This is a genomic window from Dehalobacter restrictus DSM 9455 (assembly GCF_000512895.1).
Classification (GTDB): Bacteria; Bacillota; Desulfitobacteriia; order Desulfitobacteriales; family Syntrophobotulaceae; genus Dehalobacter; species Dehalobacter restrictus.
Map to the genome: position 1 here is coordinate 857,071 of NZ_CP007033.1, position 115,343 is coordinate 972,413.

At 44.7% G+C, this 115,343-nt stretch carries 101 protein-coding genes, 2 tRNA genes, 1 pseudogene, 5 riboswitches and 1 other annotated feature (2 of these 110 only partly in view); of the genes and pseudogenes, 81 read left to right on the forward strand and 23 right to left on the reverse strand.

Features of this window, described 5'->3' with window-relative positions:
- Positions 1–2,181, forward strand: the 3' portion of a protein-coding gene (locus DEHRE_RS04125; protein WP_025205333.1) for a PAS domain-containing hybrid sensor histidine kinase/response regulator. Its footprint begins 1,647 nt before the window's first position; the window shows 2,181 of its 3,828 coding nt (coding positions 1,648–3,828); its start codon lies off the left edge, out of view; the stop codon is at positions 2,179–2,181.
- 47 nt (positions 2,182–2,228) lie between these two features.
- Positions 2,229–2,636 carry a response regulator gene (locus DEHRE_RS04130; RefSeq protein WP_038603138.1) on the forward strand — a complete coding sequence of 136 codons (408 nt, stop codon included), beginning with the start codon at positions 2,229–2,231 and terminating at the stop codon, positions 2,634–2,636.
- 12 nt (positions 2,637–2,648) lie between these two features.
- Here the strand turns inward: DEHRE_RS04130 and DEHRE_RS04135 are convergent, their stop codons facing one another.
- Complete coding sequence (locus DEHRE_RS04135; RefSeq protein WP_025205335.1) at positions 2,649–2,966, reverse strand: DUF6951 family protein; 318 nt, start codon at positions 2,964–2,966, stop codon at positions 2,649–2,651.
- A 184-nt stretch (positions 2,967–3,150) separates the two neighbouring features.
- Positions 3,151–6,375: a carbamoyl-phosphate synthase large subunit gene (gene carB / locus DEHRE_RS04140; RefSeq protein WP_025205336.1), complete on the reverse strand. Its 3,225-nt coding sequence runs from the start codon at positions 6,373–6,375 to the stop codon at positions 3,151–3,153.
- A gap of 343 nt (positions 6,376–6,718) precedes the next feature.
- Here carB and DEHRE_RS04145 point away from each other — a divergent pair, with 343 nt between their 5' ends.
- Entirely contained in the window at positions 6,719–7,594 is an 876-nt protein-coding gene (locus tag DEHRE_RS04145; protein WP_025205337.1) for a methylenetetrahydrofolate reductase, read from the forward strand.
- A 320-nt stretch (positions 7,595–7,914) separates the two neighbouring features.
- Entirely contained in the window at positions 7,915–8,109 is a 195-nt protein-coding gene (locus DEHRE_RS04150; RefSeq protein WP_025205338.1) for a hypothetical protein, read from the forward strand.
- 89 nt (positions 8,110–8,198) lie between these two features.
- Here the strand turns inward: DEHRE_RS04150 and lexA are convergent, their stop codons facing one another.
- On the reverse strand, positions 8,199–8,825 hold the full coding sequence (gene lexA / locus DEHRE_RS04155; RefSeq protein WP_025205339.1) for a transcriptional repressor LexA: 627 nt from the start codon (positions 8,823–8,825) through the stop codon (positions 8,199–8,201).
- A 186-nt stretch (positions 8,826–9,011) separates the two neighbouring features.
- On the opposite strand from lexA, the gene DEHRE_RS04160 reads away from it, so the two are divergent.
- The 7 genes from DEHRE_RS04160 to DEHRE_RS04185 all read left to right on the forward strand — a co-directional run bounded on the left by DEHRE_RS04160 (position 9,012) and on the right by DEHRE_RS04185 (position 13,321).
- A complete protein-coding gene (locus tag DEHRE_RS04160) occupies positions 9,012–9,551 on the forward strand; it encodes a hypothetical protein (RefSeq protein WP_025205340.1) in 540 nt (179 codons plus the stop codon).
- A gap of 232 nt (positions 9,552–9,783) precedes the next feature.
- Positions 9,784–10,329 (forward strand): hypothetical protein, encoded by a 546-nt coding sequence (locus tag DEHRE_RS04165; RefSeq protein WP_025205341.1) that lies wholly within the window; start codon positions 9,784–9,786, stop codon positions 10,327–10,329.
- 116 nt (positions 10,330–10,445) lie between these two features.
- Positions 10,446–11,153 carry a M23 family metallopeptidase gene (locus tag DEHRE_RS04170; protein WP_025205342.1) on the forward strand — a complete coding sequence of 236 codons (708 nt, stop codon included), beginning with the start codon at positions 10,446–10,448 and terminating at the stop codon, positions 11,151–11,153.
- A 10-nt stretch (positions 11,154–11,163) separates the two neighbouring features.
- Positions 11,164–11,595, forward strand: coding sequence for a hypothetical protein (locus tag DEHRE_RS04175; protein ID WP_025205343.1), 432 nt, complete (start codon positions 11,164–11,166; stop codon positions 11,593–11,595).
- Positions 11,596–11,779: 184 nt separating this feature from the next.
- Positions 11,780–11,944, forward strand: a complete 165-nt coding sequence (locus DEHRE_RS14765) for a hypothetical protein (RefSeq protein ID WP_019225098.1) — start codon at positions 11,780–11,782, stop codon at positions 11,942–11,944.
- A 22-nt stretch (positions 11,945–11,966) separates the two neighbouring features.
- Positions 11,967–12,332, forward strand: coding sequence for a hypothetical protein (locus DEHRE_RS04180; RefSeq protein WP_019225099.1), 366 nt, complete (start codon positions 11,967–11,969; stop codon positions 12,330–12,332).
- A gap of 167 nt (positions 12,333–12,499) precedes the next feature.
- Positions 12,500–13,321 (forward strand): methyl-accepting chemotaxis protein, encoded by an 822-nt coding sequence (locus tag DEHRE_RS04185; protein WP_025205344.1) that lies wholly within the window; start codon positions 12,500–12,502, stop codon positions 13,319–13,321.
- Positions 13,322–13,507: 186 nt separating this feature from the next.
- Here DEHRE_RS04185 and DEHRE_RS04190 read toward each other — a convergent pair whose 3' ends face one another.
- Together DEHRE_RS04190 and DEHRE_RS04195 are read right to left on the reverse strand one after the other, a co-directional pair.
- The gene (locus DEHRE_RS04190) at positions 13,508–16,942 is read right to left on the reverse strand and encodes a pyruvate carboxylase (RefSeq protein ID WP_019225102.1); all 3,435 of its coding nucleotides are present in this window, start codon (positions 16,940–16,942) and stop codon (positions 13,508–13,510) included.
- 219 nt (positions 16,943–17,161) lie between these two features.
- Complete coding sequence (locus DEHRE_RS04195; RefSeq protein ID WP_025205345.1) at positions 17,162–18,004, reverse strand: hypothetical protein; 843 nt, start codon at positions 18,002–18,004, stop codon at positions 17,162–17,164.
- 271 nt (positions 18,005–18,275) lie between these two features.
- Between DEHRE_RS04195 and DEHRE_RS04200 the strand changes: the two genes are divergently transcribed.
- The 7 genes and pseudogenes from DEHRE_RS04200 to rbr all read left to right on the forward strand — a co-directional run bounded on the left by DEHRE_RS04200 (position 18,276) and on the right by rbr (position 23,648).
- Positions 18,276–20,105, forward strand: a complete 1,830-nt coding sequence (locus DEHRE_RS04200) for a two-component system sensor histidine kinase NtrB (protein WP_019225104.1) — start codon at positions 18,276–18,278, stop codon at positions 20,103–20,105.
- A gap of 118 nt (positions 20,106–20,223) precedes the next feature.
- A complete protein-coding gene (locus tag DEHRE_RS15195; RefSeq protein WP_242837037.1) occupies positions 20,224–20,499 on the forward strand; it encodes a hypothetical protein in 276 nt (91 codons plus the stop codon).
- Positions 20,500–20,695: 196 nt separating this feature from the next.
- Positions 20,696–21,283 carry an accessory gene regulator ArgB-like protein gene (locus DEHRE_RS04210; protein ID WP_019225106.1) on the forward strand — a complete coding sequence of 196 codons (588 nt, stop codon included), beginning with the start codon at positions 20,696–20,698 and terminating at the stop codon, positions 21,281–21,283.
- Entirely contained in the window at positions 21,280–21,402 is a 123-nt protein-coding gene (locus DEHRE_RS14335) for a cyclic lactone autoinducer peptide (RefSeq protein WP_019225107.1), read from the forward strand. Before DEHRE_RS04210 ends, DEHRE_RS14335 begins: the two co-directional genes overlap by 4 nt.
- An 88-nt stretch (positions 21,403–21,490) precedes the next feature.
- Positions 21,491–22,138, forward strand: a complete 648-nt coding sequence (trhA, locus tag DEHRE_RS04215; RefSeq protein WP_019225108.1) for a PAQR family membrane homeostasis protein TrhA — start codon at positions 21,491–21,493, stop codon at positions 22,136–22,138.
- A gap of 26 nt (positions 22,139–22,164) precedes the next feature.
- Positions 22,165–22,924, forward strand: a pseudogene (locus tag DEHRE_RS04220) (fumarylacetoacetate hydrolase family protein).
- Between the two features lie 187 nt (positions 22,925–23,111).
- Positions 23,112–23,648 (forward strand): rubrerythrin, encoded by a 537-nt coding sequence (gene rbr / locus DEHRE_RS04225; RefSeq protein WP_019225110.1) that lies wholly within the window; start codon positions 23,112–23,114, stop codon positions 23,646–23,648.
- A gap of 323 nt (positions 23,649–23,971) precedes the next feature.
- On the opposite strand, the gene DEHRE_RS04230 is transcribed toward rbr, so the two are convergent.
- Positions 23,972–24,805, reverse strand: a complete 834-nt coding sequence (locus DEHRE_RS04230) for a GAF domain-containing protein (RefSeq protein WP_025205346.1) — start codon at positions 24,803–24,805, stop codon at positions 23,972–23,974.
- A 208-nt stretch (positions 24,806–25,013) separates the two neighbouring features.
- On the reverse strand, positions 25,014–25,271 hold the full coding sequence (locus DEHRE_RS04235) for a CPF_0552 family protein (RefSeq protein WP_019225112.1): 258 nt from the start codon (positions 25,269–25,271) through the stop codon (positions 25,014–25,016).
- Positions 25,272–25,526: 255 nt separating this feature from the next.
- Here DEHRE_RS04235 and DEHRE_RS04240 point away from each other — a divergent pair, with 255 nt between their 5' ends.
- The 15 genes from DEHRE_RS04240 (at position 25,527) to DEHRE_RS04310 (ending at position 40,202) form a co-directional block, all read left to right on the forward strand.
- Positions 25,527–26,699, forward strand: a complete 1,173-nt coding sequence (locus tag DEHRE_RS04240) for an FprA family A-type flavoprotein (protein WP_019225113.1) — start codon at positions 25,527–25,529, stop codon at positions 26,697–26,699.
- Positions 26,696–27,076, forward strand: coding sequence for a desulfoferrodoxin (locus DEHRE_RS04245; RefSeq protein ID WP_019225114.1), 381 nt, complete (start codon positions 26,696–26,698; stop codon positions 27,074–27,076). The genes DEHRE_RS04240 and DEHRE_RS04245 overlap by 4 nt, the downstream gene beginning before the upstream one ends.
- Before the next feature lie 300 nt (positions 27,077–27,376).
- Positions 27,377–27,733, forward strand: coding sequence for an NADH-quinone oxidoreductase subunit A (locus DEHRE_RS04250; protein WP_019225115.1), 357 nt, complete (start codon positions 27,377–27,379; stop codon positions 27,731–27,733).
- The gene (locus DEHRE_RS04255; RefSeq protein ID WP_019225116.1) at positions 27,724–28,263 is read left to right on the forward strand and encodes an NADH-quinone oxidoreductase subunit B; all 540 of its coding nucleotides are present in this window, start codon (positions 27,724–27,726) and stop codon (positions 28,261–28,263) included. Before DEHRE_RS04250 ends, DEHRE_RS04255 begins: the two co-directional genes overlap by 10 nt.
- Complete coding sequence (locus DEHRE_RS04260) at positions 28,256–28,717, forward strand: NADH-quinone oxidoreductase subunit C (RefSeq protein ID WP_019225117.1); 462 nt, start codon at positions 28,256–28,258, stop codon at positions 28,715–28,717. Before DEHRE_RS04255 ends, DEHRE_RS04260 begins: the two co-directional genes overlap by 8 nt.
- Positions 28,718–28,752: 35 nt before the next feature.
- Positions 28,753–29,862 carry an NADH-quinone oxidoreductase subunit D gene (locus DEHRE_RS04265; protein WP_025205348.1) on the forward strand — a complete coding sequence of 370 codons (1,110 nt, stop codon included), beginning with the start codon at positions 28,753–28,755 and terminating at the stop codon, positions 29,860–29,862.
- Between the two features lie 36 nt (positions 29,863–29,898).
- Positions 29,899–30,945 (forward strand): NADH-quinone oxidoreductase subunit NuoH, encoded by a 1,047-nt coding sequence (gene nuoH, locus DEHRE_RS04270; RefSeq protein ID WP_019225119.1) that lies wholly within the window; start codon positions 29,899–29,901, stop codon positions 30,943–30,945.
- A gap of 12 nt (positions 30,946–30,957) precedes the next feature.
- Positions 30,958–31,371 carry a NuoI/complex I 23 kDa subunit family protein gene (locus tag DEHRE_RS04275; RefSeq protein ID WP_019225120.1) on the forward strand — a complete coding sequence of 138 codons (414 nt, stop codon included), beginning with the start codon at positions 30,958–30,960 and terminating at the stop codon, positions 31,369–31,371.
- Positions 31,371–31,871, forward strand: coding sequence for an NADH-quinone oxidoreductase subunit J family protein (locus DEHRE_RS04280; RefSeq protein ID WP_019225121.1), 501 nt, complete (start codon positions 31,371–31,373; stop codon positions 31,869–31,871). Before DEHRE_RS04275 ends, DEHRE_RS04280 begins: the two co-directional genes overlap by 1 nt.
- On the forward strand, positions 31,868–32,203 hold the full coding sequence (gene nuoK, locus DEHRE_RS04285) for an NADH-quinone oxidoreductase subunit NuoK (RefSeq protein WP_019225122.1): 336 nt from the start codon (positions 31,868–31,870) through the stop codon (positions 32,201–32,203). Before DEHRE_RS04280 ends, nuoK begins: the two co-directional genes overlap by 4 nt.
- 37 nt (positions 32,204–32,240) lie before the next feature.
- Positions 32,241–34,214: an NADH-quinone oxidoreductase subunit L gene (nuoL, locus tag DEHRE_RS04290; RefSeq protein ID WP_019225123.1), complete on the forward strand. Its 1,974-nt coding sequence runs from the start codon at positions 32,241–32,243 to the stop codon at positions 34,212–34,214.
- Positions 34,214–35,752, forward strand: a complete 1,539-nt coding sequence (locus DEHRE_RS04295) for a complex I subunit 4 family protein (RefSeq protein ID WP_019225124.1) — start codon at positions 34,214–34,216, stop codon at positions 35,750–35,752. Before nuoL ends, DEHRE_RS04295 begins: the two co-directional genes overlap by 1 nt.
- Positions 35,752–37,182 (forward strand): NADH-quinone oxidoreductase subunit N, encoded by a 1,431-nt coding sequence (locus DEHRE_RS04300; protein ID WP_019225125.1) that lies wholly within the window; start codon positions 35,752–35,754, stop codon positions 37,180–37,182. The genes DEHRE_RS04295 and DEHRE_RS04300 overlap by 1 nt, the downstream gene beginning before the upstream one ends.
- A gap of 31 nt (positions 37,183–37,213) precedes the next feature.
- On the forward strand, positions 37,214–39,427 hold the full coding sequence (pabB, locus tag DEHRE_RS04305; RefSeq protein WP_019225126.1) for an aminodeoxychorismate synthase component I: 2,214 nt from the start codon (positions 37,214–37,216) through the stop codon (positions 39,425–39,427).
- Positions 39,408–40,202 (forward strand): aminotransferase class IV, encoded by a 795-nt coding sequence (locus DEHRE_RS04310; protein ID WP_019225127.1) that lies wholly within the window; start codon positions 39,408–39,410, stop codon positions 40,200–40,202. Before pabB ends, DEHRE_RS04310 begins: the two co-directional genes overlap by 20 nt.
- On the opposite strand, the gene DEHRE_RS04315 is transcribed toward DEHRE_RS04310, so the two are convergent.
- Entirely contained in the window at positions 40,195–41,514 is a 1,320-nt protein-coding gene (locus DEHRE_RS04315; protein WP_019225128.1) for a ferredoxin reductase family protein, read from the reverse strand. The two genes, DEHRE_RS04310 and DEHRE_RS04315, sit on opposite strands and share 8 nt — an antisense overlap.
- Positions 41,515–41,799: 285 nt before the next feature.
- Between DEHRE_RS04315 and DEHRE_RS04320 the strand changes: the two genes are divergently transcribed.
- The 25 genes from DEHRE_RS04320 (at position 41,800) to DEHRE_RS04435 (ending at position 68,669) form a co-directional block, all read left to right on the forward strand.
- Positions 41,800–41,875: transfer RNA gene (locus DEHRE_RS04320), tRNA-Ala, on the forward strand.
- A gap of 144 nt (positions 41,876–42,019) precedes the next feature.
- Positions 42,020–42,910: a recombinase family protein gene (locus DEHRE_RS04325; protein ID WP_019225436.1), complete on the forward strand. Its 891-nt coding sequence runs from the start codon at positions 42,020–42,022 to the stop codon at positions 42,908–42,910.
- 400 nt (positions 42,911–43,310) lie between these two features.
- Positions 43,311–43,973 carry a hypothetical protein gene (locus DEHRE_RS04335; protein ID WP_025205349.1) on the forward strand — a complete coding sequence of 221 codons (663 nt, stop codon included), beginning with the start codon at positions 43,311–43,313 and terminating at the stop codon, positions 43,971–43,973.
- Between the two features lie 20 nt (positions 43,974–43,993).
- Positions 43,994–44,743: a hypothetical protein gene (locus tag DEHRE_RS04340; protein WP_025205350.1), complete on the forward strand. Its 750-nt coding sequence runs from the start codon at positions 43,994–43,996 to the stop codon at positions 44,741–44,743.
- 3 nt (positions 44,744–44,746) lie between these two features.
- Positions 44,747–45,607: a DNA adenine methylase gene (locus DEHRE_RS04345; RefSeq protein WP_019225438.1), complete on the forward strand. Its 861-nt coding sequence runs from the start codon at positions 44,747–44,749 to the stop codon at positions 45,605–45,607.
- Positions 45,608–45,634: 27 nt separating this feature from the next.
- Complete coding sequence (locus DEHRE_RS04350; RefSeq protein ID WP_019225439.1) at positions 45,635–47,161, forward strand: AAA family ATPase; 1,527 nt, start codon at positions 45,635–45,637, stop codon at positions 47,159–47,161.
- 250 nt (positions 47,162–47,411) lie between these two features.
- Positions 47,412–47,744 carry an IS66 family insertion sequence element accessory protein TnpA gene (gene tnpA, locus DEHRE_RS14085; protein ID WP_019225440.1) on the forward strand — a complete coding sequence of 111 codons (333 nt, stop codon included), beginning with the start codon at positions 47,412–47,414 and terminating at the stop codon, positions 47,742–47,744.
- A complete protein-coding gene (tnpB, locus tag DEHRE_RS04360; RefSeq protein WP_019225441.1) occupies positions 47,738–48,094 on the forward strand; it encodes an IS66 family insertion sequence element accessory protein TnpB in 357 nt (118 codons plus the stop codon). The genes tnpA and tnpB overlap by 7 nt, the downstream gene beginning before the upstream one ends.
- Before the next feature lie 60 nt (positions 48,095–48,154).
- Positions 48,155–48,295 carry a hypothetical protein gene (locus tag DEHRE_RS15205; protein WP_019225442.1) on the forward strand — a complete coding sequence of 47 codons (141 nt, stop codon included), beginning with the start codon at positions 48,155–48,157 and terminating at the stop codon, positions 48,293–48,295.
- Positions 48,296–48,340: 45 nt separating this feature from the next.
- Entirely contained in the window at positions 48,341–49,756 is a 1,416-nt protein-coding gene (gene tnpC / locus DEHRE_RS04365; RefSeq protein ID WP_019225443.1) for an IS66 family transposase, read from the forward strand.
- Between the two features lie 183 nt (positions 49,757–49,939).
- Entirely contained in the window at positions 49,940–50,872 is a 933-nt protein-coding gene (locus tag DEHRE_RS04370; RefSeq protein WP_019225444.1) for a helix-turn-helix domain-containing protein, read from the forward strand.
- Positions 50,873–51,151: 279 nt separating this feature from the next.
- Complete coding sequence (locus DEHRE_RS04375; protein WP_158407235.1) at positions 51,152–51,541, forward strand: hypothetical protein; 390 nt, start codon at positions 51,152–51,154, stop codon at positions 51,539–51,541.
- A 58-nt stretch (positions 51,542–51,599) separates the two neighbouring features.
- The gene (locus DEHRE_RS04380) at positions 51,600–52,397 is read left to right on the forward strand and encodes a hypothetical protein (protein ID WP_019225446.1); all 798 of its coding nucleotides are present in this window, start codon (positions 51,600–51,602) and stop codon (positions 52,395–52,397) included.
- A gap of 37 nt (positions 52,398–52,434) precedes the next feature.
- Complete coding sequence (locus DEHRE_RS04385) at positions 52,435–52,995, forward strand: hypothetical protein (RefSeq protein ID WP_019225447.1); 561 nt, start codon at positions 52,435–52,437, stop codon at positions 52,993–52,995.
- Positions 52,996–53,057: 62 nt separating this feature from the next.
- The gene (locus tag DEHRE_RS04390) at positions 53,058–53,396 is read left to right on the forward strand and encodes a magnetosome magnetite crystal formation protein family (RefSeq protein WP_019225448.1); all 339 of its coding nucleotides are present in this window, start codon (positions 53,058–53,060) and stop codon (positions 53,394–53,396) included.
- Positions 53,389–55,191, forward strand: coding sequence for a hypothetical protein (locus DEHRE_RS04395; protein WP_019225449.1), 1,803 nt, complete (start codon positions 53,389–53,391; stop codon positions 55,189–55,191). Before DEHRE_RS04390 ends, DEHRE_RS04395 begins: the two co-directional genes overlap by 8 nt.
- 168 nt (positions 55,192–55,359) lie before the next feature.
- Positions 55,360–56,778 carry a cell wall-binding repeat-containing protein gene (locus tag DEHRE_RS04400; RefSeq protein ID WP_019225450.1) on the forward strand — a complete coding sequence of 473 codons (1,419 nt, stop codon included), beginning with the start codon at positions 55,360–55,362 and terminating at the stop codon, positions 56,776–56,778.
- Positions 56,779–57,119: 341 nt separating this feature from the next.
- The gene (locus DEHRE_RS15560; RefSeq protein ID WP_019225451.1) at positions 57,120–57,290 is read left to right on the forward strand and encodes a hypothetical protein; all 171 of its coding nucleotides are present in this window, start codon (positions 57,120–57,122) and stop codon (positions 57,288–57,290) included.
- 275 nt (positions 57,291–57,565) lie between these two features.
- Positions 57,566–58,717, forward strand: a complete 1,152-nt coding sequence (locus DEHRE_RS04405; protein WP_019225453.1) for an exonuclease SbcCD subunit D — start codon at positions 57,566–57,568, stop codon at positions 58,715–58,717.
- Positions 58,714–61,857, forward strand: a complete 3,144-nt coding sequence (locus tag DEHRE_RS04410) for an AAA family ATPase (RefSeq protein ID WP_019225454.1) — start codon at positions 58,714–58,716, stop codon at positions 61,855–61,857. Before DEHRE_RS04405 ends, DEHRE_RS04410 begins: the two co-directional genes overlap by 4 nt.
- Before the next feature lie 1,001 nt (positions 61,858–62,858).
- Entirely contained in the window at positions 62,859–63,581 is a 723-nt protein-coding gene (locus DEHRE_RS04415; protein WP_019225456.1) for a DUF421 domain-containing protein, read from the forward strand.
- A gap of 97 nt (positions 63,582–63,678) precedes the next feature.
- Positions 63,679–63,761, forward strand: a riboswitch (ZMP/ZTP riboswitch).
- Positions 63,762–63,834: 73 nt separating this feature from the next.
- Positions 63,835–66,069, forward strand: coding sequence for a formate C-acetyltransferase (gene pflB / locus DEHRE_RS04420; protein WP_019225457.1), 2,235 nt, complete (start codon positions 63,835–63,837; stop codon positions 66,067–66,069).
- A gap of 12 nt (positions 66,070–66,081) precedes the next feature.
- On the forward strand, positions 66,082–66,843 hold the full coding sequence (gene pflA, locus DEHRE_RS04425; protein ID WP_019225458.1) for a pyruvate formate-lyase-activating protein: 762 nt from the start codon (positions 66,082–66,084) through the stop codon (positions 66,841–66,843).
- A 98-nt stretch (positions 66,844–66,941) separates the two neighbouring features.
- Positions 66,942–67,424 carry a hypothetical protein gene (locus DEHRE_RS04430; protein ID WP_019225459.1) on the forward strand — a complete coding sequence of 161 codons (483 nt, stop codon included), beginning with the start codon at positions 66,942–66,944 and terminating at the stop codon, positions 67,422–67,424.
- Positions 67,425–67,490: 66 nt separating this feature from the next.
- A complete protein-coding gene (locus tag DEHRE_RS04435; RefSeq protein WP_019225460.1) occupies positions 67,491–68,669 on the forward strand; it encodes an iron-containing alcohol dehydrogenase in 1,179 nt (392 codons plus the stop codon).
- 119 nt (positions 68,670–68,788) lie between these two features.
- Here the strand turns inward: DEHRE_RS04435 and DEHRE_RS14975 are convergent, their stop codons facing one another.
- From DEHRE_RS14975 to DEHRE_RS04465, 7 genes are all read right to left on the reverse strand, one after another.
- Positions 68,789–68,953, reverse strand: coding sequence for a hypothetical protein (locus tag DEHRE_RS14975; RefSeq protein WP_019225461.1), 165 nt, complete (start codon positions 68,951–68,953; stop codon positions 68,789–68,791).
- A gap of 1 nt (position 68,954) precedes the next feature.
- The gene (locus DEHRE_RS04440) at positions 68,955–69,473 is read right to left on the reverse strand and encodes a CarD family transcriptional regulator (protein ID WP_019225462.1); all 519 of its coding nucleotides are present in this window, start codon (positions 69,471–69,473) and stop codon (positions 68,955–68,957) included.
- A 278-nt stretch (positions 69,474–69,751) separates the two neighbouring features.
- On the reverse strand, positions 69,752–70,054 hold the full coding sequence (locus tag DEHRE_RS04445; protein ID WP_026071844.1) for a zinc-ribbon domain containing protein: 303 nt from the start codon (positions 70,052–70,054) through the stop codon (positions 69,752–69,754).
- Between the two features lie 186 nt (positions 70,055–70,240).
- A complete protein-coding gene (locus tag DEHRE_RS04450) occupies positions 70,241–70,465 on the reverse strand; it encodes a hypothetical protein (RefSeq protein WP_019225464.1) in 225 nt (74 codons plus the stop codon).
- Positions 70,466–70,476: 11 nt separating this feature from the next.
- Positions 70,477–71,559, reverse strand: a complete 1,083-nt coding sequence (locus tag DEHRE_RS04455; RefSeq protein ID WP_019225465.1) for a GerAB/ArcD/ProY family transporter — start codon at positions 71,557–71,559, stop codon at positions 70,477–70,479.
- Between the two features lie 3 nt (positions 71,560–71,562).
- Entirely contained in the window at positions 71,563–72,753 is a 1,191-nt protein-coding gene (locus DEHRE_RS04460; protein WP_019225466.1) for a Ger(x)C family spore germination protein, read from the reverse strand.
- Positions 72,754–72,789: 36 nt separating this feature from the next.
- Positions 72,790–74,388 (reverse strand): spore germination protein, encoded by a 1,599-nt coding sequence (locus DEHRE_RS04465; RefSeq protein ID WP_019225467.1) that lies wholly within the window; start codon positions 74,386–74,388, stop codon positions 72,790–72,792.
- Positions 74,389–74,644: 256 nt separating this feature from the next.
- Between DEHRE_RS04465 and DEHRE_RS04470 the strand changes: the two genes are divergently transcribed.
- On the forward strand, positions 74,645–75,844 hold the full coding sequence (locus DEHRE_RS04470; protein ID WP_019225468.1) for an MFS transporter: 1,200 nt from the start codon (positions 74,645–74,647) through the stop codon (positions 75,842–75,844).
- A gap of 14 nt (positions 75,845–75,858) precedes the next feature.
- Here DEHRE_RS04470 and DEHRE_RS04475 read toward each other — a convergent pair whose 3' ends face one another.
- Complete coding sequence (locus tag DEHRE_RS04475) at positions 75,859–77,127, reverse strand: Nramp family divalent metal transporter (RefSeq protein WP_019225469.1); 1,269 nt, start codon at positions 77,125–77,127, stop codon at positions 75,859–75,861.
- 196 nt (positions 77,128–77,323) lie between these two features.
- Here DEHRE_RS04475 and DEHRE_RS04480 point away from each other — a divergent pair, with 196 nt between their 5' ends.
- From DEHRE_RS04480 to DEHRE_RS04495, 4 genes are all read left to right on the forward strand, one after another.
- Positions 77,324–77,746 carry a metal-dependent transcriptional regulator gene (locus tag DEHRE_RS04480; protein ID WP_015044310.1) on the forward strand — a complete coding sequence of 141 codons (423 nt, stop codon included), beginning with the start codon at positions 77,324–77,326 and terminating at the stop codon, positions 77,744–77,746.
- 257 nt (positions 77,747–78,003) lie between these two features.
- On the forward strand, positions 78,004–80,685 hold the full coding sequence (locus DEHRE_RS04485) for a sensor histidine kinase (RefSeq protein ID WP_019225470.1): 2,682 nt from the start codon (positions 78,004–78,006) through the stop codon (positions 80,683–80,685).
- The gene (locus DEHRE_RS04490) at positions 80,678–81,379 is read left to right on the forward strand and encodes a response regulator (RefSeq protein WP_019225471.1); all 702 of its coding nucleotides are present in this window, start codon (positions 80,678–80,680) and stop codon (positions 81,377–81,379) included. The genes DEHRE_RS04485 and DEHRE_RS04490 overlap by 8 nt, the downstream gene beginning before the upstream one ends.
- A 240-nt stretch (positions 81,380–81,619) precedes the next feature.
- Positions 81,620–83,446 carry an APC family permease gene (locus tag DEHRE_RS04495; RefSeq protein ID WP_019225472.1) on the forward strand — a complete coding sequence of 609 codons (1,827 nt, stop codon included), beginning with the start codon at positions 81,620–81,622 and terminating at the stop codon, positions 83,444–83,446.
- 24 nt (positions 83,447–83,470) lie between these two features.
- Here DEHRE_RS04495 and DEHRE_RS04500 read toward each other — a convergent pair whose 3' ends face one another.
- Positions 83,471–83,962, reverse strand: coding sequence for a DUF2127 domain-containing protein (locus DEHRE_RS04500; RefSeq protein ID WP_019225473.1), 492 nt, complete (start codon positions 83,960–83,962; stop codon positions 83,471–83,473).
- Positions 83,963–84,178: 216 nt separating this feature from the next.
- Positions 84,179–84,276, forward strand: a riboswitch (NiCo riboswitch).
- A gap of 54 nt (positions 84,277–84,330) precedes the next feature.
- Between DEHRE_RS04500 and DEHRE_RS04505 the strand changes: the two genes are divergently transcribed.
- From DEHRE_RS04505 to DEHRE_RS04525, 5 genes are all read left to right on the forward strand, one after another.
- Positions 84,331–86,877: a cation-translocating P-type ATPase gene (locus DEHRE_RS04505; RefSeq protein WP_025205354.1), complete on the forward strand. Its 2,547-nt coding sequence runs from the start codon at positions 84,331–84,333 to the stop codon at positions 86,875–86,877.
- 100 nt (positions 86,878–86,977) lie between these two features.
- Complete coding sequence (locus DEHRE_RS04510) at positions 86,978–87,922, forward strand: phosphodiester glycosidase family protein (protein ID WP_019225475.1); 945 nt, start codon at positions 86,978–86,980, stop codon at positions 87,920–87,922.
- A complete protein-coding gene (locus tag DEHRE_RS04515) occupies positions 87,915–88,328 on the forward strand; it encodes a hypothetical protein (RefSeq protein WP_019225476.1) in 414 nt (137 codons plus the stop codon). Before DEHRE_RS04510 ends, DEHRE_RS04515 begins: the two co-directional genes overlap by 8 nt.
- 90 nt (positions 88,329–88,418) lie before the next feature.
- Positions 88,419–88,518, forward strand: a riboswitch (NiCo riboswitch).
- 171 nt (positions 88,519–88,689) lie between these two features.
- The gene (locus tag DEHRE_RS04520) at positions 88,690–89,577 is read left to right on the forward strand and encodes a cation diffusion facilitator family transporter (RefSeq protein ID WP_019225477.1); all 888 of its coding nucleotides are present in this window, start codon (positions 88,690–88,692) and stop codon (positions 89,575–89,577) included.
- Between the two features lie 245 nt (positions 89,578–89,822).
- A complete protein-coding gene (locus DEHRE_RS04525) occupies positions 89,823–91,403 on the forward strand; it encodes a carbohydrate-binding domain-containing protein (protein WP_019225478.1) in 1,581 nt (526 codons plus the stop codon).
- A 105-nt stretch (positions 91,404–91,508) separates the two neighbouring features.
- Here the strand turns inward: DEHRE_RS04525 and DEHRE_RS04530 are convergent, their stop codons facing one another.
- Positions 91,509–91,856: a cupin domain-containing protein gene (locus DEHRE_RS04530; protein WP_019225479.1), complete on the reverse strand. Its 348-nt coding sequence runs from the start codon at positions 91,854–91,856 to the stop codon at positions 91,509–91,511.
- A 184-nt stretch (positions 91,857–92,040) separates the two neighbouring features.
- On the opposite strand from DEHRE_RS04530, the gene DEHRE_RS04535 reads away from it, so the two are divergent.
- From DEHRE_RS04535 to DEHRE_RS04545, 3 genes are all read left to right on the forward strand, one after another.
- Positions 92,041–92,670: a site-2 protease family protein gene (locus DEHRE_RS04535; RefSeq protein WP_019225480.1), complete on the forward strand. Its 630-nt coding sequence runs from the start codon at positions 92,041–92,043 to the stop codon at positions 92,668–92,670.
- An 80-nt stretch (positions 92,671–92,750) separates the two neighbouring features.
- Positions 92,751–92,827, forward strand: a tRNA-Val gene (locus tag DEHRE_RS04540).
- Between the two features lie 128 nt (positions 92,828–92,955).
- Positions 92,956–93,147, forward strand: coding sequence for a hypothetical protein (locus DEHRE_RS04545; protein ID WP_019225481.1), 192 nt, complete (start codon positions 92,956–92,958; stop codon positions 93,145–93,147).
- 115 nt (positions 93,148–93,262) lie between these two features.
- Here the strand turns inward: DEHRE_RS04545 and DEHRE_RS04550 are convergent, their stop codons facing one another.
- Complete coding sequence (locus DEHRE_RS04550; protein ID WP_019225482.1) at positions 93,263–93,997, reverse strand: DUF3102 domain-containing protein; 735 nt, start codon at positions 93,995–93,997, stop codon at positions 93,263–93,265.
- A gap of 215 nt (positions 93,998–94,212) precedes the next feature.
- Here DEHRE_RS04550 and DEHRE_RS04555 point away from each other — a divergent pair, with 215 nt between their 5' ends.
- The 6 genes from DEHRE_RS04555 (at position 94,213) to DEHRE_RS04580 (ending at position 100,791) form a co-directional block, all read left to right on the forward strand.
- On the forward strand, positions 94,213–94,743 hold the full coding sequence (locus DEHRE_RS04555; protein ID WP_019225483.1) for a DUF2284 domain-containing protein: 531 nt from the start codon (positions 94,213–94,215) through the stop codon (positions 94,741–94,743).
- Between the two features lie 195 nt (positions 94,744–94,938).
- Positions 94,939–95,688 (forward strand): ABC transporter ATP-binding protein, encoded by a 750-nt coding sequence (locus tag DEHRE_RS04560; protein WP_019225484.1) that lies wholly within the window; start codon positions 94,939–94,941, stop codon positions 95,686–95,688.
- Positions 95,682–96,599, forward strand: a complete 918-nt coding sequence (locus DEHRE_RS04565; RefSeq protein ID WP_019225485.1) for a SufB/SufD family protein — start codon at positions 95,682–95,684, stop codon at positions 96,597–96,599. Before DEHRE_RS04560 ends, DEHRE_RS04565 begins: the two co-directional genes overlap by 7 nt.
- Positions 96,600–97,005: 406 nt before the next feature.
- Entirely contained in the window at positions 97,006–98,484 is a 1,479-nt protein-coding gene (gene abc-f, locus DEHRE_RS04570; protein ID WP_025205355.1) for a ribosomal protection-like ABC-F family protein, read from the forward strand.
- A gap of 121 nt (positions 98,485–98,605) precedes the next feature.
- Complete coding sequence (locus DEHRE_RS04575) at positions 98,606–98,965, forward strand: BlaI/MecI/CopY family transcriptional regulator (RefSeq protein WP_019225486.1); 360 nt, start codon at positions 98,606–98,608, stop codon at positions 98,963–98,965.
- The gene (locus tag DEHRE_RS04580) at positions 98,962–100,791 is read left to right on the forward strand and encodes a M56 family metallopeptidase (RefSeq protein WP_019225487.1); all 1,830 of its coding nucleotides are present in this window, start codon (positions 98,962–98,964) and stop codon (positions 100,789–100,791) included. The genes DEHRE_RS04575 and DEHRE_RS04580 overlap by 4 nt, the downstream gene beginning before the upstream one ends.
- A 6-nt stretch (positions 100,792–100,797) precedes the next feature.
- On the opposite strand, the gene DEHRE_RS04585 is transcribed toward DEHRE_RS04580, so the two are convergent.
- The 4 genes from DEHRE_RS04585 to kamA form a co-directional block, all read right to left on the reverse strand.
- Complete coding sequence (locus DEHRE_RS04585) at positions 100,798–101,097, reverse strand: DUF3102 domain-containing protein (protein WP_019225488.1); 300 nt, start codon at positions 101,095–101,097, stop codon at positions 100,798–100,800.
- Positions 101,098–101,362: 265 nt separating this feature from the next.
- Positions 101,363–102,868 (reverse strand): sodium/proton antiporter NhaB, encoded by a 1,506-nt coding sequence (nhaB, locus tag DEHRE_RS04590; protein WP_019225489.1) that lies wholly within the window; start codon positions 102,866–102,868, stop codon positions 101,363–101,365.
- Positions 102,869–102,954: 86 nt separating this feature from the next.
- Positions 102,955–103,046: riboswitch (cyclic di-GMP riboswitch) on the reverse strand.
- 198 nt (positions 103,047–103,244) lie between these two features.
- A complete protein-coding gene (gene ablB, locus DEHRE_RS04595) occupies positions 103,245–104,093 on the reverse strand; it encodes a putative beta-lysine N-acetyltransferase (protein ID WP_019225490.1) in 849 nt (282 codons plus the stop codon).
- Positions 104,068–105,351, reverse strand: coding sequence for a lysine 2,3-aminomutase (gene kamA / locus DEHRE_RS04600; protein ID WP_019225491.1), 1,284 nt, complete (start codon positions 105,349–105,351; stop codon positions 104,068–104,070). Before kamA ends, ablB begins: the two co-directional genes overlap by 26 nt.
- A gap of 305 nt (positions 105,352–105,656) precedes the next feature.
- Positions 105,657–105,794, reverse strand: a riboswitch (cyclic di-AMP (ydaO/yuaA leader).
- Between the two features lie 53 nt (positions 105,795–105,847).
- Positions 105,848–105,902 (reverse strand) — a sequence feature (sodium ion sensor (DUF1646 type); this cis-regulatory element may regulate processes involved in with the transportation of sodium ions).
- Positions 105,903–106,242: 340 nt separating this feature from the next.
- Between kamA and recQ the strand changes: the two genes are divergently transcribed.
- The 4 genes in view from recQ to DEHRE_RS04620 are tightly spaced (at most 48 nt apart) and all read left to right on the forward strand, a layout consistent with a single transcriptional unit that may run on beyond the window.
- Positions 106,243–108,033: a DNA helicase RecQ gene (gene recQ / locus DEHRE_RS04605; protein WP_019225493.1), complete on the forward strand. Its 1,791-nt coding sequence runs from the start codon at positions 106,243–106,245 to the stop codon at positions 108,031–108,033.
- Entirely contained in the window at positions 108,017–108,469 is a 453-nt protein-coding gene (locus tag DEHRE_RS04610; RefSeq protein ID WP_019225494.1) for a YaiI/YqxD family protein, read from the forward strand. Before recQ ends, DEHRE_RS04610 begins: the two co-directional genes overlap by 17 nt.
- Before the next feature lie 48 nt (positions 108,470–108,517).
- On the forward strand, positions 108,518–112,081 hold the full coding sequence (locus DEHRE_RS04615) for a PD-(D/E)XK nuclease family protein (RefSeq protein WP_019225495.1): 3,564 nt from the start codon (positions 108,518–108,520) through the stop codon (positions 112,079–112,081).
- A protein-coding gene (locus DEHRE_RS04620; RefSeq protein ID WP_019225496.1) for a UvrD-helicase domain-containing protein crosses the window boundary here: on the forward strand, positions 112,074–115,343 show its 5' portion. The gene runs 762 nt beyond the window's last position; 3,270 of the gene's 4,032 nt are visible here — the first part of the coding sequence; it begins with the start codon at positions 112,074–112,076; its stop codon lies beyond the right edge, outside the window. The genes DEHRE_RS04615 and DEHRE_RS04620 overlap by 8 nt, the downstream gene beginning before the upstream one ends.

Genomic DNA, 115,343 nt, shown 5'->3' on the forward strand with positions numbered 1-115,343 from the left:
GATGACCGGATTGGGAAAATAATTGAAGTCAATGATATTACCTGTCAAAGACTCGGCTATACGAGAGAGGAACTCTTTCAGCTATATCTGCCGGATATCGTTAAATACGATACGAAAGATCAAATTGAACAATTGGAAAAGCTGATACAGCAGGGATTCGATACAGCCGAACATGTGCATGTCACTAAAGACGGAAGGGAGATCCCGGTTGAAGTCAGTATGCATCTGATAAATATTAACGGCAAAACGTGCATATATTGCCTGGCACGGGATATATCCGAGCGGAGAGCTTCGGAGCGGGCACTAATCGAGAGTGAAGAAAAATTCCGAAGCGTTTTTGAAAATGCCAAAGATGCCATTTTCCTGGAGCAGGTTAATGAAAAAGGTGAAGTCACGATTGTCGAAGTAAATGAAGTCGCTTGCAAAGGACTCGAATATACGCGGGATGAGCTGATCGGACATTCGCCAAAGATGATCTCCAGAATAGGCAAAGCGGAAGTGGATATATTGATGACTCAAGTTCGAAACTATCAAACCTATGTGTTTGAAGATATCCACATTTCCAAAAATGGCAGAGAGATTCCCGTTGAGATCAATATACGGCAATTTAAACTTAATCATATAGACTATCTCATTCTCATTGCACGGGATATTACGGAGAGAAAAAAGAATGAGGAGAGATTCATCAAGGCCAAAGAAGAAGCTGAAGCCGCGAATCGGGCCAAAAGTGAATTCCTCGCCAATATGAGTCATGAGATCCGGACACCGGTGAACGGCATCAACGGTATGATTGATTTAACGCTGGCCACTGACTTGAATCCTGAACAGCGGGATAACCTCGAAACCGCCAAAATCTGTGCCAATTCCCTGCTGGCGTTGATCAGTGATATCCTTGATTTTTCCAAGATTGAGGCCAGGAAACTCGTTGTTGAGAACATCAATTTTGACATGCATGATCTGGTTGAGAAGAATTCGAAGGTGCATACGCTGCGGGCCAGTAAAAAGAGGCTTCAATTAACGTATGATCTCGATCCCAGCATCCCGAAGTATCTGATCGGTGATCCGAACAGACTTAGGCAGGTCCTGAATAACCTGGTTGATAACGCAATAAAATTCACGGACACCGGTAAAATATCTGTCACTTTAAACAACGTTCTGAAGACAGATCAGGACATTGAACTGAAATTTGCTGTCCAGGATACCGGAATTGGTATTTCCGAAGAAGATCAGACCTTCCTGTTCAAAACATTTACCCAAGTCGACAGCTCTATTACCCGAAAATATGGCGGAACAGGCCTGGGGTTGGCAATTTCCAAGCAGCTAGTCGAGCTGATGGGTGGAACCATGGGGGTCAGCAGTCAAAAAGGAAGAGGAAGCACATTCTATTTTCCGATCAAATTTAAAATAGGAAAACTAAGCGAAACAGTGCCGTTCCTTAGACCTGACATCAGCCCAATGATCCGGCCCTTGCATATTCTTCTTGCTGAGGATGATAAGGTAAGTCAAGTCTTTCTTCGCCGCATGCTGAAGGAAAGAGGCCATCAGGTCGATACTGCAGACAATGGTTTGGAGGTCCTGGATCTTTTTAAGAAAAAAAAATATGACTTGATCCTGATGGATATCCAGATGCCCGTGATGGACGGGATAGAAGCAACGAAAAATATCAGGGAATCTGAAGGCGGCCGGACCCATACACCGATCATTGCAGTATCTGCCTATGCGTTGCAGGGTGACGAACAAAGGTTTCTGGCGATGGGAATGGATAGTTATCTGGCAAAACCGATTGACATCAACGATCTAATGAAAAAAATTGGTTCGGTGGGTCAAAACCGGCAAGAATTTCCGGATAAGGTTGAGCTCGGGGATCACGGCGAAATTATTTTTACAAGTAAATCTGAGAATAAAGACACTGAACATTATACTTCCGTAATGCAGGAAATCGAGCATTGCATCAAAGAACTCGACGATCATTTCGAAAGCATGCAATATGAAGCGATAGAATCGATTGCCAACCGGCTGAAAAACCTGTGCAATCAGATTGAAGCAGATGAATTGAAATTCTGTGCTTTTAAAATCGAACTGGCGAGAAGAAAAAATAATATTGGGGATGAGATTGAGTATTTCAGCTTATTTAAAGAAGCGTATTATGTTTTTAAAAAGTCATTTCAAAAAGTCACTTAGCAATGAAGGAAAAGTACGAAGTAACAAAGTAATTAGGAGGGAACGGGATGTTGAAGATACTCATAGCTGAAGACGATTTAGCCAGCAGAAAATATTTGTACAAATTATTATCAGAATATGGTGAGTGCGATCTGGTGGTTGATGGACTGGAAGCGATCGATGCCTATTTGATGTCGCTCAAGGAAGAGAGCCCTTATGAGCTGATCTGTCTCGATGTCATGATGCCGAAGGTCGATGGAGTCAGGGCGTTAAAGGCTATTCGGGATCTGGAAATACAAAAAGGGATTCCGTGTGAAAAACAAGCCAAGATCATTATGACGACCGTTCTGGCTGAATCGGATTATGTGCAAAAGGCCTTTGAATATGGGTGTGACGCGTATGCATCCAAACCCATCGATTCCGTCAAATTTCTGGAGGTCATGGAAAAGCTCGGAGTGGTGAAGAATACGAAATAGGTGCTTGATGAGCTAGTCTTCCTTGGTGATCTTAATCTCAATATCTCTGGGCAAAGCAAGGCCGCAGGCTGCTTCCGCACCTTTGATAATTGCGGTAGGAACTGGGCAGGCGGCATGCTTGCAGTATTGGCGCGCGATTTGAAAGACAGAGGTATCACCGATTTTGCCGAAGCATTCTTCATAACCATTGACTGTTTTCAGTTCTTCGCTTAAAGGTTTCAGGCTGGGGCATTCCGTAATAATCTTGATATTCGCATTCCTGCGCTCAGCGTTGACTTCAATATTGGTCATAAAGCCGCAGGCGCCGCCGTTAACAGATACCTTGATCATGGCTTCACATCCTTATATATTAGAATTATTATTAATGGCACCGCGACAGTAGGACGGTTATGAGCGGAAATCGTTGGCATATCTAACGCTGAGGATTTCTTGTTATACACTTGCTTCACTTCTGAAATTATACGGAGAGTAATTTGGTGTTATTGGAACTTCAATATTTGACAGGGAACCTGTATTACCTTTTAATCTCAGCGTGATATTCCTGCAGGGACTTTAAGGTAATTCCAGATGCACCATTCGCGTCATAGGCGGCAATGCCTTTGGCGCTTGCCGCTGCAGCGGTCATCGTAGTGATATACGGAACCTTATACTTAATTGCCGCTTTGCGGATATAGGCATCTGCATGTTTGCTGCGTTTGCCGGACGGCGAATTGATCACCAGATGGATTTCCTTGTTGGTGATACTATCCACGATGTTCGGACGGCCTTCATACAGCTTCTTGATTTTTTCGGCTTCGATTCCGTTCTCCAGCAGGAATTTGTGGGTCCCTTCCGTAGCCATGATCTTAAAGCCGGTCTGAGCAAAGCTCCTGGCCACCTCGAGTGCGGCAGGCTTATCGTCGTCATTAACGCTGATCAGCACAGTACCTGATTCCGGCAGCGGGGACTTGGTTGCTTCCTGTGCTTTGTAGTAGGCCAGACCAAACGAATCGGCCAGGCCGAGCACTTCGCCGGTCGAACGCATTTCCGGTCCGAGCACAGGGTCAACTTCGGTAAACATATTAAACGGGAAGACTGCTTCCTTGACTCCAAAATAAGGTACTGTTTTGGAAGTAAAGTTTTTGACGGATGTTTCCTTACCATCATTGACAGCCATCATAATTTCGGTCGCAATACGGGCCATGGAAATATTACAGACTTTGGATACGAGTGGTACGGTCCTTGAAGCTCTTGGATTTGCTTCCAAGACATAAACCTTGTCGTCGGCAATTGCATATTGCATGTTCATCAGCCCGATAACGTTCATCTCTTGGGCAATTTTTTTCGTGTATTCCACAATCGTCGCTAGGTGTTTTTCAGGGATGTTGATCGGCGGGATGACGCAGGCAGAGTCTCCGGAGTGGATACCGGCCAGTTCGATATGTTCCATGACGGTCGGCACAAAAGCATCCTTGCCGTCCGCGATCGCGTCGGCTTCCGCTTCGATCGCATTGCTCAGGAAACGGTCGATTAGAATCGGCCGGTCGGGCGTCACGCCTACCGCAGCTGCCATGTAACGGCTTAGCATCTCTGCGTCGTGAACAACTTCCATGCCGCGTCCACCCAAAACAAACGAAGGACGGACCATCAGAGGATAACCAATCCGGTCAGCGATAACAAGCGCTTCTTCCAGGTTGACGGCCATTCCGGATTCCGGCATTGGAATATCGAGCTTTTCCATCATCTTACGGAACAAATCACGGTCTTCAGCCAGCGCAATGGTTTCGGGAGTTGTGCCAAGAATTTTGACACCGGCTTTTTTGAGCTCATCTGCAATGTTCAGTGGTGTCTGGCCGCCAAACTGCACGATTACGCCGAGCGGTTTTTCTTTTTCGTAGATGCTCAGAACATCTTCGACGGTAAGCGGTTCAAAATAAAGCTTATCGGAGGTATCGTAGTCCGTGGAGACCGTTTCGGGATTGCAGTTCACGATGACGGTCTCGTAGCCAAGATCACGCAGCGCAAAGGCGGTATGCACGCAGCAGTAGTCGAACTCTATGCCCTGACCGATCCGGTTCGGTCCGCCGCCGAGGATCATTACTTTTGGCTGGTTGCTGCTTGTGGTCTTGTCGGGAGCATTATAGGTAGAGAAATAATAGTAGGCATCTTCAACGCCGCTTACCGGAACAGCTTCCCATCCTTCCACTACCCCTAGGGCAGCTCGCTGTTTGCGAATCTCCGCTTCACTTAAGTTTAAGAGCATTGCAAGGTAACGGTCTGCAAAGCCGTCTTTTTTGGCCTGGGTCAGCAGTTCATCCGGCAGATTTTTGCCGCTGTATTTTAAGATTTCTTCTTCCAGTAGCACAAGTTCTTTCATCTGCTGCAGGAAGTAAGGTTTGATATAGGTCAAAGCGTACAGATCATTGATATCCGCGCCTTTGCGCAGCGCTTCGTAAAGGATAAACTGACGCTCGCTGGTCGGTTCAGCTAGCATGGCCATTAGTTCTTCCAGAGACCGCTGGTGGAAATCTTTCGCAAAGCCCAGGCCGTAACGGTTGGTCTCGAGAGAGCGAATGGACTTTTGCACCGCTTCTTTGTAGCTTTTCCCGATACTCATGACTTCGCCGACGGCGCGCATCTGGGTACCAAGCTTGTCCACCGAACCGGGAAATTTTTCGAAGGCCCAGCGTGCAAACTTGATAACAACGTAGTCGCCTGAAGGTGTGTATTTGTCCAGAGAGCCGTCTCTCCAGTAAGGGATTTCGTCCAGGGTCAGCCCTGCCGCCAGCATGGAAGAGATCAGCGCAATCGGCAGACCTGTTGCCTTGGAGGCCAGCGCTGAGGATCGGGAAGTTCGCGGGTTGATCTCAATGATGACAACCCGACCGGTCTTCGGATCATGCGCAAACTGCACATTGGTGCCGCCAATGACTTCAATGGCTTCGACGACAGAATAAGAATATTTTTGCAGGCGCTCCTGAAGCTCAGGACTGATCGTCAGCATTGGGGCCGAACAAAAAGAATCGCCGGTGTGGACACCGATCGCATCGATATTTTCAATAAAACATACGGTGATCATCTGGTTTTTGGCATCACGGATGACTTCGAGCTCGAGTTCTTCCCAGCCAAGTACGGATTCTTCCACCAAAATCTGACCGACCAGGCTTGCGGCAATACCGCGGCTCGCAATTACGTTCAGTTCTTCAGCATTGTAAACCAGACCGCCGCCGGTTCCACCCATGGTGTAGGCCGGGCGGATAACCACCGGATACCCGAGTTCCTGGGCAATCGCTTCTGCCTCTTCTACACTGTAGGCCGCTTTGCTGAGGGGCATTTCAATGCCGAGCCTGTTCATGGTTTCTTTGAAAGCAATTCGGTCTTCACCACGTTCAATCGCGTCCAGCTGAACACCGATGACCTTAATGTTATACTTCGTAAGGACGCCTGCCTGGTGCAGCTCGGAGGAAAGGTTCAAGGCCGACTGACCGCCCAAATTTGGCAGCAGGGCATCGGGACGTTCTTTGGCAATGATTTTCGTCAGACTTTCAAGGTTTAATGGTTCGATATAGGTGACATCAGCAATTCCGGGATCTGTCATGATGGTGGCAGGATTGGAATTGACCAGTACAATCTTGTAGCCCAGTTTGCGAAGCGCTTTACAGGCCTGGGTTCCCGAATAGTCAAACTCGCAGGCTTGTCCGATTACGATGGGACCTGACCCAATAATCAGGATCTTATTAATATCGGTTCTTTTTGGCATGTTGTATTTCCTTTCTTTATAAAAAATAAAGTTGAAATAGTGTATTTTGATGTAAAAGCCTCACAGCCATTTTATCAGAAAAAACAAGACAAGATGATGCCTTTCATAAAGAATTATGTATTCTATATACATAATAATCAAATACCGTTAATGTCCAAAAGTATTGCTATAAAAGTATTTGCATAAAAGTATTTGTTATAAGAGTATATGCTTGCAGAAATCATCGTTCTGAATTAATATATCACTAGCAGCTGTCAATCACCATGATCTGGCAACCGGCTAAACCTTAACGCAATATGCTTGACGCAGTAATAACAATAAAAAAATGGATAAGGAGAGAAGTATGAAAATATCTGAATTATTCAAAACCGACAAGCCAACCTTGTCTTTTGAATATTTTCCCGCACGGACGGAAAAAAATGCGGAAACACTCGAAAAGACACTCGATGTCTTAACAAGCCTTAATCCGAGTTTTGTTTCGGTCACCTTCGGGGCAGGTGGGTCAACAAGGGAAGGATCTTATGAACTGGTCAAGAAACTGAAGCAGGAGAAAAAGCTCGAAGTTGTTGCCTATCTCGCGGCTTATGGTTTCAGGCTGGACGAAGTGGCTGCAGTGCTGGATGCTTACCAGAACCTTGGGATTGAGAACATCCTGGCACTGCGCGGAGATCTGGGCAAAGACGGAGCGAAGGAAATTCCTGTGGATACCATTCACTACGCTTATGAGCTCGTAACGTTTGCCAAAAAGAATTATAACTTTTGCATAGGGGTAGCAGGATATCCCGAGGGTCATCTTGAGGCACCAAGTTTGGAAAAGGATATCGAATATTTAAGGTATAAGGTGGATCAAGGCGCAGATTTTGTCATTGCCAACTTCTTTCATGACAATATTTACTTCTATCATTTGATGGAGCGCTGCCAAAAGAGCGGCATTACTGTTCCTGTTATTCCCGGCCTGATGCCTGTCTACAGTGTCAAAATGATGGAAATGCTTGCAGCAAACTGCGGGGCCATCATACCGGAACAATTGAAAAAAGGAATTGCTTCATTGCCGGAAGGCGATGCGGATGCCCTAGTGGAATTTGGTATTCAATACGCTGCGGCACAGTGCCAAGAACTCCTCCGAGAAGGAGCCTGCGGCTTGCATTTCTACACGATGGACAGAAGCGAATCAACAGCCGGTATTGTTAAGATCCTGCGAGAGAAGGGCTTGCTGTAGTTGTGATTTTTGAATAGATTTTTTTTATTCTATGCCGAAGATTGATCTTAGGACGAAAGTACTATCCTAAGGTCATTTTTTTATGAAGATCAAGTATTTCTACAATTTTCGCAGGAAGTAAATGGTATAATTACTTTTACTCATTAAGATTTTGAGCCAAATACGAAGGGAGAAGATAACAGATAAATTTTTAGTCAATTTCAACATGAAGATCTGTCTTAACAAAATTGATATTAATAAAAAAATTATGGCTTCACGGCAGTAAAACCATTAATATTTCCTTTCGTGATCTTCTTTTACATCAGGAGGAGGAAATCATTATGAAGATAAGAGTTTGGATCATTGACTGCATGGGGGAAAAAGCCAGACTCTGCCTGTCTGAGGATGACAATACGCCGGAAATATTAGTAGGACCAAAAGTCTTTGAAAATAAAAAAATGCTTGTTGAAGCAATCATCTATTCAAAAAAGGAAGCAAGAAAATACTTATCTAGAAATAAGCTGATGGATCAATAGTTAACAGCTTATTTCCCAAGCAAAAGACTTCGTTTCAAATTAAGCGAAACGAAGTCTTTTGCTTTTTTTATTCCTCTTTACTTCCTCTTTTAGAAAATATCTTTGATGACTTTGAACACAACGCCAACAATTTCGACATGATCAGGTTCCAACGCCCGGTAGCTAGGGTTGGCCGGTTCAAGCGTAATTCTATTATCAACATTGTAAAACCTTTTGCAGGTCACTTCTTCCCCGTTGATCCTGGCTATTACTGTCTGCCCGTTTTGGGCCGTTTGCTGTTTTCTTACCAGCACAAGGTCGCCGTTACTGATATCTAGATCAATCATTGAATCACCTTTAATCTTCAAGGCAAAGACCAATTCATCTTCGCGGACAAACGAACGGGGAACCGGCAAATAATCTTCAATATCTTCGAAAGGAATGGCCGGGGTTCCGGCGGGGACTCGGCCGACGATTGGAACCATAGCAAGATCAGGAATGGTATGCCCGTTATTAAAATTCGGCAGTTCGTTCATCGCAGGGTTTTTGCCCAGCAGACTATCCAGAGAGATCCCGAAGAAATCAGAGACTTTCTGCAGAAATTTATAATCCGGTTCTCTTAAACCAAGTTCATACAAAGACAAAGCTGAACGCGATACCTCCAGGTGTAAGGCCAACTGGTTCTGCGTAATTTTCTTCGTCCGGCGCAAATATTTTAAAGTTTCACCAAAACTCACATCATCACCTCTAAGAAAATATTCTACTCTACAATGAGTAGCAATTCAATAGGACAAAATATAAATAACAACATAAAATTCCAAAAATAGAAGTTGACTGCTACGCAATGTAGCAATATAATTAATATACGCTTTGAATTAAAGCGTAAGGACATTTGGTTGCGGGCAAAAAAGGGGTGTGAGGCTTTGCAAAAATCACAGATGACAGACACGGAGAACATGCTGAAAAATTACTATCGAAGATTGAATGAACTGTGGGTAAAAAAGGCGATTATTGAAAACCTTAGAAAAAATGCTAATGAGATCAGGAATATTTTGCTGGATGTCAACGAACTGGTACCTTCCAGAGGGATTGTTACACAATATATGGCTGTTTCAGGCGGTTGTGTGTACGTTTGCGACAGGTCTGCGCAAAACTATTATGAATTTACTTCATCCGTAGAAAAATTTGAGAAGAGATTAGCCGCGTTACTACACCGCGGTGTCAAACTGAAGAGTCAGATCATCTATCTTGAATCAGCCATTGAAGGGATCACTTATGCCTTAAGTCTACTTGATCCTGTTGACCGAACAATATGTGAGAAGTGTTACGGCCTTAAGGAGCACAGCAATATTCAAATTGCCAAAGAACTTCGGATGGACGAAAAAACGATTCGGTACAGAAGGAAAAAAATTAATCAGAAACTCAATCTTTACCTGCAGGATTGTATGTGTGTGAATCAATAACTAGTACCTGTCAGCCCTGAACCTTATATACCCTGGCGGCAGATTTCTCGTAATACCGCGTTGTCGTCATTATATAATCATTTTAGGGTTGACAAGGTGCTAGACATGCAAAGAGATTTCCGAATTTTTTCCTGGCTTTTGCCGAATTAATCCTTGAAAATAACGTATGCTTGTTACAGTGGAAGTATTCTCCATAAAGAACATACAGGAACAACCGGAGAGGAGAGTGAACATGAACGACACCGCTATGAAAGGTATGGAAGCCGCCTTGCGAAGCTATTACCGGAAATTAGATGAACTGCAGGTCAAGAAAAGAGCTTTGGAAGCGGTGGAAAAGAATGCCGAAGATATCAGAAGAATATTATTGGATGTAAATCAGCTTATTCCTTCGAAAGGAACAGTTTCGAGTTATCGCCCCGTCACGGGAGGAGGAAACGGCTTAGTCTGTGATCCAACTGCGCAAGCTTATGCGGAATTTACACGCTCCATGGAAAAATCGCAAAGGGAGCTTGTGATTTTGCTTGAAAAAAAGATTAGGCTAAAAATGGAGATCATGCATCTGGAATCTTCCATTGAGGGAATTGGTTTTGCGCTGAACTTGCTGGATCCTGTGGAACGGATGATTTGTGAACAGTATTATGGTTTAAAAAGGAAAAGTAATTTACAAATCGGACTGGCGTTGAATATGGACGAAAAGACCATAAGATATCGCCGAAAAAATATTAACCAGAAACTCAACGATTATTTGAAGGTAAAACACCTCGTTAAATCCGGCTAATAGCACAAGAATGAGACAAGCCACATATTATGCATAAGACCTGAGACTTTATGAATATTTATCTAATAAAGGACAGGTCTTATTTTCTTTGGGCTATCGGAAAGGTGGGAAAGCGGATGATGTCTTTAAAGTCAGCAAGAGTATCTTACCCCTATGGTGTCAGAAACAGTGTATATGGTAAAGGTTATCACGAGGGAATTGATTTGGTTTCAGAAAATAGAGCCATATATGCTGCTGTTGCGGGCGCTGTCATTAAGGCAGCCTATGCCGGCGGTCAGGGTGCAGATCCGGAAGGGTGGGGAAATTACGTTATCCTGAGAACCAGGAATGGCAATTACGATCTGATCCATGCCCATCTTGCCTCCGTGAAGGTGACCCGCGGACAGACAGTCAATGAAGGTGCCATTCTCGGTATGATGGGCAGAACAGGGAACACCACCGGCCCTCATCTTCATTTTGAGGTCAGAAGGGCGCCCTGGACAAACAATAACGAAATTAATCCAGCTGTGTTTCTGGGGATAGAGAACAAAGAAGGACCCGTAAAAAGTGTTTCTGCGAATTCAAGTGAGGAGGGGAAAAAGGTGGTTCAAAACATTATTTTATGCAATCCAGGCCCGGATGAAAGAGCAGCAGCTTATCTAGCAGATCATTTAAAGGCACCGGTATGTTACCTCGCAAATGTGACGAAAGAATTCATTGACTGTGCAGAAAAAGTCTATGTGATCGGCAACGATTATCAGGCAGCAGAAAAATCAATCAATATCATCGGTGCGGACCGTTATGATACCTGCCAAAAAGTGCTTGATCTCTGTAAAGCCAAGTAAGGAGGAAGTTATGGATACTATTACGCTGCCCCAGTCTTTTTTTACTCTGCAGGATCTTTCATCACTCGGTGGTACAGTAATCGCTGTCTACGTCATTGTATCTTTTCTGAAAGATTACCTGAAAATATTAGGAAAGAGAATTTCCAAAGACGGGTCAGGGGACTGGATCGTGCGTCCGTCCTCTGTCCTGATTTCCTTCCTGATCATCATTTGGACACTGGTCATTCGGGAAGAGGTTAGTGCCGAAAACATTGGTCTGGCCATCATTAATGCTTTTCTTGTCGCGTTGATCGCCGGAGCGGCCCATGACTATATTGTGGCTCCAACGAAGGAGAAAGCTGTTTTGCAGGCCATGGATAAAGAGAATCTGAAAAATAATCTTGAAAATCAAGGATCATCTGAGGCAAAAAACATATCTAATTCAAATAACATATCTGGATAAAAGGTTTCTAACGGATAAAGTTTTCCGAATTTTTTCCGGTTATTTGCCGATTTTGAAGCAAAATTTCGGGTATGCTGAGTACAGTGAGAATCACACCAAACATAGTTTGGCAACTTAATTGGAACGTCCTTGTAAGGGCGTTTTTATTTTAAGTATCTAAAACGGAGTGCCGGAGACGGCGGGTATGATGCAATCCAGAAGGCAGGGAGGGGCCGGGGGAACTCCGCCGTATTATTCCTTGCGGACGGATACTTATTATCACGAAGACGGCGTGACCGCCAAGGCAATCAAGACCTATCTCCTGACTTACGACCAGGATAATGCTTTGGTCAGCGAGGTGTTGCAATAAGAAAACGAAGGGAGGAAAGGACATGACGGTTGAAAATGAAAAGAGTAAGAAAGGACTTGAAGAAAGATTGAAAGAGCATGAAGAGACGCTTAAAAAGCATGATGAACGGCTGACGATCCTGGAATCTTCCTCGGTGCTGGAATCCAAGCGGCTGGATAGTTTGTGCGAGCAGTTGATGGAGTTTAGCTTTGATATCAAAGAGATGCTTAGCAGTCACGACGAAAGGATCAAAGAGCAGGAGATGGAGTGTGTCAAAAAAGAAAAAGATATTGAAAGTCTCGCCGGTTCGGTGAAAGCAGTCCTGTCCATTCTTCGATGGACTGCTACGACAGTATTCCTCCTGCTTGCAGGCTTTTTTATCTGGTACATTCAAATACGGCCCGCTTAGACCAAGAGCCCGCTTAGGCAGAGGAAGTTTAAGCGGGTATTTTTTTATTAAAATTTTGATAAATAAAAGTATATACAAGTTATTTTTTTAACAAAAAGGAATTGCTTTAATTGCGTCGAATATCCAATTAAAGTATAAATAATTGTTTGAATAAGGGGGGGAATAGAATGGTCTTACTTAAGGGACAAGATGCACTTGAGGCACTCTGCGGCATATTGCCTTACGTTGTGAAGGCTCTTCCTCCTGACATGGCCTTATACGTGACGGATGGGAAAAAGTATCTTCAGGTAGCCGAGGGAGAAGAGCTTAATATTGGTATTGAAGTCGGCAGTGAGATTATGGGAACAGCTACCGAAAAATGTATGAAAGAGAACAGGAAGACCGTGTTTAATGTCCGGACCGGGACACTGTTTCGCGGAGTAAATATACCGATACCTGATGAAAACGGAAGTCCTGTCGGGACGGTGGTATGTGCGACCGGAAGGAAGAAACAACAGGATGTTAATGAGGTAGCTGTACAGCTGTCCAATTATCTGGATCAGATTGCCTCAGCGGTTGAGGAGGTCGCCATGGGTGCCGGGAGACTGGCCGAAGTCGGTCAAGCCCTCTCCGTGAAAGCGCAGGAATCTAATCAGAAAATTGATGAAACTGAAGTCATTATCAACACCATTACAAACATCTCGAATCAGACGAATATGCTTGGCTTAAATGCCGCGATTGAATCGGCCCGGGCCGGGGAACACGGCCGCGGGTTCGGCGTAGTTGCCCAGGAAATCAGGAAGTTAGCCGAAAACAGTAAAAAAGCAGCAGAAGAAGTCCGGCAGATTATTGAGTCGATTTCTTCGGCGGTTACCGACATGACCAATGCAGCTGAAGAATCGGGACAGATCGCCCAGCAGCAGGCTGCGGCCACTCAGGAGAATGCAGCCACGATCGATCACCTGCGGAAACTGGCGGAGACGGTTAAAGATACGGCTGCCAAACTGTAAATAATAACCATGATTGAAAAAACACCTGGTATTACAGATGTCGAGGCGGGCACATTGTGTCGCTCTTCGGACTCTGTTATGCCGGGTTTTCTTTTTTGGATGAAGAAAAGGCAGACAAAAATAGGTTTGTCTGCGCAATTCTTACGGAATCTTATTACTTAAGGTTTATTTTATTAATGATGGCTTTTACTTGAGTTTAATAATCAGTTGACCGGATTTAACCTGCTGGCCTTCGCTGATTAGAATGCTTTCGATTTCTCCGTCCGTTGGGGCCATAATATTCGTCTCCATTTTCATGGCCTCAATGATCAGCATGCTTTGTTTATTGATAATTTTTTCGTTTTCTTTGACAAACACTTTGGAGATGATTCCGGTGATCGATGAGGCGATTTCCTTTGGATTATTCGGGTCTGCCATCAGTGTGACGGAGACCTTTTCTTTTTCTTCAAAGTTCCGGTCAAAGATCCGTACTTCTCTTCTATTACCGTTGATCTCGAAAAGCAGCGTCTTATAGCCTTCTTCATCCACATCGCGGACTTCAACCAGCTTCAAGATCATGGTCTTGCCTTCGTCAAGTTCGATTTCGCTGGTCTCGCCTTCTTTCAATCCGTAGAAAAAGACGTGGCTTTCCAGGTTATAGAGATGCCCGAATTCATCCAGGGATTTGAGGTAATCGCTGTATACTTTCGGATAAAGTGCATAGCTCAGGGCGTTCCGGATATTGGGCTCTATATGGTATTCTTCCTGGAGTTTCTTATTAATTTTTTCAAAATCAATCGATTCGAGGATTTCACCGGGCCGGCAGGTAATTGGATCCTGACCTTTCAGAACAATTTTTTGCAGTTCTTCTGGGAAACCACCCTCCGGCTGGCCTATCATCCCTTTGAAATAGTCGACGACCGAATCGGGAAACGCTAGGTTTTTTCCTTTTCCAAGCAGATTTTCTCTGGTCAGTCCGTTCTGGATCATAAAGATGGCCATATCTCCGACCACTTTGGAGGTAGGGGTAACCTTGACGATGTCACCGAGGATCTGATTGACCTCTATATACATCGCTTTGACTTCATCAAATTTGTGGCCAAGACCAAAACTTTCCACCTGCGGCTTCAGATTGGAATACTGGCCTCCAGGAATCTCATATTTGTATATTTCAGCAGTTCCAGATTTCAGTCCGGATTCAAACTGCTCATAGAACGTTCTGGCTTCACTCCAGTAATTACAGAGCTTTTGGATATCGTCGAGGTCCATTCCCGGATCCATCTTGGTATTGCGGAGTGCAGCGATAATTGAATCCATGGAAGGCTGGCTTGTAGTCCCTGCCATCGGACTGAGCGCCGCATCAACGATATCCACCCCTGCTTCAGCCGCCATCAGAATCGTGGCGACAGCGTTTCCGCTGGTATCATGTGTATGCAGGTGGATCGGAATGGATATTTCCTGCTTCAGGGCCTTGATCAGTTTAGTTGCGGCATAGGGTTTCAGCAGGCCGGACATATCTTTGATGCCAAGTATATGGGCACCCATCTTCTCAATTTCCTTCGCCATCTTCAGGTAATAGTTCAGCGAGTATTTTTCTTTGCTTTCATCGAGGATATCCCCGGTATAGCATAAACATACTTCTGCTATTTTTCCGGTCTTCATCACTTCGTCAAAAGCCACTTCCATACCTTTCAGCCAGTTCAGGCTGTCAAAGATCCTGAAGATATCGATACCTTGCGTTGCGGCTTCCTGGATAAAGGCTCGGATCAGGTTGTCGGGATAGTTCGTATATCCTACGGCATTGGCGCCGCGGATCAGCATCTGGAACGGGATATTTGGGATGAGCTGTCTGAGTTTTTGCAGCCTGCGCCAGGGTGATTCCCGTAAAAAGCGGTAGGCAACATCAAACGTGGCTCCGCCCCACATTTCCATGGAAAACAGATCACTGGCCAGGACGGAAGTTGCTTCGGCAATTGACACAAGATCCTTGGTTCGAACCCGGGTTGCCAGCAGGGACTGGTGCGCGTCCCGGAAGGTCGTGTCGGTCAGCAGTAGTTTGTTCTGGTCTTTGACCCAGGATACGAAGCTGTCAGCGCCGCGCTGCTGCAGGATGTCTCTGATTCCTGTACGTTCGGAAGGCAGTTCTATCTTTGGCACTGGGGCGATGTTATAGTCTTTCTTGGTGCTCTTGACTTCGTTGACAATCTTTTCGCCGATATATTTCAGAAGCTTTGTTTCGTAATCCTTTTTGGGTTTGATGTCAAAAAGCTCCGGCGTATCATCGATAAAATGGGTATCACATTCTCCGCTTAAGAATTTCTCGTGGTTCATGACATTAATAAGGAAGGCTTCGTTGGTCTTGACCCCTTTGACATTCATTTCTTTAACAGAACGGATTGCTTTTTGCGTGGTTCCTTCAAACGTTCTGGCCCAGGAGATAATTTTAACGAGCAGGCTGTCATAGTAAGGTGAGATGTTCGCGCCGGTGTAGCCATTCCCGCCGTCGAGCCGGATGCCGAAACCGGAACTCGTCCGGTATACGTCAATTTTCCCTGTATCCGGCATAAAGTTTGAGAGCGGATCTTCCGTGGTAATTCTGCACTGGATCGAGTATCCGCGCGGAACAACCGATTCCTGGGACGAAATTCCGATTTCTTTCGAATTTAGCGGGTAGCCCTGAGCGACCAGAATTTGGCTTTGAACAATATCGATCCCTGTCGTCATCTCAGTGATTGTGTGCTCGACTTGAATCCGGGGATTCATTTCAATAAAATAGTGGTTGCCATGCTTGTCAACCAGAAACTCCGCAGTGCCTGCATTAACATAATTGACAGCTCTGGAAAGTTTAAGCGCATCCTGGTACAGGCGATCTCTGACTTCCTGGGGAATCGAAAAAGCCGGCGTGAATTCGAGAATTTTCTGATGGCGGCGCTGCACGGAGCAGTCCCGCTCATACAGATGAACGATATTGCCGTACTTGTCGGCCAGAATTTGGACTTCAATGTGTTTAGGTCTTTCTAGGTATTTCTCAATGAAAATATCTTCAATACCAAAAGCCTTCTTAGCCTCTGTTCTGGCATTATTAAATTCACGCTCCAGGTCCTTTTCACTGTAGACGACGCGCATTCCTCTTCCGCCGCCGCCTGCTGCCGCTTTCAGAATCACGGGATATCCATATTTCTCGGCAAAGACCACAGCTTCGTCCACGGAAGTCATCGGTTTGTCCACGCCGGGAATGACAGGAACGCCTACGCTTTGAGCCAGCAGTTTGGATTTGATTTTATCCCCGAGATTTTCGAGTGTATGAACAGACGGTCCGATATAAACAATACCGGCTTCCTCACACTTTTCCGCGAATTCCGGGTTTTCTGATAAGAAGCCATAGCCGGGATGAATGGCGTCAACGCCCTTTTTTAAGGCGAGGTTAATAATTTCACCAATGCTTAAATATACTTCGATCGGTTTCTTTTTCTCACCAATCAGGTAGGATTCATCCGCTTTTGCTCTGAACAAGGCATATTTGTCTTCCTCCGAGTAAATAGCAACGGTTCTGATCCCAAGCTCTTTGCAGGCCCGAAAAACCCTGATCGCAATTTCTCCCCTGTTTGCGACCAGCACTTTATTAAAATTCTGTATTTTCATTTGGTATCTCCTTTGGTCTTGAAATCAATCATCTTATTCCTACTATTATAAGGCATTGAGGGTGCGGTAAAAAGTCCTTCAGAAAAAAAATACCGGAATACAGAATTAATTGTACAAATAATCCAAGTTTTCACCAATATGATTTTGTTAAAATAGCAGAAATTCTTTGCAACGCAAACGGATACGCCAATTGTCAGATCTTAAGCATGAGGGTTTTGTTTATTTCTTTTGCTTTTCGCTTTGCTGTGCTTCTTGCAAAGACTTTTGAAGTGCAGCAATATTGGCCAGCGTGATTTTCCCTTTAATTTGCACAAGCTGCGTATTTTGTTCCTGGACCACCTTTTCAAGCTCCAGAATGGACATGTCCAGCTTGCCGGAATCATCCTGCTGTTTTCCTTCCAGCGCGTTATTCAGCATGGCCCAGGATGATTTAAGTTCTTTGATGGCGACTGATGCTTTTCCCCAGTCTTTAGACTCAGCGAATAAAATGGTGCTTCGGCTGAAATAGATGATATTCTTAATTTCGGGAGAAATATTGGTTTTATAAAGCGCGTAAACATTTGGAATCTTTGCGTATAGGGCGTTTAAGGCCAGCATGATTTTCATTTTATCTTTGGTCGTCACGGATTCTGTAAGATTATTCAGGGAATTGCTAAAATCCTCAGTAAGTTTTTTGGGAGCGCCTTTTTTATTAATTTCGGGCATAATCTCATTCCATAGATAATGGAGTTTGTTAATTTCGAGTGCTGCCTGCTGGAACGGATCAGCAACCTGATTCGTATTTGTTTGCCCGGAGGAACTCTTACCCGACTGCTCTTTCTGCTGGCTGCCCCCTTCGGTTTGATTCTGGCCGTTCGTTTGGCTCTGACTGCTGCCTGCTTGATTCTGCTCACCGGTTTGAGTTTGTTCACTCTGACCGTTTGCTTCTCCTGAAACAAGGGACGGCCCTTTTAATACGCCGAAGATCTTTTCGATTGATGCCTCGACGTCTTCAAGCTGTTTAGGAATTGCTTCGGACTTTTCGGATTTTTCGGGCTGCTTGCCTGTAATTTTATTCATCATGCTGCATCCCGGAAAAAACAATAAAGAAATGATAAAAAAGCAGATTAATCTTGTAGACCAATTCCTACTTTTTATTGTAAAATATCCCATATAAATACTTCCTTTGTTACTTTTTTCTGTTATTATTTGCAGTTTCTTGCTTCTTATTCTTAAGAAACTTATTGAATTAATGCCAAAGTTCTGAAATAATGGAAAGGAATATATAAAAACTGTTTACACAAGTGAGCATATTTTTGAACACTATCGGCATTTGTGGAAAGAGGTAGAAAAAATGGGATTCAGTAAGTCAATTATTCAGTCGACGATGATTAAGATAACTCTGCTCATCTTCGGGATCATGGTTATTTTATACTTTTTTATCGCAAATATTTATTGGGATGAAGAAGTATTAAAGAAAGAGTTTGAACTGATGAGTGCAGCGTCAGTTTTAGAAAATAAGATCCAAGCGCACTATACGGACATCAAGCTTTACGAAGATGATCGCAATCTTTCTGACGAAGAAAAGATAACAGAAATGAATGCGTTGCTCGGCCAGGATGTTGCCGATCTTTCCGCGAAGTACTCCAATATTCGCATGGGCTATTTTGACAAGGAAATGGATCAGAATATTATTTTTGCACCTAGTGTGGAATCCGTTGTTAAGGATCAGCTTAATGCCGAGTTCTTCCGGCTTTTTCAATCTGGGAATGCAGAATTTATCAATGAAGCGGGCGTTATTGACTGGAACGGCCAAGGCATTATTGCGGTTGCTGTACCGCTGTATTACCAGAATACAGTGATTGGTTACACCTGGGCCGAAATAGGGACCGATAATATCTTTTATCTGTCATCGTTCAAATATGCTAAAGTGCTGGTCCCAAGCATTATTCTCTGGATCATTGTGCTGGCCATTATTAAAAAGAATATTGTCAGAATCAAGGCTTCATTAGAGTCATTTGCCCATACAATTAAAAGCAACAGTCTGGAAAGCGTGGAGGACCTGGAAAGGCTGCCGGAACTCCAACCGGTATTTGAAGAGATCAGAAATCACCTGGAAAGCTTGTATCAATTGAATGTTGAATTGGAAAGCTCCAATGATAAGCTCCTGACCATCATGGAAGGCATTGGCGATGGATTCTTCGCGTTGGACAAGGAGTGGTGCTTTACCTATGTCAATAAAGAGATGAAGAAAAACATGGGACACGATCGTGAAGACCTGATTGGAAGAAATATTTGGGACGTTTACAGTGTATTAGCTGATTCTGCAACGCGTGTCAACCTGAGACAGGCTTTAGAAGAGAATATATCCCTGCATTGGGAGGAATATATCTCTCCGGAAAATAAATATTTCCAGTATCATGCCTACCCGTTTAAACAAGGCCTCACAGTTTTTGTCAGGAATATCACTGAGCTGAAACAAAGAGACAAGGAAATGCAGCGCCTGGAGCGGCTCAACCTGATCGGACAAATGGCGGCAGGGATCAGCCACGAAGTCAGAAATCCGCTGAGTACGGTCAGGGGCTTTCTGCAACTGCTGGAGGGCCAGTCTGATTCGGAACTTAAGATAGAATACATGGATCTGATGATTACGGAGATTGACAGAGCCAATGAGATTCTTACCGATTTTCTATCTGTGGCCAAAGTTAGTGCTGAAGGAACAAAAGAGGAGAATATCAACAACATTATCAACAGGTTGTATCCGATGCTGCAGGCTGATGCGCATAGTTCAGACAAAGAGCTGCTCTTGGAATTAATGGATATTCCAAGCATTGATCTCAATGAATCAGAGATTAAACAACTTATCCTTAATTTAGTCCGAAATGCTCTGGAAGAGACTGCTACGAAGGGAAAGGTCTACATCAAAACGTACCGGGTTCAGGAAGGGGTCGTTCTGGCAATCCAAGATCATGGCAAAGGAATTCCTCAGAGTGTTCAGGATACCTTGGGTACACCGTTCGTTACGACGAAAGAGAATGGGACAGGCTTAGGCCTTGCGATTTCTTTAGGTATTGTACGCAGACACCAAGCCAGGCTTGAATTTCTGACAGGGGAGGAGGGGACTACGTTTTTTATAACTTTCCCGCTTAATAATTATAGCAGTAATGAAAATGAGCAGATCTAATGATTGAACTGCCAGACTAGAAAAAACTATAGGACTTATGAAATATTTTTAAGATTATTAAAGGAAAAATGCCAAAACTGTAGAAACTAAATACATATAATGCCAAAGGAGGAAATCGATGAAGATTCCAATAATAGCACTCATTTTGCAAGGAATACCGGAACAGATCGCTGTTGTTACTTTAGCCTATGTTATTGCGGGTATGCCTTTTGCATGGAAAAAAATTGTTTCCATGGGGATAATTTTGGCTTTGACCTCTTATTTACTTCGATTTTTTCCAATCCTGTTTGGTTTACACACTGTGATTATGTTGGTCCTTTTATTTATTCTTTTGTTTTTTGGGGCAAGAGTAATTTTTATGCTGGTTTGGTTGCAAGCCTTCTTGGCTTTTTAGCCTTAATTATTAGTGAGACAGTTTGTTTGTCTTTGTTAATGCCATTATTTCACGTTTCAGCTGAGATGCTAAACACAGATGTTGGATTAAGGATACTGATTACTTTACCTCAAATATTTGTTTTATTCATAGCGAGTTTAATTATTTTAAAAATAAAAAAAGGTGTTAAAAGATAGGTATACCAGGAGGGAAGAAAATGGATCTCTCTCAAATCAGTGAGCGTATTTCCCGTAATCTGACAGCTGAATTAGATTTTGATGACGATAAAAAAGAGATCATTGCTTATGGTATTGAGTCACTTGTTTTAACAGTGTTGGGTTTTTTGGCAATAATGGGAATGGCCTTTCTTTTTAAAGCCTTGGTACCCACGGTCATCGCTGCTGTTTTCGGGGGATTTCTACGGAGAGTATCCGGTGGGGCTCATTTCGACACGCCGCTAAAGTGCCTGGCTTTTGGGGCGGTAGTTTATTCTATTCTTGGTGTTATTGCCAAGGAAATTGTTAACTACGGTTTCCAGAGCTCCGGTTTTCTCCTGGCCTTTTTACTGTTTTCTTTGGCCCTAGTTGCTATTCTTGCCCCGGTGGACTGTGAGGCCAAACCTATTCACTCTCAAAATTTCAGAAGAAAACTTAAGATTATTTCCATAGGTTTTGTTATCCTGACGATTGGTGTAGTGTTAGTCAGTCATAACTTCCTGGTGAATACCAGTGCAGTATTGGGGATCGTTTTCCAGACGATGACCCTTCTGCCTGTATTTAATAAAAAAAGGGGGATAACAACATGAAAAAAATTCTCTACACACTGATGGCGTCCATGCTTGTACTTCTCGCTACTGCAAGTTCTGTATTTGCCTGTGGTTATTGGGCTTATCAGCCAAAGACACCAAAGTCACTGCAAAAATAAAAAAATGAGGCGGGTTTCCCGCCTCATTTTTTATCCTTACAATTTTTGACGCTTGTAACAGAATAAATCTTCAGTGGGAGTGTAAGAAATGTCTTTAAGAATTCGGGAACCGGTCAATTCAATGTCCCATATGCTCGGAGCTGTACTTTCGCTCTCCGGGCTGGTTCTGCTTCTGCTGCGGTCGCTGGAACACGACAGTATGGCCTATTTAGGTTCTGCCCTAGTCTTTGGGGGGAGTCTTATTCTGCTTTATTCTGCTTCGATGATCTATCACTGGGTAGTCTCCAGCGCACAGGTCATCCGTACGCTGCGGAAAATCGATCATTGTATGATCTATGTTCTGATCGCGGGTACATATACCCCGATTTGTCTGATCACATTGCAGGGTGCGCTGGGAATGGGCTTGCTGATCGGGGTCTGGACGCTGGCCGTTTTAGGGATCGTCCTGAAGCTTGTCTGGTTCAATGCTCCTCGCTGGTTATATACCGCTTTCTATTTGCTTCTGGGCTGGATTGCCATATTTTTTATTTACCCAATTTCTCTGGCTATTCCTGGCCAGGGCTTATTCCTTCTAATCTTAGGAGGACTGTTATATTCTGTAGGATCGGTCTTTTATGCTGTGAAACCTCAGTGGATCAGGTTGGGGAAGTTTGGGTTCCATGAAATATTTCATCTTTTTATCTTAGCAGGGAGTATTGTGCATTATTTTTTTATTTACCGGTATGTTATGGGTTAACACAATCATAGAGGGAGTAAAGACGCATGAGATTTCTTAGATTCAAGGATGCGGAAAACCAGGTCAGGTACGGCGTATTGACAGGTCAGATGATCCGCTATGTCAAAGGGGATATTTTTGGAGTTTATGAGGCAACGGACCAGATATGTTCGCTGGAAGATGTGCAGCTTCTGGCACCTGTTGAACCGTCCAAGGTATTATGTATCGGATTGAATTACCAGGATCATGCGATTGAATTTGGCAAGCCCATTCCTGCGGAACCTTTGCTGTTTCTTAAGCCTTCTACGAGTGTAATCGGGCCTGAAGAGAATATTGTCTATCCGCCTCAAACGCAAAACCTGCATTATGAAGCGGAGCTGGCAATCGTAATTGGCAAAAAAAGCAAAAAATGTGGCGCAAAGCAAAGCCGTTGAATATATCTTTGGTTATACGGTCGGGAACGATGTGACTGCCAGGGATATTCAGCATAAAGACGGTCAATGGTCAAGAGCAAAAGGTTTTGATACATTTTGTCCGCTGGGACCGTGGATTGAGACCGATGTTGCCGATCCTGACAACTTGGCCGTCAAGCTTACCCTGAACGGAGAAGTACGCCAGAAATCCAACACAAAGAACCTGGTTTTCAGATGCTTTGAGCTTGTGGAATATCTGTCGGCAATCATGACTTTGCTGCCCGGTGACGTTATTTTGACCGGAACACCTGGCGGAATTGGAGCAATGAATCCTGGAGATAGGGTAGAAGCTGATATTGAGAAGATCGGTGTGTTAAGAAATTATGTAATATAAATAACTATACTAAGTTAATAATTGTAATTATTATAAATAACTGTTGCATAATCATATCGGATCGTTTAAAATCTTTTTAGGTCCTCAAAATATAAGATCAATTCATATGGAATACTTTCTGATGTTTTACATGCATTTTAGAGTTGACTAAGTACAAGGGCCAGTCTAATCAGAGAGGAGTTATGGGATGAAAGATTTAAAAGGTTCAAAGACAGAAAAGAACTTAATGGAGGCTTTTGCCGGAGAATCACAGGCGAGAAACAAATATACCTATTTCGCATCTGCCGCTAAAAAAGAGGGTTACGAGCAGATTGCCGCCATCTTCTTAGAAACAGCAGAAAATGAAAAAGAACATGCGAAGATTTGGTTTAAGAAGCTCCAGGGGATTGGCTGCACGACAGAAAATCTTGTTGCAGCTGCCGCAGGGGAAAGAGAAGAATGGACCAGTATGTACGCCAGAATGGCGCAAGAGGCCAGAGAAGAAGGATTTGGAGACATTGCCGCATTATTCGAAGGCGTTGGGAAAATAGAAAAAGAACATGAGGAAAGGTACAAGCAGCTGCTGTCGAATCTTCAGAACAAGGAGATATTTGCCAAAAAGCAAAATACGACCTGGAAATGCCGTAATTGCGGACATATTCATGTCGGGACTGAAGCACCTGAGACCTGCCCGGTCTGCGATCATCCGCAAGCGTACTTTGAAGTGATTGCACAGAACTATTAATTGTTGTAGCTGTAACTAAATTCAGTATTATGGAAGGCGTCACAATTGTGACGTTTTTCTTATTTCTGGGACAGTGTAGATTTACACGGATACTTCGCGAACACGTTTTCGCAGCATAACAGCCCAGTGAACTGTTATGGAAAAAATCCTCGCTAATATTCCAAGACCTCTGGGCTTTCAGCAAGTTAACCTATGATACCAGTCTGGGGCCACAGTCCCGCTGTGAGCGGAGTACGATACGAAGCGAGGCTTTTTGTATTGTGCCATCCGTGGTACGCGGCTATTGTGGCCCTCAGACTTACCCAAACATAATGGTATTGTAATCACACGGCTTTAAACGCTTCTTCTTTATTTTCCTTTTCCTTGAGTTTATGATAGAGCGCAGGATACAATTCCTCAATGCACTCGGGGCAAATGGTATGGGTGAATTCAGAGCCGGTTTGCTGGAATAGGTATTCCTCAATCGTGATCCAGCTTTCTTCCTCGGTATTAATTTTTTTGCAGCTTGAACACATCGGGATAAGCTGATTCATAGAATCGTAGGCTTCCTTCATACGGGTATAGGTCAAACTGTTGTTGATGGCCATACCGATGTAGGTTCCTACCATTTCGAGGTAAAGAATCATATCAAGATAAAACGGCGCTGACTTGCACAACAACTGAATCAGACCGATACAGTTATCCCTGGCCATGATACGAATCAAAGCCACAGATTTAAAGCCAGCCGCAATACAATGTTTATCCTTGGTTTTAAGGACCGAAGGCAGATCATTGGCCCAGAAGCTTCCCTGAGAAGTGAAAAAAGGAATGTTCCTGTCTGCTTTTCCCTGGATAACATCCATGCAGATACACTTTGTAGACCAGAATTCATCCTGAGAAAGCTTCAGGATTTTGAGTTCAGGGTTTACGGAACACAGGGGTGGTTCTTCAGAAATCTGCATCTCAGGCAGGCCTTCACAGGCATAAAAGGGATAATCTTTGCCATCATATATGCGAATACCGATAGCGTCACAATTAGTGATCTGCTTTAAATGCTTCATAACCGCAATGATTGAGTCTTTCAAATTGATATAATTATTCAGTTCGGAGAGTATTTTTTTTGTCATAATTTCTCTGTCAAGAATCTTTAATAATTCGCTTACCTGGGTTTTCGACATAAATGATACCTCCTTTTCGACTCCATATTGGTATCTTTATCTTATTACAAAAGGTGTAAATAATTTAGTATAATTTGTAAAATTGTAAAAAACAATAAAAGAAAGGAGATAGGCAGTCGAAGCAGTCGAAACTTATATCATACCTGTTCTGACAAAACTTTTGAAATTGATATCTGAAGCCTTTTGCTTAAGTCAAAAGTAGCGTTTCTTACTCGGTGCAGATCTCGATAAATTTGGCGTTGACGCCGGGAATTGAGTTCAAATCACCGGCAAAGGATTCCGACTCTTCGGGAGTGCCGGAAAGCTGAAGAATGATTAGCCCTGAGTCCGAACATACATTACCGGCCTCATGAAGACCCAGTCTCACGGTGATCATACAACCATATTTTGTCAAGACGCCCTGTACTTCGGCAGCATTTTTTGCCCTGTGGTTAACAGCTATAGCCATAAGCTTAAAACAAGACATTTGTTCAGCCTCCTTTGTCATAGAAAAATAGAGTTCTCCATTATATTTGAAGATATATTCTTGGAAGGCGTAATGATTTCCTTCTTTCACATGAACGATTTAACCGAATGACCAAAGTAATTTTGATTTATAATAATTATCAATAAGTATGCTGTTGAAAAAATAATAGAAATATTATAAACTAGGTGTTAAGAGAAAATAACAAATCAATAAAATGTGAATTCTTGGAAGTGGATATCAAGACAAAGATATGAGGTGATTTCTATAAAAGCAATTCAAATTAAGGAAAATGTCTACTGGGTAGGTGGAATTGACTGGAACATCAGAAATTTTCATGGGTATCTGACCCAAAGGGGGAGTACATATAATGCTTATCTGATCATTGATGAGAAGATTACGTTAATTGACACGGTAAAGCATTACCTATTTGACGAAATGCTGGAACGGATTTCGGATGTGATTGATCCGGCAGATATTGATTACGTTATTTCCAATCATGTTGAGCAGGACCATTCAGGAAGCTTGCCGGAAATTATGGAGATTGCCACTAAGGCAACCCTGGTCACATCCCCCAATGGGGAAAAGGGGCTCAAGGCACATTTCCGGGAAGATTGGAACTATCGGATTGTCAAATCAGGAGATGTCCTGAATATCGGCAAGAGGAATCTAACTTTTGTCCAGACCCCAATGGTACACTGGCCGGATAATATGGTGACCTACCTTGAGGAAGATAAAATTCTGTTCTCGAATGATGCTTTCGGCCAGCATATTGCTTCAACCGAGAGATTTGATGATGAGCTCCCGCTCGGGGTTATCCTGGAAGAAGCCAGGAAATATTACGCGAATATTGTCCTGCCGTACGGCGGTCAGGTTCAAAAAGCTTTAGGAACCTTAGGCGGACTGGATGTCGAGGTAATTGCGACCAGCCATGGGCTGATCTGGCGCTCCAACATCCCGGCAATTCTCAACGAATATCAAAAATGGTCCACGAATGCCACGGAAAAAAAGGTTGTGATTGTCTATGACACGATGTGGAACGCAACGGAGATTATTGCGGAGAGCATCAGCGATGCATTTGAGAAAAAGGGCTATAACGTCCGGTTCATGGATCTAAAAAATAACCATATTTCAGATATTATGACTGAAGTGATCACAGCAAAATATATCTGCGTCGGCTCACCGACTCTGAATAATAACCTGATGCCAAGTGTAGCCAGTTTCTTAACCTATCTGAAGGGTCTGGCTCCGAAGGACAGAATTGGACTGGCTTTCGGTTCTTATGGCTGGAGCGGCCAGAGTATCGGACAAGTCGAGCAGTATCTGAAGGACTGCGGTTTTGAAACCCTGGAAAATATCAGGATTCAATACATTCCGGAAGAGGATCAACTGGAAGAAATGAAAGAGAAGTTGGAGGGAAATATCCTATGACGAATTTAAGAGAGATCTACAAGTGCAACGTCTGTGGCAATGTTGTGGAGATTGTTCACACAGGGGCTCCAGCCTTGGTATGCTGTGGCCAGCCCATGGAAAAGCTTGAGGGACGTTCGGAAGATATGGGTTTGGAAAAACACCTTCCGATAGTTCAGCCAACAGAAAAGGGCATCAAAGTAACGGTTGGCAGTATTGAGCACCCCATGGAAGAAAAACATTTTATTCAGTTTATCGAAGTTCTGACCGCAGATAAAGTCTGCCGTGTAGAGCTTAAACCTGGTCAGAAGCCTGAGGCTTCTTTCCCAGTAGATATCGCAGCCGTTCTCGAGGTCAGGGAATACTGCAATCTGCATGGGCTCTGGAAAACAAAATAGACCTACGGTTTATTATTCTTAATAGTTGATGATGTGATCATAGGAGAGGGATGGTATAATAAAGACTGAGATTACCATCTCTTTTTTGTTTCAGTTGATCAAATTGAAAATAAATTGTACACTTATGAATTTTTCGGAATGATATTTTGTTTTTACGAGACTTTAACAATTTGAGAAAAAGCCTGTATTTGGGCCTTTATTTTTATAAGTTGAGTGTCGGATACTTCTGGCACGCATCTTGCAATAATTCTCTGGTGAGAATTTAAATTCATTTTCATTTATATATAGAGGAGGTAGACAATGTTAATTAACTACGCAGGGATCGCAGTAATTTTAGCGTGGGGAATTGTATTCCCAGTAATTCTGCTGGTGGTTCAGAGGCTGCTCTGTCCTAGCAATCCAACCAAGGCAAAATTGTTGACTTACGAGTGTGGCCTTGATACCCAGGGGGATACGTGGATTCGTTTTAAAATTAGTTACTTTATGTATGCTTTAATTTTTGTGGTTTTTGATGTTGAAACAATTTTCCTCTATCCTTGGGCCATGTTGTTCCAAAATTTGGGCTTGTTTGCCATTGTTGAGATGGTGATCTTTATTGCAATTCTCATCCTTGGATTTGCCTATGCCTGGAAGGAAGGTGCTCTGGAATGGATGTAGTCAAGAAAAACTATAAAGTTGAAGTGCCGGAATATGAGATGCCAAACAATATTATCATGTGCAAGATCGAAGATGCGTTAAACTGGTGCCGCTCCCGGTCCTTCTGGCCGCTGACGTTCGGTTTGGCCTGCTGTGCGTTTGAAATGATGGCGGCTGGAGATGCCCGCTATGACATCGCGCGTTTCGGGTCCGAAGTATTCAGACCTTCGCCGCGTCAGTGCGACCTTCTGATTATCGCGGGGACAGTCACGAAAAAAATGGAACCGATTGTTGCCCGACTGTATGAACAAATGGCCGAACCGAAATACGTGCTGGCAATGGGCAGTTGCGCAATCAGCGGCGGTCCGTTCAAAGACTCCTATAGTGTTGTGAAAGGAGCCGATACGTTCTTGCCGGTAGATGTCTACGTACCGGGCTGTCCGCCGAGACCCGAAGCACTGTTCTACGGACTTCTCGAGCTGCGGAAAAAAGTGACGAATCCCAGAAAGTTCGCTGAGAACAACAAGGAGAGGATCATGCAGAATGGATAAGAAGATGGATCGTCAAGCACTGGTTGCCTTCCTTAATGAGAAGATGGATGCTCAAGCAGAAGTCTTTGAGGACAATACGGAAGGTTCCATAAAAGTATCCCGCTTGAAGCTTGTGGAGACCATGCAGGAACTTAGGGAAAATCCACAGTACAAATTCGATGTTCTGATGAATCTAAGCTCTGTGGATTATCCGGAAAACTTCACGGTGATCTATCACCTGTTTTCGATTGAGCATAAGCACTATTTGACTGTTAAAGTGGAAATAACCAAAGAGAATCCCTGCTGGGTACCGTCGGTCAGTTCCGTCTGGAAAGCGGCTCAGGTACACGAAAGGGAAGTTTTCGATTTGATGGGGATTCTATTTAATGATCATCCTGATCTCAGAAGGATTCTGCTGCCGGAGGACTTTGCCGGACATCCTTTGCGCAAAGATTTTACGCAGCAGGCTGATTAAACACCAAAATGCGAAACAGAATTTGAGGTGTAAGAATGAATGACATAAGAACCCAGGAGATGAACTTAAACTTTGGTCCTCAGCACCCCAGTACGCACGGGGTGTATCGCGGAGTGTTCACAATGGAGGGCGAATATATCACCAAGTGCGTGAACCATATCGGTTATCTTCATCGCGGCATTGAAAAAATGGCGGAGTCCCGTACCTATACCCAGTTTATTCCGTACAACGGACGGTTGGACTATGTTTCAGGCATGTTGAATGAAGAGGCTTATGTCCGTACGGTGGAAAAATTGATGGGTATTTCCGATCAGGTTCCCGAACGGGCCGAATATATCCGGGTGATTATGGCTGAACTTCAGCGTATCGCCAGCCACTTGGTGTTTTATTCCTCGATGGCGCTGGACATGGCCGGTTTCACACCTTGGACCTACGGGTTCCGCGAGAGAGACACGATTTTGGATTTATTTGAAATGGCAGCCGGCAGCCGCATGATGCCGAATTATATGCGGTTTGGTGGCGTTGCAGCGGATCTAAACGAAGAATTTATGCCTGCCCTGCGCAAATTGCTCGATATCATGCCTAAATGCATGGAAGAGTACCACGGTATATTAACCGGCAATGAGATCTTCCAGGCCCGTACAAAGGGGGTTGCCTCGCTTTCCCGCGAAAAAGCTTTGAATTACGGGATATCCGGTCCTTCGGCCAGGGCTTCAGGCATTGATTATGATCTGCGTCGGGACGAGCCATATGGGATCTATGACCGTTTTAAATTCAATGTGCCGGTCCGTCAGACTGGGGACACGTTTGATCGTTATATCGTTCGTATGGACGAGATGGCTGAAAGCGTCAAAATTCTGGAACAGGCTTATAGAGAACTTCCGGAAGGTCCGGTTTTGGCCAAGGTCCCGAAAATAATTAAACCTCCTGCCGGAGAAGTCTATCACCGTATCGAGCATTCCAAAGGGCATCTTGGTTTCCATATTGTGAGTGACGGTACAGCCAAACCTTACCGTTTAAGGATTTGTTCTCCCTGTTTTGTAAATGTGGCAGTTTTTGAAGAAATGGCTGTCGGTTTGCATCTGCAGGATGCAGTCGTTGCCTTTGCTTCCTTAGACATTGTGTTGGGAGAAATTGATCGCTAACAGACAGAAACAAGAATTCAGAAGATGGAGGAAAATATGGTACTATTTCTTGTTTGGGTCGATATGTTCAGACAGTGGCTTGTTGGGATTGGAATACCGGCATTGCCTGCTGAAATATTGATTAAAACCATTCTGGTTTTAATTGTCATTATCTTTGTGCTAACGAACCTGATTGTTCTGGTCTGGCTGGAACGTAAGTTTGCTGCTTTTTACGCTGACCGCGTTGGCCCCAACCGCCTTGGACCTGCAGGTTTTCTGCAGTTCCCAGTTGATATTGTCAAAATGCTCGGGAAAGAGGATATCATTCCCGAAAACGTGGACAGACCGGTATTTAAGATTGCCAGTATCTGCGCATTCCTTACAGCAATTATGGGCTGGGCCGTTATTCCTCTCGGCAAAGGTATGATCCTGGAAGATTTGAATGTCGGACTATTGTACTTTATTGCGATCGGTTCTACAGGAACGATTGCCTTTGTCATGGCCGGTTTTGCTTCCAATAATAAATACGCGCTGCTCGGCGGCATGAGAACGGCTGCTCAGATGATCAGCTATGAAATTCCGCTGGCCTTTTCTTTGCTCGGCATCGTCATGATCACCGGAAGCTTAAGCCTTACCGAGATTGTCGATGCCCAGAAAAACGTCTGGTTTATCTTCCCACAGATTCTCGCCTTCTTCGCTTATTTTGTTTGTTCCATCGCGGAAACAAACCGTGGACCGTTCGACTTGGCGGAAGGGGAGCAGGAGTTGGTTGCGGGATATTTCGTTGAGTATTCGGGTATCCGCTATGCGTTGTTTATGGTCGCTGAATATACCCATCTGGTTGCGGTCTCGGCGATTGCAGCGGTTGTGTTCCTCGGCGGCTGGAATGCACCGTTTGGCTTGACCTTCATACCGGGATTCATCTGGATGATGTTTAAAATTTACTTGATGATTTTCCTGTTCATGTGGGTCAGATGGACATTTGTCAGGGTAAAGGTCGAGCATTTGATGCATATTGGCTGGAAATTCCTGATTCCGCTTACGTTATTCAATATTGTGATCACCGGCATTGGCGTTTACGTCTACCGGATGATTGCAGGTTAAGGTGGTGAAATCGTGTACGGACAAGGACTTTTAAAAGGCTTAAGAATATCAATCAGACACTTTTTTAAGAAGAAAGTCACGGAGATGTACCCGGAGCAAAAGCCTAACCTGCCGAAGCGCTCCCGGGGATGGTTTGAACTGACCCCGGATAAATGTACGGCATGCGGACTTTGCGTCAACGCTTGTCCCAACGGGATTATCTCCATTGAAAGCTATAAGGATGAGAACAACAAAAGAAAGCTGGTTCAGTATCGTATGCTGATGGAAAGCTGTATTTTCTGCGGGTTTTGTGTTGAGGCCTGTCCTCAAGATGCTTTGTACAATACGCAAGCTTTTGAACAGACGGTCTTCTTCCGGGAAGATCTTAACAGAATCCTCTATAAAGCCGAGCCTCAGTCGGTTCAGGCTGAAAGGAGTGAAGCGTGATGGGCTTTACAGTGATGTTTTACGTAATTGCCATCGTTACCCTCGGTTCGGCACTTATGATGGTCATCAGCAAAAATATCTTTCACAGTGCGCTTTTAATGCTGGTAGCATTCTTGGGTATTTCGGGGGTTTTTGTTCTGCTGCATGCTGATTTTCTGGCCGCCACCCAGGTTCTGATTTATGCCGGGGCGATTACGATCTTTGTTGTTTTCGCGATCATGTTTACCATGCGCGGGGATATGAAAACGACAAACTTGTTCTCCAGGAACCTGATTCCGGGAGCGCTGCTCTCGCTGATCATGATCGTCGTGAATGCAGTCATGGTGCTGACAACGAAGTGGCCGCTGAAGGCTACGACAGCTCCGGAGTCAACAGCGAAGGAAATTGCTAATCTGATGCTGACAAAATACGTCGTTGCGTTTGAAGTGACCGCAGTACTGTTGCTGGTGGCCATGCTCGGCGCGATTGTTATCGTGAAAGAGGTGAAAAAGTCCTCATGAGTAGTATCATCGACTTTTTATTCAATATTGGATTGCCGCATTTTCTGATTCTTAGCGGAACTCTTTTCTTCATCGGGCTTTTCAGTGTTCTGGCCAAAAGAAACCTGATTGCGATCCTCATGGGAATGGAAATCATGCTGAGTTCAGTCAACATCAACCTTGTTGCATTTAACAGATATACCACCGCTCCGGCTCTGCACGGCCACGTCTTCGCGCTTTTTGTGATCGCCTTGGCAGCAGCGGAAGTATCGGTAGGCTTGGCCTTGATTATCTCTGTCTACCGCCAGCACAAGTCAGTTGAAGCGGATGATATCGATTCAATGAAATGGTAGTCTTAATTCAAGATAAAGGCAGGTGTAATTTACTATAATGATTGATTTTGCTTTGAATAACGCCTGGTTGATTCCGTTGTTGCCAGCGTTGGCCTTTGCTCTGATCGTCTTTGTGACGAAACCCTCGCAAAAGCTAAGCGCTTTCATTTCCATTCTGGGCATCCTTGTATCGTTTGTACTGTCGGTTGCTATTGGAATAGGCGTACTTCAACGCGGCGAATTCTTAATAGAACATCCTTTAAAAGTCGTTGTTCCTTGGTTCAGTATGCATGGGCTCACGATCGACGTAGGAACGCAGATCGATCCTACATCGGCCATGATGCTTTTCGTAGTGACGTTGGTCGCGTCTTTGGTCCAGATTTATTCTCTCGGCTATATGCACGGAGATCCTGGATTTTCCCGTTTTTATTCCTACCTTTCGCTCTTTGCCGCCTCGATGCTGGGGTTGGTCATTGCGCCGAACCTTCTGCAAATGTTTGTGTTCTGGGAACTGGTCGGCCTGTGTTCCTATCTGCTGATTGGTTTCTGGTACGAGAAGAATTCCGCGCGTGAAGCAGCAAAAAAGGCGTTCATTACCTGCCGGGCAGGGGACTTCGGCCTGCTTCTGGGGATTATTCTTCTGCAAGTCAACTTCGGGACCCTTGACCTGCAGGAACTCGCTGAAATGATCCCGAATTTTGCGCAGTACACCACCCTCTCGGCTGGTGCGCTGACGGCAATCGCGATCGTGCTGTTCCTCGGACCTATGGCCAAATCCGGTCAGTTCCCGTTCCATGTTTGGCTTCCCGACGCCATGGAAGGCCCTACTCCGGTCAGTGCACTGATCCATGCGGCTACCATGGTTGTGGCAGGGGTCTATCTGGTTGGCAGAACGCTTACGCTGTTCATTACGCTTCCTACGGCAATGGTTTTTGTGGCGATTATCGGCGGTTTCACCGCAATCTTTGCGGCCTCTATTGCCTTAACGCAGACCGAGATGAAAAAGATCCTGGCTTACTCAACGGTTTCCCAGCTCGGCTACATGATGCTGGCCCTTGGAGCAGGAAGCCTTACCGCCAGTATGTTTCATTTGTTCACCCACGCTTTCTTCAAAGCGTTGCTCTTCCTTTGCGCAGGCGCTGTGCTTCATGCGATGCACAATGAAGCCAGCATTGCGAAATACGGCGGTTTGAAAAAATACATGCCGGTTACTTATTGGACCATGCTGGTTGGCTGCCTGGCCATTTCCGGTATCTTTCCGTTTGCCGGCTTCTTCAGTAAGGACCTGATCCTGGAAGTCACCTATGCTGCTTCATCATTATCGGGACATGCTGCCGGTCCGTTTCAGGGCGTCTACACGGTCCTGTTTATTCTGGCAGCGTTGACAGCCCTAATGACGGCATTTTATATGTTCAGGATGTTCTTCATCTGCTTCCACGGTGAACTCAGAAGCCACGATGCGCATCCGCATGAAGCACCGAAGACCATGACGATCCCGCTCATCATTCTTGCTGTGTTTTCGCTGGCCGGCGGCTGGGTAGGCTGGCCGGGACTTGGGGAAGGACATGCTTTTGGTTACTTTGTCCGGTTGGGCCATTTCCACGAGGTGGAAGCAAACTGGTTCCTGATCATCCTGTCAACAGCGTTAGCGTTGATCGGAATTGGAACGGCTGCGCTGTTCTATCTGAAGAAGACATTCTCAGCTGAAGCCGTTGCCCAAAAGATCCCGTTCCTGTATAAGCTTTCGCTTAATAAATACTATATTGATGAGTTTTACCTCTGGGTCATTAATCACATCATTGATGGGTTCGGACGGATTTTGTGGTGGGTTGATGTGGTTATCGTCGACGGTATTGTCAATGGTCTTGCGAAGCTTACCCGGGATTCAGGTGATGCTGCCCGTAGAGTCAATACCGGCAACCTTCAGCACTATGCAATGGTCTTCTTTGTTGGTGTGATCGTCCTGATCATGATTTTAACAACTGCAGACTTAGGTCAACTGAATATCGGGCTGCTGGGAGGTGTCAAGTAATGAATTTTCCTGTCTTAACCACCATTTTACTGGCACCGATCATCGGTGCGCTGATCAGTGTCTTTATACCGAAAGAAAGATCCGGCGCGATCAAAGCCGTTGCCGGCATCGCGACGTTCATTTCCCTTGCCCTGTCCATTTTTGTGTATTATATTTATTACACGCAGAACTTGGCTGTCGGTGGGTTCGCCTTTACGGAAGATATTCCGTTTGTGACGGACTTGGGTGTTGTTTATTCGCTTGGGGTTGACGGCCTGAGCCTGCCTCTCCTGCTGCTGACCAACGTCATTGGCTTTTCAGCAGTGTTTTCCCGTTCCTGGAGTATCGAGAAAAGAGCCAAAGAGTTCTATATCCTGCTGCTGATCCTGATTGCCGGTGTCATGGGAACTTTTATTGCCAGGGACCTGTTTATCTTCTTCTTGTTCTATGAAGTGGTGGTCATTCCGATTTACATCATGGTGATCATCTGGGGAAGCGGCAGCAAAACAAAAGATGTCAACAAAGAATACGCCGGTATGAAACTGACGATCTATCTACTGATCGGAAGCGCCTTCCTTCTGGCCGGATTGATTTGGATGTATGTATTGGCCGGCAATATGCTTGGAACGCCGACCTTTGATATTGAAAAGCTCGCCACGCTGAACTTCTCCAGAAACCTTCAGATTGCGATCTTTGGCTTGATGGCGCTTGGCTTCACGTCCCTGATCTCCATGTTTCCGTTTCACTCTTGGTCACCGGACGGATATGCCGGTGCGCCGACTGCGGTTTCCATGATTCACGCCGGTGTTCTGAAAAAGATTGGCGGCTATGGTCTTATCCGGATCGGTATCTTTATCTTCCCGCTCGGTGCTAAATTCTGGGCGCCGCTGATTGCAATCCTGGCTGTCTGCAACGTGCTGTACGCGGCGTTCATCAGCCTGGCCCAAAAAGACATGAAATATGTCGTCGGATATTCCAGCGTGAGCCATATGGGTTTCGTACTGATCGGTATCGCATCGCTTAATGTGATTGGTCTGAACGGTGCGGTTGCCAATATGTTCGCGCATGGCATCATGGCGGCCCTGTTCTTCTCGGTCGTCGGCTATATCTATGCTGAAACGAAAACTAGGCATATCCCTGATCTCGGAGGGGTCGCACATCAGATGCCGCGTCTAGCCGGTGTGTTCCTAGTAGCGACGATGGCTTCGGCCGGACTGCCGGGCTTAATTACGTTTGTTCCTGAGTTTACCGTATTTATGGGTGCTTTTAGCGAACCGGCCATCAGGATTCCTGCGATTCTGGCCCTGACGGGAATTATTATTGGAGCCGTCTATGTCCTCAGAATGGCAGCCAATGTACTGTTTGGACCACGCAAGACAGAATGGGACGGAAAAATAGATATCAAAGGCTCCTATATGATTCCGGTCATCGTTCTGGTCGCGTTCACTGTCATCTTCGGTTTATTCCCATCCTTGCTGATGGATATGGTCAATTCAGGGATAACGCCTATTGCTGAAAGACTGGTCGAGGCTAGCTCCCAGATAGGAGGTAACCTGTAATGAATATAAACTTTTCTTTATTTACCATTGAAATTGCAACGGCACTCCTTGGACTGGTAGTTCTGGCCATTGGCCTGTTCCTGTCCAAAGAAAAACGGCATAGACTTGGTTACGTCATTGCCGTGGGACTTGCGGTGATCCTCGTATACAGTTTCGGAAGCTATGGACAGAATACCAGTGTGATGGACGGCATGTTCATCGTCGATGATTTTGCCGTGTTCTTTAAACAGCTGTTCCTGATAGCTGCCGTTCTGGTCATCCTGACCTCCACGGTGTATGTCAGGAAAATGGGCGGCAACTATGAGTTCTATATCATCACCCTCGTTGCTGCGCTGGGCATGATGGTGCTGGTTTCCGCCGGAGACCTGCTGACACTTTATGTCGCGCTGGAAACCATGACAATTTCATTCTACATCCTGGCAGGCTACAAGACCGATCTGAAGTCCTCTGAAGCCGGGGTCAAATACCTGATTCTCGGTGCCGTTTCCTCCGGAATCCTGCTGTACGGTTTAAGCCTGGTCTATGGCATGACTGGTACGTTTGTGATCCGTGATATTGCTGAAAGCATTAAGCAGATGGATGGATTGTCACCGGCGATTCTCGTCGGAATCATCTTCCTGCTGTCAGGACTTGGCTTTAAAGTTTCGCTGGTGCCTTTCCATATGTGGTCACCGGATGTCTACGAAGGTGCGCCGACACCTGTCACCACCTTCCTCGCCACCGGTTCCAAAGCGGCTTCTTTTGCAGCGTTGGCCCGTATCCTGATTGAAGCACTGCCAAGCTACAGCGGACAATGGACGTATATCCTGGCGATTATGGCTGCGATGACGATGGTCATCGGAAACATTGCTGCCATCCCGCAGACCAATATCAAGAGAATGCTTGCGTACTCAAGTATCGCGCAGGCCGGCTATATTATCACGGGAATTATCGCCATAAGTTCCGCTGGGATCAAAGCAGTTGCGTTCTATTCGATGGTGTATGTGTTTGCGACGATCGGTGCTTTTGCGGTTGTCATCACATTCTCCCAGAATACGGGGAGTGAAGAGATTAAAGATTATGCAGGGCTTGCCCAGCGTTCACCGTTTATGGCCGCCGTGCTGACGGTATGTCTCCTGTCGATGGCAGGGATACCGCCTCTCGCCGGTTTTGTCGGCAAACTTTATTTGTTTTCTTCGATCGTTAACCAGGGCTATTTATGGCTCGTCATTCTCGGTCTGGTCATGAGCATGGTTTCCGTCTATTACTATTTGCTCGTGGTTAAAGCCATGTATATGAACGATCCTGTCTCCAGCACACCAATCAAGGTTCCGGTCGGAACCAATGTTACCCTACTGCTGATTCTGGTCCTCACGCTGGTTCTCGGTGTCTATGCCGAGCCACTGTCAGTGCTGGCAAATATGGCTGGAAATGCGATGTTTCCTTTCTGATGTAAATGAAGGCATCAAAGGAGTATTATCGATGATATTCATCTTGGATAATTATGATTCATTCACATACAATCTGTACCAGTATTTTGGAGAGCTCGGGGAGGAAGTACTCGCTCGGCGTCCTGAGGAGTGTACGATCGCCTGGATCCAGCAGCTGGAACCGGAGCTTATTGTGATTTCTCCGGGTCCCTGCTCACCGAATGAATCGGTCTTTGCGCTGGAAGTCATTCGGCATTTCCAGGGGAAAATTCCGCTGCTGGGCATTTGCCTTGGCCATCAGGCGATCGGGCAGGTTTTTGAGGCTGAGGTTGTCCGGGCCAAGACGCCGGTTCATGGCAAAATATCGAGCATCATGCATGATCAATCCGGCGTATTCCGGGATATTGCCAGCCCCTTTACGGTAACCCGCTACCATTCTCTGGCCCTGCGCAGAAACAGTATACCTGCTGACTTTATTATTTCCGCGGAAACAGAAGACGGTCAGGTGATGGGGATCCGTCACCGCTATTTGCCGATTGAAGGAGTACAGTTCCATCCGGAGGCTATTCTTACAGAAAACGGTCATCAAATGCTGCGGAACGCAGTACAGGATGCCCGCAGGTGGCTTAGTGAACACGGCAAATCAAAGATGATTCAAGCGTTAAAAGCATCTGTAATACCACAAACAATTCAGAAACCAGGAATACCAGGATCAGTAAAGACATTGGAAACACCAGAATTAGAAATATCAGAAACCCAGGAAACGCCTGATGAAGATGAAATCAAGCAGAATATCTGGCAAGTTAGGCCTTTTATCACAGATCTGAAGCCGTTCGAGATGCTTCAGGTGTTTAAAAATGCCAGAGATCCTTTCTTCTTGGACAGTGGGGACGGTTATACCGAACTTGGGAAGTATTCTTATTTTGGGGCGGATCCTTTCTTAAAGATCAGCGCTCATAGATATCAGTATAGCATCGCAAAGAGCTGCAAAGACGAGGAACTGATCGCTTACTCCGCACCGCAGTACAGCCTAACAATTTTGAACGACTATGTCTTGAAATATCAGGCTCCTTCCGCGGCACCTTTTCCGTTTGCCGGAGGGGCTGTCGGATACTTCAGCTACGATCTGAAAAATGAGATTGAAGAATTGCCTGTACGGGTCAAAGATGACCTTGGGATGCCGCTCTGGCGGCTGGCCTGGTATGACGGGATTGTTGTCTACGAACACGCAACGGGAACTTACAGTCTGACGGCCTGCGGCATGACGGATCAGGGCTGCTGCGACCCCTCTCTCGCGCAGGAAAGGCTTGATAAACTGGAGAAGCTCCTCCGGCACTATGTAGAGGAACAATATTTGGCTAATGGTTCAGCAGAGCACCCCTGCACAGGAAATGAATTAGCTGTTTTCGGTATTTCCTTTGCCGAAGTTCATAAAGCTGTCTCCCAGGAACAATATTACAGGGATCTGCAGCGGGTCATTGATTACATTTATGCCGGTGATATCTATCAGGCGAATCTGGCTCAGATGTTCAGTGTCAGGTATGAAGGAGACCCCTGGGATTTGTATAAGCAGCTTCATCACAAGAATTCTGCTCCATTTGCTGCGTTCTTGCCGTATCCCGATTTTCAGATCCTGTCATCCTCTCCGGAACGGTTTATTAAGATTACACCGGACGGAAATATTGAAACGCGCCCAATCAAGGGAACCCGGCCAAGGGGAAAAACGCCGGAGGAAGACCAAAGACTTGCAGACAAGCTGGTTAACAGTGAAAAAGACAGGGCTGAACTTACGATGATCATCGATCTCGAACGCAATGACCTTGGAAGGATCTGTGAGTTTGGATCAGTGCTTACCACAGAACTGCTGACCCTGGAAAAATATTCGACTGTTTGGCACCTCGTTGCCACAGTCGTTGGGAAACTCAAGAAATCCTTAAAACCGGAAGAACTGATCAAAGCCATTTTCCCGGGCGGCTCGATCACCGGTGCGCCCAAAATCAGAGCGATGGAAATCATTGATGAGCTTGAACCGTATAATAGGGGTATTTACACCGGGAGCATCGGCTATATCGGCTTCGATGGGGCCTGGGATTTAAATATTGTGATCCGGACCATTCTGCTGAAAGAGAAAACGGCGTATCTTCATGCCGGGGGAGGGATTGTTGCCGATTCGATCCCCCAAAAAGAATATGAAGAAACAATCCATAAAGCGGGAAGGCTTCTGGAAGTTTTGGGGGTTAAGCTTGATGGGAAATCAAAACAGTAAATGCGGAAGCTTCGATAAAATCGAGCGTATCGGGGTTTTTGAAACGATAAAGGTTACTGCCGACGGGATCGTCGTACCTGGATTGCATTGGGAGAGGATGAGCAAGGGCGGTAAGCTTCTTGGAATCACCATTCCCGCTTATGATGAATGGCTGAATGAGATCGAGACTTACCTAAGAGAAACAGAAATCGAGCAGCTGCCAGTTGCTTTGAGAGCAGAAATCAGGAAAGATCCGAGTCTGATTTCCGATCAAAGCCAAAATCATAATCATAATAACCAGTGGCTTTTCAGCACTAGAGCAGTCTCCTATACTCGTGAACAATATGAAGAGGGTGTCCGGGTCCTGTTTATGCCGGAGCACCGGTCTGACCCTATACCGCTCAACTACATTAAATCCGCAGATTTTCTGGATACTGCCGCTGCCCTGCGCGCGGTGCAGGGCAGCGGTGCGTTTGAAGGGATCTGGTTGAACAGCAGGGGCCAGATAATGGAGGGGACTAGAAGCAATATTTTCTTTGTAAAGGATGGGCATCTTTATACGCCTTCCCTGGAAAGCGGCTGCCTGGCCGGTATCAGAAGAAGGATCGTGATAGAAAAAGCCCTTGAGCTGACCATACCGTTCAGTGAAGGCGTTTATTATCCTGAAGACTTATTGAATGCTGATGAAGTTTTCCTTACCAATTCCCTGATGGACGTCATGCCGGTAAGAGAACTGGAAGAAAAAGTATTTCGGCTTGATGGAACACTTGGGCGTCGGCTGTCCTTGCCTATTTGAACTGAAAAGACTCGTAGTGAAAATATCCGATACGCAGTCCGCAGGTCTTTAATTCTCTTTCCAGTTTGATCCTCAACGGTTCCGGACCGCAGAAATAGACATCAACAGTTTCGGTCTTGGGTACCGCTTCGCAAATATCTTCGGCACCCAGAAACCCTTTCGTCTGGAGATCGTGCAAATGCACGCGAATACCACTCCCGGCTGCAAGGGTTTTTATTTCATCCAAATAGGGTCCTTCGGCTTCATTGTTATAACAGTAAAACAGGTCAATGGAATATTGCGGAGGGATCGCAGACTGGTAGAAACTGCGAAATGGCGTAATGCCGATTCCGCCGGCCAGCCAGACCTGACGGTTTGATCCAGCCTTATAATCGAAGCGGCCGTGGGGGGAGGTTACGGCAAAAGTATCTCCCTCCTGAACGCTTTCCAGTAAAGCAGAGGTGTGATCTCCCAAAGCCTTGATCGCAAACTGTATCTCATTCTTTCGGAAAGACTGGCTTATCGTGAACGGATGAGAAGGAAATTTTTTACCTTCCTCGGTAAACTTGATAAAAGTAAATTGTCCTTCCTTATAGCGGATTCCTTTTTTAAAGGCTTTGCCGGTAATTTCAAGAGTATTTTTGGCGACCGTGCGGATGTTCGTTACGACATAGCGGGATTGAAATGCTGTTCTTTCATAAAATCCTATACTGTAGATTGCCGAAGTCAGACCGACCAGATTAACCAGATTCAGCCACAGCCCCAGGGCGCTTAAGCCTGTAACGGCATAGTCCGAGCTGCCGTAATAATGAATGATTCCGATCATATAAGGAATAAAAAAGAGCTTGTGAATATTCTTCCATTTTTCATAATTCATTTTCCAGGCGAACAGCGCAAGCAAGATTAAGACGATAAAAAGCAGCATGCTCAGGTTGGCGATCCCGGAAAAAAGCTCCGCCCCATTTTCCACTCCTGGTGGCGGACCATTCAAACCATGTGGACCCGGTCCCAAATTCACCCTGTTCTCCCCATAATGATTACCCTTACCTGCGTCGAGCGTAAATCGATGCACGAAGATCAAAAGAACACTCGTGATACTTAAAACTTTATGGTAAAGGTAACTTTTGTCCAGGCCATGGAACAGGGAGTCCAGCAGCGGATGACGTGTTGAAATAAAATTGACCCAGGCAAAGCAAACTAGCATGAGCGAAGCAGCCATCTCGGAGTATTGTCTGACCGGGGCAACATTCCTTAATGGTTCGCTGACTGACCAGAAGATAAAGGTCAGGATCAAAGTAAGCAGAATGAACAGGGGGCCTTGACGTTTACGCATGTTTTCATCCTCCGAGTGTAATAGAATAGTAAAGGAATAAAGCAATCATACTATAGTGCTGCTATAGTATGATGAGGTAATATATTCCACACAGACCTGCTTTTTTCCTTTAAGCGCTATTGGATACAGTGTATCACATCTGCAATTCTCCGTCAGAATGAAGTGTTTATCAAAAAATAGTTCCGGAATCATAATTTTTAATTATCTAACTCTAGCGAAAACTAGGATTATTCAGTATAATGATATTCATGTGAATTGAATAATTGTTTTTTGTTTTGAAACAGTGGGGATGTAGCTCAGCTGGGAGAGCGCTTGCTTCGCATGTAAGAGGTCGTGGGTTCGAATCCCATCATCTCCACCAAGTTAAAAGCTACATTTTCTTGTGAAAAGCGCACAAGAAAATGTAGTTTACTTTATATATCAGCAATAAAAATATAACTTCGGCATGACGGCTCGTTAACTGTCATGTCTTTTTATTTTGTAAGCATAGAAAGGAGCATTTCAAATGAATAACAATATAGTCATTGAAATACCGTCTATCAAAAAAGAAGTTTTACGTGTCGCCGCTTACTGCAGGGTCAGCACAGCTTATGAAGAACAACAAACCAGTCTGGATTCACAGATTCGATATTATACAGATTACATCAACAATCATGAGGGCTGGGTACTTGCAGATATCTATTCTGAGCAGGCATCAGGTACGCGCTTTGATAACAGAACCGCATTCAACCGTATGATGAAAGACTGCCGCGCCGGAAAAATTGATTATATCATTACCAAGTCTATCAGTCGTTTCGGGCGAAACACTCTTCCCTTTTTACGGAGCTTTAATGAACTCCTTGGTTTAGGTATTACAATTTACTTTGAAATGGAGAGGTTGGATTCGTCTGATTGGCGAATGCGAAAAATCATTACCGCAGCTGCAGCTGTTGCTCAAAGTGAAAGTGAGTCAAAGAGTGCGAATATCAAGTGGGGAATTCAACGCAGCTTTGAAAAAGGGCATGTCAAGCTGAACCATACCAACTTCCTCGGTTACACAAAAGATGAGAATGGCAAATTGGTTATCGTTGAAGAAGAAGCCAAAATAGTCCGGCTCATTTATGATTTATACCTGAAAGGCTATGGCTACCGCAAGATTAAATCTTACCTTGAAAAGAATGACATAAAAACGGTAACGGGAAAGTCTGAATGGAGCACTTCCACCATTGACCGGATCCTTTGCAATGAAAAATATATTGGAACTATATTATCCCAAAAGAGCTATGTTGAAAATTGCCTGACTCACAAACAGGTAAAAAACAACGGTGAGTCGCCTATGTATCTTATGGAGAATAATCACGAAGCGATTATAAGCAAGGAGGTTTTTGAGGAAGTCCAGCATAGAAAATCCTCGTAAAGTTTGCATTAGAAGTCAGGCCCTTATATTAAAAAAACAACTGTACATCATTCTAAATATGGCGAATTTGCCATAATAAGCGGGACAATTAATATTCTGTGAACCATTGAGAGTTTTTGTCGAATTCTCAACTGATTAACCATTGCATTTGTTCGCACCTACGCATATAATATAATTAGATTATTTTGGAAATTGAGGTGTCTGACGTGGGTGCATACATAAGTGTAAAAGATGCCGCTCAAAAATGGGGATTGTCAGACCGACGTGTACAAGTTTTGTGTTCTCAGAAACGAATAGAGGGAGCATTTAGACTGGGCAATGCATGGGCAATACCTGTTGATGCAAAAAAACCAGATGATCAGCGAAAAAACTGGAATAAGTACTAAGGGGAAATTTGGATATGAGTAATCCGATTTATAAAAGCATTAATATTACTAATCTATTACTTAATTCCAGTAATCCGCGGTTTAATCCTGTGGAGCATCAATCGGAAGCTATTGACGCTATGGTTCGTGACCAGCAGGATAAACTAGTTACTCTAGCTAAACATATTGCTCTTTATGGATTAAATCCCAGCGACATTGTTCTTGTGAAACCTCATAACAAACAGTGGGTCGTACGTGAGGGAAATCGGCGCATAACGACTTTAAAGCTGATAAATGAGCCGGCTCTGATTCCATCTGATTTTCCTAAACTGAAGAAGGAATTCCAACTAATCAATATATCTTTTGACAAAGATATATTGAAGAATATTCAGTGTGTTGTTTTAGAGAATGAAGATGAAATCAATGAATGGGTGCGATTGAAACATACAGGTCAAAATGAGGGTTCTGGCACTGTGAGTTGGGATGGGCAGCAAACCAGTCGGTTTCGTGTAATTGCTGAAGGAAAGCCAGATATGAGGTTGTCCTTTTTAGATGAATTACGGCTCATAGCTGATGTTCCTCAATCTATAAAGGATGGGTTAGGAAATATCAAGAAAACCAACTTTGACCGTCTCATAGGAGACCCTGATATCCGTGAAATTATGGACTTGAGATTAGTGGTGACAAGCTTCAACTAAAAAATGGGATTAATCCATTTTTGCTAATGATACTTTATGACCTGATTTATGAAGACCTTAGTGTCGGGGATATATATCGAAAAAAAGATCGTATTGAATACATAGAATCGTTAAAACAACGACTCATGCAAGAAAATATGGAATCTTCTGATGAGCAGATTTCCGAGAATACAAGAGAAGCCAATAACAGTCAAGGTGGAGGTTATAAAGCTTCTAATTCATCCGGCAATAATTATTATAATAATGAAAATACAGATAGCAAGCAGCAATCTTCATCTGCTAATCAACAAGCATCCAATGCAAACCATAATTCGAAGAGAGGGGACAGTTATCATATAAACAGGAAAACTCTTATTCCTTCTCCTCATAAGTTAACTATTACACATGCAAGGATATTAAAAATTTTCAATGAATTAAAAGCTCTTGCAGTAGATGATTACCCTAATGCTGTGTCGGTGCTTTTTAGAGTGTTTATAGAATTAAGCGTAGATTGTTTTATTACGAATAAAAGCCTCATTGATTCGAGATTAAATGTGGACAGTACTCTGGCGTATAAAATAAATGCTGTTGCGGCTTATTTTGAAATAAACAAGATTTTGACAAAGCATGAACTCAGAGCTATACGGCAGATGACCGCAAGTGAAAACCAAACGCAATCTATAAGAACATTTCACTCATATATACATAACAAAGACGTGACACCATCTTCGACAGATCTGAAATCTGCTTGGGATGATATATGGACATTCATAGAGCAGGTTTGGAGGTAATTTATGGTGCAGTTTTCTTCGCCATTGCGCTATCCAGGCGGGAAGCGTAAACTGGCTGGATTTGTGAAAGATGCAGTTATTAAGAATGATATACAGGGCGGGACCTATGTTGAGCCTTTCGCAGGGGGCGCGAGTGTAGCGCTCTATTTGTTGTTTAATGAGTCTGTAAACCAAATCATAATAAATGACATTGACAGATCAATCTATGCATTTTGGTATTGTGTTTTAAACAACACACAGGAATTATGCAGCAGGATTGAACAAACAGCAATAACTATGGTTGAATGGGAAAATCAAAAAGCTGTTCAGCAAGAAAAAGAACAGGCGGAGTTTTTAGATCTAGCCTTTTCGACGTTTTTTTTGAATAGAACGAATAGATCAGGGATTATCAAAGGTGGGGTTATTGGAGGCAAAAACCAAACAGGCGAATGGAAGATGGATGTAAGGTTTAATAAGGACGATCTAATTAAAAGAATCGAAAAAATTGCTTTATATCGTGATAGAATTTCACTTCATTGCTCAGATTCGATTACTTTCATTGATGAGATTTTACCTGACATTGATGACCATACATTAATATATTTTGACCCGCCGTATTACAATCAAGGTTCGGCCTTATATGTAAATCATTATACACATGACAATCATGTTGAATTATCTCGATATATCCAGCGCTTGAACTGCAAATGGATGTTGACATATGACTATACTCCCAAAATTATTGAAATGTACCGTGATGTTGAAAAAAGGTTGCTAACATTAAGCTACACCGCATCTCAGAAAGTAAAAGGCAGTGAAATGCTGGCTTTTAGTAACAATTTTATAATTCCAGAAGGTAAATATTCAGCGATTACGATAGAATAGCTACATTAACAGGGGGATGTAATGTAAATGATAAAATCTTTGTATATAGAACAGTTCAGAGCAATGAAAAAATTATCTATCCCCTTAGGGCGAAAAATCACAGTTATTGCTGGACAAAATGCTACATGTAAATCTACTTTATTAGGAATGATTGGACAACCCTTTGGTTTAAAAGATGAAAAGACCATTTTTGACAAGCCATTTTCAACTAAGTTCTCCGATATCTTTAAGTTCTCAAAAAATAATGACTTACCAGGAGAGCATGAGTATCAAATTGAGTTTTTTGACTCAACTCTTTTTGGTAAGAACCTTGAATATATAAAATCCTATAAGCGTGCTCAGCATGATACATCACACATTCGCTTGGTAGTAGGGAAAACGAGAGGGAAAGGTGAGGGGAATTTAGATTATCCGGTAATATACTTGGGACTTAAGCGTACATATCCAATTGGGGAATTGCGTGAAATCACTGAGTCAAAACCTACTCTCACTGAATCTGAAATTGAGATATTCAATAAATGGTATAAAGAGATATTTTTCCCGCAGGAAAAAATATCTCCGATACAGATAACTTCTAAGTTACAAAAAGATACTTTAGCTGTAAACTCAGAAAAATATGATTACTTCGCAAACTCTGCTGGTCAAGATAATATTGGCCAAATTTTAGGTGCAATCATATCCTTTGATCGTCTGAAGGCAAAACTTGGTGATGAATACAAAGGAGGCATTCTTTTAATCGATGAATTTGATGCAACTTTATTTCCTGCAGCGCAGACAAATCTGGTAGACCTGTTTTATAAGCTTGCGGGGAAATATAATTTGCAATTTGTATTTACAACACATTCTTTGGACACCTTAGAACATATTATTGATAAAAGACAGCATAATAATAGTGATACAGAGGTGCTGTATTTTACCAATGTCTATGGAAAGCTAGATTTAATAGTAGCGCCTCAAATGCAACGCATTAGGAGCGATTTGAATATGGCTACTATTTCCCGCTCACCGCTTCAAAAAATAAATTTGTATTGTGAAGATGCGGAAGCTTCTTGGTTTATTAAAAGAATACTTGGGCCTCAAAAAACAAAGTATCTTAATTTTTGTGCTGCGACATTTGGCGGCGATTTTTTAAGTTCTCTTGCAGAGAAGAATATCTCGGAATTTAATAGCAGTATTATAGTCCTGGATGGTGATAAGAAACCTTCAAAAGCGGCGTCCAATGTTTTATGTTTGCCTGGTAATGCTAATCCTGAAAATGTTTTTCGTCAGTTGTTGGAGGATATGCCTCCTGATCATGTTTTTTGGCAAAATGATTTAAGATATACAAAGCAAGTATTCGAAAAAGAACTATCAAAACAGACAAATGGGCGCTACGATGATAGGAACAAGATGAAAGCTTGGTTTAATAATCAAAAAAAGTTTTGGGGACGAGGAGGAAGCAATATTTTCAAGTGCTGGTTGGATCATCATCCTGAACAAGCAGAAGATTTTCGTATCCGATTTGTTCGAGTATACAATGAAATAGCAAAAAGACGGTCCATACCTACCATCTGAATGATGTCTATCATTCAGTAATATGACATCTTTCATTACCAAACTTCTCAAAATTTTTCCGAGAACCCGCTATTCATGCGGGTTTGATGTTTTTTTACAGCAGGGAAATCCTGCCTTTTTGTTTTTGTGTAAGCGTAAACTATAGCGGCGGATTGTCAGTGAATCGGCAGAATAAGAAAATATCCCAAAGTATCTGAGTATCCCTAAAAGAGTCTAAGGGAGACACTCAGATAGAAAGGGAGTGTCTCAAATGGAACAGAGCCTGCAAGTCTTAAGTGCAAAACAACGCATGGCCGAGTGGAGCGAGCGGATCTCATCCTGCCGGAACAGCGGAATAAGCGTCAAACAATGGTGTCAGGAACAAGGAATACCCGAAAAAACATATTACTACTGGCAACGCCGCGTATTTCAGGCATTAACTGCGCAGCAAGAGCCATACTTTGCCAGAGTTCCTGTAGAACGTCAGAATAGCAGCCAGGACGTAGCGGTAACTGTACGCATAGGAAATGCACAAGCCGACATCTACACCGGTGCTGATGCAGGAACCATTGAGGCGGTCTGTCGCGCGCTGAAGACATGCTAAATGATTTTACCGGAGCTGACGCCATCTATATTGCCTGCGGGTACACCGATCTCCGATGTGGGATTGACGGTCTTGCCAGTATCGTCCAGCAAAAGTTCCGGCTGGATCCGTTTTCGAGCATCCTGTTTCTGTTTTGTGGCCGCCGGTGTGACCGGATAAAAGCCCTGTATTGGGAAGGCAATGGGTTTGTTCTCCTGTATAAGCGGCTAGAAAACGGCAGGTTCCAGTGGCCTAGGAGTGGTGACGAAGCGAAGGCGCTTACTCCTCAGCAGTATCGGTGGCTCATGGAAGGCTTAAATGTGGAACAGCCCAAAGCGCATCGGCTGGCAGCAGGCTTAAGCATGGTCTAAAAAAGCCTGAAAGCATTGAAAACACTGGAGAATCGGCATGTTTTATGGTATAATTTAACCATGAAAAATGCGCCGAAAGATGAAATAAATAACGCTGAAATGATCACCATTTCACGTTCAGAATATGAAGCCCTTAAGGAGCAGATGGCAGAGCAAAGCCGACAGATTGAGTGGCTTATGCAGCAGATACGCCTGGGCTAGAAAAAACGCTTTGGATCTTCTTCTGAGAAAGTACATGAAGAAGTCATGGACCAATTAAGCCTTCTTTTTAACGAGGCGGAGGCGTATACCAAAGTTGAGCCACCGGAGAAAACAGCGGTTGCCGCCCATACCCGCAAAAAGCGATCGGGCAGCCTTGAGGAAATCCTGCCAGATGATGTTCCCGTTGAAGTGGTCGAGCATCGTCTGCCGGAGGATAAGCGGATTTGTTCCGCCTGTGACACGGTCATGCAGGAAATTGGCAAGGAAGTCCGCCGCAGCCTGGTGATTATTCCGGCACAAGTAAAAATCCATGAGGATTGGTATTTCAGCTATGCCTGCCAGACCTGTAAAGTAGAGGCTTTGGAAACACCTGTGTTAAAAACGCAGAAAGATAAACCTGTCATCTCCGGAAGCTTTGCATCACCCGAAGCGATATCCCACATCATGACCCAGAAATTCGTGATGGGCTCTCCTCTTTACCGGCAGGAACAAGAACTGAACCGAAGCGGCGTGATGCTATCCCGCCAGACCATGTCCAGTTGGATATTAAGAGCATCCGAAGATTGGTTAAAGCCTGTGTATGAGGAACTGCACCGACTGCTTCTACAACATCATGTTATTCATGCGGACGAAACCACCTTGCAGGTATTGCATGAACCCGGCAAGACGGCACAGGCTAAAAGCTACATGTGGTTGTACAGAACCGGCGGGGATACAGAGCAACCGATTGTATTGTATGAATACAGACCGGATCGGAAAGCTGAAAACCCCAAAAGATTTTTAGAAGGTTTCTCCGGATATTTGCATGCGGACGGCTACCAATCCTATTACACACTGCCGGAAAACATAACGGTAGTTGGCTGCTGGGCCCATGCGCGGCGCAAATTTGACGAGGCAGTCAATTCCTTGCCGAAATCCGAGCAAAAAGAATCTTCTGCAATAATTGGGCAGAGATATTGCAGCGAGCTATTTGCAATTGAGAAAAAGCTAAAAGCTCTTTCTCCGGAAGAACGCTATACCAAGCGGCTGGAGCTGGCAAAACCGGTTTTGGATGCTTTTTTGGCATGGGCACAGACGAAAAATGCGGCCCCAAAGTCCGCTCTGGGAAAAGCTTTGCATTATCTGCAGGAACAGTGGCCACATCTTATCCAGTATCTGAAGGACGGTCGATTGGAACTCTCCAACAATCGGGCAGAACGAAGCATAAAACCGTTTGTTATGAGCCGCAAAAACTTTCTGTTTGCAAATACGCCCAGCGGTGCACAAGGCAGTGCGGTGATGTACAGTATGATTGAAACAGCCAAGGAGAACAACCTGAATCCGTATCGGTATTTGGTCTATGTCTTAACCACTGCACCCAACCTGGATCGGACACAACCAGACTGGGTAACTCAGCTGTTGCCGGCAAATGCTCCGGAGCTGTGCCGAGTACCGCGTTTGCAATGCAAAAGTAACGAATGATTTTTATATGACGCGGGCCTTCTGGTTTACAGTGGGCTCCTTTTTACGCTGCTAGAGTTTACGCTTACGGACCGGCGATGGGTTGAATGAAAATCTCTGGTATAATACGCACTCACGTATTATACTGGAAACCAATAACATATTTGTCTATATGTTCTTATCTAAAATAGAGGACGTGATTTTATGGACTACATGACAGTTCGGGAAGCTGCGGAAAAGTGGGGAGTATCTGTAAGACGTGTGCAATATCTATGCAAACAGGATATGATAGCAGGAGCTGTCCAGTTTGGCAAGGTCTGGACCATTCCCAACGACACTGCCAAACCAAGAGATGGCAGATATAAAGTAATGGAAGAAAGTCCAAAGGACATTGGCCGTCCTTTTCAATCCTGGGGTGGAAATGAAGAGATGCTTTCAAGGATTATAGAATTTTTTCCTTATCCGATTCAAGTTTATTCACCGAACGGGACGATGGTTTTAACTAACGAAGCATCATTAAGGCTAATGCATATACCCTCGAAAGATCATTTAATCGGAAAATTTAATGTATTGAAAGATCCAGTTATCGACAAATGGGAAGAACGAGCAAGAGAACAAATATTAAAGTCATTTCAAGGTGAAACCGTACAATTTCAAGATTTAGAAATGCCAATTCAAGAAATTATTAATCGATTTGAGGTAGGCGAGCTTTGCTTTGACATGAGCTTCCAAAACATCACTTGTTTTCCTATTTTTGATGATCATAATCGACTGGCCTATGTCGTCCATGTCTTTGTTACATCCAAGCTGTATAATGGTAAAGAAGAAATGGTTAAAGCGAAGGTATATATAGAAAGTCATTGGCTGGAAGAATTTGATCTGGACAAGGCGGCAAGGTCGGTAAATCTGAGTCGATATCACTTTTCCCGTCTTTTCAAAAGGTATACTTCCATGACTCCCTTCAGCTATTATCAGGACGTTAAAATAAATAAGCTGAAGGAGAAGCTTTGCGATCAGAATCTATCTATTGGCGAAGCTTTTTCTGCCTGCGGTTTGAATTACAATGGAAATTACGCCAGGGTGTTCAAGGAAAAGGTAGGAATGACACCATCACAATACCGAAAAACACTTGGATAAAAATAAAAAAGTATAGGATAAAGGCTTCCGTGTCTGTGATAAGAACACGGGAGCTTTTTTAATTGAGCAATATATTTACTAAAGTCAGGTTGATATTAACTATATTTATTTTCTGAAAATTACTACCATGAGGTAAAAAGGGGCTTTTTATGAAATGAGGTGGTGAGTAGTGAGTGAAAAAAAGAGCAAGGAGAAACTTCTCGAAGATCTAATTCAGATGCAAAAAAACATTGAAAAGAAGGTGTGAAGGTTAAGATTCAGGACAGCTTAATAAAAAGCATGCAATTGTTAATTCAAAACGAGGGACTGCATTTTCAGGTAATTGGTAATTTTCCTTATCCTATTGCCATTTTTGAACGCAACGGCATACTGATCATGGCCAATCATATCCTGTTGCAAAGAGCAAACATAAAGCCTGACGATGTACAAGCGGGAAAAATCAATTTTCTAAGCCGCATTACCAATGAGAATTCTGCTGTGCTGGAAGCTGTGGAAGACATCTTTTTAGGGGAAACAACGTTACTGAAAAATCTAGTTGAGCATCTCTCCATGTTTGTGAGGGATGACTTCGTCCCGGATTATAGTGACGGTTATGAAAGCGCCGTTTTTTTCCCGGTAGTTGAAAGCAATGATCATATATCTCATGGAGCGGTGATGCTTATGAAGTAAGCGGTTATTGTGTGATATTAGCGCTTCTTAAAAAGAACTGGAAAGTCAAGGTGAGTAAATGAAAACAATAAGGTATTTTGTTACTGTGGTGATCATCGTATGTATGGCGTTTATGATGACGGCTTGTGGATCAGGCAGTAAAATTGATGAAAACAGTGAGGCGCAAAGCCAAGGAAATGCGGCCCAAAGTACGAATAGCGACTTGGATGTCGGAGAAAATTTAAAATGGCCTACCGATAGCATGGGAAATCTACCGGGATTAAAAGGCAAGATCAGCGCCGTGTTGAAGGATGACAGTACCGGGCAATGTACAGTGGCTTTTTCCGAAATGGCGAAAGAAGATGCCCAAGCCTATATTGCCGAAATGAAAAAAAGGGGATATACCGGGGAGCTGAGTGTGGCCGACGAGGAAAGTTTGATTCACAGCGGCAAGGCGGCAAACGGTTCAACAGCGGTTTTCACCTATAATGTTACCGCCAAGGAAGGTACGATCTCCTTCGGTACCGGTGACGCTTCCGGCCAATCCGCTACGGCCGTCGATATGACCGATGCTGCGTCCTGGCCGGAAAACTATATGGAAGGCGTTCCCGAACTGGTAGGAAGGATCGTGGATGTTGTCAATGACAATAACAAGAGTGTCACGGTTTCTTTGGAACATGTGGATAAAGCAATTTTTGAAGATTATATCAAATTGCTTAAGCTGAACGGCTTTACGAAAGATGTGGATGAAAGCACAAGCGTTTCTTCGAGTGATTTTCGGGCTTATAATGCTAAAGGCGAGTGGGCTAATGCTTGCCTGAACATTGTGGAAGGCAATAATACAGCGACAATTACAATGGAAAAACCGGCGCAATAGCGATTCGGTTACTTTACAAAAAAGAAGAATTTCCGCAATGAAAAAACTAATGATGCTTTGTCTTTGCTTTATTTTAATGGCTGCTCTTTCAGCCTGCGGCTCTCAAAAAACCCCTGTACAGGACCAAAAACCGATAAGTCAAGGAAAATCCGAACCAAGCGCCCAGCAAACTTCACCGACAACGGCCACAACAGCAGAAACGAAAATTCAGATTACGCCACCCTCCGGCTGGGAGCCGGTAACCGGTTCCGTTCTCCAGGTCCAATATATGAAAAACACGGCCAGCTTTATGGTTAAAAAAGAAAATTTTAGTGGAAAAACTCTTGGGGATGTTGTACAGGAAGCCAAAGGATACTTCGAACGATCCTTTGGTGATGTCAAGTACATTGGTCAATCAGAGAAGATAAGTATAGGAGGAATCGACGCCCAAAAAATCATGTTCACCTGTACGGTCAGTAGCATGCAGATGAAATATGAATATGTCTATCTTTATGTGGGCGCAGACGTCTATGCGATTACTTTTGGCGATTTAGCAGGTTCCTTTGATTCACTCTCGGCAGATTATGCGAAAATACTTTCGGATATCCGCTTTGAATAAAAATATGCCTGGTTTCGTCGAAGTTAGATGATTTTATATGATTACAGAAGAGGAGGATATTTATGGATCAACAAGAAAACCCAACTCAATTTACAGCGGAAGATATTGAAAAAAACAAAGTGATTTCAGCTCTGGCATATATTATTTTCTTTCTGCCGCTTATCGTTTGCTCAGATTCACCATTCGGAAAATTCCATGCCAATCAGGGATTATTGTTGTTAATCATGGGGGTTGCCGGAAGTGTCATTTTGTCATTTATCCCTGTTTTAGGTTGGCTTCTCTTGCCGTTATTTTCGCTGGCGATATTAATTATTGCAATTCTGGGCCTGATTCATACCTTAAACGGTAAGGCAAAAGAACTTCCCGTTATTGGCAAGTATAGAATTATTAAAAATGAGTAATCCGAGCTGTGGAATGATTGCAAAAATTAAAAAAATAGTCTGTGTTTTCTTATCTGTTGCCATGCTAATGACTGCCTGTTCCTGCGCGAAAACATCAGCTAAAAAAACAACGGATGATGACCTGAAAAAATTCATTGAAAAGCAAGAGGTTACTTTGGCAGATCAGGAAACCAGCAATAACGACAAAGCGAGTTCATATTATTCTTTAGGGAATGCCGCTCTAACCCTGGATAAAACACACAAAGTTTCCGTCCGCTATGTGCCTCTGGGCGATCCGGTCTTTCTGGAGCTTAAAGATACGGAAGGAAATGTCTGGCGCCTGGATATTCCGGAAAATGCCCTGCCGTATGCCGAAACGATTTCCATGCAATTGGCTGGAGATATCAGCACAGACATGGTTTCCGGCCAGCTGAATGCCGGTGTCGTTTTACAGCCCGAAGGCCTGCAATTTATTATTCCGGCTACCCTGTCCATTACCGGGCCAAAGGCCAGTACGGACAAATCCTTTGTTTTTTTCGGGGATCAGTCCGGAAAGTATCTGAACTTTGCTGCCAAGAAAGCAGAAACGGATAAGCTTTCCGTAGAAGTAGCCCATTTTTCTTCCTATATTCTCTATACACCGGTAAGCGAAGGGGAATTTCAGCAGGCGGCTGAAATGGCTGCAGAGTCGTACAAAGAAGCCGTAAAAGAAGCTAAAGCTTTTCTCAAGACCCCGATATCCGCCCCCCCTGTGCCACCGGATTATACCTTTATGTGTAAGGATGAAGATGGCGAAAATGCGTCGGAGGTAAGAAATCGGGCCCTGGATATGTACATTGAAAATGTGGTTCAGCCGGAGAAGGATTTGATCATCAAGCTTTTGGCCTCAGGCCGTGAAGTTGCTCTGTTGGACCAGAACCAGGAAGCCTTTTATTATGCCGGGCTTCTGCAGCTGAGAAATATCAAGAAAGCCGATAAATTGATCGCCTCCTACAAAAATGATGTCGATAAACTGATCCCGGTAATGAACGCTTCTTTGAAGATTTTAAAAGAAGCTCAAACTCTGGGAGTGGATATCTCTATCCAACCTTATTTGGATACGTTTTCCGACTGGATGGTCCGTGCTGCAGACAAGAAGATTAAAGAAATCAGAGAAGAGCATAATTACAAAGCAATGGGACCGGCAGTGTCATTGATTCAGAGCGCGCTGATTTTTACCTCGGATTTTCAGGTCTCCCAGGACTTTTCCCGGAAGTACCTGCAGAAGCTTAAGGATGCGATGACCTTCACTGTAAACTACGACGTCTCGCTGCATTCCGGCATCGCCAATCAAAGAATGACGTTAAAGGGCAAAGTGGAACTGTCCTGGCTGGATGAAAACGACGAAAAAGTGTTTACCGGAAAAGGCGAGGGCGAATATGTAAGCTATTCCAACAGCTCGCCAAATACGACACGAATTGATTATCCCAACAAATATCCGGTAAATATGAAGTTTGTCAACTTCTCTCCCTGCGACAGTAAAACGGTGGATGTCCAAGTGGATACCATCGGAGCGCAGACGGAAGTCTGGTATAACCTCGAGCTTGATCAAAAATCGTCCGATGAATACAGCTTTGTCAACTTTATGGCGGAACAATTATTCCAAGATTACAAACAGGAAGATGGGAATTACCTTTTCCAAGTGCCCTTCACCAACAACAATGCAGTGATGGGCTCGGAAAATTTCACCAAAACCGCTTCGATCAGCTATCCTGAAGAAGGTAGCGCCTCTGGAAGCATTGCGTATACGATTGAGATTAAGCATACGCCCAAGTAACTACTCTTGTTTTTAAGCATGTTTCAACACAAAGCATACGGCATCGTGTAATAAATGAAATCCCACTACCCGAAAGCAGGAGAAATCAATAGGGATGGTACAAGCAAAGGTTTGTGCTATCTGCCTCGGTGAATGCCGAGAGTCTATATTATTTTTAGGAGGATTATCATGAAACAACCGTCTGTTAGGACTTGTCTGCTATTAATTGTGGCACTTCTCGTTACCGCACTATTCCCGATCACTGCATTTGCAGATTTGCCGGAAGGTGTTCCTTCGTCATTAGAAGCTCCTTCTATCCAGAACATCGCGTTAAAGACATATGATGACGGCAGGCCATATTTTGAAGCCCAGGTCTATTTCCCCCAGAGCGTTCTCAATCTCGACAGCGAGGCCCCCGGCGGCGGTTCTGTTTTCTGGGAGTATTCGGTGAAGGTTGACGACGGTTCCTGGGAAGAGTTCGGCGGCGGCGGATATATTAATGTTTACACCGGCGGCGAGGACGGCGAAGCGCCCGTTAGCGCCGGAACCTTTGCAATTACCTTCGATCCCATTGACGAAGGTACCCTGACCTCCGTCGATATTAAAAGCCATATTTATTCCTACCAGCTCCGCGTCTACTACGATTACTACGAGGGCTGGCCGGACGTACAGCCTATATCTTCCCCCATATCCAACATGGTTACCATCGGTTCGGGGACGTATTCCAAAACGGATCGTTTGAGCGGAGCAAGCCGAATAGGAACAGCAATTGCGGTATCGCAAGAGGGCTGGCCAAACGGTGCCGGAACCATCATTTTAACAAGAGAGGACAACTATCCCGACGCGCTCACAGGAACGCCCCTGTCCAAAAAATACGACGCGCCCATTTTATTTACCAACCGTCTGACGCTGACCCCTGCCACGGCAGCGGAAATTACCCGCTTGGGAGTGAAAAAGGTCATTATTCTGGGCGGCAGCGGCGCTGTATCCGAGGCGATTGAGAGCAAACTGAAACAGAATTACACTGTGCAAAGGATCGGCGGTACCGACCGGTATGCAACAGCGGCCAAAATTGCCGCGGAGCTTGGCTATAAGGGCAAGGTCGTCATAACGACTGGCCAGGATTTCCATGACGCGCTGGTGGTTGCGCCTCAAGCCGCCTATCAGGGGATTCCCATTTTACTGACCCAGCCGAATTCCCTGCCGGCTGTTATTCAAACGGCGCTGCAAACGATAGCACCTACGGAGACCATTGTGGTTGGAAACCCAAGTGCCGTCAGCAACAATGTACTGAGTCAACTTACCAACGCCCGGCGCATCAGCGGCAGTGACATCTATGAAACGGCGGTTCTGGTGGCAAAGAATTTTGGGGCAAATACGGAAAGAGTATTTCTGGCTACGGGTAAGGATTTCCCGGATGCGCTGTCCGGTTCAGCTGTAGCCGCCAAATTCAACAGCCCGATACTGTTTGTCGGAGACCCGCTTTCCGCTTATGTTAAGCAGTATCTGGGGGATAACAAGCAAAATACCACAACGGTCCAACTTTTAGGAGGGACAGGCGCTATTGCGGACACGGTTCGCAATGAAATAGAACAAATTTACGAATAAGTTTAATTGGAATTTAAAGTAGAGAAAATAACCCAATATTGGGGATAAGAAGCCATTGCCTAAAAAGCAGTGGCTTCTTTGACTTTTTCAGTGGCCTTATTTAGTACAGGTCATTTCTGTTACCATAGCTTCATTTAATATGGATGATTATATTTGCATCACTGATATGGCAAAAGCTAAAGGTGGGGATGCACGGGCTGCTGATATCATAAAAATATGTACTGCCACAGAGTGATTATACAAAACAGACAGAATGGCTTGCTTATGCGGACGAAGCCGATTTATTAAATGTAGCGCTTTTCGGCTGTACGGCGAAACAATGGGGACAGGCTAATGTAGAATTGGCAAAGAAAAATAATATAAGAGATTTTGCATCGATAAATGAATTAACGGTTTTATCCAATCTCGAAACACATAATGCCGAGTTAATAAAGGAAGGGAAAAGTAAAGAAGAAAGGCTTGCAACTACAAATAACGCTATTTTTCTAAAAAATAATCAACTTATCGGTTGAATTCGTTGTATTATTTGCGGTATGGAAGCATAATTAAAATATACAAAGTTCTCCTGTGAAAGATTGAATTTATGAATTATATCACAACCCGAGAAGCATCAAGATGATGGGGAATTACACAACGGAGGGTTCAGGTGCTTTGCATTCATGGGAAAATACCCGGTGCTGTCTCTTTGGAAACGCTTGGGCCATATCGGAAATGCACAAAAACCGAGAGATGAAAGGTATAAGAAGAGTAAACCGGAAAAGGAATAGAAATTCGGGAGAATGATACAATGAAACTGCTCCATATTGCCGATCTGCATATCGGAAAGCGCGTCAATGAATTTAATATGATTGATGATCAGAAATACATACTGGAACAGATCTTGCGAATAACCGACGAGGGAAAACCGGATGGTGTCCTCATCGCTGGGGATGTCTATGATAAGAGCCAGCCTTCCGTTGAAGCGGTGGAGCTGCTCGACGAGTTCCTGACAAAATTGACTGCATTCGGACAGCCCGTTTTCATGATCAGCGGGAATCATGACTCTCCTGAGCGATTAGGCTTTGGAAGCCGGATCATGCAGAAAAACGGACTTCATATCGCCGGTGTATTTGATGGTGTTCTGCAAAAGGTATCGCTGGAGGACGAGCATGGTATCGTCAATATATACTTGCTTCCCTTTCTGAAACCGGCAATGGTAAAACCTTATTTTGAACAGCTAATGGAGTCCTATGACGAAGCTGTGCGCGCGGTCATTTCCGCGACGGAAATCAATGCCCAGGAACGAAATATTTTGCTGGCGCATCAATTTGTGATAAGTGGCACACAGCAGCCGGAGCGTTCGGAGTCAGAAAGCCTGTCTGTAGGTGGTCTGGACAACGTGGACGTTTCCGCCTTTGAGTCTTTCGATTATGTCGCATTAGGCCATCTCCATAGACCACAGAGAATCGGACGGGATACCGTCCGCTATGCCGGTTCACCTCTAAAATATTCCTTTTCCGAAGTACGTCATCAAAAATCAGTGACATTTGTAGAGCTTGGCGTAAAAGGCGAGCTTTTAATCCACCAGCTTCCGCTTATCCCTCTGCATGATCTCCGTGAAATCAAAGGGCCGATTGCCGGACTGCTTCGCATTGGACGGGAAGAACCGAAGAGTGCGGAAGATTACCTCCATGCAACCCTAACGGACGAGGAAGAAATCTATGACGCGATTGGGCAGTTGCGTCAGGTGTATCGTAATCTGATGGTACTGAACTTTGAAAACAGCCGCACTAGACAAGCCGTTTCCGCACAGATTGCCGTTTCCGGTGACATTGCCGAAAAAAGCCCGATGGATTTATTTGCGGCATTCTATCAGATGCAAAACAACAACGAGCTAACTCCAGAACAAGTCCAGGTAATGGAACGGATTTTTGAACAGGCGGGAGGTGCTGGAGTATGAAGCCGTTAAAAGTAGTGATGAGCGCCTTTTGCCCCTATGCCGGCAGAACTGAACTGGATCTGGCAGCATTTGGTGGTCAGGGATTATTTCTCATTACCGGTGATACCGGCGCTGGAAAGACAACCATTTTTGACGCCATCGCATTTGCACTGTTTGGCGAGGTGAGCGGTTGCACCAGAACCGTGGACACCCTGCGCAGTGATTTTGCAGAGCCTAATGCTAAGACTTATGTCGAATTTACCTTTCTGCATAAAGACAAGATGTACTCCATAACGCGGAATCCCCGCTATGAGCGGCCCAAAAAGAGCGGCGACGGGGTAACGACTGAAAATTCCGATGCCACGCTGCAACTGCCTGACGGAGACATCATCACCGGCTATCGGGATGTTACGGCAGAAATCGTTGAGCTTTTAGGTATCAACTATCGACAGTTCAAGCAAATTGCTATGATTGCCCAGGGTGAATTTCTCCAGCTTTTGCTTGCGGACAGTAAAGAACGGGGCGATATTTTCCGGCGTGTATTCAATACCGATCTTTATCAAACTGCGCAACGCTTATTGAAAGACAGTGAACGCGAATCTAAAAAGCGCTGTGAGAGCATTGAGCAGAGCATCTTTCAATATATCTCTGGAATCGCCTGTCCTGAAAGTGAGCAAGGGCAGATACTATCCGCGAAGATAGGCACAGCTACCATACATACCGCGGAGGATATCCTGTCAGAATTACAGGCTTTGATCACAGTGGACACAACTCTTCGGGATAGCTTAAAGCAGCAGGTAGATAAACTGGATAAGGATCTTGCTTCGCAGATTGCCATAATCATGCAGGCCCAATATATTAATCAAGCCTTTAACGATTTGAAGATCGTCCAAGAAAAGCGGAACGCTCTGATCGAGCGTCAAGGGGAACATAACGTTCAGAAGAAAATGTTGCAGGACGCGGAAAAAGCGCTATATATCGTCTCTCCCCTGGAAGCCGCATTTTTGCGGGAGCAGGAGGCCGAACAGAAATTAACACAGAGCATCATGGCACTGGATATTGAAATACAGGCACAGATAAAAGACCTGGAAACAGTACAAACGGCCTACCAAGCAGAGAAAGAAAAGGAACCGGAGCGGGAAAAGCTTGCTTCCGCAATTGATCGGCTTACAAAAATGCTTCCCCAGTATGAAGCTTCCGAGCTACTTGAAAGAGAATTGGAAAAACTGACGGAAAAGCAATCGGCAGTTTGTGCGGCGCTGGGAGAACTCCAACAGCAAAAAGCGGATCTTTTGGAGCAGAAAAATAACCTCAATCAAGAATTGGAGCGGCTTGCGGACATAGAGGCAAAAGCGGCAGTCTGTGAGCAGGAAGCAAAACAACTGCAAGCCACTCAATCCGGATTGCTTGATCTACAGAATTTTTTATCCGGGCTCAGCAAATTACAAAGTGAGAGCGCCAGGCTGCAGCAGCAGTTCACTAGTGCACAAGGGGCATTCCAAACCGTTAATACAGTTTATATGGAAAAAGAAACTGCTTTTTTCCGTGAACAGGCGGGACTTCTGGCGGCATCACTGGAAGATGGAAATCCCTGCCCTGTATGTGGTTCCACTGTTCACCCCAACAAGGCAACGCTGGGCGCGGATGCTCCTATCGAGGCAGAGCTGAATGAATTAAAACAAAAAAGTGACCTTGCCCGGCAGAATATGCAGGAAGCCAGCGAACAGTCGGCTGCAAAGCTGGCGGAAGTCAAACTGGCGCGGGAACAGTTGGTACATGCTGCCGGAGCATATTTCCCCGATGTCGATAAGAGCATCATGCAGGAGCAACTTGCGACCCTGATCGAATCAGCCTTAGCAGAAAGCAGGCAAAAAAAGAAAGAGAATGACGATCACTATCTCCAATTGAAAAAACAAGTCTCTCGTAAAAACCAATCTAAGGAACAACTTGCATCTTTAGAGGGATCCTTACAGACCAACGAGGAAGCAACGACTCAGAACGAACAACAGAAAAATAACATCATCTCAGATATTGCTTCCAAGACCGGAGAACTCAAGGTGCTGAAATCCTCTTTGGAGTATGCAGACCGCCAACAGGCTGTGGCATCTATAGAAGAATGGACGGGAAATCTAAATTCTTTGAAAGAAGCTTTCAGGCAAGCTGAAGAAGCATATCATGCACTTCAAAACAAGTTGGAGGGGAACCAAACTCTTCTTAGCGACCAGAGAGAAAGACTGAGCAACACCATCCAAACAAAACAACAGGCACTGGCAGCTTACACAAAAAAGCTGTCTGAATGTGATTTTCCCAATGAAGAAGCCTATCATAGCGCATTGAAAACAGAATCGGAAATCAGCGAGTTAAAACATTCTATCGACCAGTATCAGAATGAAGTCCAAGCTGTAGAACAGGATTTACGGAGGCTTTTCAAAGAAACCGAAAACAAGCAGAAGCAGGATATGGAACAGCTTGAAGCCGCAAAACAAAAGCTGGAGCAGGAAAAAAGGAAGGCGGATGAATCTATTCGGACGCTGATAGCGCGGTTGGGAACCAATGAACCGATTACAAAAGCTTTCGGCAGAGCAATCTCAGACGCAGCTATCTATCAACAGGAATACCTCCTTCTGAGCAATCTTTCAAAAACGGCGAACGGCGAGTTGGGCGGCAAACAAAAGCTGGCTTTTGAGCAGTATGTACAGGCTTCATACTTTAACCAGATTCTTATTGAGGCAAACAAGCGGCTGAAGATTATGACAAACAGCCGGTTTGAGCTTCTGCGCAGAGAAGACGCGGCAGATCTCCGTGCTCAGACCGGACTGGAAATTGATGTTTTGGATCATTATACCGGCCGGATACGTTCGGTAAAGTCGCTGTCCGGCGGAGAATCCTTTAAAGCATCCCTGTCCCTAGCGCTGGGACTTTCTGACGTGATTCAAAGCTATGCCGGCGGCGTGGAAATCGATACATTGTTTATTGATGAAGGCTTTGGAGCACTGGATACCGAGTCATTAGAGCAGGCAATGCAGACACTTATAGGTCTTGCGGCGGGAAATCGTCTGGTCGGCATAATTTCTCATGTGAGTGAGCTGAAAGAGCGGATTGACCGGCAGGTTGTGATTATGAAGAGTAATAGGGGAAGTAGTATTAATCTCATTTCTTGAAAAAATCGAGAAGAAAACTTCCGGCTGGCCTAAGTAGCGTGTTTAGCCCGATGCTTATTTTAAAAATGGTGTATTAATAAATTAGAAGTGCTGCTATTGAATCCACCAGGGAGAGAGAAAGGAGCATGTTTAAAATGACAGAATTAAAAAATATATGCAGGTAATAATTTAATTTATGTGCAAAGTAATATATAAGATAAATAAGTTGTTCATGCAGGATCTCGGCATCCACCTGAAATAGTCTGTATGAGTTAATTTCTGCCGAAATTGAGGAGTATCCGTGAATAGATTCTTAGAAGATTAGCCAAATACATATGTATGCTCAATGAGAATAGGAGGATTGCAGGCTATAATGAATAATAAAAAAACAATCATTATTACTGGAGCAAATTCAGGACTTGGGTTATCATGCGCTAAAATGGGTAATGGATATTTGCATATCAATGCTGGAGGCTGTGCAATGTAGTAATAAGTTAAATGCCACAACAGCAGTAGGAGATTAAAAGGTGGAAATTTTAATTCCCCCGAATTCGAGGGAATTAAAAACGAAGCGGGATTAAACCGTTTTGTATCAAATATGGAGAACCTGAATGCTGTATTCATTGGCGAAGGCATGTCGTTTTTTACGCACTTAAGGCACGTTGAGTGTATAATTCTGATGACGAATAGTGGTTCTAAGGCAGAAAGGTAGGTTCTATCACAAGATGTAGTGGTTAGAGACCGATTTTGAAGCGAAAAATGAGCAAAAAAGACTTTTAGACAGACATAAGCGGAGCTTTTGGGTCGGGATATCGTCACGAATATGTAAAACTACCTTTTTCCTGGTTTGCCGTTTAAGAAGTTTGGAAGCATTGTAAGCGTACTATCTTACTCCGTTTGGACATTGAAGCAACAGGTGAAAAAAATAAAAGGTGGATTGATAGGGCATTTGGTGTATAATTCTCTGTCTTTGAATGTATAATACGCATAATAATTGGGTCGAGTTTACAGGGGTGATTACCATGAACGATAATATCATCAGTATTTTAGATATTGTGCTCAGAAGCATACTTTCAGTTATTATCTTATTTTTGTTAACTCACTTACTGGGAAAAAAACAACTCTCTCAATTAAGCTTTTTTGATTACACAATAGGCATTTCTATTGGTTCTATTGCTGCATCTTTAGCAATAGATAATGAAATTCCTTATTTACACGGAATACTCGGAATTCTTATTTATGGCAGCTTTGTATTACTGTCTTCTTATGTATCCCGGAGAAGTATCCGGGCCAGAAAATTTTTATGTGGAGTGCCGACGATTTTAATACAGAATGGCAAATTGATCGAACAAAACTTAAAGAAAGCCAGATTTCATATCAATGAAGTAATGGAGGAATGCAGGAACAAAGGTGCATTTAGTATTAGCGATGTAGAAAACGCAATCCTTGAGACAAGCGGCCAAGTCAGTATTCAACTTAAAGCACAAAAACAACCTTTAACACCTGAAGATATGAATATAAATACTTCCGCTAAAGGTATTGCTGCCAACCTGATTATTGACGGAACAGTCTTAAAAAAACATCTCAGCCTTGTGAACCGGGATGAAAAGTGGTTAACTCATGAATTGAAGAAACAAAAGATTAATTCGGTGCAAGAAGTTTTACTGGGGTCTCTTGATTATGACGGCACATTGCATATAGACCTAAAAAACAATGATCCAGTCCCTTTTGACGTACTCGAATAAGCGTTATTCTGTTCGAGCTTTGAATAAACATAGCTCCATATAAACTCCGTATAAACAAGGTAATTGACAAAGTCATTACATCCATAATAGAATGTCGGTAAGCTTCCAAGACTGGCGGACATATGGGTTGAACCATAAGGGATTGGAAGAGTTCAAACGTCGACCGCCTGGGCAGTATAAATATTGTCCAGGTTTTTTTATTTTCTGAGTCACCCTCATAAAATTCAGAACCTGGCAAATCAGGAGGATTAAAATGATGAATAATACAGGATGGGAAAACTTCAAAGGCGGCAGATGGCAGCAGGAAATTGATGTTAGGGACTTCATACAAGCAAATTACCAGCCTTATGAAGGTGATGAAACTTTTTTAACGGAGATAACGAATCGGACGCAGCATATCCTAGAGAAACTTTCAAGGCTGCAAAAGCTTGAGAAGGAATTCGGCGGCGTGCTGGATATCGATACCTCAACGGTTTCTTCATTGCTAAGCTATGCGCCGGGCTTTCTGGACAAGGAAAAGGAACTCATCGTTGGCATTCAGACCAACAGGCCGTTAAAAAGAGGAGTCAATCCTTTTGGCGGGATCAATATGGCCAGGAAAGCCTGCAAGGCTTATGGCTATACCATGGATGAGAAAATCGAAAGAGAGTTCTTTTACAAGACGACGCACAATGACGGCGTTTTCCGTGTTTACACCGATGAAATGAAGGAAGCCCGCAGGAGCGGAGTCATTACCGGATTGCCGGATGCCTATGGACGGGGAAGGATCATCGGGGACTACAGGCGTGTAGCACTATATGGCGTTGACAGGCTGATTGCAGGGAAAAAAGAAGATAAGCGCAAAAAAGGTCAGTTACTGATGGACATGGAGAATATCAAAGTAAGCGAGGAATTGTACAAGCAGATCGATTTTTTAGAAAAGCTGAAAAAGATGGCGGAGCTTTATGGTTTCGATATATCCCAACCAGCCGCAGATTTTAAAGAGGCGGTTCAGTGGTTATATTTTGGCTATCTTGGCGCGATTAAGGAGCAGAATGGCGCCGCCATGTCCCTGGGAAGGGTCAGCACATTTCTGGATATCTATGCTCAGCGGGATATTGATCAGCAAAGATTGACCGAACAGCAGGTCCAGGAGATCATAGACGATTTCATCATTAAACTGAGAATGGCCCGGCATCTTCGGACACCAGAATACAACGAGCTTTTTGCCGGGGATCCCATGTGGATCACAGAGGCTATCGGAGGTATGGGCGAGGACGGAAGGACGCTGGTTACTAAAATGTCCTACCGTTTCTTGCATACGCTATATAATCTGGGACTGGCACCCGAGCCTAACCTAACTGTGCTGTGGTCCGCGGTGCTGCCGGAGGCTTTTAAACGTTATTGCGCCAAGGTGTCTATCGATACCGACTCTATTCAGTATGAGAACGACGATGTAATGCGTCCTTTATATGGGGACGACTATGGGATCGCCTGTTGCGTATCGGCGATGAAGATAGGCAAGCAAATGCAGTATTTCGGAGCACGCTGCAACTTGCCAAAGATGTTGCTTATGGCTTTAAACGGCGGAAGGGATGAAATCACCGGCAAACAGGTCGGGCCTGTATCCGAAGGGGTTAAGGACAGTTTGCTGGAATACGAGGATGTCATGAAGCGGTTCGCTTTTTATCAGGGATGGCTCGCCAGGCTGTATGTCAATACCATGAATGTCATCCATTATATGCATGACCAGTATGCCTACGAAAAGCTGCAGATGGCATTGCATGACACGGATGTCGAACGCTTTATGGCTTTCGGAATCGCCGGACTTTCCGTGGTTGCGGATTCTTTGAGTGCGATCAGGTATGCCAAAGTCCGGGCAGCCAGAAACGAAAAGGGCCTGATCCAGGACTTTGAAATAGATGGAGAATACCCGCGGTTTGGCAATGATGACGACCGTGTGGACTCGATTGCTGCAGAGCTAACAGAGGATTTTATCGGGGAACTGAGAAAGACGCCTGCTTACAGGAACGCCGTACACACCCTTTCGGTGCTGACAATTACCTCCAATGTGGTCTACGGCAAAAAGACAGGTGCAACCCCGGACGGAAGGAAAAAGGGCGAAGCTTTTGCTCCCGGTGCTAATCCGATGCACAACAGAGAGGCAAACGGGGCGCTTGCATCATTGAATTCTGTTTCAAAGCTTCCGTATGAAGCCTGCCGGGACGGGATATCCTGTACTTTTTCCATAACTCCTTCCACCATCGGCAAGAACCCTGAGGAACAGAAGAGCAACCTGGTAGCGGTCCTAGACGGCTATTTTGATATGAAGGCCCATCACATCAATATTAACGTTTTGAACCGTGAACAACTGATTGATGCTATGGAGCATCCGGAACACTATCCCAACCTGACGATACGCGTATCGGGTTATGCAGTCAACTTCAACAAGCTAAGCCGTCAGCAGCAGCAGGAGGTCATCAGTAGGACCTACCATGAAAGGCTGTGAGGCAGTAAGCAGATGAGCGGTAAAGCGGAAGAGATAGGAAAGACGGGAAGGATACACTCCATTGAGACCCTTGGAGGAGCGGATGGACCTGGATTGAGAATGGTTATTTTCATGCAGGGATGTCCATTACGCTGTATCTATTGCCATAATCCCGATACTTGGGACAGGAATGGGGGGAGGGAGTTCACTGCGGGAGCTTTGGTGCAAAAAGCGATGCGTTACCGCACTTACTTTGGCCGGGAAGGCGGTGTCACGCTTTCCGGCGGAGAGCCGCTTATGCAGCCCCTTTTTGCGGCAGAACTGTTTAAACAGCTTAAAAAGGCCGGTATCAACACGGCTCTGGATACTGCCGGTACGACACCGTCGGAGGAGGTAGCCGAGGTGCTGGCAAATACCGACACGGTCCTGCTGGATATCAAAATGCCGGATCAAGAGCGGTATGATCAATATATCGGAGGCAGTCTAAGTACGACAATGAATTTTCTGCAGGCAGCTTCGGCGGCAGGCTGTCGGATATGGATACGGCACGTGGTGATACCGGGCATTAACGACAAGAAAGATGATATCGGCAGCCTGTGTAGCCTTATTCATGATAGCGGAGTAGCTGTGGAACGAATGGAACTGCTACCTTATCACAGGATGGGTATTGAAAAATATAAGCTGCTGGGACTGTCATACCGGCTGGCCGATGTTCAGGAACTCGAAGAAGGAAGACTTGCCGAGTTGCTGAAGTATTGCTCCAAAGAGCTGCCGGAAACTGCTCCGGGCTATTAAAAAATGAAAACGTTAAACGGAGCTCTTCTAATATCCGAATAGTTTAATGCCTTAATGGATATCCTAAGCTTGCATATAATATAAAGGGGATTGCAGTAATGCCAATTTTTTTGTTGCATCCGTTCTATGCTGCGACTTTTATTTTACTCTTAATCGTTATTGTGCCAAAAAAAGATATTCAGCGATTGTCCTTGTTTGGTGTTGTCTTAGGCGGGATGATGGATTCTATTGTCCACGCTTTTGGATATTTTACCGGACTATTTTCTTGGACGAATTTTGGCCCTTTTGGCTTCATTGGTGTTCATCTTTTTGCCAATATTGCCTGGACAGCATTTTTCATTATTTATCTTTATTATTTACCAAGACAAAGGCCGTTTTATTATATTTCTATAGCAGCAGGAGTCTTTGCTTCGATCTTATACTATAATTTATTGCTTGATATAGGGATTTTCAAGGCTTCCAGCAGATTAATTCTGCCGCTGATCGGTTTTACGGTCTGGTTTTTTGTTGCCACCTGGGCATTTTTAAAATGGAGCCATTTTGTCGAGGATAAAAGCAGAGAGAAAATGTATCCCTACTAAGCATTGCGATTAAGCAATGCTTGCGGCTTTTTCATATTAATAATTCATTTTGCAGAGAGTGGGTGATTGGCCTTGGAAAATACCCATAATTTTTTTATCCCCAAAACCAATCTGATCGGCGTTGGGGCAATTAAGGATCTTCCTAATCAATTATTGTCTTGGAAACTAAGTAAAGTGTTAATCGTCACGGATAAGAATATGATCAAACTTGGGTATGTTGAAAATATTGAAAAAATACTAAAGAGTCTATTTATTTCCTATGATATTTTTGACGGGATTTTACACCCCAATCCGACAGTATCTTTTGTCGAGGACGGATTAAGATATTTTAAGCAGGGCTGGAATGTCTTTAAACGAGACTATAAATTAATTATATCCATCGGCGGCGGTACAAATCATGATTGTGCAAAAGCAATTGCTGCAGTTGCTGTAAATGGTGGCTCGATCATAGACTATGAAGGATATAACAAAATAACCAAACCGATGATCCCTCTTATTACAATCAACACAACGGCTGGTTCTGCAGCAGAAGTAACACATACTGCAATCGTCACGGATAATACAAGAAAGGTAAAAATGGTAATTACTTCAGCTTTATTGACACCGTTTATATCCGTAAACGATCCAATTTTTATGACCACGATGCCGAAGGAAGTAACATCCAGTTCTGGAATAGATGTTGTCTCGCATGCGATAGAAGCGTTTGTTTCGACAGAGGCGTTTCCGATTACAGATGCTTTGGCTTTGGATGCACTGAGGTTGTCATTTGAGTACTTACCGAGAGCCTATGAGAACGGCAATGATTTGGAAGCCAGAGAAAAAATGATGTATGCCAATATTATGGCAGGGCTTGCCTTTAATAGCGCAGGTCTAGGCTATGTGCATGCAATGGCGCATCAGCTGGGCGGTTTTTATAATGGTGCTCATGGATTCAATAATGCTGCGCTGCTGCCTCATGTTTTTAGATTCAATTCCACGGCGATACCGGAACATCGGATTTTGAAATTATGCGAAGCTATGGGGACTGTTACACATCATAAGGAGCAAGCGATAAATATTATTATCGAATCGATTAAGAATCTGTCTTCTGTAATTGGTATTCCCGGAAAGCTATCTATGATGGGTCTTGAGGAAGGTGATATTGAAGAACTGGCAAATAATGTGATGCAAGACATTTGCACGTTAACGAACCCCAGGCAGGGATCGGTTGAAGATATCATCGATATCTACCAAGCTGCATTATAAAAGCAGAGTAGGAACTCTACTCTGCTGAGTTTTGAAGATTTTGACAATCTTCTTGTACAATATCACGACGCGCGTATGACAGACCCAATACTATCCGCCTCTTATAGAATCAAGGTCTCTTAAGCTTCTTTGGTCTTGTCTAAACCAAACTGCTCTGCGTATTTGTTGTATAAGATTAGATCAAATCTGCCATTTTTTTCAGCAGCAGGTTTGACATCGATCAGAAACTGAAGCTTCTGTTTTTTCGATAAATAACTAAAATCATACCAAGTATATGGTTTCAAATTATTTTACCTCCTGAAATTCTACATCTAAAACGTTGGCTGCTAACACTGAATCTAATAAATCTGTTGCTTTCTCTTTAGTCATACATCTTACTTGCATCAGTTCACTGATAAATATATTACGGGCACCCTCCAACATTTTGGAATCTTCTTTTCCCAATTTACCAAGGAGGTTTTTCCGCGTTAAATCACGGATTATTTCTGTCCCTTTGAAAATATCGCCGCTTCTCATCTTTTTCGTATTTAAATCAGTGCAGTATTTCTGGTTTTTATAAAGCAGGGGATCGGTAATTCCCTCATTAAAATTTTCCAGAATTTCCTCAAAGATAGAGGATTCAACCAGCTTCCGGATGCCAAAGCTTTCAGCTTTATCCTGGGGAATCATCATCTGCATCCTGGTTTGGGGGACATTGACAATATAGTAAATTCTTTTTTTCCCCAAGATTTCTTTTTCTTCAATAGCTTCAATAGTTCCGACTCCATGCATAGGATAGACAATCTGATCACCAACTTGGAACATATATTCACCTCCCTGAGTCAGTAGCTTATTAAGCATATCATAGAAAATGATATATAGCAAATCAATTATTTTATCATTTATAAAAATGTATGTCAATGATTAATGTCAATGAATTAATGGTTAATAAATTAATAAGCTTCATTTGTAAAATAAAGCCATAATTAATAGCCATAAACATTTTTTATAAAATGGTAAAAGGTTGGGCTGCTTATGGAATAAAAGACCCGAAATAAAAAAGCCTCCCTAGTGTGTGTACTAGGAAGGCTTCTTTCAAATACTTACCAATTATTACGTGTGCGTGGTTGATAACAATCACGACAATAAACCGGTTTGTCACCTGAGGGTTGGAAAGGGACTTGAGTTTCTTTTCCACAAGTAGCACAGACGGCTGGGAACATTTCTCGTTGCGGACGACCGTATTGGTTGTTGGATCTACCCTGTGCCTTTCTCGCAGAGCGGCATTCCGGACATCTGCCAGGTTCATTGGTAAATCCCTTTTCTGCGTAGAATTCTTGTTCGGAAACGGAGAAGGAAAACTCATTTCCACAGTCCTTACAGGTTAAAACTTTGTCTTCAAACATAAAAAAACCTCCAAAATATATTACCCGCTTTATGGGAAGAATTCATAGCTTCCCAGAGCTTTAGGCAATGGAGAGGTTATTAGTAAATCCACAAAATGAACGAGCTGCTTAAGTATAACTGCAATGAAAGTATATGTCAAAGGAATATTTCAAATATATAGCAAATTTGGTGGAGTTTTTTTGATTCTAGTAATAACTCAGTTTTAATATATCCTTGAACAAATATTCCATGCCTTTGACTGGGCTGGGTATTTTGACATCTGCTGCTTGTAATAGAGCCAGTATAAACGCTAACACAAAAAAGACCGAAAAGACGGCAAGTTCCCGCCAATGCTTATTTCTGACAAGAGCAGGGATTTCAAATAATCCTATGGCCACAAAAGCTATCGTTAATAAAAAAATCACGGCCATTTCCTTTCCTGTTATTTTGGCAACTTTCGTATTTTTGCTATTAGTAATGTTATTACAGGCGAAAATTCAAACGTAAGGGTGAAAAAAGGCCCTGTCCCAGTTGCAAAACTAACGTTTTGTGCCAGATAAGTAAATGACAGAATAGATAAACTAACAATGATACTTCCAATCGGAAGTACCAGTGGCCTATAGGAACGTAAATTAAATAATCGGGCTATCCCTAATACAGAGCCATAATACATGACGCTTACTTTGATGAACATTGCAATTAATAATAAAGTAATAACAAGCATTTCCAGCCTGGTTATGATCTCTGCCAGGTCTATCAGGCGCACTGATTCGATCGAAGGAGAAACCATAATCGTCGATGTTACTCCCAGCACAGCTGTATTGCGAACCGTATCAATTAATATGCTGCCCCCTCCGATGATTAATCCTAAAATAACGGATTTTTTTGCTTCTACTCCCTTGTTCACATAGGGCATTACCATGAGAAACACCACGATTTCACTAAAGGGAAGGGTCAGCATGACATGTGTACCCTGAATAAAATCCTTCAGGGAAAGATCAAAAAATGGCAGGAAATTGGTTAGTTGCATGTCTTTCAGCAGTAGAAAAAAAGTGATTAGGATTACAAATATGATGATCATGACAAATATAACACTGGTCCGGGCAAGGACCTCTATTCCGTTGCGAACTGTCCAGGCGCAGATGCAAGCAAATAGAATACAAATTGCATACTTAGGAGTTTCCGGCATCATGTAATACTTTATGATTTCGCCGACATAGGTTAACATAAAACCTGCAACAGAGCAAAAGAACCAAATATATAAGGCGGAAACCAGTTTGCCTAAATAGGGACCATAGACAATACGATTGATTTGTACCAGGTCCTTGCCGGGAAATTTCCTCGCTAAGGCAATATAAACCATCGCAAGGGGGATACTTGCAGCCAATCCGGATAAAACAACCAGCCAAGTATACTGTTTGGTAATTATATTCGTAATTGCAACTACCATAACAGAACCCTGGACATATCCTGCAACTAAAAACATCAATTGTGAACTTGATATGATTCCTCTTTCAAGTCTCATGAATTACTCCTTGGCAGGTACGGCAGGAGCGCTGATATTGCCTGTACTGCGCAGCGTGGTATCGATATTTAACGCTACTTCAATGTCCGGAAAGACCTCGTCCCATTTCATCTTTAGTTTCTTCCACTTGGAGGGGTATTTCCAATAGATTGAATCACCAAAACCGAAGATATCTGAATTGAGATCCCTGGCCGTTTTTAAAGCAGCTATGATTTCCTTTCTGATTTCTGCAGATAGTTCTTTTTCCAGAGAGGCAACATGGACTGGTGATGTTATGTCTTCTGAACCACTTTGGCTATTGATAATCCCTTCCGCTTTGATATCCAGCTTTATCAGAATCGTGTCATCTTGGATGACGGGTGTCATTTTACTCTTCGCACGCATAATCTCCAGGCTCACTGTACCATCACCGCTAGGGACAGCAACATCAATCATTCCGCCTTTTACTTTGTTGATAACCCATAATAGTCCGCGCGTTTCACGTTTATTCAGTTCGCCAACCAATTTATCATGCTTAAAAACTGCTGTTCCAAAGACTTCCACTGTTTTTTCATTTCCGTCACCGGTCACTCTAATCAAGGGTGCGATAGGAGCAGTGGTCTTACTCATTAAACGACGAATAAAATCGATTAATCTAACTGTTGGCGATTCAGACGTTACATTTTGCGTTTCAACTAATTTGGCAATGTTAATTGCCGGCAGTTTCTCCAATCCAGGCGAAACATCAAGTACCTCACTTGCCCGGTCTTCGGAGACCGCAATCAGAACATTAAAGCGAGTCTCATTATCCCGTATAAACGTATCAATATATTTTTGTATTCCTTCTTCAGCCAATTTCCTCTCGATTATCAAAACCTGATTATGTGGGAAATACAACTTGTGGCTGGATTCATGACTAAAATCTCTGATAATTTCAGAGGCAACATATCCCGTTCTTTTTATGTTCCAGTAAGCATTTGTCCCGTTCCCGCCGCTCCCACTACTCTTATTTTTAGCAGAAGCAGATTTTAGTTCACCTGGTTTTACCACTTGTGTCGTCAATTGTATTTCTCCGGGTTTCTCGGCTTTATCTAAACCTACGCCAACCACGAACGATAAAGAATTTAACTCATGACGGCTCCAGCATCCGCTTATAGGTAGAATTAACATGAAGCATACCATGGTTTTTATAATGAAACCCATACGATTTTTCATCAATTGCCTCTTGTTTTCAATGTTATTCAAGCCGGTCTAGCTCTTGTCTTCTTCTGACGGACGGCTGGGTTTTAATCTGAACTCCTGGCGTTCAGGGTCATGCCAGCCTATCGTCCTAGGGCGGGTAAACATTGCCCAAATAGGCGCCCTGATGAATGTATCTTTCAAGTCTTGCGTACTGAGAGGAGCGAAAGGTGATAAATAGGGGGTGCCAAAAGATCTTAAGGAAGCCAGGTGAATAAATGTCCCCATTAATCCAAGTGCAATCCCAAACCCTCCCATTGCCCCGGCTAAGAGAACAAGAATTAATCGTAGGATACTACCGGAATCTGTTTGGGAAGGAACCACAAAACTGCAAATTGCTGTCAAAGCTATCACGATAACCATAGGTTCTCCGATTATTCCGGCGCCTACAGCAGCCTCGCCAATAACCAAAGCCCCCACAATACTGACCGCTTGACCAATAGGACGGGGCAAGCGAACCCCGGCCTCCCTGAGAATTTCAAATGTTGTTCCCATAATGAGTGCTTCTGCCATCGCAGGAAAAGGGACGCCCTCCTCGGATGCAGCCATGGTAAAAAGTAAGGAAGTAGGAATCAATTCTTGGTGAAAAGTTGTTAAAGCAACATAGATTGCCGGAGCTGTAATGCTAATCAGAAAAGCTAAAAGCCTGAGGAGTCTAACCACGCTTGCAAAATAAGGCCGGGAATAGTAATCTTCAGCGCTTTGAAAACTTTCAATAAAGACCATTGGAACGGTAAGCACAAAGGGAGTCCCGTCAACAAAAATGGCCGCCCTTCCTTCCAAGATTTTTGCTGCAACAAGATCCGGTTTTTCACTGTTAGCAACTGTGGAGAAAATAGAAAAAGGAGCATCCTCAATGAACTGTTCGATATACCCTGATTCCAGAATTGCATCTGTCTTAATTCTATTAAGACGCCGTTGAATTTCTTTGATGAGCTGTGGATGAACGAGATCTTTTAAATAGGCAACACAAACAATAGTCTTGGTTCGTTCACCTATTTTCATTGTTTCCAGAGTTAAATTAGGGTTTTTTATTTTACGACGCAACAGGGTTGTATTGGTAAGCAAATTCTCGGTAAAGCCTTCCCTCGGACCCCGGACAACGGATTCTGTTTTGGGTTCGTCCACACCACGGGTTTCCCAACCTTCGGTGCCAATGACTAAAGCTTCTTTTGAGCCATCAATCAGTAGAATTGTTTTTCCGGACAAACAGCCATCTACGACTTCATCGATCTTAGAAGCTTTTTGAACCATTCCCACTGTAAGCAGCGTTGTCTGAATAATACTCATATTATTCAGTAATGATGTTTCTTGTCTGGAGCTTAACCGGATGTCGTACATCAATGGTTTTATAATACTTTCGTTAATTATGGCTGTATCCGTCATCCCGGATAAGAAGACGATCGCACCACGCGTAAGTCCCTGATCACCAAAGTTAAATTCACGCATGTTAACATCATAGCTCTTTCCGAACATACCTTTTAAAGCGGTAAGGTTTTTGTTCAGATTGTCGAAAAGGTTAGATTGAGAATTCTCTGAATGATTGGCGTTAGCGCCGTTATGATTTGCTAACTGCCAAAAACGCAGTTTAGAATGAATGGAGCGGAACATACTGCTTTCATCCTTCCACTTTGAACCTAACCTTACGTAGTATCTCCCGTTAGGAATGAAGTTATTTATGAATACTGTTTTGGATTCAAAAATTGGCTGAGCACGTAAGATTTGCGAACTGGAATATGGGATGTGATGACGGCGATATGTGTTATCTCTGCTTGTAACTGATATTACAATGTGTTAGCATTGACGTAACGGATATGACAAAGGGAGCTAGGGCGATGGAGATCGCTCTTTTTAATGAGAAAAGAAAATGAGCAATAACAATAAGATCCGGGAAAAGAAGATCTTGGGCATAGAGAAGAACATCTTTTTCGTAGGCCTGACAAGTTTTCTAACGGATACGACGACGAAAATGATTTATTCTGTAATGCCGTTATTTTTAATGTCCTTGGGAGCAACTAAAACGGAGCTCTCTTTGATTGAAGGGATTGCGGAGAGTACGGCATCCGTGCTTAAAGCGTTATCCGGATGGTGGAGTGACAAGATCAGAAAAAATAAGCCATTCATGGTCATAGGGTATGCTTTCACGGCAGTTCTTTCACCCATGTTTTCGATGGTAACCTCGCCGCTGCAGGTTCTGCTTATCAGGTTTACCGAGCGGGTTGGCAAGGGCATCCGGACGGCGCCAAGAGACAGCCTGATCGCCGCGTCCTCTGAAGACGGCAGCAAAGGCAAAAACTTTGGCTTTCATAAAGCGATGGATAACAGCGGGGCGATCGTTGGGCCGCTTCTGGCAGCAGGAATCCTGCTGTTGTTTCCAAATGATTACCGGCTGATATTTCTTATAGCAGCCATCCCAGGTTTGCTGGGACTGATAAACATTATATGCTTTGTGAAGGAAGCAAAATCGGAGAAGATGGAACCGCTTGGGAAAATTACATTGAAGGACTTCCCGAAAAAGTACTATGCCTTTCTTGGAATCATCTTTATCTTTACGATGGGAAATTCAACCGATGCGCTTCTTTTGGTCAAAGCCAGTGATATTGGGATCAAAGACTCCTTGATTCCGATGATCTATTTGATCTTTTACGCAGTGTCAGCGCTCTTCTCCGTACCAGCCGGCATGCTGTCAGATAAAATCGGCAGAGAAAGACTGATTATTTTTGGCTATCTGCTGTATTCAATCCTATATTTCGGGTTTGGCAGAACAAACAGCGGAACCGTAGTGGTATTGCTTTTTGCGTTGTACGGACTTTACAGCGCAGCCACTGACGGCGTACAGAAGGCATTGGTGTCTGATTTGATTGACAAAGACAAACGGGGAACAGGACTGGGCATATATAACAGCCTTGTGGGTATTACGCTTCTTCCGGCCAGTGTCATAGCAGGTTTGCTTTATGATCATGTCAATTACAGCGTGCCATTTTACTATGGCTCTGTGATGGCTCTGATTGCTGCGCTGTTCATGATTATCTTTTATCGGAAAGGGTTAAGGCATCTTGAAAACTGATGTTTAGTTCTAACTTAAGCGGAGAAAGTTAAATATAACAGAACAACATTCAGCGAGACAATAAGACTTACGATTACCACACCGGCAGCATTGGTGATTTTACGGTTTGTCATTTCACCCATAATGTCCCGGCGTTTGGTGATCAGAAGCAGCGGAATGACCGCTGCCGGCAGCGCAAAGCTTAAGGTAACCTGGCTCATAATCAGCATCTTCATCGGGTTAAAGCCAAGCCACAGGAGAATGATGGCCGGAATCATAGTAATTGCCCGCCGGATATTGACCGGAATATCCAGACCGATGAACCCTTTCAGCATACATTCTCCGGCCATAGCGCCAACGGTGGATGAGGAAAGGCCTGAAGCAAGCAGCGCCAGGCCAAAAGCACCGCTGGATAAACTGCCAAGTAGCGGCGCCAGGGACTTGTGTGCCTGTTCAATGGAATCGACGGGACCCTGGTTAAAAAAAACGGCTGCAGCGATAATAACCATTGCAGCGTTGACCAGAAACGCGATGTTCATAGCAAAGGCGATATCCAAGCATTCCATTCGGAAATGCTTTTTTGCTTCGGCCAAATCATCGGAAGTACGTCTTGCTTTCATCAAGTCCGAATGGAGATAAATGACGTGCGGCATAACGGTCGCGCCCAACATGCCGACGGCAACCAGAATGCTTTCGGGACCTAGGCTAGGAACCAAGGTGTGCAAAGCGACCGCGTGCCAATCCGGTTTAGCCAAGAACAGCTCGAGACAATACGAGGCCCCGATGACGGCCACCAGACTGATGATAATTCTTTCAACCATATGCTGGCCGAAACGCCGCAAATAAACAATGACGAAGGTCAGACATACGGTTATCAGACCTGCTGCCACGAGCGGTATGCCGAAAAGTAGGTACAGGCCAAGCGTCGAGCCCAGGAACTCTGCCATATACGTTGCGATGACGGCAAACAGCATGATGATCCAAAGTAAAAGATTTACCGGCCTGGAGAAAACACGTCCGCACTGCGTAGCCAGATCAACACCGGTAACAATGCCGAGCTTCGCCGACAGTGTTTGCAAGAAAATCGCCATCAGGTTGCTCCATAAGACAACCCAAACAAGATTGTAATTGAAATTGGAACCTGCGCTGATGTTGGTGGCAAAATTGCCGGGGTCAATATAGGCGACACTCACGATGAAGGCCGGACCCAGGTATCTCAGTGTGTCTTTGATCTTTTCCAGCCAGGTATTTTTAGGCAAAGGTAATGTTAATGAAGTTTGAACAAGGTTGATTTCTTTGCTCATTGTTATAACCCTCCGCTTATTTCTAATGAACTGTCATATGAGGCAAGAAAATGATATAGGTATAGAACGAAGCAGTACACATAGATGTGAATCTACTGTGATACGGCTGAATAATTCTTTCTTAAATAGCGATAAGCATTTAGGTGGATGCTAACAAATATCAGTAACTTCAGGTGAAGCGAGAGGAGTGGGGAAGATGCTTTCACCGAGCCTGGAAGATTATTTGGAGGAAATTTATCGCTTTTCGCTGTCACTTGATGAAGTTCGAGTCACGGATATAAGTAATAGGCTTCAGGTCGCTTTGCCTTCCGTAACGAAAGCTCTCTACAGACTGCGAGACTCTGACTATATAAAGTACGAACCGTATGGCGAAATCAAGCTTACGGATAAAGGAAAAGAGTATGGGTTTTACCTGGTTGCCAGGAATCAGCTGCTGCAGGAATTTCTTTCGCTGATATGTAGCAAATGCAATATTGCTGCTGAGGCTGAAGCGATGGAACACTACCTTTCAATTGCATCGATTGATGCGATAAAAACGCTGGTGGAGTTCATGAAAAGCAATACGTCCTGGAAACAGGATTTTGACGACTTTGTTCTGCGTCATACAAGGGAGAAATAACTGTAGGTATTCTCTGGAGGTTAGCCGAAGCTAACTTTAACGAGTGATTCTAAAACAGAATATGTTGGAGAAGAAAAAAGTGTGCATCACATAATAAACAACACCCCGAATGTTAGCCGGGGTGTTCGTCTGATTAATGTGGTATGCTCCTGAAGCTGGCGGAGTCTGTTTCCTCAGCATACCATGCGTTCAAATGAAGCGGCAAGGTGAGTCGAACGCTTCTTGCTAAATCACCCTATCGGGGGTATGATAAACGAATGAAGAGTCAGGGTGGTGGCGGCGTGCAGGATATTCGCGCCAGGGCTGCAAAGGAAACCGGAAAACTAAAAATCTTCTTTGGCTATGCCCCGGGTGTAGGAAAAACCTATGCGATGCTTGATGATGCCCACAGCCAGCTGAAAAGCGGGGTAGATGTTGTCCTAGGTTATCTGGAGCCGCATACAAGTCCTGAAACCATTCAGCTGCTGGACGGACTGCCGGCATTGCCGCCGAAGACTGTTAACCATAAAAACCGTTACCGCAAAGAATTTGATCTGGACGCCGCTTTGCAAAGAAAACCCGAGCTCCTGCTGGTTGATGTGCTGGCCCATAGTAACGCGGACGGCATGCGGAACAAAAAACGCTACCAGGATATCGAAGAGCTGCTGAATGCCGGAATTGACGTCTACACCACAGTCAATGTGCAGCACATCGAAAGCCTGAGAGATCTAATGCAGGATATCACGAAGGTTAATGAGCAGGACACGATTCCGGACTATATGTTTGACAGCGCCGATAAAGTTGAGCTGATCGATATCGAGCCGGACGAACTGATGAAACGCTGCGGGGGAAAGAAATGTCCCTTAAGTCTTGAAAGCCTGCGCCTCCTGCGTGAGACCGCTATGCGCAAGGTTGCGGACCGGATCGTCAACGAGAATCAAAATGAACAGCGCTTATCCGTAAAAACAGCCGGAATTAAGCTATTAGTCTGTATCAGTTCTTCGCCGTCGGCCGCTAAATGCATCCGCTGGACGGCCAGATCGGCAGAGGCCTTCCATGCCCCGTGGACTGCTTTGTATATCGAAGATATGGAAAGCAGGTATTTTACGGAAGAAGAAAAGAAAAACGTCCAGGAGAATCTGGATCTGGCCGAGCTCTTAGGCGCCAAAATTGTGACGCTGAACGGACATGGTCTGGCTTCCATCATTTCGGAATATGCCAAGCTTACGGGCATCACAAATATTGTCATTGGAAAAAGCAGAAATAAAAAGACGCTGAAAACATTATTTGATCCGGCACTTGAGGATAAGCTCATCGGGCTGCTGCCAAACATTGAAATTCATATCATCCCAAGCAGCTGGCCTCAAAGATCCTATCGCGAACCGCGAAGGAAGCGGATCAGCCAAGACCTGTTCTTATCCTGGCCGGATATCTGGAAAACGATAGGGGTTCTGACTGGGGCAACCCTGCTTTCCTTTGGCCTTCGGGCGCTGGAATTTGGCAATCAAAATATTATCATGGTCTATATCTTGTCTGTGTTTTTTATTTCCAGACTCACCATGGGGTATGTGTACGGCATGACTGCCTCGGTCTTAAGTGTACTTGTTTTTAACTTCTTTTTTGTTTCGCCGCTTTTCACGTTTTATGCCATCCAGACAGGCTATCCGGTCACTTTTGTGATTATGCTGGTTGTGGCTTTGATCACAAGTACGACGACTGTCCGCATTCAGACCCAGGCACGGCTCGCCGCGGAAAGAGAAGGGCGCACCGAGTTATTGTATGAGATAAATAAAAGGCTTTTAACGACCAGAGGACTTCAACATATTGTTACGCTGACGAACGAATACATTGTGAAACTTTTTAAATGCTCCGCGGTTTTTTACACCCGGGATCAGTATGGACCGGCAAACCTGTATCGTTCATCCAATCATCATGGTTCATCAGGTATTCTGACGCAATCCTCCGCAGAACCTGATGCTTCATTTCTGCTGTCGGAGCGCGAAAGCAAGGTTGCTCAATGGGTATTTGCCAATCAAAAACAGGCCGGTGCAGGAACAGATACGCATACAGAAGCAGGCGCTTATTATATGCCGATCATTTCCCAAGGCGATGTGCTTGGCGTGATTGGAATTTCATGTCTCAAAGGCAGATTAAACCGTAATAACCGTCTGCTGCTAAAAATGATTATTTCCCAAGTCGCCATGGCTTTGGAACGGCAGTACCTGTCTGATGAACAACGGCAAATATTAATCGAATCAGAAAAAGAAAAAATGCGAAGCAATCTGCTGCGCGCAATTTCGCACGATCTGAGGACCCCGCTGACCGGCATTCTCGGGGCGAGCTCAGCAATCCTTGAAAATGGTGATCATCTGGATAAAGAGACCCATAGCCAATTGGTCTCGAACATCAAAGAAGATTCGCAATGGCTGATACGCATGGTCGAAAACTTATTGTCCGTGACCCGGATCAAGGAAGGGACCATGAATGTCGCCAAAACATTTGAGGCCGCTGAGGAGATCGTGGCTGAAGCGATCAGTAGAACCCGTCATCGTTACCCGAACAGTAAAATAGCGGTGCAGGTGCCTGAAGACCTTTTGCTGGTGCCGATGGATGGAAAGCTGATTGAGCAGGTTTTGATCAATCTGCTCGAAAATGCGGTCAAGCATTCGCCGGATGACACCGTGACCGCGGTGCAGGTGACAAAAGCCGGAGCTCAGGCTGTCTTTGAGGTCAGTGACAACGGACCAGGAATTGCCGAAGAGGATTTCCCGTATTTATTTGAAAGTTATGTGCCCTGCGGCAAACGCAGCTCGGATTCAGCCCGCGGAATGGGAATCGGTCTGTCAATATGCATGTCGATTATCAAGGCTCACAATGGGAAAATGGAGGCTGCCAATAAAGAGCAGGGCGGTGCCGTATTCCGGTTCACACTGCCTCTGGAGGAGAACATTTATGAGTAACAAACCTTTGCTCCTGATTGTCGAAGATGATGAAAAAATCTGCAACTTTATTTCGGCGATCCTGAGTTCCAATGATTATCAGATTATCCGGACAGCCCGGGGGAAAGAGGCTGTCTCAATGGCGGCATCCTATTCGCCCGATTTGATCCTGCTGGATCTCGGTTTGCCGGATATGGACGGCGTGGAAGTGCTGCGTACAATCAGGCAGTGGAGCGGAATTCCGATCATCGTTGTGTCGGCCCGTGGACAGGAGCGGGAAAAAGTTGAAGCCCTGGATCTTGGTGCGGACGATTATCTGACCAAACCGTTTGGTACTTCCGAGCTGCTGGCCAGGATAAGAACCGGGATCCGTCACAGTCAAAAGAACGTTAGTGTCAGTTTTCCCGAATCAGAGAAGATGACAGTCGGCGATCTAGAGATAAACTATCAGAAAAGACTTGTAGCCATGGCCGGTAAAGAAATCCACCTTACACCGATTGAATACAAGATCATTGTGCTGCTTTCCAAAAACACCGGGAAAGTACTGACCCACGATTTCATCATGAAGGAAATATGGGGACCTTACACCAATGAGATCCAAGCGCTCAGGGTCAATATGGCCAATATCCGCAGAAAGCTGGAAATCAACCCTGCAGAACCCAGGTATATTCTAACCGAGGTTGGGGTAGGATACCGGATGGTTGAGGAGATTTAGCCCGTACAAACGGGCTTTTTTTATTTAACATAATCTTTATACATTCTTTATATGAAGGGCATATATCTGAATTCTTTCTTTATGCCATCGGTGTTATAAATAGGTGTGCGAACGAAATTAACCTTTTTTGGTATATCATGAAGTATAAGTACTTCATAATATATCTAAGTGCAGCAAAGGCTGCCAACGGCTATAGATGGCAAGGAACGCAACTATTTTAATTGGATGGTGAAACATTTCATGGTATCTGCCCTTAAACGCTTCTTAATCGGGCGTCCTTTAAAATCAACGGAGCTTGGCGAACAGAAGCTGACCAAGAAGAAAGCCCTTGCGATTCTTTCTTCCGACGCTTTATCCTCGGTAGCGTACGGCCCGGAACAAATCCTGATCGTTCTCTTTACGGTTGGAACGGCAGCATTCTGGTATTCTGTTCCGATCGCGATCGGTGTTTTGGTTCTCTTAATTGCTTTAATCCTGTCGTACCGGCAGATCATTTTTGCTTATCCGCGCGGCGGCGGAGCGTATGTCGTATCGAAGAACAACCTCGGCATGAATTCAGGCTTAATCGCCGGAGGCTCCCTGCTGGTCGACTACATTCTGACTGTAGCGGTTAGCGTGTCTGCAGGAACCGATGCGCTTACCTCAGCTTTCCCGGCCTTGCATGTCCATGCAGTAGCGATCGCTGTGTTTTTTGTTCTCTTAATTACGGTCCTTAATCTGCGCGGGATAAGAGAATCCGCTACGATCCTGGCCTATCCTGTCTATTTGTTTGTGGCGGCCCTGTTTATTTTAATTGGTGCCGGTCTGTACAATGTCTTTACAGGTCAGGTGCCGGCCGAACTGCATGCGGCTGTCGGCACACCTGTCGCAGGGATAAGCTTGTTTATTCTGCTCAAGGCCTTTGCCTCCGGCTGTTCGGCTTTGACTGGTGTTGAAGCTATCTCTAACGCGATCCCGAATTTTAAAGAGCCCGCTCCGAATAATGCGGCCAAGACATTAATGGCGATGGGTAGTTTGCTCGCGATATTGTTTTCTGGGATTGTATTTCTGGCCTTTTATTATGGAATAGCCCCGAATGCACAGGAAACGGTTGTTTCCCAAATGGCTGAGGGAATATTCGGACGTAATTTTATCTACTACTTTATTCAGGGCACAACCGCGTTGATTTTGATTCTGGCCGCAAACACCGGATACTCGGCTTTCCCTTTACTGGCTGTGAATCTTGCCAAAGACAAATTTATTCCAAGGATGTTCACGATCCGCGGAGACCGTCTTGGATTCTCCAATGGAATCCTTATCCTTGGCTTTTTATCGATCCTCTTGATTGTGGCTTTTAAAGGGAAAACGGAGCGCCTGATTCCGCTTTACGCGATTGGCGTGTTTATTCCGTTTACCCTGGCCCAGACCGGAATGATCGTAAAATGGTTCCGCGAAAAGCCGAAAGGCTGGATGCCAAAGCTAATTATTAATTCGCTCGGGGCGCTGATCAGCTTCGTCGTTGTCATGATGTTCCTGTTAACCAAGTTCACGCAGGTTTGGCCGATTTTGATCTTCCTGCCGTTGATTATTCTGCTCTTCCACAGAATCCACAAGCATTATATGGACGTCGCAGAACAGCTTCGGGTATCAGCGGCTGAACCAACAGTACCGATTAAAGGAAATATTATCATTATTCCTGTTGCAAGCATCACGCGCGTGGTGGAAAATGCGTTAAACTATGCAAAATCGCTGTCGGCAAACCAGATCATTGCAGTAAGTGTTTGCTTTGATAAAGAAGAAGAGAAAAAGCTCGAGGAAAAGTGGGAGAAATGGAATCCCGACGTCCGTTTGGTAACGTTGAATTCTCTACACCGGAGCATTGTCCATCCGCTGACCAAATTTATCGATATGATCGAACACAAAGCAACCGATCAGAATTATCAGATCATGGTTCTGATCCCGGAATTTATTCCGAAAAAAGGATGGCACCATATTCTGCATAACCAGTCGAGCTTACTAATCCGCACACATTTGCTATATCGGAGAAATGTGTGCGTGGCTACGATACCGTACCATTTACAAAAATGAAACTAAATGACCGATCAGACAGAATCACATAGCCTTAGATCTTACTTGTTTCGATTCTTTGTAAGTCAGGAAAATCATGAGCACATCGAAGATCGTAAGCAGAATCAGAAATGCGGAATGTGTGAACGTATAGCGGTAAAGCTGGTAAACGACAAACAAGATTAAGGACAAAATGGCCAAAGGGTAAGCCCACAGTTTTTGGCGCCATAACAGAAGTACGAGAATGCATTTGATGATCCCGTGTGACAGCAGGTAGAATACCACAAAATGCTGCGTGCTGGAGGAAAAGCTGGGGCTGGAATTAATCAGGTAATTGGCAAACAAGTCTTGCGGGTCTTCAGATAATTCATGCTGCGTCAAGAGGCGTATCAGCCAGTTGTACCGGTCCGGCGTCAGAAACAGCAGCAAGATACTGCCGATAATTTCCAGTAGACCGTCAATGCCTTTCATTAGCAAGCCGATTTCGAAGCCGATATGGAAAATATCTTTCCGTTTATTTGTCTTAGGTGTTGTCATCCTTATATCCTTTGCGTAATATTAAGTAATTGGTCTCTTTCAATCGTATACGATATTTATTAAATGTCCACTAAAATTCAATTAATTATTCATTAAAAAAAGCAGATGCCTTAAAATGTCTAAATAAAAATGTCTAAATAAAATCTGCATAAAATATTGCTTAAAAAAAAACAATATGGTAAAATTCAACTATCTCTTTGCACTGCATATCAATCTACAGTACAAACTGAGCAGGCGATGAACTTGGACACAAGTTCATGGGGCTGGGCCCGTTGGGCAGCAGGTGATGATACACATATACCTGTGGGACAGTAAAATGTTCTACAGGTATTTTTATATCCTTCAAGACAATAAATGGAGGCATCTGTATGACAGAACAACAAATCAGGGAACTGCAGGGACTTTCAAGTCCCGAAGCCAGACAGCTTCAGGAAAGGTTCGGGAAGAATGAGCTGGTGCCTGAAAAAAAAGAAAGCTTTCCGCGCAAGATCCTGCAGGTAATTAGTGAACCCATGTTTTTGCTGCTGCTCATTGCGGCTGTGATCTATTTTATCCTCGGAGAACCCCGGGACGGCGCCATCATGCTTGTTTTTGTTGTCGGGATTATCAGCATAGAAGTCATCCAGGAATGGAAAACCGACCAAACACTTAGGGCTTTGAAGGATTTATCCACGCCGAAGATTTCCGTACTGCGCGATGGGATGATGCAGATCATCAACAGTTCGGACCTGGTGCCCGGCGACATCATGTTTATTGCTGAAGGCGTCAAAGTGCCGGCGGATGGCACGGTTTTAAAAGCGAGTACACTATGTGTCGATGAATCCTCGCTGACCGGCGAATCGGCAGGTGTCTGGAAAGTTGTCAACGGAGAGAAGGCTGCCGATGGGGAATTGTCCCTCGACAGCAAAGAATACTGGCGACGGGACTATTGCTACGCCGGGACGCTGGTTACCCAGGGCACCGGAGCGATCAGGGTCGATCAAATCGGCCCGGCTACCGAATACGGAAAAATCGGGCAGGAAATAGCCGCCGCGCCTGACCGTCCGACCCCGCTGGAAAAACAAACCGGAAAACTGGTCAAGCTGTGCGCGGGAATTGCCGCAGTCTTATTCGCGCTGGTCGGAGTCGTAACCTATTTCAACCTGCCGGACCATGTTGGCAGTGAACGGGTCATCGAAAGCATTTTGTCTGGGATCACCCTGGCCATGGCCATGATCCCGGAGGAGTTTCCTGTTATTTTGACCGTGTTTCTATCGATGGGTGCCTGGCGGCTGGCCAAAAAGCAGTCACTGGTCAGAAGATTGTCGTCCGTAGAAACGCTCGGGGCTGTATCCGTTCTTTGTGTCGATAAAACAGGTACCATTACCATGAACCAAATGACGGTCCGGGATACCTGGAGTCTGAACGATGACGGCGAAAGGTTGATCCGGATTATGGGCATGGGCTGCGAGCCGGATGCCTATGACCCGATGGAGAAGGCTATGATTGCTTACTGTGAAGCGCAAGGGGTAGGCAGAGAGCTCCTTTTTGACGGAGAGCTGATCAAAGAATATGCGTTCACGGATCAGACCAAGATGATGGGACACGTCTGGCAAAATGAAAATGAGCTTGTGGTCGCAGCCAAAGGCTCGCCTGAACGTATTCTGGACGTATGCAGTCTGACGGATCAGGAGAGAAAAGTTGCCGAGCACAAAATCAGAGAAATGTCGCAGCAGGGCCTGCGGGTGATTGCTGTTGGCCAAATGGTACTGACCGGCAAAGAGGAAGTCCCGGACACCCTGCCGGAATGCCGGCTGCAGCTTTGTGGTATGGTGGGTCTTGCCGACCCGCCGCGGGAATCTGTTAAGCAGGATATTCAAATCTGCAACAAAGCCGGGGTTCGGGTCGTTATGATCACCGGAGATAACGGGATTACGGCAAGCACGATTGCCAGGCAGATTAACATGCCGAACTGCGATAAGATTATCACCGGCGATGAGCTGAATCAAATGAGCGAGGAAGAACTGCGTGAGAAAGTCAAGGATGTCAGTATCTTTTCCAGGGTAATTCCGGAACATAAAATGAGAATCGTCAAAGCTTTTAAAGATAACGGCGAGATTGTCGCGATGACCGGAGACGGCGTCAATGATGCGCCAGCCTTGAAATATGCCGATATTGGGATTGCGATGGGCAAGCGCGGTTCTGAGGTTTCTCGTGAGGCTGCCGATCTGGTCCTGCTGGATGACAACTTTTCAACCATTGTTGATACCATTAAGGATGGCCGAAGAATCTATGATAACATCAGAAAAGCCGTGGGCTATGTTTTCACGATTCATATCCCGATCGCATTTGCCTCTTTACTTGCACCCTTCCTGGGAATCAGTCCGGCGAGTCTTTTGCTGCTGCCGCTGCACGTGGTACTGCTTGAAGTTGTCATTGACCCCACCTGTTCCATTGTGCTGGAGCGGCAGCCGGCCGAACGGGATATCATGGATCAGCCTCCGCGCAATCCCAATGAAAAGCTGCTCACTGCAAAAATACTGACCAAAAGTGTCCTACAGGGTCTCGTGATCTTTGGGGCATCATTCGGTACCTATTTCACTATTTTAAACAACCATCCTGATCAGGCTTCTCTGGCCAGGACTATGGCACTAGCGATTATTTTGCTGGCAAACCTAGTGCTGGTTCAGGTGAACAGCTCCAATACGGATTCTGCTTTTCGGTCTTTTGCGAAACTAATCAGAGATAAGGTCATGTGGATGGTAAATATTGGGACCCTAGCAGGATTGCTTCTTATTATCTATACGCCGCTGAATCACTTATTGAAGCTCGCGCCGTTGTCCTGGAAACAGCTTATCCTGGCTGCCGCTTTGGCCGTCGTATCTGTTGGCTGGTATGAGGTTGTCAAAGGGTTTAAACGCTGGAAAAGAACATAATATTCAATGAATGCTCATCAATAGTTCATCAAACTGTCACATGGGTCATTTAATATAAAACAGAAATCGATGACAGAAGACAGGAGTGTTCATTGGCAACATGAAAAAATCCCTATTCAAACCCTACCGTTGGGCAGCCGTCTTAGCTGTTTTACTGACATTTTCTTTTGTTTTTGTTCTGTTGGACACCTTTGTAATTCCAAAGAACGTGACTGAAGTCAAGCAGCGTGAGGCTACCGAACAGCAAAATACAGCCTCTGAGAAGCAAAGTGCAGCAGAGGATCCGCCCGAGTCCGGGTCAGAGACTGAAGCTGCAGTTACCGATCATTCTTATCAGGATAAAAATATCAAAATAACGATTGACACAGTGCAAGCGTATGACACAACCTTTTATGTCGCCGATATCCGGCTCAGCAATGCGTCTTACCTGAAAACAGCGCTGGCCGAAAACAGCTTTGGGCGCAATCTCAAGGAAACAACCTCGGATATGGCCGAAGAACATCAGGCAATCTTTGCGATCAATGGCGACTACTATGGATTTAGAAATAACGGTTATGTTTTACGCAATGGTGTCTTGTACAGGGATACGGCCCGTCAGGCTGGAAACGATGAAGCCTTGGTGATTGACGGCCACGGGGATTTCTCAATTATTAATGAAAATGCGGTCAGTGCCGATTCCCTGACAAATCCCTGGCAGGTACTTTCATTTGGACCGACCCTGATCGAAAATGGAGAAATCGTGGTAGACAGTACCACTGAGGTATCCCAGTCCAAAAACAGCAATCCGAGGACCGCGATCGGTCAGGTCTCCGGTCTGCATTACATCGTAATTGTCGCTGACGGCCGGACGGAAGAGAGCGCAGGACTTTCCTTGCTGGAGCTTGCGCAGGAGTTTGCCGAAAGAGGATGTACGGTCGCGTATAATTTGGATGGAGGAGGCTCTTCGACCATGTACTTTAATGGAGAAATCGTCAATCATCCGACCGATGGCAGGAGTTCTCAGCAGAGAGAGGTGAGCGACATTGTCTATATCGGTAATGAATAGTACGGAAGGATCACGGCAGATCCGTAAAACAGTAATTGTCTATCTGATACTCACAGCGGTATCCATCGCTGTGGCGAATATCTATGCACAGTTCGGTCATGGGGTTCGTTCGGCGGCAATGACCCTGATGTTTCTGTATCCGCTTCTGGGCGGCGCATTGTTCTACTTTACGCTGGGGCTGATCGTTTCCCGGATCAGCGACCGGAGAAACTACCGTTTGTTCTACAATATCTATAATTCCGGCATTGCGGTATTAACCGTGGGCAGTCTGCTGAAGGGGATACTCGATATTGCCGGGACTGCATCCGGCTACGTTCAGCTGTTCCAAGTGGCCGGCTGGGCCGGAACGGCAGCAGGATTGGGGTACTTGATTGCAATGGTATTTAAAAGCAGGAAGCTATCCTAAATTTTAGGCAGAGCTATCTCAAGTTTTAGGCAAAACGATATTGACAGTAGAGGTTGTTTTCAAATATACTAATTCTTGATTTATCAAAGAATACTGCGCATCGATCAGGCCGATACACACGACACTTGATTTAGGTGTATAAGGCTGGGCCGGTATACTGGCAGCAGGAGACAAACCCTGTGGGACTATATTTCCAACAATTATAGTTCCACAGTTTTTTTATATAAGAAGGGATTCCTCAATTATTTGCCTTGTCTTACAAGAAATCTGCTCGTCATTATATTGTAATTTTAGGGTTAACAAGGTATTAGGTAATTTTAAGAAATTGATATTTTTGGTGATTTTGGGAGGAAGAAAAGCTGTGGCTGACAGAAGAGTCAAGTTTGCATTGTTATCCATTATTTCGAATACTGCGCTGATCATATTTAAGGTCATAGCAGGCATTTTGAGCGGTTCCGTCAGTATTATTTCCGAGGCGATCCACTCAAGTATGGACCTTGCCGCATCGATTGTCGCCTTTTTCTCGGTGAGACAGTCAACGAAGCCGGCGGATAAGGATCATCCCTACGGACATGGAAAGATCGAAAATATTTCGGGCCTTGTCGAAGGGCTTCTAATTTTTGTTGCAGCGGCACTGATTATTATTGAAGCTATTAAGAAAATATTTGAGCCTTCGGAGATTGAACAGGCGGCTGTTGCCATCGGGGTGATGCTGGTATCGGCGCTTGTCAATCTGGTTGTATCAAAAAAATTATATCAGGTGGGCAAAGAAGAGGGATCGATGGCCCTGGAAGCAGATGCGCTTCACCTGAAAACCGATGTTTATACGTCGTTAGGCGTCGGCGTTGGAATCCTGCTGATTAAACTTACCGGACTTGCCATACTGGACTCCGTTGTCGCGGTCATTGTGGCTTTGTTGATCATCAAAGAAGCGTTTCACTTATGCAAAACAGCCTTTAACTTTCTTCTCGACTCGAAGCTCTCTGATGAAGAAGAAGCTGAGATTGAAAAGATTATTTCTGAGCACAGTCATCAATTCAGAGATTATCACAAGCTTAAAACAAGAAAATCAGGAAATATGAAACACATCGATTTTCACATTACGATCGATCACAACGTTACCGTCAAAGAAGCGCATGATATTATTGGAACCCTGAAAAAGGACATGAGTGACAAGTTGAAAAATACCCGCGTGAATATCCATCTTGACCCTTATCAAGATCAGAAAGATAAAGAGATAGACGAATAAAAATATGCGTAAAACTGCCACAAGACAGCATGATAAATCCGTTATGAGAACTTTTTTGTGACAATGGACAGATGAAACAGAATTACAATAGTATAGGATACCTAGTATAAGGCCGGTTCGATCTGAACCGGCTTTTAATTGTTGTTTGTTGAATGTTTTCATCATTTTGTCACATTGCCTACACCTCATGGTCACAAACCTGTTGTACAATCACAAAAAAAGATTCCTGGAAAGGATGAAGATTAATGGGCCCTAAGCCCCCCAAGAAAAAAATAGTTTCCATTGGCATGATTGCTATATTGTGCATATTCCTTTTAACGTTAACAGCTTGTTCTTCACAGAATACAGCGGAATCGGACAGCTCCGGCGTCGCCGGGGACAGTACTGAGGACCGTATCTCCGTTGATTATGACGACGAAGATACCAATGCACAATGGGATGATACCCAGGCCTCGCATATTACTTTTTCAGGGGACTCCATGAAGACAGAGGGAAACGGAGTTAGCGTTGTCGATAATGTTGTAACCATTCTATCTGCAGGTACGTATGTTATCAGCGGTGCAATTGCCGACGCTCAGATTATCGTCTACACTGAGGACAAGAATACCGTCAGACTGATCCTGAATGGTGTCGATATGACCTGTTCAACCAGTGCACCTATTTATGTGCTGAAATCTGAGAAGACTGTCATTACCCTGGCAGACGGTACGAAAAATACGCTGAAGGACGGCTCATCCTACACTTACTCGGATCCTAAAGCAGAGGAACCGGATGCAGTGATCTTCAGTAAAAGTGACCTGACGATTAATGGCAGCGGATCATTAAATGTCAAAGCCAACTTCAAAAATGGCATAACGAGCAAAGATGAACTCAGAATCGTGAGCGGCAACATTTCCGTGGATGCTGTGAATAACGGGATCATTGGCCGTGACTTTCTTACCGTTAAAGATGGCAATATCACGGTGAACGCCGGAGATGACGGGTTCAAATCTTCTAATGATGCGGATGCTGCTAAAGGCTTTATTCTGATTGAAGCAGGAACAATTAATATTACAGCCGGTGATGACGGGATGCATTCTGATGCAACGCTGGATATTTACGCCGGAGAGGTTACGATTGCGAAATCTTATGAAGGAATTGAAAGTGCTGTGATCAATATCCATGGCGGGGATGTGAACGTGAAGTCAAGCGACGATGGTATCAACGGTGCAGGAGGTACAGATTCTTCCTCAGTGAATGGCCGGCCGGGTCAAAATGATTTTGCGTCTTCGGGTGACTGCAGTATGAGCATCAATGGTGGTACCATCGTTGTTGATTCAGGCGGTGATGGGATTGATATCAACGGATCGGTCACCATGACCGATGGAAAGATCATTGTCAACGGACCAACGGACAACGGTAACGGTGCTCTGGATTATACCGGATCATTCACCGTAACCGGCGGGTTCCTGGTAGCGGCAGGCAGCGCAGGCATGGCAGAGGCTCCGGATACGAATTCATCCCTCTATGCTTTGAACATTAACCTGCCGTCTGATCAGCAGGCCGGTACGATCATCAGGATCGAAAATGCAGATGGTAAAGAAGTGCTTACTTTCGCGCCGACCAAAATGTTCCGGAACCTGGTCGTATGTTCATCGGAATTAACCAAAGGCACAACCTATAAGATTTATTATGGAGGAAGTTCATCAGGCACATCGGTAAACGGTCTCTATTCAGGGGGAACCTATACGCCTGGAACACGCTACGAAGAGGTTGCGATTTCCGAGAAGGTTACGCGTGTCGGTTCCTATAGCGGAGGAATGGGCGGCAGAGCCTTCAAACGATAGGAAGGTTACAGATTAGCTGATAGCGTAGATAGAATATTGAACCGAAGATCACCAGAAGCAAGAAACCTCCCGATTGCAGGGGGGTTCTTGTGTAAGCAAAGTCTATTATGAGTCAATATTGAATACAACGATCAGTAGCATTTTGAATTTCGCGGCAGCAAATATTGCGTGCGGGATAGCTGCAGGCATGACGATGGTCTGGCCTTTTTCCAGCACATAGTCCTGAGATCCGATCGTGATCCGGGCGCTGCCATCAAGGATGTAGACCATCGCATCTCCGCCAGAGGAGTGGGAGCTGATCTCTTCTCCCAGATCAAACGCAAAAAGTGTCAGACTTAAGGCTTTGCTCTGGGCCAGCGTTCTGCTGACGACCTGACCGTTCTGGTAATCTACCAAAGAAGCCATATCCAGAACTTTACCAAAATCAATGTTTTTAAGAAAATGTTTTTCCATAAGGATCACTTCCTTTCTTTATTCACATATTCTTAAGCTTTACCCTGTATCTTATATTGTATCTGAAGTATTCCTTTGTCAAATGGGCTGGAATTATGTATTATTAGGATTATAGAATTTTATCCCCTTGATGTGGCGACCTCTCAAAAGTTAAGAGAACAAATTACCCGAAAGGAAGTAAAGCATGGATTTTGATATTGTTCAAACCCTTTATATGTTACCCGGAATCATTATTGGTCTTACCTTTCATGAGTTTGCCCACGCCCAGACCGCAGTGTGGTTGGGTGATGATACGCCCAGACTGCAGGGCAGGACGTCGCTTAACCCGTTGGTTCATATTGACATTATTGGATTTCTGATGCTGGTCATCGCCCATTTTGGCTGGGCTAAGCCTGTTCAGGTTGACACCAGCAATTTTAAAAACAGAAAAAGAGATGACATTCTGGTATCCCTGGCCGGACCGGTGATGAACTTGTTGCTTGCAGTATGTTTCGTGATCCTGATATGGGCCATCAGTTATATTCCGGAAAGCATCCTCGATAGCAATACTTTAAATATTCTTCAAAGTATCTTTGTTAATGCGGTCTGGATGAATGTCGTCTTGTTTGTCTTTAACCTTCTGCCAATCCCGCCGCTCGACGGTTCCCATGTTGTCTTTGGTTTGCTCGGTTTGAAAGACAGCAGTCTGTACAGCCAAATTTATCAGATGAGTACGTTTATCTTACTGATTTTGATTATTACAAATGTGATCAATATCGTGATCGGGCCGCCGATTGAGTATGTCTATAAGTTTCTAATCAGTCCTTTGCTTTGATACAGATTGTTCTTTTTAGAGCTTTTAGGGTAGCATTTCTCAGATAATAGCGCTATAATAAACCATGTGCATGCCATTGTGGGTTTGTAGCTCAGCCGGTTAGAGCACCGTGTTCACATCGCGGGGGTCGTAGGTTCGAATCCTATCAAACCCACCATTTTAAAGTTATTCTAAATACCATAAACTTACTTGAGAGATATTAGGGATTGGGAAAGTTACCAAAATATATTTAAAATGCCTAAGACTCCGATCCATTTATACTTATAACAAAGGAGATACTTTCTAATGGATAAACTTGATATTATCCTAGAAAAATTATCATCCATTGATAATAGAATCAATTCTATTGATGATAAACTGGAAGCAATGGAAAAGAAAAACCAAACAGAACACAAAGAAATTCACCGGAAACTTGATACATTGATTTCAGCAACGGCGAAAAATACTGAGGATATTACAGAACTAAAGGCTTTATAAATAGCTCTTTAGTTTTTTTTGCCTCAAAAAACTCTGAGAGGCATAAGCGCAACTTTTGGGTTGGTAGGTCATCCCGAATATGCCGTACAGCAAAACCGGGATATATAGCGGGCATTCAGTTTGCCGGGTTATCCTTTTTAATATCTAAATTCGTTCTAATCGCGGGCGGATATTCTTGCAGCGTCTTAACCATGTTGGCCGCAATCTCCAAGGCCTTTTTCCGGTTGACTTCTTTTCGCACCGTGTCTACTCTGCTTTGGGCAACGAGTATTTTTAGTAGTTCATTATAGGCGCTGAGCATGTTGTCACGGTGCAGGGCAAATTGTTCGTCGTATTTTGCGCTTTCGGCGTAAGTTCCGGTGGTTGGCTGCACGGTCTGAGGCTGTATTTTTCTCAGCTTTCTGGATACTCTTACGATCGGGACCAGTTCCACGCTTTGTTTCTTTTCTTGAACAGCCTCCTTAAGTTCCCGTTTGCTCATATTTTCAACATCATGACAGGCCATAAATTCCTCCCGCTCTTCCGTCGGAATCCCCAGAAGGATGACCGCCTGGGAAAAACTAAGATTCGAATCCGGATTCGAATCTGGCAAGTCTCCGCCGGGGGAGGCGGGTCTAGGCCCGAATTCCTTGCAGATCCGCATCAGGTGCTCGGCTGTCCGCTGGGAATAGCTGACCTCTTCTTTCAGCCACTTTCCCCACTCCCCATAGGGAACCGCTGCCTTGGCCTCCGTCAGGCAGGTGCCGATTTGAACGCAGTTCTGGAGCATGATTTTGTCGGTCCGGCTTTTAATTAAGTTAATCTCGGCCGCGATTTGCGCCGGTGTCCGGGTAGATAATTCAACATTCATTCTGGTTTCACTCTCTTAACCGATGATATTTTACAGATAACGCTATAAAATATTCCGGTCCCCAGACAAGTGTGAGGGTTTCAGCCCCGATCTGGCGGGATTAGCGTGTTTTATCCCTCCTTTTGCCCTTGAATTAATTGATCAGTTTGTATAGTATTCCATATGTAGGGTTCCAAGCTTCCTGCGTGCCAAAAATAAAAAAGGGGCTGAAGAAAATGGATCTTAGAGAGCGGTTAATCGAAGCCTTCACCAAATTGGGATTTGACGAATACAGAGAAATTAAAGTTGATAACATTGTTTTTTCACAGGATGTATTCAATCAGTGCGCCAGAAATACCTGCGGCAATTTTGGCAAGAACCATGCTTGCCCGCCCGGAGCAGGGACGGAGGAGGAAAGGAAAGCCAGGGTCCGGAAATATGATCAGGCTTTTATTCTCTGTAAAATCATCTCGATCCTCTCCGGAGATGATATGATGGAGTCGATGGGGATTCTGGGCAATTTGAACAAAGCGCTGCGGAAAGAATTTGCTGCGGAAGATGTTCTGATTTTGGGGGCAGGTCCCTGTACATTGTGTGAGAAATGCTCGGCTCTTGACGGAGAACCCTGCCGCTTCCCGGACAAAAAGCAATATTCGATGGAAGGCAACGGGATTGATGTCGTCCGGATGTCCATGGACCAGAAGATGACGTATAACGCAGGAATGGGAAAAGTCGGCTTTTTTTCGCTTGTACTTTATAACCATTAAGGAAGATAGTTGCCCTCAATAGCAGTTAATTGTTTTTTGGGGCGTTAACAAAGTAATTATGAATTTAAAGGATACTGGGATTTCCTTTATTTTATTTGGGATGCTATAATATCCGGAGAAATATCTATCAGAGATAATGATGGAAGATGTTGCAACCATTTTCAAATTGGAAAATGCTTAAAAGGTGGTATTGAGATGTTGGAACTGATAAATGTCGGCCTGACGTTAGACGATGACAAGGGAACAGATGTAGAAATCCTTGAGAACATCAGTCTCACCCTGGATAAGAAAAAGATTTACGTCATGACAGGTCCGAACGGGGGAGGAAAATCCTCGATCGCCAAAGTGATTATGGGTATTTACCAGCCTACGGCAGGAAAAATACTTTTGGATGGTACCGATATTACCGGTATGGGAATTACGGAAAGAGCACGGCTGGGTATCGGCTATGCGTTTCAGTCACCGCCCCGTTTCAAAGGAATGAAAGTCCGCGATATTTTGAAGCTGGCTGCCGGTCCGGATAAAGAGGTGAATTCCTGTGATTTGCTTTATGATGTGGGTTTATGTGCGCAGGATTATTTGGATAGGGAAATTAATGCGAGCTTTTCGGGCGGGGAATTAAAGAGAGTTGAAATTGCCAGTATTTTGGCGCGCAACCTGAAAGTGGCTGTCTTTGATGAACCGGAAGCAGGGATTGACCTGTGGAGCTTCCAGAAGCTGACCGAGACGTTCCAAAATTTAAATAAAAAGTATGACACGACGATCGTGATTATCTCTCACCAGGAGAGGATTCTCCGTCTGGCCGACCAGGTTGTTTTAGTGTCCGACGGAAAAATCAGCGAAGTGACCACCAAGGCTAAAATTCTGGGTGAAATCGAGCTGCTGGATTCCAACTGCGAATGCAGAAACAACTGTACCATTGTAGGAGGAAAAGCACAATGTTGAATGCGATCGATAAAAAAATCTTAGCTGAAGTCGCTGATTTGCATGAAATCCCGCATGGAGCCTATAATATCCGTAAAAATGGCGAGAAAGCGGGACGAAATACGACTGCAAACATTGATATTATTACCAAGCAGGACAAGCCCGGCATTGATATCATTGTGAAACCCGGAACCAAAGGAGAAAGCGTGCATATTCCGGTTATTCTGTCTGAAGGGATGGATGACCTCGTTTACAATACATTTGAAATCGGCGCCGACTCGGACGTTCTGATTGTAGCCGGCTGCGGTATTCATAACCCGGGAAGCAAGAAAGCCCAGCATGACGGCGTTCACGAATTTTTTGTCCGCAAGGGTGCCAAGATGAAGTATGTAGAAAAACACTACGGCGAAGGCGATGGCAGCGGGGAAAGGATTTTGAATCCGAAGACGATTATTGAAGTCGAAGAGGGCGGTGTGGCTGAGCTGGAAATGGTTCAGATTAGAGGCGTCGACCAGACCAAAAGGGATACGGAAGTGCGCCTGCACAAGAACGCGCGTTTGATTGTCATGGAAAGACTGCTGACTACCACCAACCAGAATGCCGAATCCAATATTACAGTTGAGCTGACAGGAGAAGATGCTGCCGCCCAGATCATTTCGCGTTCCGTGGCGCAGGATCATTCCACCCAAGTTTTTCATTTGAATATGCGCGGCTATGCCCAATGCCGCGGACATATTCAATGTGATTCGATTATTATGGATCAAGCGAAAGTTTCTTCCATTCCGGAGATTTCGGCCTTCCATTCGGATGCGCAGCTGATCCATGAGGCGGCTATCGGCAGGATTGCAAACGATCAGCTGATCAAGCTGATGACGCTTGGTCTCACGGAAAAAGAGGCTGAAGATATGATTCTGCAAGGTTTTTTGGCCTAATATCAATGATAGGGTTATCTGATATAATATTAGGGTTAAGTAATCTATTAATAGGGCAATTTGAAGTTTTTCATTAATAGATAAATTTGATCGGAGATGGGAAAATGCGCAAACTTTCTTGCTAAACGTGAAGTTAAAAGAGCGTTCCAGAGTAAGCAGCAAGTACTGCTGGCTTTGTGACGCCCACGGATGGGCTAATGCCGCGGTGCCAAGGATGTCAAGGAGCGGTAAGCCCGCAAAGCAAGAAAGTTACAATTTTTTAAGCAATCAAAATTAAACCAACAGCATTTGGAATGTGCATTATATTGACATTTTTTCTGCACATCAACTGCGTTCAAGGATATTTTGGGGCTGCAAGAATAAACTTTCTTGCAGCCTTATTATTTTTAACAGTGAGGTGATCGTGATGGCGTTGATTAACATCGACCATTTAACGTTTTGCTATGACGGCAGTTATGACAATATCTTTGAAAATGTATCTTTTCAGATTGATACGGACTGGAAGCTTGGGTTCACAGGCCGAAACGGGCGCGGTAAAACGACCTTTTTGCAGCTGCTGTGCGGGAAATACGAGTATCGTGGGACAATTGACTCCCCCGTGTCTTTTGATTATTTTCCTTTTCAGGTTACCGATCCCAGTCAAAATGTCATTGAGGTAGTGGCGGGTATCTGTCCTGATTTTGAACATTGGGAACTTCAGAAAGAATTGTCATTGCTCGAAGTTGCAGAGGATGTCATGGAGCGGCCTTTTGCAGCCTTAAGCCAGGGGGAGCAGACCAAGGTTTTGCTTGCGGCACTGTTTATTAAACCCAACAACTTTCTTTTGATCGATGAACCGACCAACCATCTGGACATAGAGGGCAGGCGCGTTGTCGGGAAATATCTGAACAGGAAAACCGGCTTCATCCTGGTTTCGCATGACAGGGTTTTTCTGGACCGTTGTATCGACCATATCCTGACCATCAATAAAACCAATATTGAACTTCAAAAAGGTAATTTTTCAAAGTGGTGGATCAATAAAGAGAGAACGGATTCGTTTGAGACAGCGGAGAATGACAGGCTGCAGAAAGAGATCAAACAATTATCGGCAGCAGCCAGGCGGACGGCCGGCTGGTCGGATAAAATTGAGAAAACCAAGAAGGGAACACTGAACTCCGGCATCAAGCCGGATAAAGGCTATATCGGCCACCAGGCGGCAAAAATGATGAAACGGTCCAAAGTGATCGAAACTCGGCTGCAAAAGAACATCCAGACGAAAGAAAAACTTTTAAAAAATATTGAGCTGGCCGACAGCCTGAGTATGAAACCCCTTTCACACCCGAAAAATACACTCGTGGAATTGTCTGACCTGGCAATCTATTATGCGGACAGGAATGTCTGCGAGAATGTCCATTTTACCGTAGAGAGAGGAGAGCGCGTGGCCTTAAGCGGCCGCAACGGGTGCGGTAAATCCAGTGTTTTAAAGCTGCTGACTGGAGAAGAGCTGACTTACAGCGGCAAACTAAGTATCGGAAGCAATCTAAAAATCTCCTATATTTCGCAGGACACCGCTTACTTGCAGGGCAGCCTGCACAGTTTTGCCGAGCAGTACCAGATCGAGGAAAGCCGTTTTCTGACCATTCTGCACAAGCTCGATTTATCAGGCGTTCAGTTCGAAAAAGATATGCGTATGTTCAGCGCAGGGCAGAAGAAAAAGGTGCTCCTGGCCAAAAGTCTCTGCGAGCAGGCCCATCTGTATATCTGGGATGAACCACTGAACTATATTGACGTTCTGTCCCGGATGCAGATTGAGGACCTCATTGTAAGATGCCGGCCGACCTTGCTGTTTGTGGAGCATGACAGTGCGTTTGTGCAATCAGTGGCAACAAAATATATCAGGCTTTGATCGGTTGCCCTCGAACAAAATTTTCAGGGTCCTGAAGCACCGCGGATTTTCTGTTGACAAATGAGGTCTATTGGAATAGACTTACAAGTAGGGTCTATTGAGATAAACCTTCGGAGGTATCATGGAAAGCTATAAATTATTTGATGCGGAGTATAAATTTGTCAGTATCGTCTGGGAAAAGGAACCGGTGAATTCGACTGAGCTTGTAAGGCTTTCTTTGGAAAGATTGGGCTGGAAGAAGTCAACCACTTACACGGTTTTGCGAAAGCTATGTGAACGGGGCATTTTAGACAATGCTGATGCAGTAGTCACTTCACTTGTTAAAAAGGAAGAAGTGCAGAAATATGAAAGCCAATCTTTAATCGAAAAAAACTTTGAAGGTTCTCTGCCGCAGTTTTTAACAGCGTTCCTCGATCGGAAAAAGCTTACGGCCAAGGAAGCTGAAGAACTGAAACGAATTATTGAGGAGGCGATGCAATGAACAGCTTGATGACAGTATTCAGCACTGTTGTCGATATGAGCATAACAGCTTCCTATGTGGCTCTGGGTGTGATCCTGATTCGACTGCTTCTGAAAAGGGCACCGAAAATCTTCTCTTATCTGTTGTGGCTGGCGGTTTTTTTCAGACTGGTTTGTCCAGGTTCATTTACCTCAGTTTTTAGTTTCTTAAACGTTGTCAGACCCGCAATGCAGCCTGATGCTTTGTCTGAGACGCTGGTGATGGCAGGCCTTGAGAACATAAATTATGCAATAAACGGTACAATAAACGGTTCAGTTGGCAGTACGCTGCCTCTGGTCGCAGCAATGGGTGTAAGTCCGCTTCCTATGCTGATGTTGCTTGGCAGTATGGTCTGGATTGCCGGAGTTACGGTGTTGCTGATTTGGAATATTTTTTCCTATTTTAAAATTGCAGGAAAGATCAAAACGGCTACGCTGCTGGATGCTTCTTTACCGCATATTTATGAGACAGATCAAATCAGCACGCCGTTTGTTTTTGGCTTTATCAGACCCAGAATTTATTTGCCTGCAGGCATTTCGCCCCGGGGATTGCCCTATGTACTGGCGCATGAAACGGTGCATATTAAGAGACGCGATTATCTGATCAAACCGGCGGCATTTCTGATTCTGATCATCCATTGGTTTAATCCGTTGATGTGGCTCTGTTTTGCGCTGATGGTTAAGGACATGGAAATGTCCTGCGATGAAACGGTTATTAGAAACAAGGGGCAAGGGGTCAAAGCGGATTATTCCAATTCCCTGCTGGCGTTGGCAGTTCAGAAGAACAGCTTTTGGCAGGCTGCGCCTTTAGCTTTTGGTGAAAACAATATTAAAGCGAGAATCAAAAATGTGATCCATTACAGAAAGCCCGGTGTTTGGATTGGTACGGCGGCAGTTGTTGCGATTGTAGCGTTGATGATTGGATTTGTGGCCAACCCGGTCAATGACACGGCTGCAGGACAGGAAACATACGCTGGTTATGCAGTAGATAAATTACTGGCCAACAAAACACCGTATGTAGGCAATGCCGTTAAAGTTATCGCGCTAATTGACGCGATGCCTTTGCCGGAAGGGGTTGTCCGGGATAAAGTCGAGTTGCAGACGTCGACCGCGCCGTATGGTTTAACCATTCATTACCGGATCAACGACGATTCAGCGATTTCTGCGGAAGACGGAATGATCGGTGATGTGTTTGGGCGCAATGCCATCCTGTTGTTCAGCCTAGTAGATAATGTTGAAGTCATTAACATAAAATTTACCGACAGCGTGGGAAAATATGAAGGATATAGCACGACTTACTTAAGAAGCAGAATGGAGCAAATGATGCAGAGAGATGTACGTGTATATGCCGAAAGTGCCGATTTGCTGAAGGAATTGCTTACGCGTCTGGAGCATGCGTACTTCAGTCTTGGAAATGAAGGAAATACGGCGGTCAACAAAGCCAAGCAGATTGAGCTGTGCTTGGAGAAAATCATGTCATCGCCTTTACCTTCCTCCAATCCCTATGATTATATCAAAGCGCATCAGGCAGAGTACAATATCATTCTGGCCATGGATGAACAAGCACTGCCTTACCTGTTTTCCGAATTTGCGAAAGGCGGGCAGACAGGCTTAAAGGGAAGTCTGATGGAGATCCTGTGCCGAAAGATCCTTGGCAGTGAGGATATCAAATATGCCAGTACGAATCATCAGGACTGGTATGATGCCTATAAGAAACATATCCAGGAGATAACAGACAAAAATAGTTTGATCTGGGTGCAGGATCATTATCCGAAAGGTGTACTTATTTTGGGCGGAGAACAGAATTAACTTAGACTATCTGTAACGCATTTTTCGCCCTTCTTCCGGGACTCCTAAGAGGATCACCGCCTGGGAGTATGTCAAATTACGCACCAGGGCGCAATTTGAGCTGCAGGCGGAAGCCTCGGGCAGTTTGCTCCCGTACTCTCTGAAGACCTTCATCAGTCTGTCGGCCGTACGCTGAGAGTAACTGACCGACTCCTCCAGCCACTGGCCCCATTCTCCAAACATAAGCAGGGCCTTGGCTTCCGTCAGCCGCCTTCTAATCTCGACAGCGGCGGCAAGGTAGATACTCTCCGTCCAGTATTTGATCATGTTAATTTCAGCCGCGATGACATGCGGCGTGCGTCCCCTGATGATATCCGTTGTGTATTAGATACTGTATTAGTTATTGGATCAGTCATGATATCCACACTCCTTGGGGCTAACTTCACTCGTAGGATCTGTGGACAGGCTTAAAAGTGTGACAACCTCAGTCTTAACAACGGACAATCTTTCTCATCGTATATAAGGTCACCGAAAGTCGAGATACTAAAAAATCAGTAATGCTCAAACCCTTGTAATTTGATATCCTTAAGTGTTATAACAGGTACATTGTTGCCAGTAAACCTGTTGCAGTCATAACGACGGCGTATGGCAGAGCCAGTTTTACCATCTCAGCGTAAGACAGGCGAATCAGCGGTGCAAGTGCAGAAGTCAAGAGAAACAGAAACGCCGCCTGACCATTTGGTGTGGCAACGGAAGGGATATTTGTACCCATGTTGATGGCAACTGCCAGCTTGTTGTACTGCTCCAGCGCAATAGCTCCGGCTTCAAACGCTTGCTGTGTTTCAGTCATATATACCGTAGCCACAAAAACATTGTCACTGATTGCCGAAAGGACACCGTTGGCCGCAAAGAAAGCCACAAGCTGGTTCTGCCCTTCCATGTTCAGCACCCATTGAATAATCGGCGTAAACAAATGCTGGTCATGAATAACCGCAACGACGGCAAAAAATACGACCAGCAGCGCAGTAAACGGCAATGCTTCTTCAAACGCATGACCGATGCGCTTTTCTTCAGTAACCCCGTTGAAAGCAGTAAGCAGGATAATAATCATAAGACCAATAATACCTACTTCCGCCAAGTGCAGTGCCAGGGAGAAGATCAGCATAACGCCGCACAAAGCCATAACAATCAGGCGCACACGTCCGCGCATATTCCTGGCAGCATCTTTGACTTTTACATCATCTTCCATAACATTTCTCACAGATTCCGGAAGCTGGTAGCCGTACCCCCAGAACTTAGTAACTTCAAGGATAATGGTGGTCAGAAGACCAACGATCAATACCGGGATAGACACAGGGGCACATTGTATAAAGAAATCTACGAAGTCCCATTGCATAATGGAGCCAATCAACAGGTTCTGCGGTTCACCAACCAGTGTTATTGCTCCGCCCAGCGCAGTGCCCACAGCACCATGCATCATAAGATTACGCAGAAAACCACGAAACTCGTCCAGGTCCTCATGAAGTTTCTCATCAACACTATGGTCGTGATTAATGTCATACGTTTCGTATACTTTTTCGCTGGAAGCAAACTTGTGGAAGATGCTATAGAAACCATAGGCCACGGCGATAATCACTGCCGTTACGGTCAGCGCGTCCAAAAACGCGGAAAGAACCGCACCCAGTACAGCGAACAGGAATGAAAGCGCGACTTTAGAGTGTACTTTAGTAAGGAGCTTGGAAAACAGGTACACAAGACCTTCTTTCATAAAATAGATCCCGGCAACCATGAACATCAGAAGAAGAATAACCGGCAGGTTCATTTCAACCTCGTGATAGACCATATGAGGGTTAGTAAGTCCGAGCACAACGGCTTCGATCGCCAGAAGCCCACCGGCAGGAAGCGGATAACATTTTAACGCCATTGCCAGGGTAAAAATAAATTCGACAATCAACACCCACCCGGTAACGTACATACCGGCGGTAACCATCAAAATAGGGTTCAACACCAGAAAAGCAAGAATTGTTCTTTTGTACCAGTCCGGAGCATGACCCAGAAAATTTGCTCTGAATGCTTGTCCGATGCCCATTTGTTTCATATGTACTATCCTCCCAAGTGAAAATTAAAGATATAAAAAAGAGAGTACTCCAAAACGGAACTACTCCCCCCCAAGAAGTTCATATTACTTGCAGCCTGGCAATCATAGCAACTTACAAGCAACCTTAGACCCATAGCTTTAGCGTCCTTCACTTTCACGAAGTTTGCATCAACCTGTACAACTATATATTGTTATTTTTGCTTAAGCTTTTATATTATAACAGAAAATTATTCTTTTGAATACCCTGAATATATCCACTTTATGCTGAAGTGTCCAGGTATTTATCTTAAGTATTTTGTTTTTTAATATAATCCTTTAGCAAATCAGGCTATCTCTCAAAAATCTTCTTCCCCTTGACTTACAAAATAGTATTTTACTATTTTAAAGTTTTTACCCAAATATTCATATCTTCAAAACCGCCGCAAATATGGCAGTTGTTGATTAGTCTACCCCGATACATATACCCCAGCTTGCTTAAAGACCTGTTGATTCCAAGATTGTTAGCTCTTGAAAGGCTATATGCTGTAGCAAAGCCATTGCGTTTCAAGTGTGTTTCCAGTTGGAATATCAATTCGCTTAATATGTTTCTGCCTCTATACTTTGGATAAGTGGCGCAATCAGTTATTTCAGCGTTCATGTGTTGTTTGTCAAGATCCGCCGAAGCAATACTGATAATTTTTCCTTCTTCTTCCGCTACCATATACAAAATATGATCCTGCATGACTTTTTGAAGATACTCTCTGCTGAAAATAGGAGTTGGATAGGTTTCAAATGCCGTTTGAAAAAGCTGAATTATCTGGGGAATATCGTCCGGCACGGCCTGCCTTATCGTATAGTTTTTATTCTTAGTCAGCTCGAATTTATTGGTATTCTTAACGCAATAATCGATAATTCTGTTTTCTTTCTCCTCATAGAGTGAATTTTTGCGCTTCGTATCAAGAAAAAGGGACATACAAGTTGCATCCTCTCCCTGAAAAAAACCGTCGATAACCCCCTCTGCTACAAACCCACATTCCTCAAAGAGACTAAGATCTTGTTTATAACAATTCGCAATAATCTTACCCAGATTTTCTTTTTTGGAATAATCAATAATCTCTTTGATTATCAACTCAGACAAAAGAGAATGACTCAATATTTTAAGCCTTTTATTGCGATAATCCACGTACATGTCCACACCCGAAAAGTTTGTATATAAATTTTTACATTCGTCTTGATCTATATTCATGGAAGTCCTCCCTCTTGTTGAGTCTTACGTTTGTACTTGGAATCAAGCACACTTGTTCATCTCTGTATAACTTTTCTAATCCCCGGTATTCTTTATTCTTGAATTTACTGCACGTGCCGCATTTTCGGCACTGGTGCGTTTTATCCCGAGGCTCGCTATACGTGCAAATTACACCTTCATAATTTCTAAGAATGACCTTTTCAGGGGAATATGAAATCAAGTATTGTGGATTGACTGGGATCTTCCCCCCGCCTCCAGGCGCATCCACAACAAACTGTGGAATAGCTAGACCCGAGGTATGTCCACGCAGCATTTCTATGATTTCAATCCCTACAGAAACCGGAGTTCTGAAATGCTCTATTCCTTCTGAAAGGTCGCACTGATAAAGGTAATATGGTCTAATTCTGGAGCTTACCAGTTTCTGAACCAAATCACGCATTATATAGGGGCAATCGTTAATGTCTTTTAAAAGTACAGATTGGTTGCCAAGAGGAATTCCGGCATCTGCCAATTTCTCACATGCCATGCGAGCCTCAACTGTCAATTCCTTGGGGTGGTTAAAGTGAGTATTCAGCCAAATTGGATGATATTTTTTCAGCATTTTGCAGAGCGTATCGGTAATTCTCTGAGGCATGACAACTGGTGTTCTTGTGCCTATCCGTATTATTTCCACATGTTTGATTTCTCGTATTGATCTTATGATTGCTTCCAGCCTTTCATCAGAGAGGCATAAGGCGTCCCCTCCTGACAAAAGTACATCTCTGACTTCTTTATGCGCTCTGATATAATTAATCGCCCGTTTGATATTGTCCTGGGAAAGAGCCCTATCCTCATGCCCGGCAAATCGTCTTCTTGTACAGTGGCGACAATACATTGAACACTGATCAGTAATAAGCAAAAGTACCCTGTCCGGATATCTGTGAGTAAGACCCGGGACTGGCGAGTCGACTGTTTCATGCAGCGGATCACAACTGTCGAACTTGGATATTTTAGTTTCATGAACCGTCGGTATTGCTTGCCGCCGTATAGGGCAATGCGCATCATTAGGATTCATGAGCATCGCATAATAGGGTGTTATTGCCATACGTAATTTTTTAAGACTTACTTCTACTCCCTGGCGCTCATCCTGGGTAAGATTGACCACCTGTACCAACTGATCTATTCCGGTGATTCGATTGGCAATCTGCCATTGCCAATCCTGCCATTGTTCTGTCGTTATATCTTTCCATAAAGGTATATCCCTGTAATCTCTCGGCATTTCATTATGCTCCTCTCCAATCTTTATTCAGCCTGTTCCTCCTTTAATCTCTCCTAAATGTTTGCCTCTTTTATGGCTGTGGGCGACTGCATATTGCCGCTACGATTCTGATATCATCTTCTTGTAATAATACTCCGGCAATTTCCTTACCTGTTCTGCCAAGACCCGAAATACATACAGAAATCATAGCAATCCTTCCTTTTTGATAATTGTTTTTTCTTCAATAAAAAATGCTGCAGAGAGGTCCCTGCAGCATATGCCTAAAAAATTTATACCCTAACTAAAGGTGTCATCAAGCATATTAATCACCTTCTCTTCCAACGCTTACGAGATTAGCTGACGGATTCGGGTCGAAAGAGCCTAACCCTACCAAAGCACCTGCTATGGATTCACCCCTATTTGTTTGGGTCTCCCGTTCCATACGGATTCAGCGTTTAAAATAAATTCAGTTTTGTTCTTTGATAAAAACATAAGGTGAAAAGCTAACACATTAAGTAGCCTCCCACCCCAGAGCCTTGTTTCTCTTGAAAATGGCAAGTGCCATTCCAACCGAAAGCAAACGTATTATGTTTTGCATATCCTATTTACTGAATCCAGCCAAAATATTAGCTGATAAATATAGAATAACAAAAGATTAATTTAATGTCAATTTAAAATGTATTTTTTTGGCAATGTTTCCTAACCATGTGAACTACAGTTTCTTGTTCACAGAAACACCTCCTGAAAATAATTGCTGCAACGATATCAACGATATGAAGAATTGTAACAAAAATCCTGAGATTAATAAAGGAAATGACTTTTTTTCGGCGAACTTTAATACATAAAATCGGCCATAGATTCTGCTCTATGGTTATTTTTCTATAATCCCGGCGGATGGGAGATTGATTGGATATGATTGCCAAAGCCAAAGAAGCCCTGCTCAAATATTACGGTTACCGGGAATTCAGAGGAGGGCAGGAGCAAGTGATAGAGAGCCTGCTTCAAAGGCAGGATACGTTAGCCATTATGCCTACGGGGGCAGGTAAGTCGATTGCGTACCAAATTCCGGCGGTTTTATTGGAAGGGGTGACGCTGGTCATTTCCCCCTTAATCTCCCTTATGAAAGATCAGGTAGACAGTCTCGGTCAAACGGGTATTCAGGCGACATTGATCAATAGTTCTATTTCTCTGAAAGAAACCTGGTCGCGCATTGACCGGATGCAGCGGGGCGAGTATAAGCTGGTCTATCTGGCGCCGGAGCGCCTGGAATCCGAGGAGTTTCTTGCCAGTCTGAAGGGGTTGCCAATCCATTTTGTCGCTGTGGATGAAGCGCATTGCGTTTCTCAGTGGGGCCACGACTTTCGTCCGAGCTATTTGCGGATCAGCAAGTTTCTGCAATCCCTGCCCGCAAGGCCGTTGGTCGGAGCTTTCACAGCTACGGCCACCGAGGAAGTCAGACAGGATATCATCCGCTTGCTGGGTCTCAAGGAACCGAATTGCTTTGTCATGGGATTTGACAGGCCGAACCTAAAGTTTTCCGTCCTGCGTGGTGAAAACAAAAAGGTTTTTATCCAGGACCATCTGAAAAATAACCGTAATGATTCGGGAATTATCTATGCCGCAACGCGTAAAGATGTCGATAAACTCTATAAATTACTGAAAGGACAGGGATTCTCAGTCGGTTGTTACCATGCCGGTTTGCCCGATCAGGAACGAAAGCGCAATCAGGAAAAGTTTATCTATGACGAGATTGCTGTGATGGTGGCGACAAACGCTTTCGGTATGGGAATCGATAAATCCAATGTCCGGTTTGTGATTCATTACAACATGCCCAAGAACATTGAAGCCTATTATCAGGAAGCTGGAAGGGCGGGCCGTGACGGAGAGCCGGCAGAATGTTTTCTGCTTTTTAGCCCCCAGGATGTGCAGATTCAAAAAATGATGATTGAAGAAACCATATTCCAGGAACAGCGTGTGGCCAATGAATATAAAAAACTGCAGGCCATGGTCGATTACTGTCATACATCGAGATGTTTAAGACAGACCATTCTGGAGTATTTTGGAGAAACAGAAAGTCCGGATAAATGCCGGCACTGCAGCAACTGCGACGACGACAGGAAAAAAGTCGATGTAACCCTGGACGCCCAAAAAATCCTTTCCTGTGTTTACCGGATGAAGGAACGCTTTGGTTCAGCATTGGTTGCTGAAGTACTTAAAGGCTCCCAGAATAAAAAGGTCCTTCAGTTTGGGTTGGACAGGTTATCTACCCATGGGATCATGAAGGACACACCGCTGCAGGAGATTAAGGACAGGATCAGTTTCCTGGCAGCCGAAGGCTATCTTGTGGTGGCAGGCGGTCAATATCCGGTTCTGAAGCTTGCTCCCAAAGCGGCGGCTGTGCTTAAGGGCCAGGAAAAAGTGTTTCAGATTCAGGTGCAGCGGGAAGAAGTATCGCTCACCGCCGCTGAACAAATATTTGAAAGACTGCGGGCTTTGCGCAGACAGATTGCCCAGCAGGAGGGATTGCCTCCGTACATGATTTTTCCGGACAGCACGCTCAGGGAAATGGCTCAAAGCTGTCCGCAGGACAGGAATGCGCTGATCCGGGTAAATGGCGTTGGCGAAAGAAAACTGCAGAAATACGGGGATCTATTTTTAGCCGAGATCAAGGAGGCCCTGCAAGGATATGAAAATATTGGTTGACGCGGATGCCTGTCCGGTGAAGGAGCTCATTGTGAGCTGCGCGAAACAATTTGAACTTCCGGTCATCATGATCGTCGATACTTCCCATGAACTGAAGGACGACTACAGTATGGTGATCACCGTGGACCAGGATCGGGACAGTGTAGATTTCGCGCTGATGAAGCGGTTGGACAGGGAAGATATTGTTGTCACGCAGGATCATGGACTGGCGGCGCTTGTTCTGGGGAAAGGCGCCAGGGCAATCAATCAAAATGGACTTGTTTATACGGACAGCAATATTGAACGGCTCCTTTTTGAACGTCACGTCGGACAAAAGGTACGGCGTGGGGGAGGAAGAACCACCAATGTTAAGAAAAGAACCAAAGAAAACAATGAATGGTTCAGGACGGCCTTTATTAGGCTGATTGAAGAAACCAAAGACCGTACGTTTGAATAATAAATACACTGTTTTAGTTGGATAATTCTCAGAGGAACGGAGAACAGGATGAGTCTTAGGTTTATTTACGGACGGTCCGGCAGCGGCAAGTCCACCTATTGCCTGAATGAAATAAAGGAACACGTCAAAAACGGAGCGGATCATCCTTTGGTGCTGCTTGTGCCGGAACAGTATACGCTGCAGGCGGAGAGAGACCTGATTAACGTGCTGAAGACCGGAGGGATTCTAAAGACGGAAGTATTAAGTTTCCGCCGCCTGGCATTCAGGGTATTTAACGAGGCGGGTGGAATCACGTACCCGCATATCCACCCAGCAGGCAAGAGCATGTTGATCTACCGTGTCCTCATGCAGATCAAAGAAGAACTGAAGGTCTATACGAGATCAGCCGAGCGCAAAGGGTTTATCAGTTCGCTTTCAGGGCTAATCACGGAGCTGAAACGGTATAATGTTACGCCGGAAGATCTGCAGAACGCCATTGCCGTTATGGTGGACCAACCGCTCAAGGATAAACTGACTGAACTGAATGCCGTCTATTCTGGGTTCGAGGAACTGATCCGGCAAAGATACAGGGACAGTGACGATGATCTTACCCTGACGGCAGCCAAGCTGGAATCCACCACCATTTTTGACGGCGCGGAAATCTGGATTGATGGTTTTGCCGGATTTACACCGCAGGAATACAAAGTCATCACCAGGCTGCTGCTTAAGGTGAGCAGGGTAAATATCTGCCTGTGTACGGATTCCCTGGCTGAAGAAGGTCTGTTGGAAACCGATGTGTTCTCTGAGGTCAAGGGGGTGTACCGCAAGTTCAAGAAAATCTGCCAGGAGGCGGGTTTGGAGATTGAACCGCCGGTTCAGGCAGCGGGATTTCCGTTGCCCAGGTTCCGCTGCAGCGCAGAGTTGTCCCACCTCGAACGATATTATGATGCCTATCCATACCAGGTATATCCCGAAGCAACCAGGGATATCTTCCTGCATGCTTCGGTGAATATCTATGCGGAGATTGAAGCTGCAGCGGCAGACATTGTCAGGCTTTGCCGGGATCGCGGGCTCAGATACAGAGATATTGCCGTAGTCACCGGAAATCTGGACGGTTACCGGAGTTTTCTGGAGACTGTTTTTGCTGAATATGAGATCCCGTATTTTTTGGACAGAAAGACCGAGATCACGGATCAGCCGCTGGTTAGGATGATGCTGGCGATGCTCGATATTTTTAGCGACAACTGGTCTTACGAAGCGGTATTCGCTTATCTAAAAACCGGTTTAACCGGTCTGGACAGGGAGCGTATCGACCGCATCGAAAATTATGTGCTGGCCTGTGGGATCCGCGGCAACCGCTGGACGAAAAATGAAGACTGGTCGATGCATCCGGGTTTGCTGCCGGAAGAGAATCAGCGGCCCCAAGATGTGGAGAAGGCCGAAACAGAGCTGAAGGAGATCAATCAGACCAGACGTGAAATTGCAGCCCCGCTTCTTCAATTTCGCGCCAAAACCAAAAACAGAAAAAAGGCTTCGGAAATCTGCGAGGCCCTGTATGATTTTCTTGGCGGGATAGGCGTCCCGGCCAGGTTGGAAAGGATCATGGAAGAATTCAGGCGGCAGGGTATGCTGAATCTGGCCAATGAATACGACCAGGTCTGGAATATCCTGATGAACATCCTGGATCAGACCGTGGAGACCATGGGCGAGGAGCCTTTGAGTTTGGAAAGCTTTACCGACACCCTGAAAATCGGCTTTGCCGAATATCAGATCGGGCTGATACCGGCTTCGCTGGATCAAGTTCTGATCGGCAGCATCGAGAGGTTTCGAAGCCATGAGATCAAAGCACTTTTCATTTTAGGGGTCAATGACGGGGTGTTCCCTTCCAGTGCTCAGACGGAAGGTATCTTGGCCGATGCGGACCGTGCCGCGCTGAATACGGTGGGGATCGAACTGGCTAATGATACCCGCACGCAGGCCTTTCAGGCCCAGTATCTGATTTACCGGTCTTTAACGACCGCATCTGCTTATCTTCGCCTGAGCTGGCCGATCGCCGACCAGGAGGGCCGAAGCTTACGGCCTTCGATGGTGATCTACAGGTTAAGGAAGCTGTTTCCGAAAATTACGGAAAACAGCACGCTGATTCCAATGCTATCCGGGTTTGCTGCTGGTAAAGAAAATGCTGAGACGGAGAATATAGGGACGGAGAATGCAGAGACGAAGAATACAGAAGTGGTGAATGACGGTACAGAAAATACCTGGCTAGAAAGTGCTGAATTGGAACAGCTGACAGGGAAATCCCCTTCTTTTAAACAAATGGTTGCAGCTTTCCGCTGCAAGGCAGAAGGGCTGGAAATCAACGGCTGGTGGCAGGATGTCTATCGCTGGTACAATGGGCTGGAAGAATGGAAACCGCGCTGTGAGGCACTTCAGACAGCATTTTCAGCCAGAAATATTGCTGAGCCGGTCAGTTCTGAAAAAATAACGGCGCTGTATGGCGCATCGGCTCATGCCAGTGCATCGAGGCTCGAGAAATATGCGTCCTGTCAGTTCGCATTTTATCTTCAATATGGACTTGAAGCCAAAGAGAGAAAGATTTATCAGTTCAGTCCGCCGGATGTCGGGACGTTTATGCATGCCGTTCTCGAAAGATTTTCGCTGGAGGCGGCACAGCAGCAAATCTCTTGGCGAGAGATGGAAAGACCGTGGTGCCGGGAGAAAGTCTCGGAGATTGTGGATGAAATGCTTCGAAAAATGCAAGGGTCCGGCCTCACGGCCTCCCAACGGTATACTTCACTTGCCTTGAGACTGAAAAGGGTCATCACGCGTGCGGTCTGGATGATTGCGGAGCACCTCAAGCGCAGTGGCTTTGAGCCGTTGGGTTATGAGCTTGGATTTGGCGAGCGGGAAAAGTTCCCGCCAATTGTGATTGAACTTGATTCAGGCCGGAAGGTATCTTTAAGCGGAAGGATTGACAGGGTTGATGCGCTGGAGGCTGAAGAAGGGACCTACCTCAGAATCGTGGATTATAAATCCGGGAGCAAGGATTTCAAACTGGCCGACGTTTATTATGGACTGCAGATCCAGTTGTTCACGTATCTCGATGCCCTCTGGCAGAACAGCGGGCTGGAGACGGAAAAACCAGTCCTGCCGGGAGGGATCCTGTATTTCCGGATCGACGATCCTATCGTCAGAGCTGACGGCAGGCTCACGGAGGAAGAGATCGAGCTGGACATTATGAAACAACTGAAAATGAAGGGCTTGTTGCTCGCGGATGTCAAATTGATCAAGGAAATGGACCGGACCATCGACGGCACTTCGCTGATCATTCCGGCCAGGATCAATAAGGGGGACCTTCTGGGCAAATCATCGGCAGCTACCCTGGAGCAATTTGAAATCCTCAGAAAATATGTTCGGAACCTTCTGAAAGACTTATGTGAGGAAATGATGAGTGGCAGCGTTTCGATCACGCCGTACAAGAAAAAGCGGACAACCTCGTGCACCTACTGCCGCTATGCAGCAGTCTGCCAATTTGATCCGGCCAGAAAGGAAAATAGCTTCCGGTTGCTGGCTGACCGCGGGGATGAGGAAATCTGGAACGATATCATGAAGGCGGAACAAAATCATGACTGATCTGACGAAATGGACGAATGAACAAAGGGAAGCAATTACGGCCAAGGACTGCAACCTGCTGGTCGCAGCGGCTGCCGGGGCCGGCAAGACGGCCGTGCTTGTGGAGCGTATCATTCAAAAAATTACAGACAGCCATGATCCTGTGGACATTGACCGGTTGCTTGTGGTGACGTTTACCAATGCAGCTGCGGCAGAGATGAGGGAAAGGATTGCCGAAGCGCTCGCTGCCGTACTGGAAAGCAACCCGGGGTCTTCCAATATGCAAAAACAGCTGACGCTGTTAAGCAAAGCCAGTATTACAACCATTCACTCATTTTGTCTTGAGGTCATCCGCAGTAACTTCCAGGCCATTAATATTGATCCGTCTTTCCGGATTGCCGATGAGACGGAAACGATGCTGATGAAAATGGAAGTGCTCAATGACCTGTTTGATGAAATGTATGAAGAGAATGCCGAGAATCAGGATTTTCTTGAACTATTAGAGTGTTATGGCGGCAACAGGGACGATCAGGCCTTGCAGGACATGGTGCTGAATCTGCATACGTTTATACAAAGCAGTCCCTGGCCGGAAAAATGGCTTGCGGAGATGATCGGACGTTTCGGCATGTTCGAAGGGACGGATTTCAGTCAGACCTGCTGGGGAAAAGTCCTGCTTAAAAGTATTGGGCTCGAAATTGAGGGACTGATACAGAATATGCAGGCCGCGGTTGCCCTTCTGCAGCCTGGTACAGGACTGGATAAATACCGTCCTGTCTTCGAGGAAGAATACTGCTTTTTGCAGCATATCCGGGAGCTTTGTCTGGAAGAGCGTAATGCCAGGTGGGATGACCTTGCCCAAACAGTCCGGAACTACCTGTTTCAAAGACTGCCGGCAGCCGGCAAAGATGCGGATAAAGCTGTTCAGGAGCAGGTCAAAGAAATCCGGGATCAGGTCAAAAAGAAAATCGGCAAATTGAAAGAAAGGTCGCTGGCAGCGAATTCGAAAGAAATCAGAACCGATTTGCAGACCCTTCAGCCGCTGATGCAGTGTCTGGGTAGACTGGTTGTTGAATTTGAACGCAGATATGCGCTGAAAAAGAATGGCAAGTCTCTGGTTGATTTTAACGATCTGGAACATTTTTGCCTCGAAATTTTGACTGTACAGGATGAAACGGGAGCGTATGTACCATCTGAAGCAGCCAAACGCTATCAGGAACGCTTCGCGGAAATTCTGGTCGATGAGTACCAGGACAGCAATCTGGTCCAGGAAATTCTGCTTCAGATGATTTCCCGCACAGGATCAGCCAGGCCGAATGTCTTTATGGTCGGAGATGTCAAACAGAGTATTTATAGATTCAGACAGGCTAAACCGGAACTGTTTCTGGAAAAGTATCACAGTTACTCTCCGGAACAAGGCGCCAGCCATCGGAAAATTTGCCTGTATAAGAATTTCCGCAGCCGCCGGGAAGTGGTTGATGCTGTTAACTACATTTTCAGACAGATCATGTCGGTGCAGGTCGGGGAACTGGACTACAATGACAACGAGGCTTTGAATCCAGGAGCTGTCTTTGCTGAAAATGACCAGGAACATTTGGCTGTCGGCGGGGCGGTAGAATTTCATCTTATTCAAACAGGTGATCCGGAACGGCTGGATCAGGAAAACAGGTTTTCTGACAGTTCAGGTCAGGAAGAACAGGAATTGACGGAGTTTACGGACGCCTCAAATGGCCTCTCTGATGAAACGGAACAGATTGACCCCGGTATGCTGGATGCGATCCAGTGTGAAGCCCGCTTTACGGTCAGAAGGATACAGGAACTGTTTCATCCGGATGAAAAGGGCAGGAGGACGGCCGTCTATGATAAGGAACGTAAAGTGTACCGGGAGTTGCGCTGCAGCGACATTGTCATTCTTCTCCGGACCACCCGGAATTGGTCCGAGGTATTCACAGAGGAACTGACGGCGGCCGGCATCCCTGCCTTTGCTGATACCGGCACAGGATTCTTCAAGTCTTCCGAGGTACAGGTGATCCTGTCACTGCTCCAGATCATTGATAATCCGTTGCAGGATATTCCGTTATTGGCCGTTCTGAGATCGCCGCTGGCTGCTTTCTCATCCGATGAGCTCGCCGGGCTGCGGCTTACCAGACGGCATGTGCCGATCTATGAGGCGCTCAAACAGTTGGTGGAAGATCAGGATCAATCCGCGGATGGAAAATCTGAGACAGAAAAAATGAAGAACAAAACATCTGAAAAAGAAGCGCTGAAAAAGAAAGCAGCAATGTTCCTGAACAACCTTCACAGATGGCGGGACACCGCTCAATATCTGTCTGCCGACAAGCTGCTCTGGCAGCTTTATACCGAAACCGGCTATTATGGGATTGTCGGAGCGATGCCTGGGGGCGTGCAGCGTCAGGCCAATCTCCGGATTCTATTTGAACGGGCCAGACAATATGAGGGAACAAGCTTTAAAGGGCTGTTCAATTTTATTAATTTCATCGACAAGCTAAAAAGCAACCAGGGTGATTTTGGCAGTGCCAAAATCCTTGGTGAAAATGATAATGTCGTTCGGATCATGAGTATTCATAAAAGCAAAGGGCTGGAATTCCCGGTCGTCATTCTGGCCGGATGCGGTAAGAAATTTAACTTTCAGGATTTGAACAGGAGCATTTTATTTCACCAGGAGCTTGGACTCGGTCCTGACGTTGCGGATCCGAGGCTCAGGATAGCGTATCCGTCTGTTCCTAAATATGCAATTCGGGAACAAATCAGGATGGAGACCCTGTCGGAAGAAATGCGGATTCTCTATGTGGCCTTGACCAGAGCCAGGGAAAAGCTGATTATCTCCGGAGCGGTTTCCAATGCCCGGAAGGCGTTGAACAAATGGTGCAAAGCTGCTGCAGGTGATCCGGAAAAGCTGCCTGCACATGAAGTATATAAAGGAGAAAAATATTTGGACTGGATTGTACCGGCACTCATGAAGCACCGGGGTTGCTGCACTGCCAGTCTGACCGGCTGGCTTGGGCATCATACCTATGCGACGGAGGGAGCATTGGGAAACGGTCAGCTTGACGACCCGTCGGAATGGCAGATCCGCGTATGGACAAAAAATGAGCTTCTTGGCAGACCGGCTGTTTGGGGACAGGAAGAAGAAACATTCATCCAATGGCTGACCGGTTTACGTCAGGAGACCGAAGATCACGGCAATACCGAGGATTACAGCGATACTGAAGTGAATAATGATAATAACGGTAGCAGCGATAATCGTGCTAATAACGATTATATC

Excerpts from the sequence above, each read along its gene's own strand:
- DEHRE_RS04130 (WP_038603138.1), top strand. The coding sequence starts at position 2,229 with ATGTTGAAGATACTCATAGCTGAAGACGATTTAGCCAGCAGAAAATAT.
- DEHRE_RS04135 (WP_025205335.1), bottom strand. The coding sequence starts at position 2,966 with ATGATCAAGGTATCTGTTAACGGCGGCGCCTGCGGCTTTATGACCAAT.
- carB (WP_025205336.1), bottom strand. The coding sequence starts at position 6,375 with ATGCCAAAAAGAACCGATATTAATAAGATCCTGATTATTGGGTCAGGT.
- DEHRE_RS04145 (WP_025205337.1), top strand. The coding sequence starts at position 6,719 with ATGAAAATATCTGAATTATTCAAAACCGACAAGCCAACCTTGTCTTTT.
- DEHRE_RS04150 (WP_025205338.1), top strand. The coding sequence starts at position 7,915 with ATGAAGATAAGAGTTTGGATCATTGACTGCATGGGGGAAAAAGCCAGA.
- DEHRE_RS04165 (WP_025205341.1), top strand. The coding sequence starts at position 9,784 with ATGAACGACACCGCTATGAAAGGTATGGAAGCCGCCTTGCGAAGCTAT.
- DEHRE_RS04170 (WP_025205342.1), top strand. The coding sequence starts at position 10,446 with ATGATGTCTTTAAAGTCAGCAAGAGTATCTTACCCCTATGGTGTCAGA.
- DEHRE_RS04175 (WP_025205343.1), top strand. The coding sequence starts at position 11,164 with ATGGATACTATTACGCTGCCCCAGTCTTTTTTTACTCTGCAGGATCTT.
- DEHRE_RS14765 (WP_019225098.1), top strand. The coding sequence starts at position 11,780 with ATGATGCAATCCAGAAGGCAGGGAGGGGCCGGGGGAACTCCGCCGTAT.
- DEHRE_RS04180 (WP_019225099.1), top strand. The coding sequence starts at position 11,967 with ATGACGGTTGAAAATGAAAAGAGTAAGAAAGGACTTGAAGAAAGATTG.
- DEHRE_RS04185 (WP_025205344.1), top strand. The coding sequence starts at position 12,500 with ATGGTCTTACTTAAGGGACAAGATGCACTTGAGGCACTCTGCGGCATA.
- DEHRE_RS04190 (WP_019225102.1), bottom strand. The coding sequence starts at position 16,942 with ATGAAAATACAGAATTTTAATAAAGTGCTGGTCGCAAACAGGGGAGAA.
- DEHRE_RS04195 (WP_025205345.1), bottom strand. The coding sequence starts at position 18,004 with ATGATGAATAAAATTACAGGCAAGCAGCCCGAAAAATCCGAAAAGTCC.
- DEHRE_RS04200 (WP_019225104.1), top strand. The coding sequence starts at position 18,276 with ATGGGATTCAGTAAGTCAATTATTCAGTCGACGATGATTAAGATAACT.
- DEHRE_RS15195 (WP_242837037.1), top strand. The coding sequence starts at position 20,224 with ATGAAGATTCCAATAATAGCACTCATTTTGCAAGGAATACCGGAACAG.
- DEHRE_RS04210 (WP_019225106.1), top strand. The coding sequence starts at position 20,696 with ATGGATCTCTCTCAAATCAGTGAGCGTATTTCCCGTAATCTGACAGCT.
- DEHRE_RS14335 (WP_019225107.1), top strand. The coding sequence starts at position 21,280 with ATGAAAAAAATTCTCTACACACTGATGGCGTCCATGCTTGTACTTCTC.
- trhA (WP_019225108.1), top strand. The coding sequence starts at position 21,491 with ATGTCTTTAAGAATTCGGGAACCGGTCAATTCAATGTCCCATATGCTC.
- rbr (WP_019225110.1), top strand. The coding sequence starts at position 23,112 with ATGAAAGATTTAAAAGGTTCAAAGACAGAAAAGAACTTAATGGAGGCT.
- DEHRE_RS04230 (WP_025205346.1), bottom strand. The coding sequence starts at position 24,805 with ATGTCGAAAACCCAGGTAAGCGAATTATTAAAGATTCTTGACAGAGAA.
- DEHRE_RS04235 (WP_019225112.1), bottom strand. The coding sequence starts at position 25,271 with ATGTCTTGTTTTAAGCTTATGGCTATAGCTGTTAACCACAGGGCAAAA.
- DEHRE_RS04245 (WP_019225114.1), top strand. The coding sequence starts at position 26,696 with ATGACGAATTTAAGAGAGATCTACAAGTGCAACGTCTGTGGCAATGTT.
- DEHRE_RS04250 (WP_019225115.1), top strand. The coding sequence starts at position 27,377 with ATGTTAATTAACTACGCAGGGATCGCAGTAATTTTAGCGTGGGGAATT.
- DEHRE_RS04255 (WP_019225116.1), top strand. The coding sequence starts at position 27,724 with ATGGATGTAGTCAAGAAAAACTATAAAGTTGAAGTGCCGGAATATGAG.
- DEHRE_RS04260 (WP_019225117.1), top strand. The coding sequence starts at position 28,256 with ATGGATAAGAAGATGGATCGTCAAGCACTGGTTGCCTTCCTTAATGAG.
- DEHRE_RS04265 (WP_025205348.1), top strand. The coding sequence starts at position 28,753 with ATGAATGACATAAGAACCCAGGAGATGAACTTAAACTTTGGTCCTCAG.
- nuoH (WP_019225119.1), top strand. The coding sequence starts at position 29,899 with ATGGTACTATTTCTTGTTTGGGTCGATATGTTCAGACAGTGGCTTGTT.
- DEHRE_RS04280 (WP_019225121.1), top strand. The coding sequence starts at position 31,371 with ATGGGCTTTACAGTGATGTTTTACGTAATTGCCATCGTTACCCTCGGT.
- nuoK (WP_019225122.1), top strand. The coding sequence starts at position 31,868 with ATGAGTAGTATCATCGACTTTTTATTCAATATTGGATTGCCGCATTTT.
- nuoL (WP_019225123.1), top strand. The coding sequence starts at position 32,241 with ATGATTGATTTTGCTTTGAATAACGCCTGGTTGATTCCGTTGTTGCCA.
- DEHRE_RS04295 (WP_019225124.1), top strand. The coding sequence starts at position 34,214 with ATGAATTTTCCTGTCTTAACCACCATTTTACTGGCACCGATCATCGGT.
- DEHRE_RS04300 (WP_019225125.1), top strand. The coding sequence starts at position 35,752 with ATGAATATAAACTTTTCTTTATTTACCATTGAAATTGCAACGGCACTC.
- pabB (WP_019225126.1), top strand. The coding sequence starts at position 37,214 with ATGATATTCATCTTGGATAATTATGATTCATTCACATACAATCTGTAC.
- DEHRE_RS04310 (WP_019225127.1), top strand. The coding sequence starts at position 39,408 with ATGGGAAATCAAAACAGTAAATGCGGAAGCTTCGATAAAATCGAGCGT.
- DEHRE_RS04315 (WP_019225128.1), bottom strand. The coding sequence starts at position 41,514 with ATGCGTAAACGTCAAGGCCCCCTGTTCATTCTGCTTACTTTGATCCTG.
- DEHRE_RS04325 (WP_019225436.1), top strand. The coding sequence starts at position 42,020 with ATGAATAACAATATAGTCATTGAAATACCGTCTATCAAAAAAGAAGTT.
- DEHRE_RS04335 (WP_025205349.1), top strand. The coding sequence starts at position 43,311 with ATGAGTAATCCGATTTATAAAAGCATTAATATTACTAATCTATTACTT.
- DEHRE_RS04345 (WP_019225438.1), top strand. The coding sequence starts at position 44,747 with ATGGTGCAGTTTTCTTCGCCATTGCGCTATCCAGGCGGGAAGCGTAAA.
- DEHRE_RS04350 (WP_019225439.1), top strand. The coding sequence starts at position 45,635 with ATGATAAAATCTTTGTATATAGAACAGTTCAGAGCAATGAAAAAATTA.
- tnpA (WP_019225440.1), top strand. The coding sequence starts at position 47,412 with ATGGAACAGAGCCTGCAAGTCTTAAGTGCAAAACAACGCATGGCCGAG.
- tnpB (WP_019225441.1), top strand. The coding sequence starts at position 47,738 with ATGCTAAATGATTTTACCGGAGCTGACGCCATCTATATTGCCTGCGGG.
- DEHRE_RS15205 (WP_019225442.1), top strand. The coding sequence starts at position 48,155 with ATGAAAAATGCGCCGAAAGATGAAATAAATAACGCTGAAATGATCACC.
- tnpC (WP_019225443.1), top strand. The coding sequence starts at position 48,341 with ATGGACCAATTAAGCCTTCTTTTTAACGAGGCGGAGGCGTATACCAAA.
- DEHRE_RS04370 (WP_019225444.1), top strand. The coding sequence starts at position 49,940 with ATGGACTACATGACAGTTCGGGAAGCTGCGGAAAAGTGGGGAGTATCT.
- DEHRE_RS04375 (WP_158407235.1), top strand. The coding sequence starts at position 51,152 with ATGCAATTGTTAATTCAAAACGAGGGACTGCATTTTCAGGTAATTGGT.
- DEHRE_RS04380 (WP_019225446.1), top strand. The coding sequence starts at position 51,600 with ATGAAAACAATAAGGTATTTTGTTACTGTGGTGATCATCGTATGTATG.
- DEHRE_RS04385 (WP_019225447.1), top strand. The coding sequence starts at position 52,435 with ATGAAAAAACTAATGATGCTTTGTCTTTGCTTTATTTTAATGGCTGCT.
- DEHRE_RS04390 (WP_019225448.1), top strand. The coding sequence starts at position 53,058 with ATGGATCAACAAGAAAACCCAACTCAATTTACAGCGGAAGATATTGAA.
- DEHRE_RS04395 (WP_019225449.1), top strand. The coding sequence starts at position 53,389 with ATGAGTAATCCGAGCTGTGGAATGATTGCAAAAATTAAAAAAATAGTC.
- DEHRE_RS04400 (WP_019225450.1), top strand. The coding sequence starts at position 55,360 with ATGAAACAACCGTCTGTTAGGACTTGTCTGCTATTAATTGTGGCACTT.
- DEHRE_RS04405 (WP_019225453.1), top strand. The coding sequence starts at position 57,566 with ATGAAACTGCTCCATATTGCCGATCTGCATATCGGAAAGCGCGTCAAT.
- DEHRE_RS04410 (WP_019225454.1), top strand. The coding sequence starts at position 58,714 with ATGAAGCCGTTAAAAGTAGTGATGAGCGCCTTTTGCCCCTATGCCGGC.
- DEHRE_RS04415 (WP_019225456.1), top strand. The coding sequence starts at position 62,859 with ATGAACGATAATATCATCAGTATTTTAGATATTGTGCTCAGAAGCATA.
- pflB (WP_019225457.1), top strand. The coding sequence starts at position 63,835 with ATGATGAATAATACAGGATGGGAAAACTTCAAAGGCGGCAGATGGCAG.
- pflA (WP_019225458.1), top strand. The coding sequence starts at position 66,082 with ATGAGCGGTAAAGCGGAAGAGATAGGAAAGACGGGAAGGATACACTCC.
- DEHRE_RS04430 (WP_019225459.1), top strand. The coding sequence starts at position 66,942 with ATGCCAATTTTTTTGTTGCATCCGTTCTATGCTGCGACTTTTATTTTA.
- DEHRE_RS04440 (WP_019225462.1), bottom strand. The coding sequence starts at position 69,473 with ATGTTCCAAGTTGGTGATCAGATTGTCTATCCTATGCATGGAGTCGGA.
- DEHRE_RS04445 (WP_026071844.1), bottom strand. The coding sequence starts at position 70,054 with ATGTTTGAAGACAAAGTTTTAACCTGTAAGGACTGTGGAAATGAGTTT.
- DEHRE_RS04450 (WP_019225464.1), bottom strand. The coding sequence starts at position 70,465 with ATGGCCGTGATTTTTTTATTAACGATAGCTTTTGTGGCCATAGGATTA.
- DEHRE_RS04455 (WP_019225465.1), bottom strand. The coding sequence starts at position 71,559 with ATGAGACTTGAAAGAGGAATCATATCAAGTTCACAATTGATGTTTTTA.
- DEHRE_RS04460 (WP_019225466.1), bottom strand. The coding sequence starts at position 72,753 with ATGAAAAATCGTATGGGTTTCATTATAAAAACCATGGTATGCTTCATG.
- DEHRE_RS04465 (WP_019225467.1), bottom strand. The coding sequence starts at position 74,388 with ATGTTCCGCTCCATTCATTCTAAACTGCGTTTTTGGCAGTTAGCAAAT.
- DEHRE_RS04470 (WP_019225468.1), top strand. The coding sequence starts at position 74,645 with ATGAGCAATAACAATAAGATCCGGGAAAAGAAGATCTTGGGCATAGAG.
- DEHRE_RS04475 (WP_019225469.1), bottom strand. The coding sequence starts at position 77,127 with ATGAGCAAAGAAATCAACCTTGTTCAAACTTCATTAACATTACCTTTG.
- DEHRE_RS04480 (WP_015044310.1), top strand. The coding sequence starts at position 77,324 with ATGCTTTCACCGAGCCTGGAAGATTATTTGGAGGAAATTTATCGCTTT.
- DEHRE_RS04485 (WP_019225470.1), top strand. The coding sequence starts at position 78,004 with ATGAAGAGTCAGGGTGGTGGCGGCGTGCAGGATATTCGCGCCAGGGCT.
- DEHRE_RS04490 (WP_019225471.1), top strand. The coding sequence starts at position 80,678 with ATGAGTAACAAACCTTTGCTCCTGATTGTCGAAGATGATGAAAAAATC.
- DEHRE_RS04495 (WP_019225472.1), top strand. The coding sequence starts at position 81,620 with ATGGTATCTGCCCTTAAACGCTTCTTAATCGGGCGTCCTTTAAAATCA.
- DEHRE_RS04500 (WP_019225473.1), bottom strand. The coding sequence starts at position 83,962 with ATGACAACACCTAAGACAAATAAACGGAAAGATATTTTCCATATCGGC.
- DEHRE_RS04505 (WP_025205354.1), top strand. The coding sequence starts at position 84,331 with ATGACAGAACAACAAATCAGGGAACTGCAGGGACTTTCAAGTCCCGAA.
- DEHRE_RS04510 (WP_019225475.1), top strand. The coding sequence starts at position 86,978 with ATGAAAAAATCCCTATTCAAACCCTACCGTTGGGCAGCCGTCTTAGCT.
- DEHRE_RS04515 (WP_019225476.1), top strand. The coding sequence starts at position 87,915 with ATGAATAGTACGGAAGGATCACGGCAGATCCGTAAAACAGTAATTGTC.
- DEHRE_RS04525 (WP_019225478.1), top strand. The coding sequence starts at position 89,823 with ATGGGCCCTAAGCCCCCCAAGAAAAAAATAGTTTCCATTGGCATGATT.
- DEHRE_RS04530 (WP_019225479.1), bottom strand. The coding sequence starts at position 91,856 with ATGGAAAAACATTTTCTTAAAAACATTGATTTTGGTAAAGTTCTGGAT.
- DEHRE_RS04535 (WP_019225480.1), top strand. The coding sequence starts at position 92,041 with ATGGATTTTGATATTGTTCAAACCCTTTATATGTTACCCGGAATCATT.
- DEHRE_RS04545 (WP_019225481.1), top strand. The coding sequence starts at position 92,956 with ATGGATAAACTTGATATTATCCTAGAAAAATTATCATCCATTGATAAT.
- DEHRE_RS04550 (WP_019225482.1), bottom strand. The coding sequence starts at position 93,997 with ATGAATGTTGAATTATCTACCCGGACACCGGCGCAAATCGCGGCCGAG.
- DEHRE_RS04555 (WP_019225483.1), top strand. The coding sequence starts at position 94,213 with ATGGATCTTAGAGAGCGGTTAATCGAAGCCTTCACCAAATTGGGATTT.
- DEHRE_RS04560 (WP_019225484.1), top strand. The coding sequence starts at position 94,939 with ATGTTGGAACTGATAAATGTCGGCCTGACGTTAGACGATGACAAGGGA.
- DEHRE_RS04565 (WP_019225485.1), top strand. The coding sequence starts at position 95,682 with ATGTTGAATGCGATCGATAAAAAAATCTTAGCTGAAGTCGCTGATTTG.
- abc-f (WP_025205355.1), top strand. The coding sequence starts at position 97,006 with ATGGCGTTGATTAACATCGACCATTTAACGTTTTGCTATGACGGCAGT.
- DEHRE_RS04575 (WP_019225486.1), top strand. The coding sequence starts at position 98,606 with ATGGAAAGCTATAAATTATTTGATGCGGAGTATAAATTTGTCAGTATC.
- DEHRE_RS04580 (WP_019225487.1), top strand. The coding sequence starts at position 98,962 with ATGAACAGCTTGATGACAGTATTCAGCACTGTTGTCGATATGAGCATA.
- DEHRE_RS04585 (WP_019225488.1), bottom strand. The coding sequence starts at position 101,097 with ATGATCAAATACTGGACGGAGAGTATCTACCTTGCCGCCGCTGTCGAG.
- nhaB (WP_019225489.1), bottom strand. The coding sequence starts at position 102,868 with ATGAAACAAATGGGCATCGGACAAGCATTCAGAGCAAATTTTCTGGGT.
- ablB (WP_019225490.1), bottom strand. The coding sequence starts at position 104,093 with ATGAATATAGATCAAGACGAATGTAAAAATTTATATACAAACTTTTCG.
- kamA (WP_019225491.1), bottom strand. The coding sequence starts at position 105,351 with ATGCCGAGAGATTACAGGGATATACCTTTATGGAAAGATATAACGACA.
- recQ (WP_019225493.1), top strand. The coding sequence starts at position 106,243 with ATGATTGCCAAAGCCAAAGAAGCCCTGCTCAAATATTACGGTTACCGG.
- DEHRE_RS04610 (WP_019225494.1), top strand. The coding sequence starts at position 108,017 with ATGAAAATATTGGTTGACGCGGATGCCTGTCCGGTGAAGGAGCTCATT.
- DEHRE_RS04615 (WP_019225495.1), top strand. The coding sequence starts at position 108,518 with ATGAGTCTTAGGTTTATTTACGGACGGTCCGGCAGCGGCAAGTCCACC.